Below are 111997 nucleotides of genomic sequence, written 5' to 3' on the forward strand. Positions count from 1 at the left end.
TGGAAGCACAGTAATGTGTTGTCGAGTTGACTGGTACTAATAGGCCGAGGACTTGCCCACAAAGATGTTACGCATCCACTCTACAGCTCTGAAACACCACACAACCCCCTCGTGTGAGGTTGTGGGGGAGTGTTTCACAGTGTTTCGGTGGTTATAGCGTCAGGGAAACGCCCGGTCCCATTCCGAACCCGGAAGCTAAGCCTGACAGCGCCGATGGTACTGCAACCGAAGGGTTGTGGGAGAGTAGGACACCGCCGGACTAACATTAGAAAAAGGAAAAGGGCCCAGGGCCTGGTCGAGAACCACGAGTTCTCCCAGACCTGGGCCCTTTTTCTCATGCCCGAAACCCCGTCACACCCGTGATCAGACACCGATCACCCGTGATCAGACGGACGACACGACCGAGACGCCGTGTCGTCCACCCGATCACGTGTGTCGTCCGTCTGATCACGCAAGATCCCTCCCCAAACACGCGAGATCCGCCTTCAATCACGCGAGTGACGGGACGGGGCACGTGAGGGTGGGGCGGGGGCCCCGCATTGAGAGGACTAAATGCGGGAGGGGGCGGGGCGGCGCAGGTGGTAGATGTCCATGATCCAGCCCTTGCGGGAGCGGGCGGAGGCGCGGACGGAGCGGATCTCCTCGGCGAGGGCCGCGGTCAACGGGCCGGAGAGCAGGAGCTCGTCGGGCGTCCCGAGGTACGCGCCCCAGTAGATCTCCAGGCCGGTATCGACGAACTGCGAGAACGTGCACCCCGCGTCCAGCATGACGAAGACGTCGTCCACGTTCTCGGGCCAGCCGGCCTCGAGGCGGCGGCCGGTGGTGACCAGGACCGGGCGGCCGATCTGGTTCATCGTGGTCCGGTGCCGTGACGTCAGCGCGGCCACGCTGCTCACCCCGGGGATGACGTCGTACTCGAACTCGACGTTCCCGCGGTCGAGCACCGCGTCCAGCAGGGTCAGGGTCGAGTCGTAGAGCGCCGGGTCGCCCCAGACGAGGAACGCGCCCCGCTCGTCGGGACCCAGGGAAGCGATCATGGTCTCGTAGACGTCGGTGCGGAGCCGGTGCCAGTCGGCGACGGCCTTCCGGTAGTCATCAGGAGTACGGTCACGTTCGGGGTCCGGTGCCCGAACGACGCGGTAGCCGGGCTGCTCGACGAAGCGGTCGAGGATCTCCTGGCGCAGAGCCACCAGGTCCTGCTTTTCCGAGCCCTTGTCGAGCACGAAGAACACATCGGTCTCGTTGAGCCGCCGGATGGCCTGGACGGTCAGGTGGTCCGGGTCGCCGGCGCCGATGCCGATGGCGGAGATCTTCCTCATTTCCGCAGTGTCCCCGCACCCTCTGTGCACACCACTACCCCCACGGGGTATAAAGGAAGTGATCGCTCCACCTGTCCTGTAGAGGAGTTCGCACCGATGGCCGAAACCACCTACATCGTCAAGGGCATGTCCTGCGGGCACTGCGCCGCCTCCGTCACCGAAGAGGTCAGCGAGATCGCGGGCGTCAGCGCCGTGAACGTGGACGTCGCCAGCGGCAAGGTCACAGTCACCAGCGACGCGCCGCTGGACGTCCAAGCCGTCGACGCGGCCGTCAGCGAGGCCGGTTACCAGCTCGTCTCGTGAGCACCGCCGTCAAGGTGTCGGCGTTCGCCGCGGCTCTGGTCGCGGTGTTCGCCGTCGCCTGGGCGATCGGCTCCGCCGTCGGGCCGCTGGACGAGGAGCCGCCGCCCCCGTCGGCACCGACCAGCGAGCACCATGGGCACCACCCGGGAGGCGCGCCGTGACATCCCAGCGGGTCGAACTGGCCATCGGCGGGATGACCTGCGCGTCCTGTGCCGCGCGGGTCGAACGCAAACTGAACAAGGTCGACGGCGTCTCCGCCACGGTCAATTACGCCACCGAAAAGGCGCAGGTCGACTTCCCCGCCGCGGTCTCGGTCGAAGACCTCGTCGGCGTCGTCGAGTCCGCCGGTTACACGGCCCAGTCACCCCGGCCCGACGAAGGCGAAGACGAGACCGGCTCCCTGCGAACCCGTCTCGTGGTCTCCGCCGTGCTCGCGGTGCCGGTGATCGTGCCGGCGATGGTCCCGGCCTGGCAGTTCCCCTGCTGGCAGTGGGTCTCGCTGGCCCTGGCCGCACCGGTCGTCACCTGGGGCGCGTGGCCGTTCCATCGCCCGGCCTGGACGAACCTCCGTCATGGCGCCGCCACCATGGACACCCTGATCTCACTGGGCGTCGTCGCCGCCACGCTCTGGTCGCTCTACGCGCTGCTGTTCGGCACCGCCGGGACACCCGGCATGCGACACGGTTTCGAGCTGACCATGGAGCGCGGGCACGGCGCGGGCAACGTCTACCTCGAGGTCGCCGCCGGGGTGACCACGTTCCTCCTCGCGGGCCGCTACTTCGAGGCCCGGTCCAAGCGCCGCTCCGGCGCCGCGCTGCGGGCACTGCTCGAACTCGGCGCGAAGGACGTCACGCTCCTGAAGGACGGCACCGAGAGCCGCGTCCCGATCGGCGAGCTGAAAACGGACGACGAGTTCGTCGTGCGGCCGGGGGAGAAGATCGCCACCGACGGGGTGGTGACCGACGGTGGATCGGCCGTCGACCTGAGCATGCTGACGGGTGAAGCCGTCCCGGTCGAGGTGGTGGCCGGGGACGCCGTCGTCGGCGGGACGGTCAACGCGAGCGGCAGGCTCGTCGTCCGCGCCACCCGGATCGGCGCCGACACGCAGCTCGCGCAGATGGCGCGGCTGGTCGAGGACGCGCAGAACGGCAAGGCGCGGGTCCAGCGCCTCGCCGACCGGGTGTCGGCGGTGTTCGTCCCGGTGGTGATCGCCCTCGCGGTCGGCACACTCGGCTTCTGGCTCGGCGCGGGTAGCGGAGCCGACGCCGCCTTCACCGCCGCCGTCGCGGTCCTGATCATCGCCTGCCCGTGCGCGCTCGGCCTGGCCACGCCGACGGCGCTGCTGGTCGGTACCGGCCGCGGCGCGCAGCTGGGCATCCTCATCAAGGGCCCGGAGGTGCTCGAGTCCACTCGCGCCGTCGACACCGTCGTGCTGGACAAGACCGGCACGGTGACCGCCGGGAAGATGAGCCTCACCGACCTGTTCGGCGACGACGAGACCGAGGTCCTGCGCCTGGCCGCGGCGGTCGAACACGGCTCCGAGCATCCGATCGCCCGCGCGATCGTCGCGGCCGCCGAGGAGCGGCTGGGTGAGCTGCCGCCGGTCGGCGGGTTCCGCAACGTCGAGGGTCTGGGTGTCGTCGGCGAGGTCGAGGGCAAGACCGTCCTGGCCGGGCGGTCCGCCCTCCTCGACCGGCACGGCATCGCCGTCGGCGACGAGTTCACCCAGGCCAAGAAGGTCGCCGAGGAACGCGGCGCGACCGCGGTCGTCGTCGCCTGGGACGGCGAGGCACGGGGTGTGGTCGTCGTCGCCGACACGGTCAAGCCGACTTCGGCCGAGGCCGTGGCCGGACTGAAGGCGCTCGGGCTCCGGCCGGTCCTGCTGACCGGGGACAACGCCGGTTCCGCGGAGGCCGTCGCCGCCGAAGTCGGGATCGACGAGGTCGTCGCGGAGGTGCTGCCCGCCGAGAAGGTCGACGTCGTCAAGCGCCTTCAAGCGCGAGGCAACGTGGTCGCCATGGTCGGCGACGGCGTCAACGACGCGGCCGCGCTCGCGCAGGCCGACCTCGGCCTCTCGATGGGGACCGGGACCGACGCCGCGATCGAAGCGGGCGACCTCACCCTGGTGCGCGGTGACCTGCGCGCGGCCGTGGACGCCATCCGGCTCGCGCGCCGCACGCTCGGCACGATCAAGGGCAACCTGTTCTGGGCGTTCGCCTACAACGTCGCCGCCCTGCCGCTGGCCGCGCTCGGCCTGCTCAACCCCATGATCGCCGGGGCCGCGATGGCGTTCTCCTCGGTTTTCGTCGTCACCAACAGCCTGCGGCTGCGACGCTTCAGGACCGGACCAGCCGGGCGATGGCGTCGGACGCCTCCCGCACCTTGAGGTCGGCCTCTTCCCCGCCCGCGGCGGCGGCGTGGACCACGCAGGTGGCGAGGTGCTCGTCCAGCAGTTCGAGGGAGAACGACTGCAGCGCCTTCGTGGCCGCGGACACCTGGGTCAGGATGTCGATGCAGTACTTGTCCTCTTCCACCATCCGCTGCAGACCGCGGATCTGCCCCTCGATCCGGCGCAGGCGCTTGAGATAGGCCTCCCGCTCGGTGCCGTAGCCCGTCATTCCCGCACCCGTTCTCTCGTCGTTCCCCGTCGTCGTCCCACTATACCCACCCCACGTATGCGGCCGGAGAGTGGAAAAAAGCGGGTGTCAGGATGTCGAGAACGATCCGGCCGCTCCGACTCCTGCGTGAGTGGCCGGGCACCGGCCGCACGACCAGGAGGAACACCGATGAAGTACATGATCATGATCACGATGAACCCCACCGCCTGGGACGCCCTCCCCGAAGAGGAGCGCAACGAGGTGGTCGCCCGCATCGACCCTTTCATGAAGAAGCTCACCGAGAGCGGCGAACTGCTCGGGACGCAGGCGCTGGCGGAGCCGAAGGACAGCACCGTGGTCCGGGTGCGTGACGGCGTCCCGGTGGTCACCGACGGCCCGTTCGCGGAGTCGAAGGAGTACCTGGCCGGCTTCTACCTGGTCGAATGCGACAGCAAGGAGCGGGCGATCGAGATCGCGGGCCAGATCCCGGACGTGCACATCAACGCGATGGAGATCCGGCCGGTGGTCTTTTCTTCGGGTGACCCCGCTTAGGTGGCGGCCGCTTCGGTGCCGGTGCGGGCTTCGGGCCTGCTCCGGCGCTGAACGGGCACTTCCGGTTTCGGTGAGTCCGGTACGGCCAGCACCAGGCCGGCTTCGGTGAGCAGTTCGCGGCAGCCGACCAGCTGTTTCAGCACGTCGTCGCGCAGGCGGAGGGCCACATCGGCCTTCTGCCGCGCCTCGGCGACCAGGCGCTCGCCCTTTTCGGCGGCGTCGTCGAGCAGTTTCCGCGCCTTCGCCTGGGCGGCTTCATCCCGTGCGGCGAGCGCGCGCATCGCCTCCGCGCGGCGCAGCGTCATGGCGCGCTCGAAGTCTTCGGCGATCCGCTTTCGTTCCGCCTCGGCCTTGGCGGCTTCTTCGGCGGCCCGCGCGGCGATGTCGTCGGCTTCCTCGCGGGTGAGTTCGAGCATCCGGCGCGAGCGTTCCTGCAACGCGTCCGGTGCGATCGGCACGCGGCTGATCCGGTCGACGCTGGCCTTCAGTTCGCGATTTTCCTCTTGTGTGGCGGCGAGCTCGCCGGCGAGAGCTTGCCCACGGCGGATCGCTTCGTCGCGTTCGGCTTCCACTCGTCGTAGTTCGGCTTCCACCTCGCGGACGAATTCCCGGACCTGGGCGCGATGGAAACCACGCCACGCCAGATCGAAGCCGGGCATCTCCATTGGTCACCTCCACAGTGGTCGATGTGTCACCGATGGGCGCTTTTCTTTGCCACACGGGGGCTTTCACCGACCAGTGTGCCTGAAGCCGCGGCGACACGCGCCACGGGTGGGTGGTCTTTGCGGTGAACGGTCCGCCGCAAGCGGGAAGAAGGGTGAAGTCTCCCGGCGGTGGGAGAATGGACGGCCATCGCATACCCCACGGGAGGTGTCCGCGTGACGAGCAGCCGAATTCGGGTCCCTGGCTGGAATACGGCGACAGCGGCCGAAGGATATCGGCAGGTCAGGGAGAACATCGCGATCTTGGTCACCGATCACGCGGGGGCGGGCGAGCGGGCCGTCCCGGCCTGTCCACAGTGGACCGTGCGGGATCTGATCGCGCATCTGACCGAGATCTGCGATCGGGTGATCACCCGGTTCGGTGGCGAGGCCTGCCCGATCCCGGAATCCGCGTCGGCCGTCGAATTGCTGAAACTCTGGCTCGAACGCGGACCCGAGGCCGACACCCTCCTCGCCGCCGACGGCGGCGGGAAGAGCCGCGGCGACATCATGGTGATGGACGCCTTCACCCACGAGCTCGACATCCGGTACGCGCTCGGCGCTCCGCCGCCTGAAGCGCACGCGGCCTGGCTGCGGGGATTCGAAGTGCTCGTCGGCGGGCTCGGCGCCTCGCTGAGCAGGCACGGTCTGCCGGGGATGCGGATCGAGACCGAGGGCGCGACCTGGATCGCTGGCACCGAACCGGTCGCCGCGGTGCTCTCGGGCGCGCCCGCCGACCTCTACCGGACGCTCGCCGGGCGCCGGAGCCCGGCCCAGATCGCCGCCATGGAGTGGCTTGGCGATCCCGAGCCGTGGCTCCGGGCCTTCACCTGGGGGCCGTTCACCCCGCCGGACGAGGAGATCGAGCGGTGATCACCCGGTCGGGGACATCGAGGACAACGCCGCCGCCAGCGCGAGCACCACGGCCACGATCAGCACCTCGACGCCGACGCTGACCCGCAGTTTCCGCAGGTCGGCGGTCACCACTCCGGTGCCGCCCCGGCCGGAGATCCCGCGGCGCACCGCGGTGCGGCTCAGATTCGCCACCAGCAGCAACGCGGCGAACCCGGTCAGCTTCAGCACGAAGACGATGCCGTAGGCCGACGTCCAGAGCGCCTCCACCGACGGGACGAGCCGGAAGCCCAGGTAGGCGCCGCTGACCACCATGATCACGATCGACCGGGTGGCGATCGGATGGAACCGCGCCAGCGCGGGCTCGGCCTCCGACGCCGAGTACCTGCCGCGCAGGAGCACGGCCAGCTGGATCAGCCCGCCCACCCAGACGGCCATCGCGCCGAAATGCGCCAGGTCGGCGCTGACCGAGAGGAACATGATCTTGTCGGCCACCGCGTGCCCGGTCGCGGAGAAGCTCAGCATCACGATGAACCCGGCCGCGATGCCGAGGTTCTCGTAGCGCGACCGCAGCCGGTCCGGCAGGTCGCCCGCCAGCAGCCGCCGCACGATGACGGCGAGCGCGACGATCGCGGCCAGGCGCAGCAGCAGGAGCTTCCCGTACGCCACCCGCAGGGTCGCCTCGATCAGCGCCCCGTCGAAGATCGCGCCGGCGCCGCGGCCCGCGACGTACGGGCCTTGCAGCAGGAACCCGGCCACGGCCGTGACACCCGAGAGCCACAGGCCCGCGGTGATCAGCTTCCGTGCCGCCGGGTCGGCCCGGCCGCCCGGACGGCAGACCAGCAGGAACACGAGCCCGCCGAGCAGCGCGACGCCGCCGAAGGATCCCCAGCGGAAAGTGGTGAACAGCGCGTCGGTCACCGGGTCGGTCCCCGTGGAGGCGGACACCGCGCCCGCCGACGTGATCAGGGGACCGGTGCCGATCACGAAGGCGATCGTGCCGCGCACCGGATGCGAGTCGGTCGAGACGAAGGCGTACTCGACGAGGTAGCTGCCGTCGGGAAGGTCGGGTTCGAGTGCGACGGCGACCTCTTCGGCGACTTCGCCGGGTTGGAACACCGGGCCGGACACCACGTCGGTGCCCTGTTGGTCGACGACCTTGATCGAGTTCGGCTGGATGCCGATGTTCTCCGACAGGGTGACCGAGACCCGCGCCGGCGCCGAGGTGAGCCGGGCGCCGTCGGCGGGGTTCGAGGAGAGGAGTTCGACGTGGGCCGAGGCCGGGGTCGCGGCGAGTACCGCGACCCCGAACCACGCCGCCACGAGGGCCAGGAGCGCGAAGAGTCTCCCGGTCACGATGCCGCGGTCGCCAGCTCACGCCGGCTGACGGGCGAGCACGTGCAGCCGGTCAGCTCCCGCTCGGCGGCGGGCGCCTTCCGGTGCACGAGCATCGCGATGATCATCGGGATGGTGACGACCGTGTTGTAGAACAGGTGCAGTTCCACGCGCGGGATGAACAGCTGGATGATGCTGCTCGGCGCGGTGCCGCCGCCGAGCCGCCAGCCGGTCTGCGCCTGGATCAGCAGGAGCAGATGCTCGATGTGGTGCCAGAACTGCAGGCCGAGCGCCAGGTTCCACCACTGCCGCGAGCGGCCGGCGAAACCCTTGCGCAGGGCGAACAGGAAGATCAGCATGACGATGGCGTAGCCGTAGTGCAGCCATTCGGAGCTGATCAGCTTGGGGAACGGGATCCCGAGCACGCCGCGGGCGTCCGGGGTCTTCCAGCCGAGCGCGTAGATCTGGAACGCCTGCACGAGGTGTTCCGCCCAGTGGGCCACGACGACCACCGCGAAGGTGAGGAGCGCCGCGCGGTGGTATTTCCCGTTGAGCGAGGCGAGCAGACCCGGGCGAGGCGAATCGAGTGCGGCCATGAAGGGGCTCCTTGTGGCGAAAGACCGACCGGTGACGGATGTCGACGATATCCCGCGTTTCGAGGATTTCGATTACTCCGGATTGCCTGATCCGACCTGCGGTATTACGCCGGATGGCTCAGCGGACGACGATTCCGTCGGGCATTTTCGGAGCGGCGGGAATGTGGAACAGGTCCGTGAACAGTTCCAGATATTCGAAGGCGCCCTCGATGCGGATCTTCCCGGTCCGCGTCGCGTCGGCGGCGGTGAGATCCCCGCTCAGCAGATCCTTGATGAACGGGCCCAGCGGTTCGATGACCGCGTCGGCGCCGGGGTGCGCGCCCTCCGCGACCTTGAGCGCGCCGTCCTCGACGATCGCGTGCACGACCATGTCGCCCGGGTACCGCAGCTCGTAGGTGACCTGGACGCCCTTGGCCCTTTCACTCCGGAAGGTCGTGTACAGCGACAGGATCGCCGAATCCAGGGTGAAGACGTCCTCGGCAGCCGGCCTGCCGAGCGAACGCGCGCCCCAAAGCCCGAGGTCCAGCACGATCTGGTCGAGTTCGCTGCCGTACTCGGTGAGCTCGTAGACCACCGCGGCGTCGAGCTGGGGGAGCAGACGGCGGCGGAGCACACCGGACTGCTCGAGTTCGTTGAGCCGCGCGGACAGCGTGCTCGCCGGGATCTTGGGCAGACCCGCCTGCAGTTCGGTGAACCGCTTCGGGCCGAGGACGAGGTCACGGACGATCAGCAGCGACCAGCGTTCGCCGATGATCTCCAGCGCGCGGGCCAGACCGCAGAACTGTCCATAGGTACGACTGCTCATCCGTCGATCCTCACTTTCGTTTCCGTGGCGGGAGCGGGGTTCACGCGGGTTCACCTTCGGAAAGCAGGCCGTGGTGCAGGACCTGCAGTTCGTCACAGGGTTCCACGCCCAGTTCGTGGTTGAGCCTCGCCCGCACCTGACGGTACGTGGCGAGCGCGTCGGAGCGCCGCCCGCTGCGGCCGAGCACGCGGATCAGCTGCCCGTGCAGCGCCTCGTCGAGCGGGTTCGCGGTGACCAGGGAACGCAGTTCGCCGATCAGCTCGTGCCGCATCCCGGCCGCGATGTCCGCCTCGATCCGCAGGTGCAGCGTGCTGCGCCGCTGCTCGACGAGGTCGATCGCGTACGCCGACAACACCGGTCCACAGTGGACGTTCGCGAGCGGCGGCCCGGACCACAGGTCGAGTGCCGACCGGAAGGCCTTCGCCGCTTCGGTGTGCTCACCGCGTAGATGCAGCTCGCGGCCCTTGTGCTGCAGCTCCTGGAACTCGAAGACGTCCACCTGCTGCGGCGCGATCCGGAACACGTACCCCGGCGGTTTCGTCGCCAGCATGGTCTCGCCGTACGGGGCCAGCTCGTTCTCGTCGATGCACTTGCGCAGCTGGTAGACGTAGGTGTGCATGGTGGTGCGGACGCTGCGCGGCGGGTCGTTGGCCCACAGCTCCTGCACGATCGTGTCGATGTGCACGATCTTCCCCGGGCTCATGACCAGCATGGCGAGCACCTGCAGCAGCTTCGGCGTCGTCGGCGCGTAGTCGATCCCGTCCCGCACGAGTTCGAGCGGGCCGAGCAGGCTGAAACGGACGGGGCTTGCGGGCGAGGCCGGAATCGGGTTGGGTGCCGAGCCGTGGTGCTTGTCCGCTACTCGTGATCCGGTGTACATCGCAAGCGCCCTCCAGCTCGATACGCGTCGTGCCTTCGACAGTGACAGAGCGGCCGGTCGCCGGGCCAGTGAGCCGTCCACCAGGGCCCGCATGCGTGTCTCCCGGAAGGACATGGGTTTTTCACGTCCGACGCATGAATCGCACACTGGCCGCTACCCGGCCCCGCGCAGCAAGATTCGAGAATCGAACCGACCTACTGGGGGTCATCATGCGCGAGGCATCGTCCACGCCCACCTCGTTCGGCGGACTGGGATTCAAACGGCATCTGCGTGCGGAGATCAGTGAGGGCAACGGTGCCTACCTGTTCTCCGAACAGGGGGTGATCGCGATCCGCGGCGCGCAGGTCGCGTCGGTGGCGGCCCTGCTCGACGGCACCCGTGACCTCGACGGGCTCCTGTCCGCCTGCCCGGAGGGGATGAACCCCGAACAGGTCACCGGTGTGGTGGCCCGGCTGGTCGAGGCCGGTCTGGTCACCGTCCACGTCCCGGACGAGGTCAGCGGGGACGAGCGCGCGCTCGCTTACTGGGACGCGTGCGGTCTCGACGCGTCCGCGGTGGCCTGCCGTCAGAAGCCTGCGACGGCGAGCCTGACCGCGATCGGCCGCGGCGTCGACACCTCGCAGGTGGCGAACGCGCTGGCCGCGAGCGGCATCGAAGTGGTCGAGACGGCTTCCGAGCTGGCCATCGTGCTGTGCGACGACTACCTCGACCCGAGGCTGGCCGAGATCGACGCCGAGCACCGGCGCACCGGACGGCCCTGGCTGCTGGCCCGGCCGTCGGGTTCGCAGGTGTGGATCGGCCCGGTCATGCAGCCCGGCCGGTCCGGTTGCTGGCACTGCCTGACGAACCGGTTGTGGGGGCACCGGCACGCCGAGGCCTGTGTGCAGGAGGTACTCGGGCACGACGGTCCCGCGTCGTTCCCGATGCCCGCCGTGCCGCCGCTGACCGCGGCCGCGTCGCAGCTGATCTCCCTCGAAGCGTCCAAATGGCTGGCGGGGCACCGCTATCCGGGGCAGCAGGCCGTGTGGATCCTCGACACCCTCGACCTGCAGGGGCGGCTGCACGAACTGCGGCGCCGCCCGCAATGCCCCGAATGCGGGGACGAAAGCATCGTCGCCACACGGACGGCCGAGCCGGTCGTGTTGCGGGAGGCCAAGAAGGCGACGTCGGGTGGTGGCGGGCACCGGACGCTCACCCCGGTCGAGGTGCTCGACCGATACGGCCACCTGGTCAGTCCGGTCACCGGCATCGTCAAGGAGATCGCCCGCGACCCGAGGGCGCCCGCGTTCGTGAACGCGTACCGTTCCGGGCTGAACGTCGCGCGCCGGGTGCGCGGTGAGGCGGGGCTGCAGGCCGGGTTGCGCGGGGACAACGGCGGCAAGGGCGCGAGCCCGATCGACGCCGAGGTCGGCGCGCTGTGCGAGGCGATCGAACGGTTCTCGGCGAACTACCAGGGCGACGAACTGCGGATCCACGACACCTTCCGCGCGCTCGGTGACGACGCCGTCCACCCGAACTCGTGCATGCTCTTCGACGAACGCCAGTACGAAACGCGCGTCGAGTGGAACGCCAGGCACGCGAACTTCCAGCACGTCCCCGACCGGTTCGACACCGAGGCGGTCGTCGACTGGACACCGCTGTGGTCGCTCTCGCAGCAGCGGCGGAAGCTGATGCCGACGGCGTACCTCTACTACGGGGTGCCGCCGGAGTGCGGTCTCACCGGGATGCGCGCGGACTCCAACGGCTGCGCGGCCGGAAGCAGCGTCGAGGACGCGATCCTGCAGGGCCTGCTCGAACTCGTCGAACGCGACGCCGTCGCGATGTGGTGGTACAACCGGCTTCCCGTGCCCGGTGTCGACATCGCGTCGTTCGACGACCCGTGGGCCGAGGAGATGGTCGGCCAGTACGCGCGGGCGGGCCGGGAGCTGTGGGTGCTCGACCTGACCGCGGACCTCGGTGTGCCGGTGATGGTCGCGCTGTCCAGGAGTATCGCCGGGCCGCGCGAGAACGTCATGATGGGCTTCGGCGCCCACCTGGATCCCCGGACGGCGTTGCGGCGGGCGGTCAGCGAGCTCAACCAGATGATCCCCGCGGTGCTCGCGAACGACGTCGAACTCGACGATCCCGACGCGTCGGCGTGGCTCAAGTACGCGACCGTCGGGAACCAGCCGTATCTGCTGCCGGCACCGGGGCGGTCGGCGAAACGCGCCGCGGACTTCAAGTTCGTCCGGCGGCCCGATGTCCGTGACGACGTGGAGTGCTTGGTACGGAAGCTTTCCGCGCTGGGAATGGAGACGCTCGTGCTCGACCAGACCAGACCCGACATCGACCTCCCGGTGGTCCGGGTGGTCGTTCCGGGGCTGCGCCCGTTCTGGAGCCGCTTCGCCCCCGGGCGGCTGTTCGACGTGCCGGTGCGGCTGGGCAGGCTCGCCGAGCCGACCCCTTACGACCGGCTGAACCCCTTCCCCATGTTCTTGTAGATCAAGCTGGAGCGACCGTTGACGACAGATCCCCCCGGCGGCATGGCCGAAACGATCCCCTTGTGGTCGCTCACCGACGACAGCCTCGTCGAGATCGGTGAGGACGGCTCGCTGGTGGTCGTCACCCGCTGGGGGGAGTACGAGTTCGTCAACGCGGAACCGCTGGTGCTGGAATCGTTGCGGCGGATGGCCTTGGGGCCGGTCTCGCTGGCGAACGTGACGTCTTCGTGGGAGCCCGTCGAGCGCGAGCCCGATCTCGAAGGCGAGCTGAGCTGGACGGCCGAAGGCGCCGACGCGCTGCGGCAGGCGCTCAAGGAACTCGGCGGTTCCGTGGTGCGCTCGCTGGGGCTCGCCGACGGCAGGGGACCGCTGCTGTCGGTGATCCCGGTCGTGCTCGCCCCGGTGTTCGCGCCGGTGGAGATCCCGCCCACGCGCCCGATCCGGTTGTCCCGCTTCAGTTCCCTGCGGTCCGACGCCGACGGGATGGGGCTGGAGTCGCCGTCCGCGCGCTATCGCGTCGTGCTGTCCCAGCCGTGGGCGGTGCATGTCGCGGCGACACTGGCGACGGCGAAATCGGTCGGGGACATCGTGTCCACCACCGGGATCGACGCCTCGGTGGTCGGCGCGATCGTGTCGTATCTGGTCGCCGCGGGTGTCGTGCAGGTGGCCGGGGAACACGGCCGGTTCGCCGAGGACGACGATCCCGAACTGGGTCTGTGGTCCCCGGACGAACTCTCGTTCCACACCACCAGCCGCACCTGGCGGCCCGGTGGCCCGGCGGACCTGCCCGGGCTCGGGAAACCGCCGGTGGTCAAGGCTTCCTCCGGCGACGGGCCGGTCCATGTGCTGTACCGGCCCGATCTGGCCGACCGCGCGGAGACCGATCCGACGCTGACGGCGTTGCTGGAGCACGATCACACCTGCCCCGAATTCACCGAGGGCGTGCTGACCGCCGAGCAGATCGGCGAATTCCTGTTCCGCGGCGCGAGGATCCGGTCGATCGGGCCCGCGCACCTGCCGAACGGGCCGGCCCACAGTGCTTCGCAGCGGCCGTATTTCAGCGTCGCCTGCCTGTACGAACTCGAGTTGTACGTCTCGGTCAACCGGTGCTCTGGGCTGGACCGCGGGATCTACCACTACGACCCGCTGGAGCATCGGCTCGGCCTCGTCAACGCCGACGAGGCCGACCTCGACGCGATGCTCGACATGGCGATGATCGGCGGCGGCAACCATCGGCGGCCGTCCGCGCTGATCACCGTGACCGCGCGGATGCCGCGGATGGCGTCCGTCCTCGGTGGCGGCGCGTACGCCACCACGCTGGCGCACGTCGGTGCGCTGCAACAGACGCTGTACCTCGTCGCCCGCGCCATGGGGCTGGCCGCACACGCCGTCCCGGTGGACGCCGGCGACCGCGTCGACCGCGCGCTCAAGCTCGACTGGCCCGCCGAGGTCAGTGTCGGCGAGTGCGTCCTCGACCTCCTCGTCTGAGTGGCTTGCGTCTCGATCGCTCATCGAGCACACCGAAATCGGCACCGCGTTTGCTGGCGTACAGAGGAAAAGCGACAGCGAATCCGAGGTTGGTCTGATGCAGCTACGAACAGTCGCCATGGCGGCGAACGAGAAAGGCGTCACCGAACCCGGTCGGCCCCCCGAGCCGGCGCCCCCCTTGCAACCTGCGGTGCTGCAGGCCATCTCATCGATGCACGCGAGGTACTTCGACCCGATCACCTTGGGCGACCTGGCATCGGAAGTCTTCGTCAGCCCGTTCCACTTCTCGCGGATCTTCACCAAGGCGACCGGGGTCACCCCCGGCCGGTACCTCACCGCGATCCGGCTCTTCGAAGCGAAACGACTGCTGCTGACGACATCGCTGACGGTGTCGGACATCGTGTGCAGCGTCGGCTACAGCAGTGTCGGCACGTTCACCAGCCGCTTCACCCGTGCGGTCGGGATGACCCCGACCCAGTACCGCGACCCCGAGGTCGGCGAACTGCTCGTCGCGCTGGCCCCGCATTTCCAGCGCCTCCCGACCCTGGAAGCGTTGCACAGCGCCGGAATGGGCAGCGCCACCATGCGCAGCGGCACCGGCACGCTCAGCGTGCGGGTCGAGACCCCGCGCGGGGCTGGCCCGGCGAGTGTCCTCATCGGACTGTTCGCCGAGTCGATCCCGCAGTGTGGTCCCGTGGCCTTCGGCGGCAGGGCGAACGTCCTGTCCGCGGACATCGAGATCCAGAACGTTCCTGAGGGGCGGTGGACCGTCATCGGGGTGGCCGAGCACGCCGCCGGGACCGCGGCCTCCACGTTCTCCATGGGCACGTTGCCGGGCCGCGTCGACATGACCCGGTACGGCAGGGTTCACCTGCGGATGCCCATGCGCGCCCCGCGCCCGACCGACGCGCCGATGGCGATCACCCTCGCCGGCGGTCCGAGCTCGGCCGGGAACCGGATGACCATGCCCGCTTCCGAGTACCTCCGCGCGGTGGCCTGAGGCGAGGTTATTCCCGCGGTCTCCCGATTTCGCAAACCGGGAGAACCGCGGGCGCAACCGTGGAGTGGTCGCGTCATCATCACGCATGTGAGCCTTGAGGAAATCCGGAATTCGAATCCACCCGTTAGGGGGAGAGTGCGTTGGGCAATGGTTGGCGCACGATCAGACGTCGCATGATCACGCCGGACGTCTCCGAGACGTCACTGGACAAGCGCGGTTTCCACAAGAAGAGCCCGGCCGCTCAGGAATTGCTGGAGACCGTCGGTGAGAAGTTCCTGCTCGGCTACGCGCACGCGGTCGAAGCACGGTCCGTTGATCAGGCGGAAGAATGGCTCGAACGCATTCCGGTGAAATACCGTGGCTTCGCCTACGAGGGCGCGGGAATGGGGTACGGAATGCTGGACGGGCTGCCGGGCGGCGGCCGCCGTCACATCGAGGAATTCCTCGACGGCCCCGGCGAGAAGCACGACTACATCATCTACGTCGGCGTCGGCTGGGCGATGGCGCGCCTGCCGCGCTTCCGCTGGCCGTCCGCCGAGGACTTCGACCCGTTGCTGCGCTGGCTGGTGCTCGACGGCTACGGCTTCCACCAGGCCTACTTCAAGACGGCGAAGTACGTCGACGGGCAGTTCCAGGACCCGGACTTCTCGTGGCCGCCCGGAAACGGCGGCTACGCGCTGCGGGCGATCGACCAGGGCATCGGGCGGGCGCTGTGGTTCATCTGCGGTACCGACGTCGATCTGGTCGCCGACACGGTCGCGCGATTCCCCGAGTATCGGCACGGAGACCTCTACGCCGGTATCGGGCTCGCCTCGACCTACGCGTGCGGTGTCACCGGTGACGAACTGCTGAAACTGGCCGAATTCGCCGGTGAGCACCGCGGGAATCTCGCCCAGGGCAGCGCTTTCGCCGCCGAAGCCCGCGTCCGCGCCGGGCTGCTGATCCCCGAGACCGAGGTCGCCACTCAGGCGATCTGCGGGCTGCCGGCCGAGCGGGCCGCGGCCATCACCCAGGAGGTGCGCCCGGCGACCGTGGTCGACGGCGAACTCCCGGCATTCGAAACCTGGCGACAGCGCATCGCCGCTGAGGTTCTCAACTCTGGAGGTGCAGGGAAATGACCGCGACCTTGGGCTGGCTCCGCAAGCAGCTTGCGGGCATCGTGGCGCTGGTGCTGATGGCGGGACTGTTCGTGGTGGCGCAGCTGCCCACCGTCTCGACCGCCGAGGCCGACACCATGGCTTCGAAGTACGCGTTCGAGCCGTTGACGATCGCCTTGCCGGAGGCGGCGAAGAGCCAGTCGATCCGGACGGTGAACAAGGAGTACGAGCACATCCGCGCCTGGATCTCCTCGGTCGGCGCGGCGATCGCGGTCAACGACCTCGACGGCGACAAGCTCGCGAACGACCTTTGCTTCGTGGACCCGCGCAGCGACCAGCTGGTGATCACCCCGACGCCGGGCAAGGGCGGGGACCGGTACGCGCCGTTCGCGCTCGACGCGGCGCCGCTGCCGATGGGCAAGTACATCGCGCCCATGGGCTGCGTTCCCGCGGACTACAACGAGGACGGCCGGGTCGACCTGCTGGCCTACTACTGGGGCCGCACGCCGATCCTGTTCCTCGCGAAGCCGGGTGCCACGAAGCTGGAGCCGAAGGCCTACGAGCCGGTGGAACTGGTGCCGGGCAACAACTCCAAGAACGGCGAGTACTCCGGTCCACTGTGGAACACGAACGCCGCTTCGGTCGGTGACTTCGACGGCGACGGCCACCAGGACATCTTCATCGGCAACTACTTCCCCGACAGCGCGGTGCTGGACGACCGCGTCTCCGGCGGGGTCGAGATGAACAAGTCGATGTCGCACGCCGACAACGCCGGCGGCAAGTACATCTTCCGGTTCACCGGCGCCACCCAGGGCGCCAAGCCGACGGCCACGTTCGTCTGCGACGACAAGGCGATCCCGGCCGACTCCCAGGGTGGCTGGTCGCTGGCGGCCAGCGCCACCGACGTCGACGGGGACAACCTGCCCGAGCTCTACATCGGCAACGACTTCGGCCACGACCGCCTGCTGTACAACAAGTCCCGCCCCGGTCACGTCGAATTCGCCGAGGTGAAGGGCATTCGCGGGCCCAACGAGCCGAAGTCCAAGGTGATCGGCAACGACTCCTTCAAGGGCATGGGCGTCGACTTCGCCGACCTCGACCATGACGGTCTCTACGACCTGTACGTCAGCAACATCACGACGTCCTGGGGTATCGAGGAAAGCCACTTCCAGTTCATGAACACCGCCAAGGACACCGCGGATCTGCGTGGCCGTCTGCAGGGCGGCGAGGCGCCGTGGGTGGACCGCAGCGCACAGGCGGGCACCGCCTGGTCCGGCTGGGGCTGGGACGTCAAGATCGCCGACTACAACAACAGCGGCGAATCGGTGATCACCCAGGCGACCGGCTTCGTCAAGGGCGACGTCAACCGCTGGCCGCAGCTGCAGGAGCTGGCGACGTCGAACGACGAACTGCTGAAGCACCCGTACTTCTGGCCGAACATGGTCGCCGGTGACGACGTCGGTGGCGATCACACCCTGCACTTCTGGGCCAAGAGCTCCGACGGCCGCTACACCGACCTGGCCCCGCGCCTCGGTCTCGCGGTCCCGGTGCCCACCCGCGGTATCGCCACCGGTGACGCCGACGGCGACGGCAAGCTCGACTTCGCCGTGGCCCGCCAGTGGGAGCAGCCGATCTTCTACCACAACGTCAGCCCCGAAACCGGGTCGTACCTGAACCTGAAGCTGGTGCACGACAAGGCTTCGGCGGACGGCCCGCTCAAGGCGGCGGGGACCGCGGCGATCGGCGCGCAGGTCACCGTCGTCACCCCCGACGGCAAGAAGTACATGGACCGCGTCGATGGCGGCAGCGGCCACTCCGGCAAGCGCAGCCACGAGATCCAGATCGGGCTGGGCAAGGTCACCGGGCCGGTGAAGGTCTGCCTGCAGTGGCGGGACCTGACCGGGCAGATCCGCACGCAGGAAGTCCAGCTGACCCCGGGCGACCACACGTTCCAGCTCGGCGCTCAGGCTAAGGAGAAATGACCGTCATGGCTGAGCAGACACTCACGGCACCGAAGAGCAACAAGACGATCACGGCCCTTCGCCGGTTCGCGATCTCGATCACCATCTTCAACATCATCGGCTACACCGTGCTCGGTTTCGAGCAGCCCTACACCTATCCGTTCATCGCGCTGGCCACGGCGTACACCACGGAAATCCTGCTGGAGATCATCGGGGCCCGCGTCCAGGGACGCGACGTCCGCTTCCGGGGCAACGGGTTCAAGGGACTGGTGGAATTCCTCTTCCCCGCGCATATCACCGGTCTCGCGCTGAACATGCTCACCTACGTCAACGACCAGGTGCTGGTCATGATGTTCGGCGTCGTGGTCGCCGTCGGCGCCAAGTGGGTCCTCCAGGCCCCGGTGCGGGGACGGCTCCGCCACTACATGAACCCGTCGAACTTCGGCATCACGATCATCCTGCTGGTGTTCCCGTGGGCGAGCATCGCGCCGCCGTATCACTTCACCGAGCAGGTCGACTCGTGGGTCGGCTGGCTGATCGTCGGCATCATCATGATCTCGGGCACCGTGCTCAACGCGATGCTGACCCAGCGCATGTGGCTCATCGGCGCCTGGCTGATCACCTTCGCGCTGCAGGCGATCATCCGTGGTCTGGTGTTCGACACCGCGATCCCCGGCGCGCTCGGGATGATGACCGGTGTGGCGTTCGTGCTCTACACGAACTACATGGTCACCGACCCGGGGACGACCCCGTCCAAGCCCGCGTCGCAGATCCTGTTCGGTTCGGGCGTGGCGCTGGCGTATGGGTTCTTCATGATCGTGCACGTGTCCTACGGCCTGTTCCTCGCCACCGCGCTGGTCTGCCTCATCCGCGGGGTGTTCCTGTGGGGCCTGCACTTCTCCAAGAAGGCAGGAGAGAAGTGGGAGGCCGAGCAGGCGAAGGCGGCGGAGGTCACGTCCCTGCCCAAGCCGGCCGAGAAGCCGGAGACGGAAACCGGGGCCGTGGCGGCATGACTCCCGGTGCGGAAAGCAGCCGGGCGGCGCGTCTCGTGCCGCCCGGCCCGCCGCGCCGAGCGACCTTCGGTCTGCTGAAGAAGCTCTTCACCGACCGGCTGGCGCTCATGTCGGACTCGGCGGAGGCACACGGGGACGTCGTCCGGATCGCGATCGGTCCCAAGACGATGTACCTGGTGAACCACCCCGACCTGGCGAAACACGTGCTCGCGGACAACGCGGCCAACTATCACAAGGGAATCGGCCTCCAGGAGGCGAGGCGGGCGCTCGGCGACGGGTTGCTCACCAGCGACGGCGACGTCTGGAAGAAGCAGCGCCGGACCATCCAGCCGGTGTTCCAGCCCAAGCGGATCGCGCGGCAGGCCTCTGTCGTCGCGAACGAGGTCGAAGGACTCGTGAAACGCTTGCGGGACACCGAAGGACCGGTGGAGATCCTGCACGAGATGACCGGGCTGACCCTCGGGGTGCTCGGCAAGACCTTGCTCGACGCGGATCTCGGCGGGTTCACGTCGCTGGGGCACTCGTTCGAGGCCGTGCAGGACCAGGCGATGTTCGAAGCGGTGACGCTGAGCATGGTCCCGCAATGGGCGCCGCTGAAGAAACAGCTGCGGTTCCGGGAATCGCGGGCCGACCTCCGCCGCATCGCCGAAGAACTCGTCGAGCAGCGGCTGGCCAACCCGGTCGAGAACGGCGAGGACGTGCTTTCACGCCTCATCGCCACCGACGGGACCCGCGAGCAGATGCGGGACGAGCTGATCACGCTGCTGCTGGCCGGGCACGAGACGACGGCGAGCACGCTGGGCTGGGCGTTCCATCTGCTCGACGAGCATCCGGAGATCGCGGCGAAACTGCGTGCCGAGGCCGACGCGGTGCTGGGCGACCAGTCGCCGACGCACGAGGATCTGCATCGGTTGCCGTACACGGCGAGGGTCGTCGAAGAGGTCATGCGCCTGTACCCGCCGGTGTGGCTGCTGCCGCGGGTGGCGCAGGACGACGACGAGATCGGCGGCTATCACATCCCTGCCGGATCCGACGTCGTCGTCGTGCCCTTCACCCTGCACCGGCATCCGGCGTACTGGCCGGAGCCGGAGAAGTTCGATCCGGACCGGTTCGATCCGGACCGGCCGAGCGGGCGGCCCCGCTACGCCTACATCCCGTTCGGCGCCGGGCCGCGGTTCTGCATCGGCAACAGCCTCGGCGTGATGGAGGCCGTTTTCGTGCTGACGATGGTCCTGCGCGACCTCGAACTCAGAAAGCTCCCGGGCTACGACGTGGTTCCCGAGGCGATGCTGTCGCTCCGGGTGCGCGGCGGGCTGCCGATGACCGTGCACACCAGGAACAGGAGGTAGGTTCCGTGGATTCGGACGAACAGGTCGAGGTGTCCACTTTGGAGGCCTACGCGGACACGATCGTGCCGGGGGAGAAGCGCTTCCCCGATGACCACGCCATCGCCGGCGCTTCGCCGGGACCGGGCGCGGTCGTGGCGGGCGCGCTCGAACTGCTGCACACCGAGGCGACCGGGGTGACCGTCGGGCTGCCGTATCTGGCGCAGTCCCTCAACGAGCACGCGAAGGTCTACGCCAAGGAGAACGAGGTCTCGCTGGACGAGTCGCTTCCGCCGTTCGTCGCACTGTCCTTCGCGGACAGGACGGCACTCGTGCGGTCGCTGACCGCGCCGGGGCATCCGGAGAAGGACGGCTGGGTCAGCCTCGCCTTGTTCTGCAACATGTCCTTCGACAGCGCGGCGCACAAGCACACCGCCGAAGCCATCGCCGAGGGCCACCCCGGTCTGCTGGCGATGGGGTACACCGCGCCGGACGAAGACGGTTTGTGGCGGTTCCCGAAGTTCTCCTACCGCCGCGAACTGGCCCGAGTCCACCCCGACACCACGCCTTCCGGGAGCCCCGCATGACCGCCTACGACAAGACCGACGTCGTCATCGTCGGCAGCGGGTTCGGTGGCTCCATCCCCGCCTACCACCTGGCCGCGGGCGGGGCGAAGGTCACCGTGCTGGAACGCGGGCCGTGGCTGGAGACTAAGGACTTCGAACACGACTATCTGCTCGGCTCGTCCTACACCCGGGCTTTCGACTTCGTCGTCGGCGACGGGATGAGCGTGCTCGGCGGGAACTGCGTCGGTGGCGGCAGCGTGGTGTACTTCGCCGCGATGCCCCGCGCGCCGAAGTTCGTGTTCGAGCGGCACGGCAGCATCGGCCGTCGCATGTGGCCGTCGGCGCTGACACGCGACACGCTGGAGCCTTGGTACGACCGGGTTTCGGAGTCGCTGCCGGTGTCCACACAGGACTGGAACGACGTCTCCTACGCGGGCGGGCTGTGGGCCGCCTTCTGCGACCACTCCGGCCGCACCGCCAACCCCGCGCCGGTCGCGGTGGACAACGACCGGTGCGTGAACTGCAACTTCATGATGGCGGGATGCCGGTTCGACGCGAAACGCTCGCTGCTGACCAACTACCTCCCCGCGGCGCTCGCCCACGGCGCGAAGATCCGGCCGCTGCACGAGGTGCAGCGGATCGAGCGGATCGACGACGGCGACTATCGCGTGCATTTCACCATCGTGGACGACGAGGACTACCGGCTCCAGTCCGGAAGCGGGACGATCGACGCGAAGGTCGTCATCATCGCAGCGGGCGCCGGCGCGACGCCGGTGATCCTGCAGCGTTCGGAGGCCGCGCTGGGCACCATGCCGCACGCCGTCGGCCGGTACTTCTCGGGTAACGGGGAGCGGCTCAACACCGCGATCATCAACGAGGAGCGCGTCCGCGAGGTGCTCGGACTGTCCCGTGAGGACGGGAAGGTCTACGAGGCCAACCACATCGGCAAGGGCCCGACCGTGGCGAACTGGGACAAGCTCGACGGTTCGCTGCCGGAGTACGAGCGGTATTCGCTGGAGCAGCTGTACTTCCCGCCCGGGCTCGGCACCATCCTCGCGCAGGTGCCGGACGGCGACGAACCGCGCTGGTTCGGGGTGCAGAAGAAGGAGATCCTCAAGAAGTGGGCCTCCTGGCTGACCATCTTCCTGATGACCGAGGACGACAACGAGGGCGTCTTCGGCGCGCCGCCGCCCACCGGCAACGCCTACCGCATCTCGCAGCAGATGCTCGGCCGCGGCCCGCTGAAGTACGACCCGACGCCGAACACCCGGCACGGCTGGGCGCTGGCCGACGCGGAGTGCAAGGAGATCCTCGAGAAGGACGGCCTGGCGAAGGTGGCGCCGTGGACCAACGACGTCGTCGGCGCGTACACCGTGCACCCGCTGGCTTCGTGCCGGATCGGTGACGACCCGGCGACCTCGGCGCTGCACCCGAACCACGAACTCCGCGACCACCCCGGGATCTTCGTGACCGACAGCGCTTCCGTGCCGGGCGCGCTGACGGTGAACCCGGCGATGACGATCGCGGCGCTGGCCGAGCGTTCGGTGCCGGGGATCGTGCGGGCGTTGCAGGCACGCGGTGTCGACGTCACCTATGGCGCCCCCGCTCCGGACGGCTCCATCACCGGGCGGCGCGCGGTCGGCAAGCTGTCGCTGGTGGCCGGGAGCTGAGCGTGGCACCCGTGCTGGTGAGGCTCGCGCTGCGGCGCGCGGTGCGTGAAGCCCGGTACGTCCGGCCGGTTCCCTTCGGCCGGGCGACCGGGCTCGTGCGTGACGTCTACGGTCGGCTGGAACGCGACTTCGGGATGCTGGCCCCGCCGGTCGCGGTGCATTCGCCGTCACCGGCGGTGCTCGCGGCGAGCTGGGTGATGCTGCGGGAATCGCTGGTGGCGGCGGGGGAGACGAGCCGGGCGGACCGGGAGATCGTCGCGACACTGGTGTCGCGAGGGAACTCGTGTCCGTACTGCGTCGAGGTCCACGGGATGGCGCTGGACTCGCTCGGGCGCTCCGCGGAGGCCGCGGCGATCGTCGAGGGCCGTCCCGTGGCGGATCCTCTCGCGCGGGCTCTTTCGGCCGGGGCCCGTGCGGAGCTGACCGCGGTCGCGTTCACGTTCCACTACCTGAACCGGGTGGTGAGCGTTTTCCTCGGCCCGTCACCGCTGCCGCCGACCGTGCCGGATTCGGCGCGCGCGAAGGCGAAGGCCGTCTTGGGGCGATTCCTTCGGCCGGTGACGGGGGCTTCGCCGGGAGACTCGTTGGAGCTCTTGCCGGTGGGCTCCCGGGATTTCGCGTGGGCCGCGGGCAATCCTGTGGTCGAGGACGCGTTCTCACGTGCTTCGTCGGCGTTCGCCGCGTTGCCGGTGCCTTCGTCCGTGCGGGATGTCATGGAACGGGAGCTGTCCACTTGGGACGGTGCGCCGCCCGGGTTGAGCCGGTCCTGGGTGGACGCCTTCGACGATCCCGCGGTGCGCTTGGCCTTGGTGGTCGCGAAGGCGCCTTATCAGGTGGACGACGCTTTGGTGGCGGCCGCGGGGCTGGGGGATCGGGAGCTGGTCGAGTTGGTGGGGTGGGCGAGTTTCACGGCCGCGGCCCGTGCCGTTTCGGTCGCCCCGCTTCGTGGCTAGTGCGGCGTACTGCCGGTCTTGTGACGCGAAAGCCACTTTCGCAACGTTCAACGTTGCGAAAGTGGCTTTCGCGTCGTCGTAGGTCCGGGTCAGTCGGCCAGATGACCGATTCCGTTCAACAACATGAGAGAAGACTCCGAGTCCGCCTCCGGTTCATGCTTGACCGGACTGCGCGAACGGACGGCGGCCGCGTATCTGGGGACAGAGCCGGCGCTGGGACCGGATTCCGTGAACTTGAGTGGTTGAGAGCTAGGGGAGTGCGGTGGCATGAGCGTTGAGCGGATTTCGATTGTCGGTATCGGTCTCCGATACCCGGACGCCGGTTCCCCGGAAGAGCTGTGGGAGAACGTCCTCGCCGGCCGCCGGGCGTTCCGGAGCCTGCCCGACGAGCGGATGAACCGCGAGGACTACTACTCGCCCGACCCGAAGGCGCCGGACCGTTTCTACGCCAACAAGGCCGCGGTCCTCCGCGACTACGAGTTCGACCGGATCAAGTACAAGGTCGCGGGCAGCACGTTCCGCTCGACCGACACCACGCATTGGCTGGCCCTCGACGTCGCCGCGCAGGCGCTGGCGGACGCGGGCTTCCCCGAGGGCGACGGGCTGCCGAGGCCCGCCACCGGCGTGGTCATCGGCAACAGCCTCACCGGCGAGTTCTCGCGCGCCAACATCATGCGGCTGCGCTGGCCGTACGTGCGCCGCACGGTCGCGGCGGCACTGGCCGAGCGCGGCTGGGCCGACGGCGACACCGCCGAGTTCCTCCACGATCTCGAGGCGCAGTACAAGGCCCCCTTCCCGGAGATCGACGAGGACACGCTCGCGGGCGGGCTGGCGAACACGATCGCCGGCCGGGTCTGCAACTTCTTCGACTTCGGCGGCGGCGGGTTCACTGTGGACGGTGCCTGTTCGTCGTCGCTGCTTTCCGTGGTCACGGCGGCGAACGCGCTTTCGGAAGGCGACCTCGACGTCGCCATCGCGGGCGGTGTCGACTTGTCGATCGACCCGTTCGAGGTGATCGGTTTCGCCAAGACCGGCGCGCTCGCCAAACGCGAGATGAAGGTCTACGACGCCGATTCCAACGGGTTCTGGCCCGGCGAGGGTTCCGGAATGCTCGTGCTGATGCGCGAGGAGGACGCGATCGCGCAGGGCAAACGGATCTACGCCAACATCGGCGGCTGGGGTGTCTCGTCCGACGGCAAGGGCGGAATCACCCGCCCCGAGGCCTCGGGTCATCGACTCGCGCTCAAGCGGGCGTACGACAAGGCTGGTTACGGCGTCGAGACCGTTTCCTACTTCGAGGGCCACGGCACCGGGACCGCACTGGGCGACGCCACCGAGATCGAGGCGCTCTCCACCGCCCGCCGCGACGCCGACCCGCTCGCCGAGCGGGCCGCGCTGAGCACGATCAAGGCCAACATCGGCCACACCAAGGCCGCGGCCGGGGTCGCCGGGCTGATCAAGGCGACCTTGGCGGTCTACCACCAGGTCATCCCGCCCGCGACCGGCCACTACGAACCGCACGAGTCGCTGGTCGGCGACTCCGCGCGGATGTACGTGCCCGCCGAGGCCGGGCTGTGGCCCTCGGACCAGCCGGTCCGCGCCGGTGTCTCCGCGATGGGGTTCGGCGGCATCAACTCGCACGTCACCGTCACCGAAGCGCCTGGCGCGGCCCGGCGCAAGGAACTCGACGAGCGGACCAGGTCGCTCGTCGCCGGACGGCAGGACAGCGAACTGCTGCTCCTCGACGCCGACGACGCCGCGTCGCTGCGCGGCCGGGTGACCGGTCTGCTGGAGATCGTGCCGAAGCTGTCGTTCGCCGAGCTCGCGGACCTCGCGGGCACGCTTTCGGCGGAACTGTCCGGGAAACCGGTCCGTGCGGCGATCGTCGCGGCCGGCCCGGACGACGCCGAGCGCAAACTGGCCAAACTCCTCGACCTCCTCGGTGAAGGGGAGCCGGAAGTCTTCTCCGCCAACGAAGGCATCTTCGCCGGCTCCCGTTCCCAGTCCCCGAAGATCGGTTTCCTGTTCCCTGGCCAGGGTTCCGGGCAGGGCAGGGTCGGCGCGGTGCGCAAACGCTTCGCGCACGTCGACGACATCTACCGCGCCGCGAAGCTGTCCACCGGCGCCGACCAGGTCGCCACCGACGTCGCGCAGCCGCGCATCGTCACCGGTTCGCTGGCCGGGCTGCGGGTGCTGAAGAGCCTCGGCATCGAGGCGGGCACGGTCGCGGGCCACAGCCTCGGCGAGCTCACCGCCCTGCACTGGGGTGGCGCGCTCACCGAACGCGAGGTGCTCAAGCTGGCCAAGATCCGCGGCAGGGTGATGGCGACCGCCAGCGACGGAGACGGTGCCATGGCGGCGATCGCGGACACGCCGAGCGTCGCCGAGAGGCTCGCCGAGGGCGAAGAGGTCGTCATCGCGGGCTACAACGCGCCCGAGCAGACCGTCCTTTCCGGACCTGCGGAGGCGATCGACCGCGTGGTCGCCCGTGCCCGTGCGGAAGGGGTCAACGCCGCCCGCATCAACGTCTCGCACGCCTTCCACTCGCCCGCGGTCGTCCCGGCCGCCGAGGCGATGACCGAGGAACTCGCCGCGTTCGACTTCGCCCGGCTCGACCGGCCGGTCGTCTCCACGGTGACCGGTGACGTCCTGCACGCCGCCGAAGACCTGCGCGATCTGCTGCGCGACCAGGTGGTCCTGCCGGTCCGCTTCCGTGAGGCGGCCGCGAAGGTCGCCGAGCGCAGCGACCTGGTGATCGAGGTCGGCCCCGGCCGGGTGCTCACCGGACTGCTGGACACGATCGCGCCCGGCACCCCGGCGCTTTCGATCGACACCGACAGCCTGACGCTCGCTCCGGTGCTGAAGGTCGCCGGTGCCGCGTTCGCGTTCGGCGCGCCGCTGGAGACGTCCGCGCTGTTCGACGGCCGCGTCGTGCGGGCCCTGCCCTCGGACGGCGAGTTCTCGTTCCTCGCCAGCCCGTGTGAGGCCGCGCCGTCGATCGGCGCCGTCCTGACCCGCGACCGGGTCGCCGAGGCGGGCGAGGCGGCCGCCGGAACGGCATCGGAAAGCAGCGGCAGCAGCACTCTCGATCTGCTGCGCAAGCTCGCATCCGAGCGGGTCGAGCTGCCGCTCGAAGCGGTCACCGCCGACACGCATCCCCTCGACGATCTGCACCTTTCCTCGATCACGGTCGGCCAGCTGGTCAACGACGTGACCAGGGCGCTCGGCCGTCCGGCGCTGGAGGGCATGCCGAACTTCGCGACCGTCTGCCTCGGCGAACTCGCCGAGATGATCGACGAACTCGCGCAGACCGCCAAACCCGCCGACAGCAACCAGGCCGAGGTCGCCGGCGTCGGACCGTGGGTCCGGCCGTTCGCGGTGGAGTACGTCGTCGCGCCGAAGCCGTCGCCCGATCTCGCGACGGGCATCTCCACCGCCGAATGGACGGCGTTCGCCCCGGCCGGTCATCCGCTGGCGGAGCCGCTGCGCGCGGCACTGGCCACGGCGGGCGTCGGCGACGGTGTCCTCCTCTGCCTGAACGCGGACAGTGGTTCCGGCGACGTCGGCCTGTTCCTGGACGCGGGCCGGGCGGTGCTGGCCGCGCCCAACGGCACGCGCTTCGTCGTGGTGCAGCACGGTCTCGGCGCCTCCGGGCTGGCGAAGACGCTCCGGCTGGAGGACCCCTCGGCCCGCACCACGATCGTCGACCTCGCCGATCTCGACCCCGTCGACCCCGAAGCCCTCCACGCCGCGGTGTCCACTGTGGTCACCGAGGTGGCGGCGACGACCGACTTCAGCGAAGTCCGCTACGACACCGCCGGAGTCCGCACGGCGCCGAAGCTCGCGGCGCTGACCCCGGCCGAGGCCGAAGGCACCCCGCTCGGCACCGGCGACGTCCTGCTCGTCACGGGCGGCGGTAAGGGCATCACCGCCGAGAGCGCGTTGGCGCTGGCCAAGGATTCCGGCGCGAAACTGGCGTTGCTCGGCCGGAGCGATCCGGCCGACGACGCCGAACTGTCGGAGAACCTCGGCCGCATGGCGGCGGCGGGTATCACCTACCGCTACGAGCGTGCCGACGTCACCGACGGAAGGCAGGTCGCCGACGCGATCGGCCGGGTGCAGGCCGAATTCGGCCCGGTCACCGCGGTGCTGCACGGCGCGGGCCGCAACGAGCCCGCCGCGCTGTTCTCCTTGACCGAGGAGAGCTTCCGCAAGACGCTGGCCCCGAAGATCGGCGGTCTCAACGCCGTCCTCGACGCCGTCGACCAGGACAAGATCAAGCTGCTGGTGACCTTCGGCAGCATCATCGGCAGGGCCGGTCTGCGCGGTGAGGCGCACTACGCCACGGCCAACGACTGGATGACCGAACTGACCGTGCGCTTCGGCCGGGAACACCCGCGGGCCAAGGCGATCGCGCTCGAATGGTCGGTCTGGTCCGGGACGGGGATGGGCGAAAAGCTCGGTGTGGTCAGCGCTTTGATGCGCGACGGCATCACCCCCATCCCGACCGAGGAGGGCATCGAGATCCTCCGCCAGGTCGTCGGCGACCCTGCCGCCCCGTCGGTGCTGGTCGTCTGCGGCCGGACCGCCGGGCTGGCGACCCTGCCGGTGGAGAAGCGCGAACTGCCGCTGACCCGCTTCGTCGACCGCGCCGTCGTGCACTACCCGGGGGTCGAGCTGATCACCGAGGCCGACCTGTCCGCGGGCAGCGACCCGTATCTGGCCGACCACCTGCTCGACGGTCAGCTGCTGTTCCCGGCGGTGATCGGCATGGAGGCGATGACCCAGGTCGCCAAGGCCGCGCTGGGCGCGGAAACCCTGCCGGCGCCGGTGTTCTCCGACGTCGAGTTCCTGCGCCCGATCATCGTCTCGCCGGGCGGGGCGACCACGATCCGGCTCGCCGCGCTGGCCAGGGACGCCGAAACGGTGGACGTGGTGCTGCGCAGCGGGGAGACCGGTTTCAGCGCCGACCATTTCCGGGCCCGGCTGAGCTTCTCCCGGCCGGATCCGCTCGGTGACACCGTCGCCCGCGACGTCGCGCTGCCGCCGGTCCCGGTCGATCCGACGACCGAGCTCTACGGCACGGTCCTGTTCCAGGGCAAGCGATTCCAGCGGGTCACCGGATACCGGCGGGCCAGCGCGCGGCACGCGGTCGCGGAGATCGCGACCGGCGCCGAGGTCGACTGGTTCGCACCGTTCCTCCCGCAGGAACAGCTCCTGGCCGACCCGGGCACCCGTGACGCGATGATGCACGCGATCCAGTGCTGTGTCCCGGACGCGACCCTGCTGCCGCAGGGGATCGAGCGGCTGTACCTCGCCGAACCCGGCGAGCAGCACCCGGAGTACGTGCTCCTCGACGCCCGCGAGCGTTCGCAGGACGGCGACAGCTACGTCTACGACCTCGACGTCCGCAACCCCGACGGGAAGCTGGTCGAGCGGTGGGAGGGGCTGAAGCTGCGCGCGGTGCGCAAACGCGATGGTGAAGGACCCTGGGTCCCGTCGATGCTCGGGTCCTATTTGGAACGTTCCGTCGAACGGCTGCTCGGCTCGTCCCGCGCGATCGTCGTCGAACCGGATCCGGTGGGTGTTCCGGTGGAGACCACGCCGGAGCGGCGGGCGCAGACGGCACTGGCCGCCGGCCGCGCCGTCGACGCGCCGCTCGAGATCCGCTACCGCCCGGACGGGAAACCGGAGGCCGACGGGGTCGAGGTGAGCGCGTCGCACAGCGCCGACCTCACCCTGGCGATCGCGGGCGGCGGCCGGATCGCGTGCGACGTCGAAACGGCGATCGAACGGACACCGGAGGACTGGGCAGGCCTGCTCGGCGAGGATCTGCTCGCGGTGGGCGAGCTGCTGGCCGCGGACGCCCGCGAGCCGCTTTCGGTGGCGCACACCAGGGTCTGGAGCGCGCTGGAATGCGTGCGCAAGACCGGCGACATGACACAGGCGCTCACCGTGCACCGGGTCGACCCGGACGGCTGGGCGGTGCTTTCCCACGGTGTCGCCCGCATCGCCACCTGGGTGACGACCGTCAACGACCGGACCGATCCCGTCGTCTTCGCGGTGCTCCAGGGAGAAGAGAGCTGACATGGCCGACTACTACGAGATCCTCCACACGGTCGGATTCGAAGAGACCAACCTGGTGGGCAACGTCTACTACGTGAACTACGTGCGCTGGCAGGGCCGGTGCCGCGAGATGTTCCTGAAGGAGAAGGCGCCCGCGGTGCTCGAAGAGGTCCGCCACGACCTCAAGCTGTTCACGCTCAAGGTGGACTGCGAGTTCTACGCGGAGATCACCGCGTTCGACGAGCTGTCCATCCGGCTGCGGCTGGAAGAGCTGACCCAGACCCAGATCCAGTTCACCTTCGACTACGTCCACCTCACCGGGGAAGGCGAGCGGCTGGTGGCCCGTGGACGGCAGCGGATCGCGTGCATGCGCGGCCCGAACACGGCCACGGTGCCCAGCCGGGTGCCCGAACAGCTGCGTGAGGCGCTGGCCCCGTACGCGGTCGACGGCAAGGGGGAATGACGTGGGCACGCTGGAGGAACCGTCGCGGCCGGTGCTGAAACGGCTGCCGACGCCCGTCGCCCGGCGCCGGTTGTCCGCGCAGGCGGGCCTGCGGGAGGTGATGGGCCAGTTCGCCACCGGCGTCACCGTGCTGACCGCGGGCGGCGAACGGGCACACGGGATGACGGCCAACGCCGTCACCTCTGTCTCGCTGGAGCCGCCGATGGTGCTGTGCTGCGTTTCCCGCGCGGCGCGGATGCACGAGGCGATCGTGACGGCGGGCTCGTACGCGGTCACGGTGCTGGCGTCGGACCAGAAGGAACTGGCGAAGTACTTCGCCGACTGGCGGCGCCCGGCCGGGCTCGCGCAGTTCGACACGGTGGACTGGACGGCAGGCCCGCAGACCGGCGCCCCGCTGCTCGACGGCGCGCTGGCGTGGCTGGAATGCGAGCTGGCGGAGGTCTACGAGGGCGGTGACCACTCGATCTTCCTCGGCAAGGTGGTCGCCTCCAGCCGCGGCACCGCGCAGGACTCGCTCGTCTTCTACAGCGGCGGCTACCACCAGGTCGACGGCCGGATACGGGCATCGGCCTGAGTGGTCACCAAGGGAGAGGAAATGTCATGACCGTCAACGAATCCACCACCCCCGCCCCGGCGCCCATCGCCGAACGGCCGCCCGTGGTGACCACGATGCCCCGGCTCGGGCGGGGGGTGTGCTGGCGCGACATCGTGCGCGAAATCGAACTCGACGAGCTCGACCGGGAGGCCCGCTTGAGGGAGGCGGCGTGACCCTGCAGGGCGATCCGGGCGCTCAGCGCGCGGAGGACTCCGAGGTGGTGCCGCTGCCGGAAGACCGGCTGCGGCGCCCTCGGGGCCCGGGTCCGACCGACGGGCAGGTGATCCCGCTCGCCCGCGGCGCCGAACCGGTGCACCCACCGGAACCGACGATGCCGTTGCTGCGCACCCAGCGCGACGAACTGCGCGAGCATATCGTCGACGGACGGCTCGACGGCGTCCGTCGGCAGCACTCGCTCGGCAAGCACACCGCGCGCGAACGCCTGGATCTGTTGCTGGACCCCGATTCCTTCACCGAGGTCGAGTTGTACCGGCGGCATCAGGCGAGCGGGCTCGGGCTGGCGGAGAACCGGCCGTACACCGACGGCGTCATCGCGGGCTCGGGCACCATCGACGGACGGCGCGTGTTCGTCTACGCCCAGGACTTCACCGTCTTCGGCGGTTCGCTCGGCGAGGCGCACGCGGCGAAGATCCAGAAGGTGATGGATCTGGCGATCGCCACCGGCTCGCCGCTGATCGGGCTCAACGACAGCGGGGGAGCGCGGATCCAGGAAGGCGTCATGGCGCTCAACGGCTACGGCGGCATCTTCCGCCGCCAGGTCGAGGCGTCCGGTGTCATTCCGCAGATCAGCGTGGTGCTGGGACCGTGCGCGGGCGGGGCGGCCTATTCGCCCGCGCTCGCGGATTTCGTCTTCATGGTGCGCGACACCGCCCGCATGTACCTGACCGGGCCGGACGTCGTCGAAACCGTGACCGGGGAGCGGGTCAGTCACGACGAACTGGGCGGCGCGGACGTGCACGGCGCGTCGTCCGGCGTGGCGACCGTGGTGCACGACGACGAGGAGAGCTGCCTCGCCGACGTCCGGTACCTGGTGTCGCTGCTGCCGTCGAACTACCTGGATCCCGCACCCCGCGAGCCGTCGCGGGACGCGGGCAAGGACCGGCGGCCGCGATTCGCCGAACTCGTCCCGGTGGAGCCGAACCGGCCCTACGACATGCGTGACGTGTTCTCGGAACTGGCCGACGACGGCGAGTTCTTCGAGCTGCACGAGTCGTGGGCGCGGAACGTGCTGTGCGCGCTCGCGCGGATAGACGGGCGCGTGGTCGGCCTGGTCGGCAACCAGCCGGTGGTGTTCGCCGGCGTGCTCGACGGGCCGGCATCGCAGAAGGCGGCGCGGTTCGTGCGGTTCTGCGACGCGTTCAGCATCCCGCTGGTGACGCTCGTGGACGTCCCCGGCTTCCTGCCGGGGGTCGAGCAGGAGCATTCCGGGATCATCCGGCACGGGGCGCAGCTGCTGCACGCCTACTGCGAGGCGACCGTGCCGCGTGTCCAGGTGATCCTGCGCAAGGCCTACGGCGGCGCGTACATCGTGATGGACTCGCGGTCCATCGGGACCGACCTCTCCCTGGCGTGGCCGACCAACCAGATCGCCGTGATGGGCGCCGAGGGCGCGGTGAACGTGTTGTTCCGCAAGGATCTCGCCGTCGCACCCGATCCGGACGCGTTGCGCGCCCGCCTGGTCGCCGAGTACACGGAGGAGTTCATGAACCCGCAGTACTCGGCCGAACGCGGCCTGGTCGACGACATCATCGACCCGGCGGACACCCGGTCCGCCATCGCCAGAGCGCTGGACATGCTGCAGGACAAGCGAAAGGCCGCGCCTCAGCGCAAGCACGGCAACCACCCCATCTGAACGGGGGAGCCCATGTCATCGTCCGGAATGGACAGTGCGCCCGTCTTCCGGATCCTGCGGGGGAACCCGGAGGACGCCGAACTGGCGGCGCTCGTCGCCGTCCTCACCGCCGCGGCTTCGGCCGCGCCCCCGGCCGTGACGCCTGCCCGGCCGGCCTGGTCGCCGCTTGCCGCGCCGACCTGGCGTACGTCGACGCTGCGCTGAGCGCGCGCGAAACGGTCGCGCTGCGCGTTCTGTGCTGGTCGTGAGAGGAGGTTTCGGTCTATTGAGGGGTAAGGCAAAGGTGGCGTGATCTTGCGGGCTTACTCGGCACAAAGTGTCCACAAGGGACAACGTGCGCCGATCACGCATCCGGTTGATGTCGTTATGTCCGGTTCTCGCGGAGGTCGTGAGTGGCAAAGAGGGTTAGAACGATCATTGCCACTCACGACCCCAGTGTAAAGCGCCCAAATCGGACCGAAATGGCGAGTTTGCATCCTTCGTGGACAGTTGCGAGGGGCATGCCACGTTTGCCTTACCCCTCGGTAGAACCCGAAACGCCACTCACGACCAGCTGTACCGAACGCCCACCTGCCGCCGCGTCGCCTGATGTCGCGAAAGCCGCTTTCGGGACATCGGACGTCCTGAAAGTGGCTTTCGCAACGTCTCCTTACGCGATCCGTCGCGCGGCCTCGATCTCCCGCCGAGGTGGATACGTGCTGTGGCCGATGTGCACGGCGACGTAGAGGATCCCTCCGTCGATCACCGTTTCCAGTCCCGTTCGCTCCCCAGGTGCGAACGGGCCGCCACAGGCCGCGCAGGTCCGCTGCCGCTCCGCCGCGCTCATTGCCGGTCCCGTTGTTCGGGGACCGCGGGGTCGGGCCACGACAGGCCCAGCAAATCGACGTCGAGCTCGTCTTCGGCGTAGAGCTCATACGGGTCGAGACGTTCGGTCATGGCGCGCTCCTTGGGTTTCGGGGTACCACAAGGGCACTACCGGCACCCCGTCACCGGCGACTTTTCCTTTGCTCATCGCGCGCGACGGCGTCCTCGATCGCGTCACGACCGGCCCCCGATCGGATGGGTCCATCCTTGTTGTCAAGTGAGTCGTTCATCGAAGGTCAGGAGAACCCCATGGCGGCGCAGGTGCGAATTTGGGTCGTGACCGATGATCTCGACCCGCGCGGGGCCGTCGAGGCCGGCACGACGGTGTTCGTCCCGGAGCCGAGGAAGGCCGCCGAAAACGATTTCCCGGCCGAGCACATCGTCCTCGGTTACAACTAGCTCACCCCCGTACGACAGCACGGACAAAGAAGACCACCCGGTATCGCGCGCGCGAGAATGGTGAAGATCGCCCGCGAACCCGGCCAGACCACGAGGAGGCCTCCGGATGGCTATGCGCCTCCAGCTCACGTCCGGTTTGCAGGTGTTGGAAGAATGGGCGATCAATGCTCCGCAGGCCGATCGCAATGTTATCTACGAAGCGCTCTTCGCGGTAGCCGACGGATCCGCCTTTCTCATCTACGACATTTTCGGAGATCGTCGTGACCCGCAGCAGTTCATCATTCTGGTGAAACACGATCTCGTCATTCGGATCGGGCTCAAGCGAACCGATTCCTCGTTCGAGATCGTCTACATCGGCGCGCTGGAGCACGGGACGCCCGCCGCGGCATGGGCCGAAGACCTCGACGGCTCTTGATCCGGTACCGCTGAACGGCCCAGTCCGCGCATCGGTACCGGCGGCCTTTCGTACCAGTGGATCATGCGTTCCTCATCTTGACATCGTCCAGTTCGGCGTGAAATTCTGCGAGTGTTTGCGGATGGGGAAATCTGCCGGTCTGGAATTGTGCTCGTCGAGATCTGGAGGCGTGAAAGATGTCATCTCCTGAATTCCCGGGATTGGATGTTTCCACACGGGTGCGCGCACGTGACATCCAGATGGCCGGGGTCGCCGACGTCCGCCGGAGGGTGCTGATGATCTCCGGGGCGATCGACACCACCGAGCACGACATCTCGGTCAGCGTCAACCTCCCCGAACCCGGCCGCTGGCAGGTGATCAAGTCCGAGACCAACCTGACCGACAAGACCTGGGTCGCGATGCAGGTCGTCACCGACGAGGACTCGACCTTCGTCAACGACGCCGACACCCTCGTGCTTTCCCGCCAGTTCTCGAAATCCTTCATGACGCCGGATCAGCGCCGTCTCACCTTCTACGACGGCGAGGTCCGGCCCGGCGAGGCCGTGCTGAAGGTGTACTCGCTGGACGCCGGCGGGCGGAAGCCGACCTATTCCTACTCCCGCTACAGCCCGATCGCCACCGACACCGCCGAGCAGTCACAGCAGACTCTGGACGACCTGATCGGCAACGGGATGAAGCAGCGCCCCGTGATCGAGCTGATCGTCCCGGTGACCGTGATCGGCTGAGCACACCGGTGATCACCTTCGTCCCCGGACCTCATCTGCTCGCATCGCCGCGCGGGCGGGAGTGGCCGGCCGTCCCCGGCCTCCGCGCGGCGGTCACCCCCGAACCGCCGTCCTCCGCCGACGTCGTCATCGTCGGGGCGGGTCCGGCCGGGCTCGCCGTCGCTTCTGCCCTGTGGCACCACGGCGTCCGCGACCTCGTCGTCGTCGACCGCGACGGCCGTCCCTGCGGCCGGTTCTTCGACCGCGTCGACCTGCTCGGCCAGCGCGTGCTGCGGTCGCCGTACGAACACCACCCCGGCGTCGAGGGCTACCGCGACTGCGAACTGCTGGACTTCGCGCGGCTGCACTGGTCGGTGCTGACCCCGGTGGAGCGCCGGGAGATCCGCATGGCGCAGGCCGGACATCGCTCGGTCGTCCCGGTCGACGTCTTCGAGGCCTATTGCCGTCATCTGGCCGCGAGCCACCACGTCACCGAACGGACCTGGCGCGGCTCGGTCCGCGAGGTGCTGCCGACCTCGGACGCGGTCACCGTGCGCGCCGACCGGTTCTCCGTCACGGCGCGCCACGTCGTGCTCTGCCTCGGCGAGGAGCGCCGGTCCGCCCCGGACACCTGGTGGGGTGGCGGCCATCCACCGCGCGGCGTGACCTATTGGGACGAACCCGTTCCCGGCGCGGGGAAACGCCTCGCCGTCGTCGGCGCCGGCCTCACCGCCGCGCACCTGATCTCCAACGGGCTCGCCCAAGGGCGCGAGGTGCACTGGGTGGTCCGCGAAGCGGGCGAACGCTATCAGTGCGCCGACGTCAACTCGTCGTTCTTCCGTCCCGAAGGCCGTGCCCGCTTCGACGGGGTGAGCTGGTCCGAGCGGCTCGAACTGATGGGCCGGTTCCGGCGCGCGTCGATCATGTTCGAGTTCCGGCCGACGCTCGAGGCGGCCGAAGCCGAAGGGCGGCTGATCGTGCATCGCGGCAAGGCGATCACGAGGGTGACGCCGGGCGTCGGGCTCCACTTCGAAGACGGTTCGCGGATCGCCGTGGACCACGCCGTACTGGCACTCGGCACCACGCCGTCGATCGGTGACGGCCTGATGCCCGACGACGCCGTTCTCGACCGCGGCGGCTGGCCGCGGCTGGACGAACGCACTTTCGCCTACGCCGGCGCGCCGCGTGTCTTCGCGGTCGGCGCGGCCGCGGGGATGGCACTGGGCCCGGCCGCCCGCAACATCGACGGCCACCGGGTCGCCACCGCCCGGGTCGCGGCGGCCGTCGCCGGTAACCTGCGCCGGGACACCCCGCTGCGGACGGCCACGAAGGACGTCGCCCGTGTCTGAACCCTACGACTCCCGTTTCACCCTGCCGTCGATCGACGACGCGCCCTCGACCGAGTCGGGGGTGATCCTGCTGGGCCTGGACGCCGAACGCCTGCTCGCCGGGGTCGGGCTGGCCCGGCTCGCCGACGAACCCGCGCTGGTCGCGCTCGCCGTCGATCAGGCCCGGCACGAGGCGCTCGACCTCGGCCTCGACGCACTCGTCGAGGCCGGGATCGTTCGCTGGCGCGCGGTCCGGCCGGTGATCGAAGCAGGTCCGGAGATGACGGCGGCGGGCTCCCTGCGCCGAGAATGGGAACACGCCACCGCGCGGGTCACCGCCACGGTGACCGGGCTGGGACCGGCATCGGTGGCGTGCCTCGCGGCCTGCTGGCTGCGTCGCGACGACGTCGAGGAGTTCGCCGCACGCCGGCGGGCGCCGGAAAACGGGAGCGATACACAGGATGTCCTATCTCGGGTCTTTGCCGACTGACGCCACACTGCTGCAGGTCTTCCGGAAGTTCCCCGCGCCCGCGGCGAAACTGCTGGACCTCCACGAACTTCTCATGCGGGCGCCGTCGGCGTTCGGCGCCGGGGAGCGGGAGCTGATCGCGGCCTACGTCTCCGGTGTCAACGATTGCGGGTACTGCCACGGGGTCCACACCGTCACCGCGGAGGCTTTCGGTGTGCCGGAAGGACTTCTGACGGCCGCACTGGCCGATCTCGACTCCTCGCCCGTGGACGACCGGATGAAGCCCGTGCTGGCCTACGTGGGCAAGCTGACGCGCACTCCCGCCCGGATGACCGACGCGGACGCCGAAGCGGTGTACGCGGCTGGCTGGGACGAGGCCGCGCTGCACGACGCCGTCCTCGTCTGCGCCCTGTTCAACTTCATGAACCGGATGGTGGAAGGGCTCGGGATCCGCGCCGACGCCGCCTACGCGAAGGTCTCGGGTGTGCGGCTGAAGGAAGGCGGCTACGCCGGCCTCGCGACGCTGCTCGAAGAGGATTCCCCCTGACTGGTCCATCCGGGTGAGAGGTGACCACGAGCGGTCACCGTCTCGCGCTGCGTTCGGCCTGCCACTTTCCGTCGTCGAAACCGGTGCCCATTGCTCCGTCCGGTGCCCATGATCGCGGAAACGGAGCAGCCGGAGGGAACCTTCCGGCATAGGCGAAAAGCACATCCCCGCGATGATGCATGGCACTGGCCGCGTACCCGCCCTGAGCTGCACGATTTCCTCATCGAAGGAACACCACCGACCAGCCTGGGAGCCATCGATGAGGAACACGGCCACCGACAACGTCCGCTCGCTCTTCGCCGTCCGGGGGATCGACACCGGGTCCGCCGGGAACCAGGTCGAGCTCGTGATCGACCGGTTCGACCATTGGACCAATCAGCACCGCGGCGAGGCGTTCAACTGTTTCACCGGCGCCTGCTGCACCGCCCCGCCGCTGGCCGAAGCGAGCTGAGTGGCCTTCTCCGGCCGTCACTCGTACCCCGAAGACGAGTGGCGGCCGGTTCGTGTGCGGAGGACGCCTCCGCCACGTCGACGGAAAGTAGCCGACCGGCAGCGGAATCCGTCACCAGGCGACCCCTTTCGCCAGGGTGCCCGCGCCGACTCACCACCCGAACGGTGGAACGCGTTCCGTGCGGGCGTGTTTATGTTGGGGCCATGGGGGTGTGCGTGAGGGGGCAGCGCCATGGTGATCAGAGTTCTCGTGGCCGAAGACATGCACATCGTCAGAGGGGCGCTCGTGGCGCTGCTGCGGCTGGAACCGGATATCGAAGTGGTGTCCGAAGTCGCGTCGGGTGACGAGATCCTCCCCGCCGCGCGGATCTCCCGCACCCAGGTCGCGATCATCGACATCGACCTCCCCGGCAAGGACGGGCTCACCGCGGCCACCGAACTCCACGAGCAGCTCCCGGAGGTCAGGACCCTGATCCTGACCAGCCTCGGCAGACCCGGCACGCTCCGCCGGGCCTTGGCGGCCAAAGTGAACGGCTTCCTGCTGAAGGACGCTCCCGCGGAGAAACTCGCCAACGCCGTGCGCGGGGTGGCGGCCGGACGGCGGATGGTCGACGGCGACCTCGCCCTCGCCGCCTGGGACACCGTGGAATGCCCGCTGACGCCGCGGGAGATCGACGTCCTGCGGCTGACCGCCGAAGGCCGCGACACCCTGGAGGTCGCGGCGAAGGCCTTCCTCTCCACCGGAACCGTGCGCAACTACCTGACCACGATCGTGTCGAAGCTCAACGCGCGCAACCGGGTCGACGCGATCCGCATCGCCAAAGAGTCCGGCTGGATCTAAACGGGCACCACGGCACGCAACCGGAACCGCCCATCGGCCTCGACCCCGGCGGTCAGCTCCCCGCCCAGCCCAGCGACGCGATCGGACATGTTCGTGATGCCGCTGCCGGGGGCCTCCACCCGCACCGGCTGCTCCGGCTTCGGCGGCCGTCCGTTCACCACACCGTCGTTGACGATGTCGAGCGCGACGCCGTCGCCGATCCGCCGCACGGCGATCTCGCAGCGTTCGACCTTGCTGTGCCGCAACACGTTCGTCACGCCCTCGCGCAGCACCACGGCCAGTACGGTCCGCACCGTCGTCGGCAGGTCCTCGTGCTCGATCTCCAGCCGCACCTGGACGTCGGCGGCCACCAGAACCGCCTGCGCCGACCGCGACTCCTGATCCAGCGACAGTTCGCGGTAACCGCTCGCCACCGACCGGACGTCGCTCAGCGCCTGCCGTGTCAGCCCGAGGATCTCCAGCAGTTCGTCGGAGGCGCGATCGGTGTCGATGTCCATGATCCGGCTGGTCAGTTCGCTCTTCAGCGCGATCGCCGACAGGCTCATCCCCAGCAGGTCGTGCAGATCGCGGGCGAACCGCAGCCGCTCCTCCGCGACCGCGACCTCGGCGAGGCGTTTCCTGGTCTCGCCCAGTTCGGTCACCAGCCGGATCAGCCAGATGAGACCGAACACCATCAGCCCGGTGTTCAGGATGGACGCGAAGGTGTAGAAGCCGCCGAGGAAGTCGGTGCCGTAGCTGATCCGGATCATCAGCACACCGGCGGCGGTCACCGCGAACGCCGTCCATCCGGCCAGCGGCGGCAGCACCAGCAGCGCGGTGCCGGCGAACAGGCTCGGCAGGCTCACCCACGCGCTCCCGAGCGGGATCAACGGCAGGAAGATCAGGCAGGCCTGGACGAACAGCAGCGCGTAGCTCTGCCGCGAGCGCAGCCGGACGTTCGGGCGGGCGAAATAGGACAGCTGCAGCGTGGTCAGCGCGGTGAGGTAGCCGGCGATGAGCGCGAGCGACCAGCCGTCGTCGGTCAGCATGACCGCACGGGCCATCGCGGAGAGGCTGAAGACGATGAAGACCACCGTCATCGTCCACTGGACGTTCCTGGCGTCGATCCGGGACCAGCGCCCGGACCCCTCGGCCAGCGCCGTCTCGGTGGGCTCGGCCTGTTCGGGCACCGGGAGTTCGGCGTGCAGCCGCCACCGGCCCGCGGCGTCGGGGCCCGCGCTCAGCTTCCCGCCGTGCCCGGCGACCTCCGCGGTCACCTCGCGCAGGCTCTCGGCCGTCTCCTCGGGGACGTCCTCGTGCGCCGTCCCGTCGTGGACGATCTCCAGCGCGACCCGGCCGCCGTTCTCGCGTACGGTGATCTCGCAGTGCTCGACGCCGGTGTAGCGGAGCACGTTCGTGACGCCTTCGCGGAGCACCTTCGCCAGCAGGGTGCGCAGCTTGACCGGGAGGTCGACCTGCTGGAGGTCGACCCGCACCGCGACGTTCGACGCCGAGAGCAGCGACACCGCGGTCCGCGATTCCTTGTCGAGCGACAGCTCCCGGTAACCCCTGGCCACCGACCGCACGTCCGACAGCGTCCGCTGGGCGATCCCGGTGATCTCGGCGAGCTCCTCACGGGCCCGGTCCAGTGACTTCCGCAGCAGGCGGTGCACCAGTTCGCCCTTGAGCGCGATCGCGGACAGGCTGAGGCCGAGCAGGTCGTGCAGGTCCCTCGCGAAGGCCAGCCGCTGTTCGGCCACGGCGCGTCTCGCCAGCTCGGTCCTGGCCTGGTGCAGTTCGGTCACCAGCCGCGCGAGCCAGGTCAGCAGGTACACGACCAGGGCGTAGAAGACCGCGGTGACGCTGTCGAACACCGCGCCGAGCCAGCTTTCGTCGTTGGCCCACAGGATCCAGATCGTGCCGGCCAGGAACGCGATGCACACCGTCCAGCCCGTCCGCGGCCGGAACAGCAGCGGCGCGCTACCCGCCGCGAGGGTGATCAGTGAGCTCAGCGCCGCATCGAAGTGCAGGGTCGACAGGAACGCCAGGCACGCCTGCACCGCCAGCATGGCCTTCGCGAGCCTGGTGTCGAGCCGGACCGCCGGACGGCTGAAGAAGAAGAGCTGGATCGCCAGCACGGGCCCGACGTACAGCACGGCCAGCAGTCCCTGCCAGAAGTCCACCCCCGGCTGGAGCAGGACGCCGAGGAGACCGAACAGGCAGGAGTTGACGAAGACGACGGTGATGATCAGCCCGGCGAGGAACAGCGCCCGCCGCGGGCGCCGGTCCACCCCGGCGGTACCCAGAGGTTCGGCGGTCACCGCGAGCTGTTCCGGCACAGGCACCCCAGTGGTAACAGAAGAAGTCTTGATCCTTGGTCGTGCAGCCCCCTTGCGACGGCCGAGGCCGTCGCACGACCCCCGTCGCGGTGTGATTCGGATCCTAACCCATCTTCGTTACCCCGGTTCCCGTTTCCGACGACGGGAGAAGGATGATCAAGGAGTCGTTTTCCCGGCCCGGTACTGGGAAAATCCCCGCGGTCACCCGCGCGGGTGTGGGACGTTCGGACCACGCCGCCGATCGCGGAACACGCCACTATGGAAGACGTGGGTTCCATTTTGTACGCCGCCCGGGGTGCGCCACGCGGGACGGGCGCTCTCGGCGGCGGGGCGCCCGTGGCCCTAAGCTCTGCGCATGGCCAGGTATTTCGACGTACATCCGGAGAATCCGCAACGACGCGCGATCGGACAGGTCGTCGACATCCTGCGCGAGGACGGGCTCATCGCGTACCCGACGGACTCCTGTTTCGCCCTCGGCTGCCAGCTCGGGAACAAACAGGGCATCGACCGCATCCGGAGCATCCGCAAGCTCGACGACCGCCACCACTTCACCCTGGTGTGCCAGGACTTCGCCCAGCTGGGCCAGTTCGTGCACGTGGACAACGCGGTCTTCCGCGCGGTCAAGGCGTCCACCCCGGGCAGTTACACGTTCATCCTCCCGGCCACCAAGGAGGTTCCGCGCCGTCTGCTGCACGCCAAGAAGAAGACGGTCGGCGTGCGCATCCCGGACCACGTGGTCACCCAGGCCCTGCTCGGCGAACTCGGCGAGCCGCTCCTGTCGAGCACGCTGCTGCTGCCCGACCAGGAGGAGCCGATGACCCAGGGCTGGGACATCAAGGAACATCTGGAGCACGTGGTGGACGCGGTGATCGACTCCGGCGACTGCGGGGTCGAGCCCACCACGGTCATCGACTTCTCGTCGGGCGAGCCGGAGATCGTGCGCCGGGGCGCCGGCGACACCTCGCGCTTCGAGTGACGGCGGCGGGGACCGGCGTCCGGTCCCCGCCACCGGACCTTCTTCAGTGGGTGACGAGCCCGTCGGCCTTCGACGGGGCCGACGGGATGTGGAAGAGCCTGGTGAACAGCTCCAGCATCGCCGGTTCGCCCTTGATGGCCACCGCGCCGCAGGTGAGCGCGCTGGCGGCGTCCATCTCGCCGTTCAGCAGCTTCAGCACGACCGGGCCGCGCGGCTCGATGATGACGTCGGGGTTCGGGTGCGGGCCCTCCCCGGCCGTGATGGCACCGTCCTCGATGACCGCGTGCACGATGATCTGATCGCCGTAGTGCAGCTCGAACGCGCATTCGATGCCGCGGGCCGCGTCGGGCTGGAACGTCGTGTACAGCGACAGGATGGCCGCGTCGAGGGTGAACAGGTCGTCGGCGGCCGGGTCGGTGAGCGAACGGGCGCCCCACAGGCCCAGCTGCAGCAGGATCTGGTCGAGGTCGTTGCCGTAGTCGGTCAGCTCGTAGACCACCCCGGCGTCGAGCTGCGAGAGCACCCGGCGCTGGACGACCCCGTGCCGTTCGAGTTCGTTGAGCCGGGTCGACAGGATGCTCGTCGGGATCTTCGGCAGGCCGTGCTGCAGTTCGTCGAAACGCTTCGGCCCGAGCACGAGATCGCGGATCACGAGCAGGGACCAGCGTTCCCCGATGATCTCGAGCGCGCGGGCGAGGCCGCAGAACTGGCCGTAGGTGCGAGCGGTCATGCTTGACTCCTCAGTTTTCTTGATCTGGTGGCGGGCGGTGCGAGTTCAGCGGATCGGATGTCCCTCGGAGAGCAGTTCGCGGTGCAGCTCTCGCAGTTCGGCGCAGGGTGTCACCCCCAGTTCGTCCTCGAGCCTGGTGCGCAGCCACTCGTAGGACGCCAGCGCGTCGCTGCGCCGTCCGCTGAGCCCCAGCGCGCGGATCAGCTGGGCGTGCAGCGTCTCGTCGAACGGGTCGGCGGTGGTCAGCGACCGCAGCACGCCGAGCATCTCCCGGTGCCTGCCCGCGCGGATCTCGGCCTCGATCCACAGGTCGCGGGCGTTGCGCCGGTGCTCCAGCAGATAAACGGTGTAGGCGGCCAAGGTCGGTCCACAGTGGATGTTCGCCAGCGGGGGACCGGACCACAGGTCCAGTGCGGTACGGAACGCGTGTGCGGCCGCCGCGTTGTCGCCTTCGTCCAGCAGGTCGCGGCCGAGGCGGTGGAGCCGGTGGAACTCCGACACGTCGACCACGCCGGCGTCGATCTCGAGCCGGTAGCCGGGCGGACTGGTGACCAGCACGCCGCCGTTGCCTTCGGGGTCGAGATGACGGCGGAGATGGTGGACGTAGGTGTGCAGGGTCCGGCGGGCACTGCGCGGGGGCGCGTCGTTCCACAGCTCGTGGACGAGGGAGTCGACGTGGACCGTCTTGCCGGGACGGATGAGCAGCATCGCCAGCAGTTGCAGGAGTTTCGGCGTGCTCGGCGCGCGATCGACTCCGCCGATGTGCAGCTCGAGTGGCCCCAGCACGCTGGCCGTGTCACCCGGTTCGATGGTCATCGCGTGCATCCCCTGCCCCTCCGGCGGATTCCCCCTCGATGACGGTGACAGAGGCGGAACCTTCGGAACAGTGCCGGAAACACCCGGTGGACCATGATTTTTTCGTTGCGCCGTATGCGATCGTCACGACTTGGAGCGATGAACCGGTTGTGGCAAAAGAGAAGACGCGGAAAGCGTCAGAGCCAGTCCGACTCGGTGGCGATGCGAATGGCGTCCACCCTGTTGCGGGCGTTGAGTTTCGTGACCACGGTGGCGAGATAGTTCCGCACGGTCCCCGGCGACAGGAACAGCTCCGCCGCGATGTCGGCGACCGTGCGCCCGTTCGCGGCGAGGCGGAGGATCTCCGCTTCCCGCGGGGTCAGTGGGCTGTCTTCCGTTTCCCAGGCGGACAACGCGAGTTCGCTGTCGATGACCCGGCGGCCGATCGCGACCGAGCGGACGGCGTTGGCGAGTTTGTCGGCGGGCGCGTCCTTGAGCAGGAAGCCGTTGACCTTCGCGTCGAGCGCGCGGCGCACGGTGCCCGGGCGGCCGAGCGAGGTGAGGATCAGCGTGCGGACGCTCGGAAGTTGCTGGCAGAGCTCGGAAGCGGCCGCGAGCCCGTCCTTGGCAGGCAGATCGATGTCGATGATCGCGACGTCCGGGAGATACTCCGCGGCCATCGGGAGGATCTTGTCGCCCGAACAGACCTCGGCGACGACCTCGATGTCCTGTTCGAGGTTCAGCAGGGCGACCAACGCGCCACGGACCATGTGCATATCCTCGGCCAATAGGACTCGGATCACTCCGACCTCCTCTTCCCCAGAAACGCGCTAACTCTCAGTGTACATAGCGAACCCGGAAGAGTGAATCGAAATCGCACGATCCAAGGTTGCGCCTTTCCTTGTGGCCTGCCTTTGCTGATCAATGTGGCGGTGAGCTGCGACGATGGCGCGGCTTCGAGGGTACTGAAACTGCGAGCGATCGATTACTCGCTGTCAGGAAAGAAGAAGGTAAAATTGCTACCTCGAGTGGTTTTCATTCCCGGTCGAGTACGTTCCATTCCGGTGAATCAGTCCGGCGAACGGGTGAATTCCCTCCTTTCGAAGGCGGCGATGGACTGTTCGGCGGTACCGGCGCCGGACTCGATCGGACGTCGATCGCGGCATGGTCTCCTCGGCATGAGCCGGTTCGCGCGAAGCCGCCACTATCCACAAAGGACGTAAGATGAGCTCATTGCTGGGTGCCCTGCGCAAGGTCATGTTCGCGCCTTCGCTGGCTTCGGTCGGCTTCGAGGGGCGCGGTTTCGGAGTGCCGAGGACGCCGTCGACCGCGCGGCTGGAGTCGATCCCGCAGGCGGTCGTGTGCGGTTTCGAGTGGGGGATCGACGCGCCGGAGCTGTGGGAGGCCGAACGGCGGCTGGACATGGTCGAACCGGAGATGCGCGGGTTCGCCTACGAGGGTGCGGCGATGGCGTTCACCATCCTCGACGTCATGCCCGGCGGCCGGAAGGACCGCACGGCCGAACTGATGAGCGGGCCAGGGCTCCCGCACGTGTTCCTGACCTACATCGGCATCGGGTTCGCGATGGCCCGGCTGCCCCGGCCGCTGTGGAAGAAGGTGCTGCCGGATCTGGACGGCGTGCCGTTCCATCCGACGATGAGCTGGCTGGCCGTCGACGGGTACGCCTTCGACCGCGCCTACTTCGACACCCGCCAGTGGGTCGACGAGCAGTTCGTCCCCAAGCCGTACCCGTGGGCGGGCGCCCCCGCGTACTTCCCGCGCGCCTGCGATCAGGGCATCGGGCGGGCACTGTGGTTCATCAACGGCGGCGACCCGGTGAAGGTCGCCGAGGCGGTGAACCGCTTCCCGGCCGGGCGCCGTCCGGACCTGTGGAGCGGGGTCGGGCTGGCCGCGACCTTCGCGGGCGGCTGCGACCGGCCAGGGCTGGTGAGGCTCCGCGAGGCGGCGGGGGAGCACCAGGACCACCTCGGGCTCGGCGTCGTGTTCGCGGTGAAGGCGAGGACGTTCTCGTCGTTCGTCCCGCCGCACACCCGCCGCGCCGCCCGCGCGCTGGCCGGGCTGAGCATCGAGGAGGCCGTCGAGCTGGCCGACTCGACCGAGGTCACCGAGGACGCCGCGGACGGGACGCCCGCCTACGAGCTGTGGCGGCGGAACATCCGGGACGGTCTGGCCCCTTCGGTGGGCAGGCTGTCCGCCTGAGGTCCCGTGGACGTCAGGAAAGGGTCGTTCAGGACGTTTTCCGTCTTGAACGACCCTTTCCTGACATCCGGGCGAAGCTCAGGCCGCGCGCTTGAACGGCTCCGGCCGGTGCCGCAGGTCGGGCAGCGCCAGCAGGACCGGCGGGTCGAACAGGCGCTTGGGGCGCACCCGCAGGTCCGCGAGCCGCGCGGTGACCCCCGGCTCGACGGTGATCGGGCCGTGGTGCCCGGTGTACCCGGTGCCGCGGCGTGTGAGCGGGCCGGTCACGCAGTGCGCGACGAGGTGCCACTCGCCCTCCGGGACCTCGGTCAGCTGATAGGCGCCGGGGGCGTCGATGACCGTGTACCGCACGGGCGCGCCCTCGGGGATCCGCGTCGGGAAGAGACCGACGAAGACGAGGCCGGGCGAGATCTCCGGCGGCGCCGACACGAAACCGCGGACGATCGCCCGCTTCGGGCCGGGACGGGGCTCGCCGGCCAGGCCGCGCTGGAAGCCGCCTTGCCGCCGGTACGCGGACGGGGACAGGCCGACGCGGCTGCTGAACCGCGTGCTGAAGGTGCCGACGCTGTTGTAGCCCACGCGGTGACTGATGTCGGCGACCGTGATCGAAGTGGTCAGCAGCAGGCGCTTGGCCTCGTCGAGCCGCAGCGCGGACAGGAACCGGCCGGGCGAGACCCCGGTGGCCTGCTGGAACACCCTGGTGAAATGGAATTTGCTGAAGGTCGCGGCGCGGGCGATGTCGTCGATAGTGAGCTCTTCGCCCAGTTTCTCGTTCATGGCCCCAATGGCTCGCTCCACGGCTCGCCGGACAGTCTCATCCATTGTGCCGTCCTTTCGCTCGAGGAATTCTGGCGTGCTTTGTGGTTTCCGACAGTAGTGTTCGTCACGGCTTCTCCTGAAGTGCTTGATTCATCGCCGGATATGGATTCATGTGTGCGCCGACGTGAAAATTTCACGCGGCGAGGAGCATGCGAAAACCATGGCGCGCCGGTGGTGCGCGCACTGGATCCCGGTGGCCGGTGGCCGGATAATTCCTGGTAGCGCATTCACGCCGGAACCTCCCCGGCCGTGTTGGCGCGGTCCGAAGAACGTATTCCCGCGGCAACACAGAACCGGCCCTTGACCGCGTCCCCCCACGGCGGTCAAGGGCCGGTTTCCATTTCGCGGAACGAGTGTGTGAGGATAGTATCGTCGGCTCGTGGGGCGAGACGCAGGCGAAAGGCAGATGGGGTCGATGATCAAGGTCCTGGTGGCCGAGGACATGCACATTGTCCGGGGGGCCCTGGTCGCGCTGCTCGGTTTGGAACCCGACATCGAAGTCGTCGCCGAATGCGCCAGTGGCGACGAGATCCTGCCGCTCGCCCAGTCCGCGCGCCCCGACATCGCGCTGATCGACATCGACCTGCCGGGCAAGGACGGGCTCACCGCCGCCGCCGAACTGCACGAGCAGCTGCCCGGCGTCCGCACGCTGATCCTCACCTCGCTCGGCAGCCCAGGCACCCTGCGGCGGGCGCTGGCCGCGAAGGTCAACGGTTTCCTGCGCAAGGACGCGCCCGCCGACCGGCTCGCCAACGCGGTCCGCGGGGTCGCCGCCGGACGGCGCGTCGTCGACGGCGACCTGGCACTCGCCGCCTGGGACAGCGAGGACTGCCCGCTCACCGCCCGCGAGATCGAGGTGCTCCGGCTGGCGTCGGTCGGCTCCGACCCGACCGAGATCGCCGCCGAACTGTTCCTGTCCGCCGGCACCGTGCGGAACTACCTGACGACGATCGTTTCGAAGCTCAGTGCCCGCAACCGGGTCGACGCCGTGCGGATCGCGCGCGAGTCCGGCTGGCTGTGACGCCGGCTCGCCTACCGGGCCGGGACGTTCATCGTCGCGTGGGCGAGATCCGCGGCGAACTCGCCGGGAGAAGCCGCCTCCGCGAGCAACCGGCGTTGCCGGGTCGCGCCGGTCCCGTGTTCGAACAGTGAGTCCAACCCCCGGTCGACGTCGTCGGCGTCGCCCGCGGCCGTGAGCGCCGGCCGGATGAAGTCGACGAGTTCGCCGAGCAGTTCGCGCTGATCGGTCTCCCGGCCGGTGAAGACGTCGATACCCGGCCCGTCGAGACCGCGGCGCGCGGCGGCCGTCAAGGCGGCGTCGATCCGGGCACCGCGGACTCGCGGCGCTCTCGCCGCCCCGGCGCAGGTCGCGACCAGCCCGCGCACCAGAGCCGCGAGGAGCACCGCGTCGTCGACGGCCAGGCAGACGTCGGCGATCCGCACCTCGACCGTGGGATGCCGTGGGGAAAGCCGCGCGTAGAAGTACACGCCCGCCGCGTCGAGGGCGGCGCCGCGGCGCAAGGCCTCCCCGATGCTCCGGTCGTACGCGGCCGCGCCGGACCATTCGTCGGGCGGTTTCGCCGTCGGCCAGCGGTCCCAGATCGGGAAGCGCCTGCTCGACCAGCCGGAATCGGCGCCGTTCTGCACTGGGGAGTTGGCGCTGAGGGCGAGTAAAGGGGCGAGCCACGGCCGCAGCCCGGCGAGGACGCGGGCGCCGAGATCCCGTGACGGCATGCCGACGTGCACATGACAGGCGCACGTCCCCGCCTCGCCGATCAGCTCCGGGAACGCCTGCGCCATCCGCCGGTACCGCGGCTCGGGCGTGAGCGTGTCTCCCCGCAGGCCGCCGGGCGGGATCCCCGCCGCCACCAGCAGGCAGCCGTCGGCTTCCGCCGCCGTCGCGACGAGGTGCCGCAGCCGGGTCAGCTCCGAGCGCACCTCGTCCAGGCCGCGGCAGACCCCGGTCGCGGTCTCGATCTGGAACCGCATCAGCTCACCGGTGACGTCCGGTCCGGAGGCGAGGCTTTCGAGAAGCTCGGGCGCGCGCAACGCGACCGAGCCGTCCATCGGGTCGAGCAGGACGAACTCCTCTTCCACCCCGAGGGTGTAGTTCATGCCGTCGACGGCCATGGTTCCCCGTTCGTGGGTTTTCGCCGGTGAATCTCTGAATCTGCCCCTTTCCGCGCGGTGAGGAAAGGGCCGGTGTGCTGAACTTCGTTGCGGCGAAAGTGTTTTGTGGCCTCACTGACGGTCTAGTCTCGGTTCATGATCGATCTGTACCCGCCCGCCGAGCCGTACGACAAGGGACTGCTCGATGTAGGTGACGGCAACGTCCTCTATTGGGAGACCTGCGGGAATCCGGCAGGGAAGCCCGCGGTCATGCTGCACGGCGGCCCCGGGCAGGGCTGTACGCCGGGGATGCGGCGGATGTTCGACCCCGCCCGCTATCGCGCGGTGCTGTTCGATCAGCGCGGCTGCGGCCGCAGCACCCCGCACGCGAGCGATCCGGCGACCGACATGCGGTACAACACGACGGACCATCTCGTCGCCGACATGGAACGCCTGCGGGAACACCTGGGGATCGAACGCTGGCTCGTCACCGGAGGTTCATGGGGCACGACACTCGCGCTCGCCTACGCCGAACGATTCCCGGACCGGGTCACCGAGATCGTCGTCAGCTCCATCAGCACGACACGGCCGTCCGAGATCGACTGGCTGTATCACGGCGCGGGCAGGTTCTTTCCCGAGGAATGGGCCCGTTTCCGCGGTGATATCCCGGGCGACCTGGTCGCCGCCTACGCACGGCTCATGGAGGATCCCGACCCGCGGGTCCGAATCGAGGCCGCCCGTTCCTGGTGCCGCTGGGAGGACACCGTGCTGTCACTGGAACCCGGCGCTTCTGTCCACAATGGTCCGATCGGTGAATGGGAACTCGCGTTCGCGCGCATCGTCACGCACTACTACTCCCGCGCCGCCTGGCTGGAACCCGGCGCGCTCATCCGCGACGCCGGCCTGTTGCGGGACATCCCCGGAGTGCTGATCCACGGACGCCGGGACCTGAGCTGCCCGGTGGACACGGCCTGGGAACTCGCCCGCGCCTGGCCCGGCGCGGAGTTGCTGATCGACGACGATTCGGGACACCATTCGAGTGACGTGAAGCGGGCCTGGAAACTCGCGGCGCTGGACCGGTTCGCTGGGTCTTAGGAGAGCAGGCGATCCCTTACCTGGTTTAGCTCTCGGCGATCACCGACGCTGGCACACCCGCGACACTCAGCGCGAGTGCTCCCTGCGCATCGCGAGCGGCCCGGGTGGGCGTCACTCAGCTGAACGAAGACGCCGGTGATCTGACGTCGATTGTCGTCGAGCATCGTGCGGTACGCGTCCGGCATGGTGGTGCCCTGCTCGGCCAACTCGGCGATCAAGGGCGCGTTGCGGTACACGGGATCGTCCGCGAACGGGCTGGGCTCCCGCGCGGTTTCCCGCGCCCACCGGAGGTAGAGTATCCGCCCGATCCCCGCCTCGCGAACCGCGGCTATTCCCTCGGCGGTCAGCCGATTGTGGCTGTCGGACCGGAGAAGCGCGCCGAACCGGATCCGCCGTCCATCGGCCAAGTCTTGTCAGTGGGCTGAAGGGGGCTTTCGCTGCGTCTGATGCGGCGATAGGCCCCTTCGCGCCTTGCTGGTTGCGGCCGGGTTCGCTTTACGCCCCCAGGCCGGCGAGTTGAGTGCGCCCAATGTGGCATGGGAGGCGGTGAGTGTCCCCAATGCCACATTGGGCGCATCGGGGCTTGACACAAGATCAACGCTACGCCGGTAATACGGAGGGCGAGGGTGGCCGCATTTAGTCGACTAACTGCGGCCACCCACCCCACCCCGCCCGCCGGAATCACGCGGCACGGTGAATGACGATGTCGTCCAGTCGCGTGCGGGCGTAGACCTTGACCCCGGCCTCGCTGTCGGTCGCGACGGAGTTGCGCACGGATCCCTTGGTGCTCTTGGCATCCACCGACGCGGTGTCCCCGTCGACGCCGACCTCGATACCGCCGGACGCGTTCACCAGTTCGGCCTCGCCGCGCGACAGCCGTCCGATGCGGATCGGGCAGTTGGCCGCCTTCGCGACGATGTCGCCGTCGGCGCGGTCGATGTCGAAACTTCCACTGGCACCGGAAAGCTCGACGTCGGACCGGGCGTGCCCGATCCAGACCTTCCCAGTCGCGCCCGAGTACTTGACGGTTCCTTCGACCTCTCCGATCCGGATGCCGGCCGAGCCGCCGTCGAGTTCCACGGTCCCGGAGATGTGCCCGATCGCGATGTCGCCGGCCGCGAGGTTGCCCCGCACCGCCGCGACGCGCTCGATCCGGGCCTGTCCCGACGACATCTCCAGCACACAATCGCCGAACCGGCCGTCGGCCTCGACGTCCGACCAGGCCGTGTTCAGGACCAGCTCGGAACCGGTGGGCACCTCGATCGTGATGGCGACCGAGCCGTTCTTGCCGCCGGCCTTCTTCGTCTCGATCGACAGCTTTCCGCCGTCGAAGCCGACCTTGGTGTTCTCGGCGACCTTCACGTCCGACTTGCTCGTGGCGTCGATCGGCTCGACCAGCACCACCGTGTCGGTGCGGTCGCTCGCGGTGAGGCGAACCCGGGCGCCGGCGACGGTCAGCGTGGCGGCGATCGGCTGCGGGGTGGGGAAGACAGACATCTCGAACTCCTTGGTGGTGGTGATCTCTCGTTGTTGAGGCAACGATCGCCGACCCGCCTGACACCGGACCGCCACGGCGCTGACATGCCGAAGACACCGGGCCCCTCGCGAGAACACGAGGGGCCCAGGGCCCACCGGAAGATCACTCCGCGTACGGCTGATCAGTGCCCTTCGCGCTGTAGCCGATGCTCCAGATGTAGCCGTCCAGGTCCGCGAAGGTGCCGCCGTACCCGCCCCACGGCAGAGCACCCGCGGGCTTCAGGATCGTGGCGCCCGCCTTCTCGGCCTCCGCGACGACCTCGTCGACGCGTGCCTCGCTGCGGACGACGTAGGTGAGGACCAGCCCGCTGAAGCCACTGCCTTCCGGGCTCGTGCCCACCTGGCCCGCGAGGCCTTCGCGGCCGTAGAAGCCGACCCGCGAGCCGCCGTCCGGTTCGGAGAACACCGAGACGCCGTAGTCGTCCTTGATCTTCCAGCCGAGCCCTTCGGTGTAGAACGCCTTGGACGTGGCCAGGTCCTTGACGCCGAGAAGGATCGAGCTGACGTGCGCTTTCATGATGGTCTCCTGGGGATTCGAAACGGGTGGTCGGACCGGCGATGTCACATCGGGACGGGTTCGCCGGTCATTCGATGTGACAGACCCGGACGGAGGAATGTGACAGATGGCCGAGCAGGATTGGGTGAGCGAGCGGTTCGCCGAGCATCAAGGTCGCTTGCGGGCGGTGGCCTACCGGATACTCGGCTCGCCCGGGGAGGCCGAGGACGCGGTGCAGGAGGCGTGGCTGCGGGTCAGCCGCGCGGACACCGACGACATCGAGAATCCGGCGGGCTGGCTGACCACGGTCGTCGCCAGGGTCTGTCTGAACATGCTGGAATCCCGCCGCGCCAGACGGGAGGAGTCCGCGGGGGCGATGCCGCCCGAGCCCGGCGTGCCGGATGTCGCCAAGGAAGGCCCTGAGGACGAGGCGCTGCTGGCCGATTCGGTCGGTGTCGCGCTGATGGTGGTCCTGGACAAGCTGAACCCCGCCGAGCGGCTCGCGTTCGTCCTGCATGACGTGTTCGCCGTGTCGTTCGGCGAGATCGGCACCGTCCTCGGCCGTTCACCGGCGGCCGCACGGCAGCTCGCGAGCCGGGCCCGGCGCCGGGTGCAGACCGCTTCCGACGAGACCGACGCCGCGCGATCCCCGAAGCGGGAGGTCATCGCCGCCTTCCTGGCCGCAGCCCGGAACGGTGATTTCGAAGCCCTGCTCGAAGTGCTCGACCCGGACGCCGTGGTCGGCGAGGTCCGCGGCGGCCACGCGGTCGCGGCCTTCTTCTCCGGACGCGCGGAGGCGGCCCGGCTGGCCCTGGTCGGCGGGGATCCATCGGCCGTCTGGTCGCATCGCGGCGAGGCGAAGGCCGTCTTCACGTTCAGCGTTCACGACGGGAAGATCACCAGGATCGACATCGACACCGACCCGGAACGCCTCCGCGGTCTCGAAATCGCCTTCCTCAGCGCCAAATGATCCGGTTCTTCTCGTGCACGCTCGCCGTCCACGATCTCGGCGGCGCGCTCGGCTTCTATCGTGACGTGCTCGGTTTCACCGTGTGGAGTGACGGACCGGTGAGCGTCGGACCGCCTTCGCAGCCGGACGTGCGGATCGTCCTCGAACCACCCGGCGCGGACCGCGGTGCCTCACCGGCCGACCGGTCCGCGATCGAGGACCTGATGTCCAAAGCCTTGCTGAACCGGCTCGTCTTCGCGACCGACGACTGCGACGGCACCTTCGAGCGCATCGAAGCCGCGGGCGCCGAAGTGATGCAGGAACCGATCGACCGGCCAGGAGGAGTACGCGATTGCGCCTTCCTCGACCCCTCCGGCAATCTGCTGCGCTTCATCCAGAGGGCGGAAGCTTGACGTCCTCAGGCGTCTTGTCCGCCCGCAAACCACGCCACGTCGTATGCCGCAGGCGGCCGTCCGGTGTCCAGTTCCGGTGCACGACCTCGCCGACGAGTTCCGGCTCCACCCAGTGCACGCGCCGCGCCCGATCGCGCGGGACCTCCGAGGCGAAGGGCGGCTTCTTCCGCTCCAGCGGGGTGAGCCGGGCATGCAGGTCTTCGAGGACCTTGTCGCTGAACCCGGTCCCGACGTCGCCGATGTACCGCAGGTCGCCGGCGTCGTCATGGGCGCCGAGCAGCAGCGCGCCGAGCGTTCCCGAGCGCCGTCCGTCGCCGGGACGCCAGCCGCCGATCACGACCTCTTGGGTGTGCCACAGCGCCCGTTTGATCCACTGCCGTGTCCGCTTGCCGGGGTAGTAGCGGCTGTCGAGCTTCTTCGCGATCAAGCCTTCGAGCCCGTGCTGCCGGACGACGTCGAGCAGCTGATCGGGTGAGATGTCCTCGTCGGTGTACCCCGGTGGGATGGCGATGCGGCCGCCGGCGCCCAAGGACGTCAGCACCTCGCGCCGGGCCTCGTACGGCTCGTCGAGCAGGACGTCGCCGTCGAGAAGCAGCACGTCGAAGGCGAAGAAGTGCACCGGGCTGCGTTCCAGCAGCGACGCGTCCGGCGTGCGCAGATGCCGGGTCTGCAGCAGCGGGAAGCTGGGCCTGCCCTGCTCGTCGAGCACGACGATCTCGCCGTCGAGGACGGCTTCGCGACCATCGAGCGCTTCGCCGGTGACGTCCGGGTACGTCGCCGTGATGTCGAGCCCGCGGCGGCTGGTCAGACGCGTCTCGCCGTCGCGCGCGACACGCAGGCAGCAGCGGTAGCCGTCCCATTTGTATTCGTATCCCCACCCGCCGGTGGGCAGGTCGCCGTCGGTCGCCAGCATCGGGGCGATCGCGTCCGGCACGGTGCTCATGCCTCACGGTACCCCGGAAACCCCGCCGGTGATCTATCGTCGAAGGGTGCCTGAGGAGCGGATAACGGTCGAGGTCGAGGGTCGGCGGCTGGGGCTGTCCAATCTGGACAAGGTGCTCTATCCCGCGCACGGTTTCACCAAACGCGAGGTCCTCGACTACTACCGCCGGATAGCCCCGGTGATGCTCCCGCATCTGCGCGACCGCGCCGCCACCTTCCGCCGGTTCCCCGACGGTGTCGACGGCGAACCGTTCTACGAGAAGAACGTTTCCCGTCACGCGCCCGACTGGGTGCGCACCGCGCGGCTCACCAACCGCGGCCGCCGGGGCGGGGAGGAGACGCTCGACTACCCGGTGGTCGGCGATCTCCCGACGCTGATGTGGGCGGCCAATCTCGCCGCGCTGGAACTGCACATTCCACAGTGGACCGTCGGCCCGCGCGGTGCTCGGAAATCACCCGATCTGCTGGTGTTCGACCTCGATCCCGGGCCGCCCGCGGACGTCGTCGACTGCTGCCGGGTGGCCGAGACGCTCAGCGACCTGCTCATCGGAGACGGGCTAACGGTGTACGCGAAGACCAGCGGCAACAAGGGAATGCAGTTGTACTGCCCGGTGCGCACGCGCTCCGGCGAACGCACCTCCGAGTACGCCAAGGCCGTCGCGGAGGAGCTCGCGCGCCGGTCACCGGAGACCATCGTCGCCAAGATGACGAAGGCCATCCGCCCCGGCCGCGTGTTCATCGACTGGAGCCAGAACAACACCGCCAAGACCACCATCGCGCCGTACTCACTGCGCGGCCGTGCCGTCCCGACCGTCTCCACGCCGGTGACCTGGGAGGAGGTCGAAGCCTGCCGCAAGGCCGCCGACCTGCTGTTCACCGCCGAGCAGGTGCTCGAACGCGTCGAGGAGATGGGCGACCTGTTCGGCGACATCGCCGAGCATCGCGCGGCCGTGCCCCAACGGTGACCGAAGCCATGTTTGAACCCTGGCCGTCGGGAAAACCTCAGGCCAGAGGAGTGACCCCGAATGACCGAAAACACCCAAGACCCCGAAGGCTGGTCAGCGCGAGCCCTGGCCATGCTGCGAGCCGTGGCACAGGGCAGGGCCGAGATCACCGTCAGCCTGGAGCCCGATCTCTACGTCGACGGCCTGCCGTGCAGTGACCAGAGCACGGCCCACCGGCTGGCCCACGCCGGCCTGATCCGGATGCCGGACGGTGGCGTTCCCGGCAGCCGGGTACCCGCGGAATTGTCCGAAACAGGACAGGTTCTGCTGGAGCCCTTGGCGTCCGCCGCTTAGCGAAGAGCAACCCGGAAAGACCACTGTGGACTCCCGCCCGTTCCGCATACGATCTGCGGAGCGGGTGCGCGGGGGTGCGTGCCCACCGGGCTGGTGCCTCCGGGGCCGGTGAGGATGTGGCTGTTGACCGGGTATCACACGCTGGCCGAGACCGAGAACGCCGTCCGGGCCAAACTGGGCGGTATCCCGCTGCTGTGGGAGCGGATGGAGGCGGTGGCCAACCTCCACCGCGCCGCGACCGCGGTCCGGCTGCATTTCGAGAACTCGGTACTGCGCACCGCGGGCCTCACCTGGACCGCGTTCGTGGTGCTCTGGGTGGTGTGGATCTTCGGCGAGAAGGAGACCAGGCACGTCGCCGCGGAGTCCGGGATCACCAAGGGGACGCTGACCGGGGTCATGAAGACCCTGGAGGCGCACGGCCTCGTCACCCGGCGCAAACACCCCGTCGACGGGCGGCTGGTGCTGCTCGCGCTGACGCCGGAAGGGGAGCGGCTGATGCGGGAGCTCTTCCCGGAGTTCAACCAGGAGGAAGCGTTCGTCACCGAACGGCTCAGCTCCGAGAAGTGCACCGAGCTGGCCGCTTCGCTGCGGGAGATCGTCCGGCAACTGGAGGAGAAGGGCGAAGAGCGGCGGGCCCGGTAGGACCCGGCCCCTACCGAAGACGGTTGCGCGGGACCTCCGGCGACTCCTACGTTTTTTGGAGCCGAACGAAGCGAAGGGCGCCCTTGATGGACTTCCGGTACTGGCTCGGTCAGGCGTTGACGTCGAACGAGGCGTGGGCGGAGACGTTCGCCCCCGTCCGGCCGCATCCGTCGCTGGAGATCTCCGACGGGCGGTTCGAGACCGCGTTCGAGGAGCTCACCGAGCGCCTGAAGGACAACTACCCGTTCTTCCACCCGTCCTACGCCGGCCAGATGCTCAAACCGCCGCATCCGGCCGCCGTGGTCGGCTACCTGACCGCGATGCTGGTCAACCCCAACAACCACGCGCTCGACGGCGGTCCCGCGACGGCCGAGATGGAACGTGAGGTCGTCCAGGCACTGGCCACGATGTTCGGCTACCCGGAACATCTGGGGCATCTGACCACCAGCGGCACGATCGCGAACCTCGAGGCGCTGTTCGTCGCTCGGGAAACGCATCCGGGCAAGGGGATCGCGTACAGCGCCGAGGCGCACTACACGCACGGACGGATGTGCGGCGTCCTCGGTGTCGAGGGGCATACGGTTCCCGTCGACGCGCGCGGCGCGATGGACCTCGACGCGCTCGGAGATCTGCTGCGCACCGGGAAGATCGGCACCGTCGTCCTCACCGCCGGGACGACCGCGCTGGGCACGGTGGAGCCGATCCACGAAGCGCTGGCGCTGCGCGAACGGTACGGCGTCCGGGTGCACGTCGACGCCGCCTACGGGGGATTCTTCCGGCTTCTGTCCGGTTTGGACGGTCCCGAGGGGCTGCCCGAAGCCCCGTGGCTGGCCATCGCCGAGGCCGACTCGATCGTCATCGATCCGCACAAGCACGGCCTCCAGCCCTACGGTTGCGGCGCGGTGCTGTTCAAGGATCCCGGGGTGGGCCGGTTCTTCCTGCACGATTCGCCGTACACCTACTTCACGTCGGAAGACCTGCATCTCGGCGAGATCAGCCTCGAATGCTCGCGGGCGGGCGCGGCCGCCGCCGCGTTGTGGCTCACCTTCCGCGTCCTGCCGCCCACCCCCGACGGGCTGGGCCGGGTGCTCGCGGCCGGGCGCCGCGCGGCGTTGCGGTGGGCGAAGCTGCTGGAGGACTCCGAGCGGTTCGACCTGTACCAGCCACCGGAACTCGACATCGTCACCTACTTCCCCCGGACGGAGCCGCGTTCGCTGTCGAGGATCGACGAGGAGAGCGCGCGGATCCTGCGCACCGGCATGGCCGCGGCGAGGGAGCCGGTGTTCCTCAGCACGCTGCGGATCGGCGAGGCGCAGTTCGGTCTGCGTCACACCGGCGTCGACGCGGATGCGGACGGCGCGAGGATCCTGCGTAGCGTGCTGATGAAGCCCGAAAGCGAGGACCACGTCGACCGGCTGCACGAACGGCTGGAAGAGTTGTCCCGCGGGTGAGCTCGCCAGTACCGCAGACGAATGGATCCGCCATGCCCGCACCAGGTCCCGCCGAACCCGTGACCGCGATCGAGACGAAATCGCTCGGCACCGGGTTCCGGCGGCGGCACGTCACCATGCTGGCCATCAGCGGGGCGATCGGCGCCGGGCTGTTCGTCGGCACCGGAGCGGGGATCAAGACCGCGGGCCCCGGCATCCTGCTGTCCTATGTGGTCGCGGGCCTGCTCATGGTGCTCGTGATGCGCATGCTGGGCGAGATGGCGGCCGCGGAGCCGAGCAGCGGTTCGTTCTCGGTGTACGCGGAGAAGGCGCTCGGCCGGTGGGCCGGGTTCACCGTCGGCTGGCTGTACTGGTCGCTGCTGGTGGTCGTGGTCGCCGCCGAGGCGACCGCGGCCGCGGGGATCGCGAACGGGCTGCTGCCCCAGGTGCCCCAGTGGACCTGGGTGCTGCTGTTCATGGCGGTGCTGACCGTGGTGAACCTGTTCGCCGTGCGCTCGTTCGGGGAATTCGAGTTCTGGTTCGGCGCGATCAAGGTGACCGCCGTGGTCGCCTTCCTCGTGCTCGGCACGCTGGCGGTGTTCGGCATCCTGCCGGGGACGACGCCGGTCGGCCTGAGCAATCTCACCGGGCACGGCGGGTTCCTGCCCAACGGCCTCCAAGGGGTGCTGACCGGTCTGCTCGCGGTCGCGTTCTCCTTCGGTGGCATGGAGTTGGTGACCATCGCGGCCGCGGAGTCCGACGACCCGGCTGGTTCGATCCGCCGCACCACGCGCACGGTCATCGTGCGGCTGCTGCTGTTCTACATCGGTTCCGTGGCGCTGATGGTGCTGTTGCTGCCGTGGGAATCCGCTTCGTCCAACACCAGCCCCTTCGTCACCATTCTGGAGAAGATCGGGGTGCCGTCGGCGGCGCTGCTGATGAGCTTCGTCGTGCTGACCTCGCTGCTCTCGGCGCTCAACGCGAACCTGTACGGCGCCTCGCGGATGGTGTTCTCCTTGGCTGGACGCGGCGAAGCGCCGCGCGCGATGCTGAAACTGTCCGGCACGGGCGTCCCGCGGACGGCGGTGCTCGCGTCGGTGGCCTTCGGTTTCGTGGCCGTACTGCTGAACTTCCTCGCCCCCGAACACGTGCTTCCGTTCCTGCTCAACGCCATCGGGGCGAACATCCTGCTGGTCTGGATCTTCGTCGCCATCTCCCAGTTGCGCTTGCGGAAGGCGGCGGAACGCGACGGCACGGCCGCCGACCTGCCGGTGCGGATGTGGGGTTTCCCGTGGCTCAGCTGGGTCGCGCTGCTCGCCATGGCGGGCGTCCTCGTTCTCATGTGGACGGACGCCGACGCGCGGACGCAGCTGTTCACCAGTGGCGCGGTGGCCGTGCTGATCGTGGCGATCAGCCTGCTCAGGCGACGTCCACGACGCTGAACAGTTCGCGCTCCACCCGGCTCAGCGCCAGCCGGACCGCGCCGAGCGCGACCGCGTCTTCGCCGAGCGCCGACGTCTCGACGCGCACCGGGAACAGCGCCAGGCGGGCCAGTTCGGCGCGCAGCCTCGCCGTCAACAGGTCGTCCGAGCCGCCGATCACCACCAGCTCGGGGTCGACGGCGAGGACCGTGGCGGCGACGAGCTCGACGAACCCGTCCGCCTGCCGCAGGGCGCCGATCTCGCCCGCCGCGCCGTGGTGGCCCGCGTGCGGTTTCCCGCCGAGCAGCAGGCCCAGCGAGACGGCGGCCCCGGCCCGCACGTAGACGACGTCGTCGAGGCCGTGCGCGGCGCCGCGCCAGTGCTCGGCCAAGGTCGCGAGGTCGGTGTCGTTCCCGGCCAGTACCGGGCAGCCGCCGCCGAACTCCGCGGGCAGGTCGACGCCGGTCCAGCCGGGAAGCCGGTAGTTGTGGACGACCTTGCCGCCGGACACCACACCGGTGGTGCCGATGCCGAGCATCCGTACGTTGGTGTGGCCTTCGACGGCCGTGCCGAGCACCCGGTGCGCGGCGCCGAGCCGGTCCGCGGCGGCCGTTTCCGGGGTGAGCCCGGCGCTCGCCCGTCCGACGACGTCGCCCCGCAGGTCGGCGACCAGGCACAACGCCTGATGCGGGCCGATCTCGAGGCCGGCGACGTGCCCGGATTCCTGGCGGAACCGGTACCGCTTGGCGGGTCTGCCCCGTGGCCGTGGCGCGCCGGGGGAGAGCGGGACCTCCTCGACCAGGCCCTGTTCGCCGAGGTCCGCGGCGATCTCCTCGACGGTCGGCCGGGAGACCTCGCTCGCCTTGACCAGTTCCGCGAGGGTGAGCTCCTCGGCCGCGTACAGCGCGCGCAGGACGGCGATGGCGTTGAGCCGCCGCAGCAGTGATGGATCCCCTCCGGACAGCCTGGCCATGCGACTCCCTAGGCGGTGACGCGTTTGTCGTACTGGGCGCGCGCGAGGGCGATTTCGCTCTGGTGGTCCTCGGTCCAGGTGACCAGCGACTGGATGGTCTGGTGCAGCGTCATGCCCAGCGGTGTCAGCGCGTACTCGACCCGGGGCGGCACCACCGGATAGACGGTCCGGTTCACGAGCCCGTCGCGTTCCAGGTGGCGCAGCGTGGTGGTGAGCATGCGCTGGCTGATGCCGTCGATCTTGTACTTGAGCTCGGTGAACCGCAGGGTGTTGCGGTCCAGCAGCGCGATCACCAGTAGCGACCACTTGTCCGCCACCCGGTCCAGGATCTGGCGGACCTCGCAGTCCTCGCGCGTGTCCCACTGGAAGGCCTCGTAGTCCTCCTCGGTGAGTTCACAACGACTAGGTGAGTTCAAAGTGCCTTCTTCCATGGTCATCGATGGTGACGGAAGATCCCCTTGGTTACAAGAGGGAACCGACCGGCCGATGAGTAACCGTCGGTTCCCGTTCACTGAGGGAGATCCGATCTTGAGCAACTCGCAAACGCTTCCGCGCGCCGACCGGATGGGCGGGCGGGCCTGGGGCGTGCTCCTGGTGCTGTGCGGCGCCATCTTCCTGGAGGGCATCGACGTCGCGATGCTGAACGTGGCGCTGCCGTCCATCCGGGCCGAACTCGGCCTGTCGACCGCGACGCTGAGCGGCGTGGTGAGCGCCTACGTGCTCGGCTACGGCGGATTCATGCTGCTGGGCGGGCGCGCCGCCGACCTGTACGGCCGTCGCCGCATGTTCGTCGGCTGGCTGGTGGTGTTCCTCGTCTTCTCCGGGCTGGGCGGTTTCGCCACCGAAGGCTGGATGCTGCTGCTCGCCCGGTTCGTCACCGGCGTCGCGGCGGCCTTCATGACCCCGGCTGGCCTGTCCATCATCACCACGAGCTTCGAAGAGGGTCCGAAGCGCAACAAGGCCCTGTTGTTCTACGCCGGCACGGGGGCGGGCGGCTTCTCGCTCGGCCTCGTCATCGGCGGCCTGCTGGCCAGGATCGACTGGCGCTGGGTGTTCTTCACGCCGGTGATCCTGTCCGCGATCATCCTGCTCGCCGCGCTCTGGCTGATCAAGGAACCCGCTCACGACGAACGCGGCCCGCGTCGCCTGGACTTCGCCGGAGCGGTCACCGTCACGATGGCGATGCTGCTGATCGCCTACGCCGTGGTCCGGTTGGAACACCCCGGGCAGGGCTGGGGCTGGACCGTGGCCTCGTTCGCCGGGGGAGTGGCCGCGCTGATGGCCTTCGTGTCCGTCGAACGCCGCTCGCCCGCGCCGCTGGTGCGTCTGGGCATCCTGAAGTCGGGGCCCCTGGTGCGGGCGAACGTCAGCGCCCTGCTGTTCGCGGGTTCGTTCTTCGGGTTCCAGTTCCTGGTCACGCTGTACCTGCAGGAACTCCGGGGCTGGTCGACGCTGGAGACGAGCCTGGCGCTGCTGGCGGTCGGGATCGACGCGATCCTCGCGCCGACGCTCACCCCGAGGCTGGTGGCGAGGTTCGGCAACACGCGGCTGATCTTCGGCGGGTTCGTGCTCGCGGCCGTGTCCTACGCGCTTTTCCTGCCGCTGGGCATGGACTGGACGTACGCGGCGATGTTCCCGTCGATGATCATCCTGGGTCTGGGCTTCGCGCTCGCCTACGGTCCGCTGACGATCGTCGCCACCGACGGGATCGCCGAGGACGAACAGGGACTCGCGGGCGGTCTGCTGTACACGGCGTTCCAGTTCGGCGCGGCGCTCGGGCTGTCCGCGGTGACCGCCGTCAACGTCGCCGCCCTCGGCGCCGGTGGTTCGCCCGAGGTGGCGCTCGGCGGATACCGGGCGGCGCTGGTCGTGCCGCTGGTGATGGCCGTGCTCGCCGCGATCATCATCGCGTCCGGTCGTCAGCGCGTCTCGGCGAAGGAAGCCAGGTTGGCCAGCGAGGAGGCGATCCCGGCCTCGTGATCGGCCTGGCCGATGCCGGACGGCACGTCCGTCGCGGTGACGGTCACCTCGGTGCCGTCACCCGCGGCGGCCAGCTCCCAGGTCATCGTCATGGTGCCCGCGAACGCCGGGTCTTCGGACTCGAAGACGGCCTTCTGCACCACGCGTTCCGCGGGCACCAGGTCGGCGAACCCGACCTCGACGACGTCCGTCGCGTCCGACGACTTGCCGGGCGCGGCGGACGCGTCGAGGTAGGTGAGGGTCATCCGGAAACCGCCGCCGGGCCGCGGATCCCAGTGTTCGATCCGGCCGCGCATACCTTCGGGAGGCAGCCAGGCTTCGAGGGACTCCCGGTCGAGGAGTGCCTGGTAGACGGTCTCGGGCGGGGCGGCGATCGTCCGGCTGCCGCTGTCGATCCTGTCCATGGGCCGAGTCTAGGGCCCATCACGCCTCGTCAGGGATGCCGAGGAGTGATGGTGTCGCGGGTGATCGACTCCACCTTCTCCTGGGCCTTCTTGGCGTCGGCGACCCAGAGCTTGTAGAAATCGAACGGGCAGTCCGCCACCCCCTTGTCGCCTTCGTCCGCGTCCTGCACGCCGGTGTAACCGCGGTGCAGCAGCTTGAAGATGTGGTTCTGCGACTGGTCGTAGGTCCGCGCGTCACGGATCGCCGAAACCGAAAGCTGCGCGTACTGGATCCCGTATTCCTCCTCGCCGGTCTCGCCGAGCGTGCGCCCGTCGAAGCCGATGATCGCGGAATGGCCGAAGTACGAGTACACGCCGTCGAAACCGGCGGCGTTCGCCACGGCCACGTAACAGTTGTTGGCCCACGCCATCGCCTTGGCGATCAGGATCTGCTGCTCCTTGGCCGGGTACATGTAGCCCTGGCAGCGCACGATCAGTTCGGCGCCCTTCATCGCGCAGTCGCGCCAGATCTCCGGGTAGTTCCCGTCGTCGCAGATGATCAGCGAGATCTTCATGCCCTTGGGGCCGTCGCTGACGTAGGTGTCCTCGCCGGGGTACCAGCCTTCGATCGGGCACCAGGGCAGGATCTTGCGGTATTTCTGGACGATCTCGCCGCGGTCGTTGATGAGCACGAGCGTGTTGTACGGCGGTTTGTTCGGGTTGTCCTCGTGCCGCTCACCGGTGATGGAGAAGACGCCCCACGTCTGGGCCTCACGGCACGCGGCGGCGAAGATCTCGGTCTCCTCGCCGGGAATCGTCGCGGCGGTCTCGTACATTTCCTTGGGGGCGTACATGATGCCCTGCGTCGAGTACTCGGGGAACACCACGAGGTCCATGCCGGGAAGGCCGGATTTCATGCCCACCACCATTTCGGCGATCTTGCGGGCGTTGGCGAGGACTTCGGCCTTGGTGTGCAGCCGCGGCATCTTGTAGTTGACCACCGCGACGCCGACCGTGTCCGGGCTGGCGGAAATGTCACCGTGTCGCATGAAGACTCCTTTTCTCCGAACGGTTTTCAGGACGGGTAAACGCCGGTGAGGCCGAGGAAGGCGGGCACCGTGCACGTCGGCTGGCTGAGCAGCAGGGCGGTCCAGCCGGTGAACCGCGTCAGCTGCTTCTTTCCGAGACCGAGAACCAGGAAGAACAAGGTCCACAACAGCGCCCAGGACAGCCAGATGACACCGAACACGGGATCGCCGTCGTGCCAGAAGGCGATGCCCGCGTACACCACGGCCGCACCCGCCACGAAGAGCGAGAACCAGCCGATGCCTTCGGGTGCCAGGTCCGCGAGGTTCGCGATGCCGACGTACAGATAGGTGAAACCGAACAGGTACAGGCCGGACGCGGCCAGGATCGCGTCCTGGTCGCCGCCCGCCTGCACGATCAGCACGGTCGGGGTGACGCATTGGAGGGCGCCGACGAACAGGTTCAGCACCGCCGCCGACCGCGGCGGTATCCGGCCGAGCAGCATCAGGCCGTTGATCATCAGAGCGGCGCCGACGTAGAGCAGGCCCACGTCGCCCATGCTCACCTCCGCGTAATCGACGTCACATGGAATAATTTCAAATGAAAGTATGTGGTGTGCCGGGGCGAGTCAAGGGGGTGGATTTCAGAGCCTGGTGAGGACTTCGAAGTCGTACCCGTCGGCGACCGCGAGATGGACGTGCTGATCGGCCTGCTGCCCGCGGAATTCGATCGTGCCGCGAGGGCCGTGATAGGCGACGCCGTCGATCGCCGCGTTGAGCGCGGGAAGCTCCGACGTCCCCGCCCGGCGGACGAGTTCCGCGAGCGTGTGCAGCCCCTCGTAACAGGATTCGGCGGCGTTGTTCAATGCCGGGGCGCCGGGGCCATTGCGGTCGACGTAGCGGCCGAGCAGGTCCATCGCGTCGGCGGTGACCATGGACCGGAAGTAGGCGGCGGAGACGTAGAGGTTGCCGGTGGCGTTCGCGCCGCTCGCCAGGAGCATGTTCTCCTCCATGAGCGGGCTGAACCGGACCAGCCGGTCGCTGAGCCCGTGCGCGGCGAAGGCGCGGTTGAAGCGCACCGCGTCCTGTCCGACCAGCAACATGAGCACACCGTCGCTTGTGGACTGTTCGATCTTGCGGACCACTGTGGACATATCGCCCGCTCCGAGCCCGACGAACGCCTCGCCGGTGATGCGCAGATCGAGATCCTTGGCGTACTGCCGGATCGCGCGGGTCGACCTGTGCGGCCAGACGTAGTCGTCGCCGACGACGAACCAGCGCCGGGCGCCGAGATGATCGCGCAGCCAGCGCAACGCCGGCTCGATCTGGCAGCGCGGTGTCTCGCCCGTGCAGAAGATGCCCGAGCGGCGTTCGCCGCCTTCGTAGAGCGACGTGTACACGTACGGGATCCTGTCGGCCACGACAGGCGCGAGCGCGTGCCGGATCGACGAGATGTGCCAGCCGCTCACCGCGTCGACCCGCCCTGTGTCGACCAGCCGCCGCAAGTCGCCGGCTACTTCGGCAGGGGTGCCACCGCCGTCGACCACCTCGGCCTCGACCTGCCTGCCGAGGATGCCGCCGGATTCGTTGAGCTCGTGGACGGCCAGGTCCGTGATCGTCTCGCACGACGGGCCGAACAGCCCGGCGGGCCCCTGCAACGGGACCACCATGGCCACACGCCAGGTGTCGTCGCGGGGCCGGGTGGCGAGGCGTAGGGGCATGGCGCTCCGTGCGGTGGCCCGGTAAGGTCAAAGTGCTTTCACCTGGAAGTATTGCGAGGGTGTCCGGTTTTGGCAAGGGGACGGGATATGGGGACACGCGGCGTCACGACCGCCGGAACGTCGCTCACCGGCTCGCTCACCCGCGCCGCCCGGGCCGTCGCCGCCCGGGTCGAGCAGGTGCTCGCCAAGGAAGGTCTCACCCTGGACCAGTGGCTGGTGCTGGACGCGCTGAGCGGTAAGGGCGGCCTCGCCATGGCCGACCTCGCCGACCGGACGCTCGCCACCGCCCCGACGCTGACCAGGGTGGTCGACAAGCTGGTCACCACCGCGCAGGCCTATCGCGAGGTCGACGCCGCCGACAGACGTCGCGTGCTCGTCCACCTCAGCGCGCGTGGCCGCGCGACATACCGCCGCGTGGCCGCCAAGGTGTCGGAAGTGGAAGCAGGCCTCGCTGTGCCGGACGACGTGCTAGTGGCGTTGCGGGGTCTCGGAGACTGAAGGTCCGGCGTACGGCAGCGGTTTCGGCTTGGCCAGCGCGACGATGCCGAGGATCCCGGCGACCACGAGCGCGACGAACACGAACAGCGCGGCCACGATGAAGACCACCCGGAAGCCGGTGGCGTCCGACAGCAGACCACCGAGGACCGGCGCGATCACCAAGGCGAGCACCCCGAGCCCGGCCGTCACCCCGGCCGCGACGCCGCGACCGGCCTGAAGCCGGCGGATCAGCGCGACCGTCACGCCGAGGACGGCGCCCGCGCCGAGCCCGTTCAGCACCCGGCCGACCAGGAGCAGGCCGCTGCTGGGCATGAAGGCGACCAGCACCACGCCCAGCAGCATGAAGACGAGCGCGGGCACGGTCACCGACGTCGGGAAGCGCCCGCCGAGCAGCAGACCGGCCGGGAAGGCGAGCGCGGCCGCGACGACGTACGCGACGACACCGTTCAGCAGCAGGGACTGGCCGGATATGCCCAGGTCGATCTGCAGCGGCGACTCGCCGTCGAAGCGGTAGATCACGGTGAGCAGGAACAAACCGATGAGCGCGGCGAACCCTGGGCCGATGAGCAGCCACCAGGGCCCTGTGGTCGGCTGAGAGGCGCGCTGCGTCGGCGTCGGCACGTACATGCGCACAACCTATAGCGCCCGGCGCCGGGGTCGGGTGACTTCACCGGAACCCGCGTTCCGACCGGACCCCTTTGCTGGATGCGAATCCATCTCTTGAGGACAAGGTGCCCGGGCCCGCGATTGCGTAGTGCTACTTACCTGGCCTTGGGTAGATCCGCTCGAAGCACTGTTTTCGCTGTTCACAGGTGGTCCGATGGGTTGAGTGAATACGCTTTGCTGCCGTAGGGTGACAAGTGGTTACCAACGGCGGGGAGGCGTTTGTGACGGGTTATCAGGTGGTGGTCGACAGGATTCGCGGTACCGGTCAGGCCGCCGGAAGGGTTGTCGAGGGCTTACGCGGAGCTGGATGTCCGGCCGCGGTGCCGACCGGTGATCTCGGCATGCCAGGGTCGCGGGCGGCGCTGGCGATGGCTCGGGTCAAGCATGTGCTGGTGTCTCGGCAGGCGCGCTTCGAAGCCCGGCTCGATACCCACGCCGGGAATATGGCGAAGGCCGCCGATCACTATGCGGCTCGTGAAGATGCCGCGGTGGCGGATTTGAGCGTGCGGCCATCGGGCCCGGTGAGGCCGAGCTGATGGTCACATGGGATGAGGCGAAGCGCTGGAATCCGGCGGTGCTGCAGGAAGCCGTCGGAGCGATCAATGCCGCCTACAACAAGCTGGTGGCGTGTTCGGACGATCTGCGCGACATCAACAGCCCTGAGGGCTGGCATGGTGACGCGGCCGGCGCGGCGGCGGCCGAAGTGAACGAGATCATCGATGGTCTCGAGGAGTACGCCGCCGACATCGCGGCGCTGCGTCGAGCGGCCGGGGATACGGGGGACGCGATCACCGGTGTGCGGAACGGTGTGCGGGAGGCCGAAGCGATCGCCTCGGGCAATCACTTCACGATCGCCGTCGATGGCGGGATCGTCGACAAGGGTGTTCCGGATGTGCCGCCGGAGCAGGCGCGGTTGGTCGCTGAGGAACGTGCTCGGCTCGCGGAGGAACTGAAAGACCGGGTCGAGCAGGTCTTGCGGCAAGCCACTGACATCGACGACGACATGTGTGCGGTGCTCGGGCGGATCGAGGCTGGGAACGTCATCGACGCCACGGGAAACGACAACACCAGCCTGGCCGCTGCAGGCAACTCCGGGGCCGTGAACGGTGCCTTGTCGGTTTTGGCGCCTCCTCCGGTCGGAGCGGATCCGTCGACGAACGCGGCCTGGTGGGCTGCCCTGTCCGAGACCCAGCGCAAGCAGTTGATCGCCCAGCACCCCGATTGGGTGGGCAACCGCGACGGTGTGAAGGCCGCTGACCGCAGCACCGCGAACCTGAACCTGCTCGAGCAGCGGAAACGTGGATTCGCCACGGAGCTGGAGCGGCTTCGCCGGGAGGACGGCGACTCTGACGAGATCGCGCGCCTGGAGCAGCGTGTGAAGGCGATCGATTCGATCACCGGGATGATGCACAACCCAGACGGGACCCTGAACCCGAACCGGCAACTGATGTCGCTGGACCTGACCGGTGACCACCCGAAGGCCGCGATCGCCAACGGTGATGTCGACACCGCCGAGCATGTCGCGGTGTTCACCCCGGGTATGAACTCCACGGTGGACGGGAACATGCCGGGCTATGTCAACGACATGCAAGGTATCCGGCACAGCGCGGAGGACATGCTTCGCCGTGGCGGTGACATGGCGAACGTCGCCACGGTGACTTGGATCGGCTACGAGCCGAGCACCGGCGACGACCCCAGCTCCCTTTTGGGGTTGGCCACCGGCGAGAACGCCGCTTTCGGCGGGGACAAACTCGCGAAGTTCGACCAGGGCATCAACGCTTCGCGCCTGACAGACCCGCATTTGACCGCGTTGGGGCATTCGCAAGGTTCGATCGTGACGGGAATCAGTCTCACGCACGGCGGTACCGGGGTCGATGACGCGGTGGTGTTCGGCTCGCCTGGTGTGGCGGACCATTTCGGCGCGGACAACACCGCACGTGATCTGAAGGTCCCCGATGGGCATGCGTACAACATCAAGGCCGACGGGGACGATGTCGCGCAGTACGCTCCGGAGATCTGGCGGTATGGGCGTGCCCCGTACGCGATGGAGGGCATGAACCAGCTCTCGGCGGACGCGGCCACCGGACCGGACGGCAGCCCGCTCGCCGCATCGCACGGGCACAGCGAATACACCCGGACCACTCCGGAGGGTGTCGATAGCACCAGCAAGCACAATATCGCCGCGATCGTGGCCGGCAGGCCGCTGCTGGCGGTCCACGCCCACTAGGAAGTTGATCACGTGTCGTCACGAGTAGGGCCGATCATGTCCGTGCTGACCGCTGCCGTGCTGCTGGCCGGGTGCGGCGACGGTCATGAGTATCTCGACCCACAACCCACGGGACCCTCCATGTCGAAACAACAGCAGCACGCGCAATTGGCGACTCGGTCGACGTTGGACGAGGCCGTCGTTGGTTACGAGAAGCTTCGCACTGCGATCCGGGAGCGGCTCACCACCGACTTCGGTGTCACGCAGTGGACTGAGGAAGCCGGTTCGACCGAGTTCAGTGGATGCGCACCGCAGTTCCCTGCGTTGACCGAGCAGGAAGCGGCCAAGAAGTTCCTGACACGTTGGTACGCGCCGACCTCGTTGCTCGAACGGTGGGATCAGGTGAAACAGGTGGTGCGCGAGGTCGCGGCCGGATCCGGGTTCACCACCGTGACACTCGACGTGAATCAGGCCGGAGACGCGCTGCTCACCCTGACCGACGAGTTGGGCGCGCAGCTGTCGGTCGGGTCGGGCAAGAACACGGTCATGTCCTTGACCACGGGATGCCATCTGATCAGGAAGTAGCGCCACACTCCGACGATGTCGTCGTCGACTGGCTGAGCGTGGTCGACTGAACGGAATTCGCGTGGTACTCGGTGGAATCGCCGAGCAAGGACGCGCCTCGGAACACGCGCACGGTATCGGGTGAATTACTGGCAATGGACTGGGAAATCTCGGCGGGCTTTGACCGAGGAGTCGGCGGGTTCCGTGGTGCAGTGATCCGGGTCACGAGGTGGGCTTACGAGAGCGTGCTCAGAGGTCCGGACATCAACCAGGGCGCCGCGGCTCTGGTGGCCAGGGAAGAGAAGCACCTGGCCACTTGTGTGACCAGGGCTTCCCTGTCTGCGACGTGCCCCCGGCAGGACTTGAACCTGCGACCTAGAGATTAGAAGGCTCTTGCTCTATCCAGCTGAGCTACGAGGGCCGACGTCGGCGACGTTGGGTGTCGCCCAGCATCGGCAGCTTAGCCGTCGCCAACCTGTCGATCGTTCGACACCGCCAGATCGTTTCAGGTCGAGCCCACCGTTTTTTGGAACACCCGTGAGCGCGTCACGACGCGGGGTGACGCGCTCACGGGCCGGGGCCGCTTCGGGGGAGCGGCCCCTGGGTTCGTGCAGGTCGCGAGTCGACTCTCCCGCGAGCGACCGGCACGAACCGCCGGGGTGGTCAGTCCCAGATCTTGAGGGCGCGGATCACGAACGGTCCCTGGGGTACGTAGGTGCCGCCACCCGGATAGGTGATGAAATCTCCCTCCGTCGTGCATTCCTCGCTCTGGTAAATCGTCACGTCACGGCTCAGCCGGTTGACGAACGAATGCCCGTCGAAGCCTTCGGGCAGGGGAATGCATTCCTCGGGATTGGAGGTGCGCAGGTCGAATTTGTGCACCGCGCCGCCGTACGATTCCGCGCCCCATACGCAGAACTCGCCCTTCTGGCAGTCGGGCTGGGGCGGCGCGGTGGCGGCACCGGCGACTCCGGCGCTGGTCAGCAAGCCCGCCAGGGCGAGCAGGAGCACGTGCGGGAGGCGGGCGCGCAGGTTCGTCAAACGTCGTTGCATGGCTGGGTTCTCCCCCGTGAATCGGCGGCTGGATCGCCGTCGGTGAATGTGTGATTCCACGATGGCGCGCGGGGAAGGCTTTGTCTGCCCGCATTTCTACTTCTGTGGATAAGTAGTTGTGCGCCGCTCGATCGGGGCGAGTTGTCCACATATCGCCGGAAGCGCCTTGTGTTCTCCGAAATCGGCTGCTACGCGGGCGCGGTGGAGTCCCTGACGACCAGTTCGGCGGGTATCTCGGCGGGGGCGGGGGCCTTCTCCCCGCGCAGCAGGCCCAGCACCAGTTCACCGGCCGCCCGGCCCTTGACGGCGAGATCCTGCCGGATGGTCGTCAGCGGTGGTTCGGACCACCGGGCGGGCGGGACGTCGTCGAAGCCCACGACCGAAAGATCACCCGGCACCGACAGGCCGAGATGCCTGGCCGCCGAGATCGCCGCCAGCGCCAGCAGATCCGACATGCACAGCAGCGCCGTCGGCCGCGGGTGCCGGTCGAGCAGGCCGAACGCACTCGGCAGCGCGCCCTCGACCGAGAGCCCGGACGCCTCCCAGATCGGCACGTCCGCCGCCGGGATTCCAGCCTCGGCCAGCGTCTCCAGGTAGCCGGCCATCCGCTCGCGGTTGTCGTGGAACCGGCTGTTCCCTGCCTCGGCCACGCTCAATTCCCCGCCACGGGGCGCCGAGAGGCACTGCGCCGAGAAGATCCCGATCCGCCGGTGCCCGAGTTCCACCAGATGCCGGGCCGCGGCGGCCGCGCCCGCCCGGTCCGCGACGCCGATCCTGGCCGAACCGCGGATATGCGGCTGGTCGATCACCACCAGCGGCATCCCGCGGTCGCGGACCGCGTTCAGCGCAGGCGCGCCGTCGGCCAGCGAATACGCCACCGCGATGTCGGCCTGCGCGGTCAGGATCCGCTCCGCACGCGGGCCGCCGCTCTCGCCGTCGCCGGGGAGCAGCAGGAGGGCGTGGCCCTCGGGGTCGACGACGGTCGAGAGCGCGTCGAGGGTGAGCGACAACGCGGGATCCGAGAACGCCGTCGAAAGGTTCGTGTCGAGCAGGACGGCGATCGCGCCGGTGCGGCTGGTGGCGAGACTGCGCGCGGTCGGGTTCGGCCCCGCGTACCCGATCTTCTTGGCCGCGCGAAGCACCTCTTCGCGCAGCTGGGCGGACAGCTGATCGGGCCGGTTGTAGGCGTTGGACACGGTCGCCCGCGACACCCCGACGGCGTCGGCGACATCGTCCAACGTCGGCCTTCGCCGTCGCGTGCTGGTCACCGGCGCAGTGTAGTCCCGGCCTGCGCCGGTGGACTTTCTGAAGCGCTTAAGTCATTCTGGGGGAAGAAGAATCGGAAGGAGACTGGGGTCTATGCGTGACCGTACGGCCGTTTTCGTCGTGTTCGCGCTCAACGGGGCCGCGCTCGGCTCCTGGGCGCCGCGGACTCCGGCGTTGTCGGAAAGGGTGAGCGCCTCACCGGGCGTTTTCGGGCTGGCCCTGCTGGGCGCCAGCGTCGGCATGCTGATCGCGGCGTCGGTTTCGGGGCGGCTGATCGAACGCCACGGTGCCCGCGCGGTGGTCGCGGGCAGCACGGTCATCGCCTGCGCCGCGTTGCCGATGATCGGCTTCTCGACGTCGGTCGCCCTGCTCGCCGGGGCGTTGTTCGTCCTCGGCGCGAGCGTCGGCGCGCTGGACGTGGCGATGAACGTCGCGGGAGTCGAGGTGGAACGCCGATCCGGGCGGGCCATCATGCCGATCCTGCACGCCGGATTCAGCTTCGGCGCGCTGGCGGGATCCGTCGCCGCCGGATTCGCCGCGTCGCATCAATGGTCGCCGGGACGGCATCTCACGGTCGCCGCGCTGTCCGCGCTGGTCGTGCTGGCCTTCGTCATCACGGCCGTGCCCGGCGCGCGGCCCGTGCACACCGAGCCCGTCGAGAAACCGCGTGTGCCGCCGATCAAACGTCCCGTCCTCTGGCTGCTCGCCGCCATCGCGTTGTTCTCGGCGATCGCGGAGGGCGCGAGTTCGGACTGGTCCGCCCTGCTGATGACGTCCGTGCACGGGGTCGGCGACGGCGCCGCGGCCTTCGCCTACTCCGGGTTCGCCCTGGCCATGGCGCTCGCCCGGCTCGCGGGTGCCTGGTTGCAGAACCGTTTCGGCGCGACGCGTGCGCTGGCGGTCGGCGCCGGGATCGCCGCGGCGGGCCTGGTGCTCGCCGCGGTGGCGAGCCTGCCGGTGTTCGGGTTCATCGGCTTCGCTCTGGCGGGTGCCGGGCTGGCCGCCGCCTTCCCGATCGCCTTGAGCCTCGCGGGAGCATCCGGGAAACGCGCCGACGGCACCGGAGGCGAGCGGGAACTGGCGTTCGTCACGGCGATCGCCTACACCGGCTTCCTCGCCGGCCCGCCGCTGATCGGCGGGATCGCGCAGGTGACGTCGCTTTCGGTGTCGTTCCTGTTCGTCGGCTTGACCGCCGCGCTGATCGTGCCGTCCGCGGTGGCCGCGGCGCGGGCGCGGAAACGGGAGGAGGTCGCCGAACCCGTCGCCCGTTGACATCCTCGCCAGGGCCCGGGCAAGCTGATTGCTCGGTAAACTGAAATGAATGCGACTTTGTCGTCATTTCAGGAAGGCTGATCCGGGGAGGGGCAGCGTGAGAGTGCTGATGCTCGGAGGGGGCGCCGGGATTCCGGCGCGGCTGGTGCAGACCACGTTGCCCTGGCTCATCCTGGTCCCGGTGGCGTTCAGGCTGGTGATGCTGGCGCAGGCGCTGTGGACGGCGGGCACCGGCGGTTCGGTGCTGTGGATGTTCGTGCTGCTGCACCTGGTGCCGAACGTCGCCGAAGCCGTCTGGATCTTCCGCCGTCCTCCGGCCGGGACGCGGCTGGTTCCCGTGGTGGATGCCGGGTTCGCCGCGCTGTTCGTCCTGACAGCCGCGCCGTTCACGCAGGACGGCGCGATCATGTCGATCACCTGGACCCATCTGATGGGCACGGTGATGATCTGCGCCCTGCTGCGTGGCGCGCTCGCGGGGGCGTTGGCCATCGGGGGAGCGGTGCTGCTGAACGTCGTGTTGCACCTCGGCTCGCCGCTCGGTCTCCTGCTCACCCTCGCGACCGCGCTGGCGGCGTCGCTCGCGATCGTCGGCGTGGTCGGCGCTTCGATGCGGTTCGCGCTCGGCTTCGGGGAGCAGCAGGGCCGGGCGGCGGAACGCGAACGGCATCGCCGCGACGTCCACGACACCGTCCTGCAGGTGATGGAGTCGTTCGCGATCCCCGCGCCCGCCGACGAACTCGACCCGGCGGCCAGCCTCGACCGCGTCCGCCGGACCGCTCGCGCCCAGGCGATGCGCATCCGGATCAGCCTCGAACACGAACCCGCCGAAGGGATCGGACTGCACCAGCGGCTGCGGCTGCTCGCCGCCGAAATGGCCGCGGAGGGGCTGCGCGCCGAGGTCGTCATCCAGGACGACTGCGCTCCGGAACTCGCGGAGGAAGCGGCCGTGGCACTGCACGATTCGGTCAGGGAGGCCTTGCGGAACACGTTGAAGCACTCCGGGACCCGGCGGGCCGTGGTCAGCGTCGAGGAGATCGGCGGCGGGGTTTCCCTGACCGTGCGCGATCACGGCGCCGGATTCGACGTCGGCGACCGGCGGCGTGGCTTCGGCCTCGAGAACTCGATCATCGCGCGGATGGCGGAGATCGGCGGTTTCGCGCGGATCGAATCCAGCCCGGGACTGGGAACGAGAGTGGTGCTCCTCGCTCCGTCAGTCCTGCGTCTCCCCGTCGGGTGAGTCCCGCCACTGACGGAACGGGCGGTCCAGCGTCCATTTGTCGCCCACCCGCTCGGCGACCCGGTACTCGCAGGTCGTCGGGTTGGACAGGGACTCGAACAGCTCGATGCTCCAGCCGAACAAACGGCGGCACAGCAGCCGGATGGTCAGCCCGTGTGAGACGACCAGCACGGTTTCGGGGTGATCTTCGCCGCAGGCCGCCAGTTCGCTGAGGAACGCGGCGACCCGGTCGTCCACGTCCGCGCCGGACTCGCCGAACGGCAGCCGGTAGAAGAAGTGCCCGAACTCGTGGCGCCGTTGTTTCTGGACCTCCTGCTCCCGCGGATCCTGGAGGTTGCCCCAGTCCTGTTCCCGCAGTCTCGGCTCCGGCACGATCCGCTCGCAGGAGTCACGGATGTCCATCAGCCGCAACGTTTCCCGCGTCCGCAGGTACGGGCTGACATAGACCGCCGGGCGCTGCCCTTCGAGGAGATCCTCGATCTCCGGGCCCGCCAGCCTGGCCTGCTCGCGGCCGGCTTCGGTGAGCGGCAGGGCGTGGTCGGGGATCCGGGTGTAGGCGAGCTCATCGACGTTGCCGAGCGACTCGGCGTGCCTCAGCAGGATGATCCGCACGCCGCCATCTTGCCGGTTGCGCGTCCGGCATACCCTCGTGACGTGCCTTCAGACCCCGAGACGAAACCGGCCCCATCCGCGCGGAAGGCCGGTGTCCTGCCGCTGGTGTCGATCGGGGCGCTCCTGGCCGCGGTGGTGGCCGTCGGCCTGGTCGCGCTGACCGGTGGCGCCGGTTACGTCATCGCCGGACTCCCGGACCCGGGCCTGGTGACGCGCTACGGCATCACCGTCGTGCGCGTGCTGGCCGAGGCGGCTTCGGTGCTGTGCGTGGGTTCGCTGCTGCTCGCCGCGTTCCTCGTCCCGCCGCAGAAATCCGGCACGCTCGCGGCCGACGGTTACGCGGCCATCCGCGTCGCGGGTGCAGCCGCGTGGGTCTGGTTCTTCGCGGCCGCCGCGTCGATCTTCTTCTCGGCGGCGGACGGCGCGGGGCGTCCCTTCACCGAGGTACTGTCGCCGCAGGTACTGATCGACCTCGTGGACGCCATCGAGCAGCCCAAGGCCTGGCTGTTCACCGCGTTGATCGCGCTGCTGGTCGCGCTCGGCTGCCGTCTCGCGCTCACCTGGGGCTGGACGACGGTCGTGTTCTTCCTGTCCGTCGGCGGTCTCGTCCCGGTCGCGGTCACGGGGCATTCCGCGAGCGGCGGCTCGCACGACATGGCGACCAACAGCCTGCTGTACCACCTGGTCGCCGCCGCGTTGTGGGTCGGCGGGCTCGTGGCGCTGCTCGCGCTCGGCTGGCGGCGCGGCGAGAACCTCAAGCTCGCCGCGACCCGGTTCTCCAAGCTGGCACTGGTCTGCTGGATCGTGATGGCGGTCTCCGGCATCGTCAACGCGCTGGTGCGGATCAGGATCGCCGACCTGTTCACCACGGACTACGGCCTGCTGGTGGTCGCGAAGATCGTCGCGTTGCTGCTGCTCGGTGTCTTCGGGCATCAGCAGCGGCAGAAGGGCGTCGCCGGGCTGGTGAACGGCGCCGGCGGCGGTCAGCTGCTGCGGCTCGCCGCGGTCGAGGTGCTGATCATGTTCATCACGATCGGCATCGCCACCGGGCTCGCGAAGACCCCTCCGCCGCAGGAATCGCTCACCCAGCCGTCGACCACGGAACTGCTGATCGGCTACGACCTCTACGGCCCGCCGACCGTGTTCCGGCTGCTCACGGATTGGCGCTTCGACCTCGTCTACGGCACCCTCGCGATCGTTCTCGCCGGGCTGTACCTCGCCGGGGTCCGGCGGCTGCGTCGGCGCGGTGACACCTGGGCCACCGGCCGGATCGTCGCGTGGCTCGCGGGCTGTTTCGTGCTGCTGATCGCGACATCGTCCGGCATCGGGCGGTACGCGCCCGCGATGTTCAGCGTGCACATGGGCAACCACATGTTGCTGTCCATGGTGGCGCCGGTGCTGTTCGTGCTCGGCGGACCCGTGACGCTCGCCCTGCGCGCGTTGCCCACGGCGGGCAAGGACGCCCCGCCCGGCCCGCGTGAATGGCTGCTCGCGTTCGTGCACTCGCCGCTTTCACGGTTCCTGACGCATCCGATCGTCGCGCTGCTGCTGTTCGTCGGTTCCTTCTACGGTCTGTACTTCTCGGGCCTGTTCGACGCCGCGCTGAACTACCACTGGGCGCATCTGGCGATGAACGCGCACTTCCTGCTCGCCGGTTACGTCTTCTACTGGCCGGTGATCGGGGTCGACCCGGCACCGCGCCGGCTCCCGCATTTGGGGCGGCTGGGGATGATGTTCGCCGCGATGCCGTTCCACGCGTTCTTCGGGATCGCGCTGATGAGCATGCAGACCGTGCTCGGGCAGGACTTCTACCGCGGGCTGAAACTGCCGTGGGTCACCGACCTGCTGACCGACCAGCGGCTCGGCGGCGGGATCGCGTGGGCGTCCGGTGAGTTGCCGGTGCTGCTGGTGCTCGTCGCGCTGCTGGTGCAGTGGGCGCGTCAGGACGAGCGGGAGGCGCGGCGCCGGGATCGCCGCGAGGAGGCCTCGGGCGACGCGGATCTGAACGCCTACAACGCGATGCTGAAGAAACTCGCCGATCAGGGGCGGGGGCCGGGGTCCGGCTCCTAGCACACCCCGCCCACAAAGCTCGGCACTCCGCCTCGAGTTGTCCACAACGCCCGGAGTTGTCCACAGATCCGGTTCGCGTCCCTTTCCCACCCTTGATCCGCGGCAATCTGTGCTCAAGGGAAACACCGGGAAGGTCCCGGGCCGAGGAGAAGGGCGAGTGTGATGGCGATGGGCGAAACGTGGGTGACCATGATCGGCAACCTGACCAGCGAACCGGTCCACCATCCGGAGCGGGTGCACGGGCACGACGTCGTGTCGTTCGGCCTGCGAAGTGTCGAACGCCGGTACGACAAGGAAAGAGGCGAGTGGGGCGAGGGGCGGCAACTCGCGGTCAAGGTCACCTGCTGGCGCAAGCTGGCGATGGCGGCGTTCTCCTGCCTGAGCAAAGGCGACCCGGTGATCGTGGCGGGGCGGCTGCGCGGCGCCGAGACGGCGGAGGAGATCCCGGCACCTCTGGGTCTACCTGAGCTTGAGGCCTTCTCCATCGGCCCCAACCTCGCACGGTGTTCGGCCGAGATCCACCGGCTGGGACGGGATCGGCCCAGGGCGATCCCGTCGGCCCCGCCGCCCGCGGGGAATCCCATGGTCATCGCGCTGGAGGACGCACCCGTGGCGTGAGGTGCCGGTGCTCACTCAGTGATATCGGGCTGACTGTCGGTAGCTCGGTGGTGACCGCCGTCAAGGCCGCGATCGGCTCGCTCTACGATCGCTTGTATGGCCGAGTTCATCTACACCATGAAGAAGGTGCGCAAGACCGTCGGGGACAAGGTCATCCTCGACGACGTCAGCACCGCGTTCTACCCCGGCGCCAAGATCGGCGTGGTGGGGCCGAACGGCGCGGGTAAGTCCACCGTTCTGAAGATCATGGCGGGGATCGAGCAGGCCAGTAACGGCGAAGCCTTCCTTCAGCCTGGCGCCAGCGTCGGCATCCTCATGCAGGAGCCGGAGCTCAACGAGGAAAAGACCGTCCGCGAGAACGTCGAAGAGGGCCTTGGCGACATCAAGGTCAAGCTCAACCGCTTCAACGAGGTCGCCGAGCTCATGGCGACCGACTACAGCGACGAGCTGATGGAGGAGATGGGCAAGCTCCAGGAGGAGCTCGACCACGCCGACGCGTGGGAGATCGACTCCACGGTCGAGCAGGCGATGGACGCCCTGCGCTGCCCGCCGCCGGACGAGCCGGTCACCCACCTCTCCGGTGGTGAGCGCCGCCGGGTCGCGCTGTGCAAGCTGCTCCTGTCCGCGCCCGACCTGCTGCTCCTCGACGAGCCCACCAACCATCTGGACGCCGAAAGCGTGCTGTGGCTGGAACAGTTCCTGGCGAACTACGCCGGCGCCGTCCTCGCCGTCACGCACGACCGGTACTTCCTGGACAACGTCGCGCAGTGGATCATGGAGCTCGACCGCGGCCGCGTCGTCGGCTACGAGGGCAACTACTCGACGTACCTGGAGAAGAAGCGCGAGCGCCTCGAGGTCCAGGGCAAGAAGGACGCCAAGCTCGCGAAGCGCCTGAAGTCCGAGCTCGAATGGGTCCGGTCCAACGCCAAGGCGCGTCAGACCAAGTCGCGGTCCCGGCTCGACCGCTACGAGGAGATGGCCGCGGAGGCGGACAAGCACCGCAAGCTCGACTTCGAAGAGATCCAGATCCCGCCGGGGCCCCGGCTGGGCAGCGTGGTCGTCGAGGTCGAGAAGCTGCGCAAGGGTTTCGACGACCGCGTGCTCATCGACGGGCTGTCGTTCGACCTGCCGCGCAACGGCATCGTCGGCGTGATCGGGCCGAACGGTGTCGGCAAGACGACCCTGTTCAAGACGATCGTCGGGCTCGAGGAGCCGGACGACGGCCGGGTCAAGATCGGCGAGACGGTCAAACTGTCCTATGTGGACCAGAACCGCGGCGGGATCGACCCGAAGAAGACGGTATGGGAGGTGGTTTCGGACAAGCTGGACTACATCCACGTCGGGCAGACCGAAATGCCCTCGCGTGCCTACGTCAGCGCGTTCGGTTTCAAGGGCCCGGACCAGCAGAAGCCGGCGGGTGTGCTCTCCGGTGGTGAGCGCAACCGGCTGAACCTGGCGCTGACCCTCAAGCAGGGCGGGAACCTGATCCTGCTCGACGAGCCGACGAACGACCTGGACGTCGAGACCCTGGGCTCGCTGGAGAACGCTCTCGAGCAGTTCCCCGGCTGCGCCGTGGTCATCTCGCACGACCGGTGGTTCCTCGACCGGGTCGCGACGCACATCCTCGCCTGGGAAGGCACGGACGAGAACCCCTCGCAATGGTTCTGGTTCGAAGGTAACTTCGAGGGCTACGAGAAGAACAAGGTCGAGCGTCTCGGTGCCGAGGCGGCTCGTCCGCACCGCGTCACCCATCGCAAGCTGACCCGCGACTGAGGGCCGGGGGTTCCCCGTGGAAGCCAGCAAGCGCCAACGGCCGGGCTCGCCCACCACCATGGTGGGTGGGCGGACGGCTGCCACCGGGGGAACCCTGTCCGCTGTCGGCAGGTTGATCGAACGCGCGGACGCCCTGCACCTGAGGGCGCCCGAGCTCGCCCTGGTCCTCGGGGAGCGCGCGGCAGCGCTCGCCGAGGCCGCCGGAGCCGACGAACAGTGGATCCGCGCGGAGAGCCTCGTGGTGAGCGCCCGGGTGCGGCTCGGTGGCCGTCCCCGGACGGTCGGCCGGGCCGTGGCCGCCCTGCGCGCCGCGGAACACGCGGGCTACGGCGACATCGCCGCCCGGCTGAGGATCGACTTGGCGGTCTGCGCGCGCAGTGTCGGCATCCCGTTGACGGGGCTGGCCGCGTTGCGTCCGTTGCTGGCGGATCCGGCGGTTTCGCCGTCGCACCGGGCCGAGGCGTTGTGCCACCTCGTCGGCTGCCTGGCGCAGTTCGGCCGGAAGGCGGAACTGGACCGGGTGCTCGCCGAGGCGGACAAGCTCGTGCTCGGCGACGGCTCGATGACGGCGGACTCGCAGTTGCTGATCCGCGCGATGTTGCGGGTCGGGGTGTCGGCGCACCGCCGTCGGCACGGAGACCTGACGGCGGCCGCCGATGCCGCGCGGACCGGGCTGGGCATGCTCGAAAAGCTCGGAAACCCGGACGACGACGGCGGTCTCGTCCGGATCAGGCTGATCCTGCAACTCGTCTGCACGTTGCTGGACCGGGGCGACACGGAGATGGCGCTGGAGGTCGCGCAGCCGATCCTCGACGCCCCCGTCCGGGCCGCGGGGATCGCGCCGGCCGCCTGGCTGCGGCTGGCGGTGGCAACCCGAGTCCTGCTGCCGGCGGGATCCGGCGAGGCCGCCGGAATGCTCGTCCGTGAGGCGGTCGCCGGGACCGGTGACCACAACCTGCACGCCGTCACGGCGCGGCTGTGGCTGGAGCTCGCGCAGATCGAGGAACGGCTGGGCCGCGCCGAAGAGGCCATCGGCTGCCTGCACCGTTCGCGGGCCGCCGAGCATCTGCACGCCCGCGCGCGCAGGCAGGCGTGCAACGTCCTGGTCGGCGAGTTCGGCTCGGCCGAGAACGCCGCTGTCGACCTCGACGACGTCTTGCGGGCCGTCGCCGCGCGGTCGGCCGCGGCGGCGTCCACGCCGGCGGCCGTTCCGGCGCCGGAACCGGCCGAGGTGACCGCGGTGATCCCGCCGATCGACGTGGCACCGCCGAAACGGGCCGCGGCCGAGCCGCCGGTTCGTCGTGAGCCGCAGCCCGTGCGGCAGAGCAGGCAGCCGGAGCCCGCGCCGGTGCGGCAAACGCCGGCCGAGCCTGCGCGCGCGGCCGTGTCTTCGCGTCCCGCGGAGCCTGTGCGTCCCGCCGCGCCTGCGCCTCCTGTCGAGCCGCCGCGTCCGGTGGAGCGGCCCGCGGCGCCGGTCGCCGAAAAGAGCGAAGCACCGGTGTTGAAGCCGCCGTCCCGTCCGGAGCCCGCCCGGGAAGTGGCGGAGTCCGACAGCGACTGGCGTCGTCGGGTGCCGACGAAGGCCAAACCGTCGATCAGGTTCGAGCCCAAGGCCGAACCCGCCGCGCCGAAACTGATGCCGCCGCCGCCGAAACCGGAACCCGCGCCGGTGTCGCGTCCCGAGCCGGAGCCTGGGCGTCGCCGTCGTCCGGAAACGCCCGCGGCACGTGAGACCGTTGCCGAACCCGTGGTCGCTCGACCCGAAACCCCGGCTCCGGCCGCACGGCGGCGGGCCGACGCCGAGGCGCCCGCCCGGACCGAGGAGCCGGTGCCCGTGGCGGCCTCGGAACCCGTCGTCCCGGAACTGCTTCTCGCTCCCGAGCCCGCCGCCGAGCCCCGGCCGCGGATGACGGCGGAGCCCGCGCCGCCGCGTCCGCCCGGCACCGCCGCCCCGTTGTGGGAGAGCGACGAATGGGCGGCCGAAGAGCGGGCCCGCCGGTCGTCGGCACCTGTCTCGCGCAAGACCCGGCACGACGCCGAACACGGTTCCGTGGCGGCGAAATCGGTGCTGGACCGGCTCGGGATCTCGAGCGCCGGTGGACATGGCGGCGGCCGTCGTCGTGCGGACGGCGCCGCGGATCCCGTGCACCCCGAACCCGTCGCCGAAGAACGCGCCGAGACCCGCCGGGAACAGCCTCCGGTCGAGTACCGCGAGCCTGCCGTCCCGCTCGCCCCGCCACCGCGGGAAGATCCCGCGCCTTCGCAGACTCAGGAAAGCGCTCGTCCGGCCGCCAAGGAAGAGGTCGCGGATCCGTGGCTGCCGCGGTTGCGGATGCCGCCCGCGTTGGACCCGCTGACCGACACCGGTTCCTGGCGGCCGATCACGCCGTTCCCGGAGAGCTACGCCCGCGCGATCGCGGAGGAGGAACCGCCGCCGGACGCCGGTCTCGCCGATCTGCTCGCCCGCGCGCTCGCCGAGCATCAGGCGGGTACCGCCAGCGCGGCCGCGCTCGTGAAGCAGCTCGGTTCCCAGGACTCGGGAAAGCGTCCGGTCAACGGTCACGACCGGCACCGCGCCAACGGGAGCGACTGACCCGCGGTAGCAAAGGTCCCTTGCTCCCTCGCTGGGAGCCGCGCTCGGCTTGAACGATTCAGCCGACCCGCTCAGGTCGCCTGTCGGGGCATCGTGCGGCAATGGGTGCTGGTCACCCCGGTGCGGCGGGGAGCGGGAGGGTCCGGACAGACCGCCGATGTGACCGGCGAGTAGCTGAACCGATCACGGCGATTCCGGTATCTGAGCAGGGAAATCTTCGACGGGTGGGAATGACCCGGCCTTGTGGAGCCGACTGTCCGGAGCTGTAGGTTGGGTCTGGGCCGGTACAAGGTGGTGCCGGTCGCGGTGTCAATCTCGCTACAGTGGAGAGTTGCCTCAAATGAGCTCGACGGGAGTCTCGTCCCTGCCCGGAAAAGATGTCGGCACCGAGGATGGCGCCCGGCGCCGGTCGGCGAACCCGGAGCAGATCCGGGACGACCTGATCGACGCCGCCGCGGCGTACGCCCCGGAGATCGGCGACCTGATCCGCCTGTACTACCGGCACATCCCGGCCGAAGAGATTCTCGGTGACGACCCGGTCGACCTCGTCGGCGCCGTCCGCTCGCACCTGCAGCTCGCGAAGGACCGGATGCCCGGCCGTCCCGCGGTGCGGTTGCTGAACCCGACGGGCCCCGAAGACGGCTGGACGCGTGAGGCCACCGTCGTGCAGGTCGTCACGGACGACATGCCGTACCTGGTGGATTCGGTCGCGGCCGAGTTCGCGCGGGACGGGGTGCAGGTGCAGCGCATCGTGCACCCGATCGTCGTGGTGAGCCGGGATCTGACCGGTGAGCTGCTGGAGGTCCACCCGGACGCCGACCCGGCGGAGCCGCCGGCGAACTCGGCGGCCGAGTCGTGGATGTACATCGAGATCGACCTGGTCACGGACCCGAACCGCGCCCGCGAGCTGGACAACCGGCTGTCTTCGGTGCTGGGTGACGTCCGCGAGGTCGTCGAGGACACCGACAAGATGACGGAGACGGCGCGCCGTCTCGCGGACGAGCTGGACGGGAACCCGCCGCGGCTGCCCGGGCACGAGGTCGCGGAAGGCGCCCGGCTGCTGCGCTGGCTGGCCGAGGGCCACTTCACCTTCCTGGGCTACCGCCGTTACGAGCTGATCGACAACCCGCACCCCGACAGCGACGAGCCCGCCCTTCGCGCGGTCCTCGCCACCGGGCTGGGCGTGCTGCGCCAGGACAGCCTGGCCGCGCGCAGCCTCACCGCCGGCCCGGACACCGCGGCCTCCGCGCTCGCGCCGACGCTGCTGGTGCTGACCCAGGCGAGCGCGCCGTCCACCGTGCACCGCCCGGTGTATCCGTACTACGTCGGCGTGAAAACGTTCGACGACAACGGGAACGTCACCGGCGAGCACCGGTTCCTCGGCATGTTCACCACCACCGCGCTGCACGAGAACGTGCTCGACATCCCGGTGGTCTGCAACCGTGTCCGCGAGGTCATCCACCGCGCGGGCTTCCCGATGGAGTCCTTCTCCGGTCAGCGGATGCTCGAAGTCCTGCAGAACTGGCCGCGCGCGGACCTGTTCTCGGCCGACACCGACTCGCTGTACTCGACGACGACCGGCGCGATCACGCTTTCGGATCGCCGACGGCTGCGCCTGTTCCTGCGCCGCGACCCGTACGGCCGTTTCTACTCGTGCCTCGTGTACCTCCCGCGTGACCGCTACACGACCCGTTCGCGGCTCGCGATGCAGGAGGTCCTGCTCGAAGAACTCGAAGGCACGCAACTGGAATACAGCGCGCGCATCGGCGAGACCGTGCTCGCGCAGGTGCACTTCATCGTGCACACCGATCCGTCGCAGCGGTCCGAACCGGACACCCTGCGCATCCAGGAACGGCTCAACGAAGCCGTTCGCAGCTGGGACGACCGGATGGTCGAGGCGATCCTCGCCGAGCGCCGCGAGCGCGCCGGGGACAGCGGCGTCGCGATCGGCCTGCTGGTCGAGGAGTCCGCGGGCGAACAGGGGCAGCGGTTCGCCGCGGTGTTCCCCGAGGGCTACAAGGAGGACTTCACCGCGCTCGAAGCGCTGGCGGACCTCCGCGCCCTGGAGTCGCTGACCGACGAGGGCGACCTGTCGATGTCGTTCTACCTGCCGGCCGACGCCGAGGCGGGGGAGCGGCGCTTCAAGCTGTACCTGCGCGGTGAGGGCGTCACCCTCTCCCAGGTGCTCCCGGTCCTGCAGCGGATGGGTGTCGAGGTCGTCGACGAGCGGCCGTACGAACTGCGCCGCGAGGACGGCGGCCGGTCCTGGATCTACGACTTCGGCCTGCGGATCGACCCGCAGGTCCTCGACCACGCGGACAGCGACCTGCGCACCCGCTTCCAGGACGCCTTCCACGCCGCCTGGCGCGGCGACTGCGAGGTCGACGGCTTCAACGGTCTCGTCCTGCGCGCCGGGCTCACCTGGCGCCAGGCGGCCATCCTGCGGGCCTATTCGCGGTACCTGCGCCAGACGAAGATCCCGTTCTCGCAGGAGTACATCGAGAACACCGTCCTCGCGCACACCGACATCGCGACCGCGCTGGTGCGGCTGTTCGAGGCGCGGTTCGATCTCGCGCTCGGCGACGAGGCGCGCGCGTCGCAGGCCGATCAGCTCACCACCGAGATCGGCAAGCTGGTCGACGAGGTGACGAGCCTCGACGAGGACCGGATCCTGCGACGGCTGATGTCGGTCATCCTCGCCACGCTGCGGACGAACTACCACGTCACCGACGGGGACGGGAACTCCCGCCAGTACCTGGCGCTCAAGCTCGACCCGAGCGCGGTGCCCGAGCTGCCCGAGCCGCGGCCGAAGTACGAGATCTTCGTGTACTCGCCCCGGATCGAGGGTGTGCACTTGCGCTTCGGCGACGTCGCGCGCGGTGGCCTGCGGTGGTCCGACCGCCGAGAGGACTTCCGCACGGAGATCCTCGGCCTGGTCAAGGCGCAGGCTGTCAAGAACGCGGTCATCGTGCCTGTCGGCGCGAAGGGCGGCTTCGTCGTGAAGCGTCCGCCGACGGCCACGGGCGACCCCGGCCTGGACCGCGACGCCCAGCTGAACGAGGGCATCGCCTGCTACCGGATGTTCATCTCCGGCCTGCTCGACGTGACCGACAACCGCGTCGAGGGCAAGACCGTCCCGGCGCCGCGCGTGGTCCGCCACGACGGCGACGACAGCTACCTCGTGGTCGCCGCGGACAAGGGCACCGCGAAGTTCTCCGACATCGCGAACGAGGTCTCGGCGAACTACGGTTTCTGGCTCGGCGACGCCTTCGCGTCCGGTGGCTCGGTCGGCTACGACCACAAGGCCATGGGCATCACCGCGAAGGGCGCTTGGGAGAGCGTCAAACGCAACTTCCGCGAGCTGGGCAAGGACACCCAGACCGAGGACTTCACCGTCGTCGGCATCGGCGACATGATGGGTGACGTCTTCGGCAACGGGATGCTGCTCTCGAAGCACATCCGCCTCGTGGCCGCCTTCAACCACATGCACATCTTCCTCGACCCGAACCCGGATTCGGCGACGTCGTTCGCCGAGCGGCGCAGGCTGTTCGATCTGCCGCGTTCGTCGTGGGAGGACTACGACCGCTCGCTGATCAGCGAGGGCGGCGGGATCTACTCGCGGTCGGCGAAGACGATCCCGGTCAGCCCGCAGGTCCGCGAGGCGCTCGGCCTCGGCGAGGACGTCACGAAGCTGGCGCCCAACGACCTGATGCAGGCGATCCTGCTGGCGCCGGTCGAGCTGCTGTGGAACGGCGGCATCGGCACCTACGTCAAGGCCGAGAACGAGACCCACGCGGACGCGGGCGACAAGGCCAACGACGCCCTGCGCGTCAACGGCAACCAGCTTCGCGTCAAGGTCGTCGGCGAGGGCGGGAACCTGGGCCTGACCCAGCTCGGCCGGATCGAGTTCGCCCGCGCGGGCGGCAAGATCAACACCGACGCGCTCGACAACTCGGCCGGTGTGGACTGCTCCGACCACGAGGTCAACATCAAGATCCTGCTGGACCACCTGGTCTCGACCGGATCGCTGGACGCCGAGCAGCGCAACGAACTGCTGGAGCAGATGACCGACGAGGTCGGCGAGCTGGTGCTGGCCGACAACTACCGGCAGAACGCGGTGCTCGGGGTCAGCCGGGCACACGCCGGCCCGATGGTCTCGGTGCACCAGCGGCTCGTCGCGGCGCTGGTCGCGAAGGGCGCCTTCGACCGCAAGCTCGAAGCGCTGCCGAGTTCGGCGGAGTTCCGCGCGCTGGAGAAGGCGGGCGAGGGCCTCACCTCGCCGGAGCTGGCGACGCTGCTCGCGCACGTCAAGCTCGACCTCAAGGACGAGCTGCTCGCCAGCGAACTGCCGGACTCCGAGGTGTTCTCGCGCCGCCTGCCCGAGTATTTCCCGAAGCCGCTTCGGGAGCGCTTCGGCGACGCGATCTTCCAGCACCCGCTGAAGCGCGAGATCATCACGACGATGGTGGCCAACGAGGTCGTCGACGGCGCCGGGATCTCGTACGTCTTCCGCCTGATGGAGGAGATGAACGCGACCGCGACCGACGCCGTCCGCGCGTACGCCGTGGTCACCCACGTGTACGACCTGCCCTCGCTGTGGGCGCAGATCGACGCGCTGGACAACGTCGTGCCGACCGAGGTCGCCGACGAGATGATGCTGGAGACCCGCAGGCTGCTCGACCGGGCCGCCCGCTGGTTCCTCACCAACCGGCCGCAGCCGCTGGCCCCGCTCGCCGAGATCAACCGGTTCGGCCGGGTCGTCGGCGAGCTGGCCCCGAGGGCGCACGAGCTGCTTCGCGGTGTCGAGTGCGCTTCGGTGGACGCGAACACCGAGCGGCTGATCGAGAAGGGCGTCCCGGCGGAACTCGCCGGACGGGTGGCGCTGCTGCTGCACACCTACGGCCTGCTCGACGTCACCGACGTCGCGGAGCTGGCCGAGCAGCAGGTGGGGATCGACGCGGTGCACACCCCGGCGGAGACCGCGGGCCTGTACTACGCGCTTTCCGACCACCTCGGCATCGACAAGATGCTGACGTCGATCAGCGGCCTCGAACGCGGCAACCGCTGGCACGCGCTGGCGCGGCTGGCGCTGCGGGACGACGTCTACGGCTCCTTGCGGACGATCACGCTGGACGCGTTGCGGCACAGCGATTCGGGCACCGACCCGGACGAGAAGATCGCCCACTGGGAGAAGACGAACGCTTCGAGGTTGCAGCGGGCCCGCGTCGCGCTGGACGAGATCAGCCAGTCCGGCAAGCTCGACCTGGCGACGCTGTCGGTGGCGGCGAGGCAGATCCGGAGCACGGTGAGGTAGTGAGCTACATTTCCCTGATCCGGCCGCGCTGGTCGGATATGGACGTCTACGGGCACGTCAACCACGCGAACATGGTGACCCTGCTCGAAGAGGCGCGGATCCCGCTGTTGTTCTCCGACGCCGTCCGAGCCGGGCTCACCGAACTGCCCAAGGGCATCGTGGTGGTGAAGCTGGCCGTCCATTACCGTTCGCCGATCGTGGTGTCCGATCAGGACATCCGGGTGGAGATCTCGTTGAAGGACTTGAAGCACGCCAGCTTCACCCTCGGCTACCGGGTGCATTCCGGGCCCGCCGAGGCCGACAAGGTCGCGGTCACCGCCGAGACGGTGCTCGCGCCGTTCGACACCGCGTCCGAGCGGCCCCGCCGGCTGACCGAGGACGAACGTGCCTTCCTGGAGAAGGGGTTCGCGGATGCCTGAGCTCGTCATCCCGGACGCGGGCGACCGCGAAACGCTCGGCGCGTTCGTGGCCAGGGCGGTCCGGCTCGACCAGAACACGCTGGTGCGGTTGCGGCAGCGGGGTGACGGTGTCGTCGAGGCGTGGTGCGCGACGCCGTTCGAGGTCCTGGCCACCAGGGCCGTCGCCGGTGACATCACGCCGTCGGACATCACCGTGTCCGGGAACGAACTGCTCGCCGCGCTGACCGTCGCCGGTGGCGAGCGGATGGATCCGGGTCCCGCCCGCGATCTGATGTGGCATTCCGAGCTGCCCGCGCCGGGCCGCTGGCAGCTGGTGGACGAACTGCCGGCGACGGTGATCTCGGAGCTGGCGGATCGCGGGGTCACCCTCGCGCGCGACAACGTGGGCCCGCACGGCACGCCGCCGGCGTCGCTGATGGACCAGGCGGTGCTCACCGTTTCGGGCAACGAGCTGGAGATCAAGGTCCAGATGCGGTGCCTGTTCGCGTTGTCGGGGATGGGTTTCGTGGACTCGTCGATCGACGGTGACGTCGTCCGGGTGACCGCCACGGATTCGTGGATGCGCATCGACGCGCGGTACGGCGCCGTCCTCAAGCGCCGCCACGCGCTCTTGCCGCTGCTGTTCTGACGGGTTTCTTACCGCTCGACGCCGCGGGTGGCTTCCGGCCGCCCGCGGCGTCATGCTGTCTCCATGAACGACAAGGACGGGGACGACCCCACCGCGGACTTCCTCGCCGAGGTCAGGCCGGAGGAGACGCCGTGGCGGACCGAGCGCCCGCCGGGTGAGGAGGCGCCCGAACGCGCCGAACGCCCGGAGAAGTGGGGCCGCGCCAAGAGCGCCGGACGGGCCGCGGCGAAGGCGGCGCCCTACGTCCAGGCCGCCGCGCTGGCGACCTGGATCGTCTCGGGCACCCTCGACGACGACTCCGGCGACTCCGGTTTCGGCGACATGGGCTCGGGCGACGCCTGACTCCCGAACTTCGTCCTCTGAATGCGGTAGTTGGCGTTACGAACTACCGCATTCAGAGGACGAAACGCGAGGGATCAAAGCTTTCCGCGCATCGCTTTCATGCGCTCGATCTCGGCGGTCTGTCCGGTGATGACCTCCTGCGCCATCTCCTGCGCCTTGATCTCCACGCCCTTGCCGAGCTGGGCTTCGGCCATGGTCAGCGCGCCCTGGTGGTGCGCGATCATCAGGTCGAGGAACAGCTTTTCGAACGCCGCCCCGTTCGCCGCGCGCAGATCCGCCAGCTGAGCCTCGGTCGCCATGCCCGGCATGAGCGCGTGATCGTGCCCGCCCCCGTGGCCCGCGTGCCCTTCGCCCGGCACCGGCTTGCCACGATCGGTCAGCCAGGTCTTCATCATCGTGATCTCGCCGTCCTGCGCGACCGAGATCCGCCCGGCGATCGCCCGGATCTGCTCGTTGGCCGTCTTGCCCGGCACCAGGTCGGTCATCACCTTCGCCTGCTGGTGGTGGGGGATCATCATCGTCATGTACTCGATGTCGGCCTCGTTGGGCTGATCGCGGTTGACCGGACCGCGGGAGCCGGTGCTCGCCTGTTCGCCGGGTTTGCCGGGGGCGATCACCGGCGCGCTCTGGGCCGGTGCGGCCTGCTCCGCGTCACCGGTGCAGCCCGAGACGAGGAAAGCGGCGGCGACCAGCGCCGATGTCAAACTTTTTCGCATCCCGGGAGTTCCTCCGTTGGTCGGTATCTGCTGAGCCTAAATAAGGAATAAGGTGCGCGTAAAGCTGGGTGGAAGGAGAGCCATATCGTGCTGCAGCCTGGGCTGAAACGTCGCTTGACCAGGGTCTTCGTATCGGCGGCCGCGGTCGCCGCCCTCGGGGCCTCCAGCGCGCTCGCCGCGCCGGCCGTCGTCGCCGAACCGTCGGCGACCGCGATCCCGGGTGTGGACGAGATCGTCCACAGCCCGAATCTCCGGTCGATCGCGAACGTCCCGCAGCAGGGACCGTTCACCAAGGACTCGACCGGCACCGACATCGCGTTCACCAAGGGCCACGCGATCATCGGTACCTACGACGGGTTCAACGTCTTCGACGTCCGCAACCCGTACCGCCCCAAGATCGTCAGCCAGGTCCTGTGCCCCGGCGGGCAGAACGACGTGTCGATCTCCGGGGACCTGCTCTTCCTGTCGACCGACTCGTCGCGCAGCGACAACTCGTGCAACAGCGTCTCGAAGCCCGCGTCGGACAAGTCGGCGTGGGAGGGCATCAAGATCTTCGACATCTCGAACCTCGCGGCGCCGAAGTACGTCGCGGCGATCGAGACCGACTGCGGTTCGCACACCAACACCCTGGTGCCGGACAAGCGCGGCAAGGACGTCTACATCTACGTCTCGTCGTACGCGCCGGCGGCGAATCTGCCCGACTGCCAGCCGCCGCACGACAAGCTGTCCATCATCAAGGTCCCGGTGAAGGACCCGGCGAAGGCCTCGCTGGTCGCGACGCCGGTGCTGTTCCCGGACGGCGGCAACGAAGGCGGCGCCAACCCCGACGGCACCCGCCGTTCGGCGACCACCGGTTGCCACGACCTCACGGCGCTGCCGGAGAAGGACCTGATGGCCGGCGCCTGCATGGGTGACGGCGTCCTGCTCGACATCTCCGACCGGCTCAAGCCGCGGGTCATCAACCGGGTCCAGGACAACGTGAACTTCGCGTTCTGGCACAGCGCCACCTTCAACAACGACGCCACCAAGATCGTCTTCACCGACGAACTCGGCGGCGGCGGGATGGCGACCTGCCTGGAGAAGTTCGGCTCCACCCGCGGTGCCAACGGCATCTACCAGATCACCGGTCGCGGCGACGACCGCAAGCTGGAGTTCGTCAGCTACTACAAGATCCCGCGTCTCCAGTCCGAGACCGAGAACTGCGTGGCGCACAACGGTTCGCTGATCCCAGTGCCGGGCAAGGACATCATGGTCCAGTCCTGGTACCAGGGCGGCGTCTCGGTGTGGGACTTCACCGACGCGAAGAACCCGAAGGAGATCGCGTTCTGGGAGCGGGGCCCGCTCTCGAACGAGAAGCTCGTCGGCGGTGGGACGTGGTCGACGTACTGGTACAACGGCTACATCTTCTCGTCCGACATCGTGAAGGGCCTGGACGTCCTGGACCTCAACGACTGGCGGACCTTCCCGGCGAAGCTCGTCCGGCAGAACCAGTTCAACGCCCAGACGCAGTACAAGCTGCACCCGGGCTTCAACAACAACTGACCCGGTAACGCGCCATGAAAGGTCCTTTCCTTGCAAATTTTGCAAGGAAAGGACCTTTCATGGCGCGCGGGGAGGGGCTCAGACGAGCCAGGCGGCCGCGTCCGGCGGCAGTTTCCCGTTCACCAACGGCACGCTCGACAGCAGCACCTCGCCCGGCGGCAACGCGATCGGGCTCGCCGACGTGTTCAGCGCGCAGACCAGCCCGCCACCGCGCCGCCGGAACGCGAAACAGCCGGCCGGGGCGCCGTACCACTCCAGCTCGTCCCCGCGGAAAGCCTGGTGCGACTTGCGGATCTCGATCGCCCGCCGGTACAGCGAGAGCGTCGATGCCGGATCCTCCAGTTGCGCTTCGACGGTCACCGACGCCCACGAAGCAGGCATCGGCAGCCACGTCCTCGGGTTGCGCGAGAAACCGAACGGCGGCAGGTCGCCTTCCCACGGCAGCGGCACGCGTGACGCGTCCCGGCCGAACTCGGCACCGGAGATCTTGGCGCGCGGGTCCGCGACCGCGTCGGGCGGGATGTCGACGTTGCCGAGCCCCAGTTCCTCGCCGTTGTACAGATAGACCGCTCCGGGCAGCGCCAGTTCGACGAGCGCCATCGCCCTGGCGCGCCGGACGCCGCGTTCGCCGCCGCCGTACCGGCTGACCTGCCGCCAGACGTCGTGGTTGCTCAACGTCCAGGTGGCGGGAGCCCCGGCGGCCTTCGGCACGGCCAGGGACCGCTCGATGGCCGTCCGCAGCGCGTCCGCGTCGAAATGCGTGAGCACGAGCCGGAAGTTGAACGCCAGGTGCAGCTCGTCCGGCCGCAGATAGCGGGCGAGGCGTTCCTCGTCGGTCACCCAGATCTCGCCGACGGCCATGGTGCCCGGGTATTCGTCGAGCACCTTGCGGATCATCTGGTGGATCTCGTGGACGCGGTCGTTGTCGAACCGCGGATCGTAGAAGTCGCTCGGCCCGAGCGGGTTGACCCGCGGGTCCATGTCCGGCAGGCCCGGCGGTTTCGCCATCCCGTGCGCGACGTCGACGCGGAAGCCGTCCACGCCGTGGTCCAGCCAGAACCGCAGGGTCCGCTCCAGATCGGCGGCGACCTCGTGGTTGGCCCAGTTCAGATCCGGCTGCTGCGGCGAGAACAAGTGCAGGTACCACTGGCCGTCCGGTACCCGCGTCCACGCCGGGCCGCCGAACGAGCTGACCCAGTTGTTCGGCGGCTGGTCGCCGCGCGGGCCGAGCCCGTCACGGAAGATGTAGCGATCCCGCTCCGGGCTGCCCGGCGGCGCCGCCATCGCCGATTTGAACCAGGCGTGGGTGTTGCTGGTGTGGTTGGGGACGACGTCGACGGTGACCTTGATGCCGCGTTTGTGCGCCTCGGTCAGGAGCACGTCGAAGTCGCCGAGGGTGCCGAACATCGGGTCGACGTCGCGCGGGTCGGCGATGTCGTAGCCGTGGTCGGCCATGGGGGAGCGGTAGAACGGCGTCAGCCACAGCGCGTCGACCCCGAGCAGCTCCAGGTACCCGAGCTTGCCGCGGATGCCTTCGAGGTCGCCGACGCCGTCCCCGTCCGAATCGGCGAACGAGCGCACGTAGACCTGGTAGAAGACCGCCTGGTCCCACCAAGCCACGTCGCGTTCCATCACACGAAACTGTTCATCATGCTGTTGGCGGCCATCTCCAGGTACGCCCACAGCTGCCCGCGGTAGGGCTCCTCGATGTTCTCCTCGTCGACCGCGATCTTGATGCAGCGCAACCAGGCGTCGCGTTCGATCGGGCCGATCTTGAACGGGGCGTGCCGCATCCGCAGCCGCGGGTGTCCGCGCTGGTCGGAGTAGGTGTGCGGGCCGCCCCAGTACTGCATGAGGAACAGCCGGAAACGCTCCTCGGCCGGGCCGAGGTCCTCCTCCGGGTACAGCGGGCGAAGCACCTCGTCGACCGCCACTTCGGCGTAGAACCGCGCGACGATCCGGGTGAACACCGGTTCACCGCCGATGGCCTCGTACAAGGTGGTGGGATCAGGTTCGGTCACGGACACAGCTCCATTCTGCCCTTGTCCTACTGCGAGGCAGGGCCGGACGACATAAAGCGCCCCAGCGGCGGCTCGAAGCCGGCTTCGTCGAGCGCGGCGAGCAGGTGTGCCCGCAGCGCGCGCTGCACCGCCCACTGCTTGCCCGGCCGGGTCTTCACCGTCAGCCGGAGCTTGATGCCCTCGGGGGTGACGGTCTCCACGCCGAGCATCTCCGGCGGCTCCAGCACGTTGGGAGCCAGCCCTTCGCTCTCCAAGAGCGTCTTCGCCTTGTCGGCCATCAGCTCGGTGGCCTTCTCGACGTCGGCGGAGTAGCTGAGCGGGACGTCGACGACGGCGACCGCGAAGCCCTGGCTCGAGTTGCCGACCCGCAGCACCTCGCCGTTGCGGACGTACCAGACGGTGCCGTTGATGTCACGCAGGGTGGTGATCCGGAGGCCGACGGCCTCGACGGTGCCGGACGCCTCGCCGACGTCGACGACGTCACCGACGCCGTATTGGTCCTCGATCATCATGAAGATGCCGGACAGGAAGTCCTTGACGAGGTTCTGCGCGCCGAAACCGAGTGCGACACCGACGATGCCGGCGGAGGCGATGATCGGCGCCAGGTTGATGCCCAGTTCGCCCAGTACGAGGATGAACGCGAGGCCGTAGATCAGGAACGTCGCCATCGACTTGAGCACCGAGCCGATCGTGGCGGCGCGCTGGCGGCGCCGTTCCATCACCGCCGACCCGAGCACTTCGGGAGCCTTCTCCCGCAGCGGTCTCAACAGGGCGGGCAGTTTCGACGAACCGCTCGGCATCCGCGTCACGCGGTTGATCAGGCGCCGCACCAGATACCGCAGCAGGAACGCCACGGCGACGATCATCAGGATCCTGATCGGCTTCGTCAGCAGCCAGCCCGCCGACGCGGAGAGCCATTCGTTCTTTGTGACCTGGAACACCTGGTAGCACAGGCTGCCGGCCTCGCGCGTGCAGGCCGGGGGTTCGGTGGGCAGCAGGTTCACGGAGAGGAAATGTCCTTTCGTACTCGACGGGGATCGGTCACGCCGCACGCCCCGGCGGATGCGAAACACCCAACTTCATGTGGCCGCCGGGTCGCGCGCATGTGACACGTCCAGTAACACACGTGCACTTTGGGGCTGATCTGTGGTCGACTATGCCTGCACCGGTGGAGGTGGTCGAGTGCCAGACCGACAACCCATCCCCCTCGGCGTCCCGAGCCAAGCCGTGGCCGGACAGGCGCCGGAGGTCGTGTTGCGCGCCCATCCGGGAGGTGCCCCCTCGCACGGGGCTCCACCGGGCGGGCCGGGAACGCGGCCAGGGGGTGTTGCCCGCCCGCCCGGACAGCGTAGAGGGCGGGATCCGTCGACTACGGCGGCACCCACTACGACGTCGTGGGGCCGCAGACGGGTATTGCTGTTGAACGCCACGTTCGAACCGCTCACGGCGCTGCCGTTGCGGCGCGCGGTGGTCCTCGTGATGTGCGGCAAGGCCGAGGTGGTGCACGGAGACCCGGCGGGGCTCGAACTGCACGCCGCCACGGTCTCGCTGCCCGTGCCTTCGGTGATCCGGCTGAGCACCTACGTGCGCGTGCCCTACCGCGCGCAGGTGCCGCTGACCCGGGCCGGGCTGATGCACCGCGACCGGTACCGCTGCGCCTACTGCGGAGGGCGGGCCGAGACCATCGACCATGTCGTCCCGCGCAGTCGCGGAGGTCCCCACAGCTGGACGAACTGCGTGGCGTGCTGCGCCAAGTGCAACCACCGGAAGGCGGACAAGCTGCTTTCCGAGATCGGCTGGCGCCTGCGCGTCGTGCCGAGGGCCCCGCACGGGCCGCACTGGCGGCTGCTCGCGCATTCGAAGGAGGCCGACCCGTTGTGGCGGCCGTACCTGGGAACCGCGGCCTGATCCGACCATGAACACGTCGGCGCCCCGGCTGCCTTTCGGCGGCCGGGGCGGGCCGATGACGCCGTGGTGAAGCTCGCTACGAGTACGCCGTCCCCTACGAACCGGTCGTGCTCGGACTCAGGCGGCGAGGGAGAAGTCGCTCTGGCAGGTGACGCGGGTGCCACGGGTGACCCGGGTGCCGCGAGTGACACGCGTGCCGCAGGTGACGCGGGTGCCGGCTGTCACGCGAGTGCCACGGGTGACGCGGGTCCCGGCGGTGACGCGGGTGCCACGCGTGACGCGGGTTCCGCGGGTGACCCGGGTGCCGGCGGTGACCCGCGTACCGCGAGTGACACGAGTACCGCGCGTAACCCGTGTGCCCGCCGTCACACGCGTACCGGGGACGAATCCAATTTCGAAGAGTGACGAAATGTCGTCGATGATCGCCTGGCCGGGTGTCTGGGTGCTCTGCATGACATATCCTCCTGCGACCGGTGCGTTACCTGCTGGGGTGGGGGAGCTGGGCGCAAGGCCCGTACAGGTGAAAAAGCTACGAGGATTTCAAGGCTGCGACAAGACGACAGCGCCGGGTGCGGCCGCCCGTACGTTGAGTTGCAACCTTTCGGCCTTGAGGGCTTCGCCCCAACGTGGGAGCGCTTTCGCGGCAAGCGGCGGACGGCCCCCTCCGGACGACGAGCGGTAGGTGCCGAGGCGCAAGGCCGTGCGAGCGGGTGCGGCCACACGCCATCGGATACGCTCACGCGCGTGAACCTTGTCGAGACGATCCTGGTCTTCGCGGTGATCCCCTTGGCCATCTACGCGCTGTGCGGGGTGGCCACGCTGCGGTCGAAGGGCGCGGGCGTCGCCCGGTACCGGCCGGGGCAGCCGTGGGAGTACCCGGCCATGTGGTGGAGCGCCAACCCCGACGGTGTCGGCGCGAGGCATTCGCACGCGAACGAGGGCGGCGCGACAGCCGTCGTCGCCGCGGACGGAGCGACGGTGACGGGAGGCGCTCGTGGCAACTGGTGAACTGACCCATTCGTCCACCGCTGTTGACGAAGAGCCCGGTTACGGCGCCGCCGTTACCTCGAGCGGCCGGATTTCCGCCGCCAAGATGTACGAACCGGCTGGTCCGATCAGCCCATTCACGACCCAGCAGCTCGCCCGGCTGGACGAGGCGCTGACGCTCGCCAGCCGCGAGACCGGCCTGGACTTCAGTGTGTACCTGGGTGACCTCGGCGAGGACACCCGCGCCACCGCCGAAGGACTGCTGGCCTCGACGGACAACGCGGCCGACGGTGTCGTCATCGCCGTGTCGCCCGGCCAGCGGGCGATCGAGGTCGTGACGGGCTCGCAGGCCCGGCACCGTCTGCCCGACCGCGGCGCGAAGCTCGCCGTGGCCAGCATGGTGGCCTCGTTCAAGGAAGGCGACCTCGTCGGTGGCCTCGTGAACGCCCTCCGCATGCTGAGCGACCAGGCGGGCGCTCCGCAGCACTGACGCTCTTCAACCCGCTTCAAGCGCAATGAAAGGTCCTTTCCTCGCAAAATTTGCGAGGAAAGGACCTTTCATTGCGTTACGGGACTAGTCGCCGGCCTGCGAGTCGAACTCACGGGCGGCCAGCGCCCGCACGATCCCGGCCCGGCCTTCCGACACGAGACGGCGCAGCGCCGCCGGGTGCTCCCCGGCCAGCCACTCGTCCGACGCCGTGACGGTCGCCGGCTCGACGGCCCACGACGGGTACAGCCCGACCACGGTCGGCTGCGCCCGCTCGCTGGAGCGCCGCTGCCACACCTCGTCGATGACCTCGAAGTAGCGCGTCACGTAGTCGCCCAGCAGGTGCTTCTGGCCTGGGTGGGAGAAGCCGGTGATGAGCGAGTCGCTGACCGCGTTGGGCAGCTCGTCGTCGTACACCGCCCGCCGCCACGCGTCGGCCTTCGCCTCGGCGGTCGGCCGCAGCGCCCGTGAGCGCTCCGCCTGGCGCCGTCCGGCGGCGGTGTCGTCCTTGCCGAGTTCCGCGTCGATCTCGGGGTTCTCCGCCTTGCCGTGCGCGACCAGCGCGTGCAGCAGCCGCCAGCGCAGGTCGGTGTCGACGGTCAGACCCTCCAGCGGCGCCGTGCCGTCGAGCCAGCCCGCGATGATCGCCAGCGTCTTGTCGTCGAGCACGCAACCGGCGAGCGAGTTCACGAACGCGAGCTGGTGGTCCGAACCGGCCTCGGCGCCCTGCGCCAGCTCCAGCAGCCGCGCGGAGAACTCCGGCCAGCCCTTGTCCGCCGCCCACTCCGGCTTCGCGTACGAGTTCAGCGCCGTCTGCGCCTGCAGCAGCAGCCGCTGCACCACGCCGACCTCGGTCTCGGTGTGCACGCCGCGCTGCACCAGCGTGACGAAGTCGCGGGCCTTGAGCTCGGCCTCGCGCGTCATCTCCCACGCCGCAGACCAGCACAGCGTGCGGGGCAGCGGTTCGGTGATGTCGGCGATGCGGTCGATCAGCGTGGTGAGCGACGCCGGGTCGAGCCGCATCGTGCAGTAGGTCAGGTCGTCGTCGTTGACCAGCACGAGCTTGCCGGCAGGGAGGCCGACCAGCCCCGGCACCTCGGTGCGCTCGCCGTCCACGTCGAGCTCGACGCGGTGCTTGCGGACGATCTTGCCGTTCTCGTCCTCGTCGTAGACGCCCACCGCGACGCGGTGTGTGCGCAGCTCACCGGCACCCGGCTTGGCACCGGTCTGGGTGACGGCGAACGCGGAGTACGTGCCGTCGGGGCCGATCTCGTAGCGCGGGCTCAGCGAGTTGAGGCCGGTGGTCTCCAGCCACTGCGCGCTCCACCACGACAGGTCGCGGCCCGAGGCCTCTTCCAGCGCGCCCAGCAGGTCCGCCAGGGTCGCGTTGCCCCAGGCGTGCTTGCCGAAGTAGACCTTGAGGCCTTCGAGGAAGTGCTCCAGCCCGACGTAGGCGACGAGCTGCTTGAGCACGCTCGCGCCCTTGGCGTAGGTGATGCCGTCGAAGTTCACCTCGACCGCGTGCAGGTCGACGATGTCCGCGGCGATCGGGTGCGTCGAGGGCAGCTGGTCCTGCCGGTACGCCCACGACTTCTCGATGTTCGCGAAGCTGGTCCACGCGTTCTTGTACTCGGTCGCCTCGGCCTGGGCCAGCACGCTCGCGAAGGTCGCGAACGACTCGTTCAGCCACAGGTCGTCCCACCAGCGCATGGTGACCAGGTCGCCGAACCACATGTGCGCCATCTCGTGCAGCAGCGTCTCGGCGCGGCGCTCGTAGGCGTAGCGGGTGACGCGGCTGCGGAAGACGTAGTCCTCCAGGAAGGTGACCGCGCCGGCGTTCTCCATCGCGCCCGCGTTAAACTCCGGCACGAACAGCTGGTCGTACTTGGAGAACGGGTACGGGGTCGCGAACTTCTCGTGGTAGAAGGCGAAACCCTGCTTGGTCTCGGTGAACAGCTTGTCCGCGTCCATGTGCTCGGCGAGCGAGGCGCGGCAGTAGATGCCCAGCGGGATCGTGCGGTGCTCGTCGGAGAATTCGTCGCGCCACTCGCTGTACGGGCCCGCGATCAGCGCGACCAGGTAGGTCGAGATCCGCTCGGACACCTTGAACACGGTGCGGACGGCCCCTTCCGGGGTCTCCTCCGTGGATTCGATCAGCGCGTTCGAGATGACCTTCCAGTCCTTCGGCGCGATCACGGTGAGCCGGTAGACCGACTTGAGGTCGGGCTGGTCGAAGCAGGCGAACATGCGCTTCGCGTCCGCGGTCTCGAACTGCGTGTAGAGGTAGACGCCGTCGTCGACCGGGTCGACGAACCGGTGCAGGCCCTCGCCGGTGTTCATGTACCGGCAGACCGCGTCCACGACGAGCTCGTTCGACTCGGCGAGCCCGGGCAGCTCGACGCCCTTGTCCTCGACGTACCCGCTGACGTCGAGTTCCGTCCCGTTGAGGACGGCCGACTCGATCCCCTCGGCGACGATGTCGACCCACGACGCTTCGCCGCTTCTGGCGCTCGCGAACTTGATCGTCGTCTTCGACGTGAAGGTCTTCTCACCGGGACCGCCACGGCCGTCGGTCAGATCCAGCTCGATGTCGTAGGACTCGACGTCGAGCAGTTCCGCGCGCAGCTTGGCTTGGTCTCGGGTCAGGTTGGGGGCGGGCACTGGCACCTCTGGTCATCGGTATCGGTTTTGGTTTCCAACTACAGGCATCCAATCATGTCGGAGCCCGTGCTGACGACGGGAACAACGCCGACGGCGGCGATGTTGGCCGCTGTGTAGCACTGTGTGTGTACCGGACCACCCCAAGACGATGGCACTGGGAGAACCTGATGACCGCCCCGTCCGAGAAGACCAAGGTCGACTTCTACTTCGACCCGATCTGCCCCTTCGCCTGGATCAGCTCGCGTTGGATCCTCGAAGTGGAGAAGCACCGCGACCTCGACCTGAGGTTCCGGATCATGAGCCTGTCCGAGCTCAACAGCGGCCGTGAGGACCTGCCTGAGCAGTACAAGGAGCTGCTGGAGCGTGGTTGGGGCCCCGTCCGCGTCGCCACCGCGCTGGCGCAGAAGAACGGCGAAGAGGCCCTGCGCGACTTCTACACGGAGTTCGGCACGCGCCACCACAACCAGGGCGACAAGGACATCCCGAAGGTCATCAAGGAGACCCTCGAGGCCATCGGAGCCCCGGCCGAGCTGGCCGAGGCCGCCGAGTCGGCCGAGTACGACGAAGCGCTCAAAAAGAGTCACTACGAAGGTATGAATCCGGTCGGAATGGACGTCGGCACCCCGACCATCCACATCGACGGCGTCGCCTTCTTCGGCCCGGTGCTCAGCTCGATCCCGCGTGGCGAGGACGCCGTCAAGGTGTTCGACGGTGCCCGCGCGCTGGCGAGCTACCCGGACTTCTTCGAGCTGAAGCGCACCCGGTCCGGTGAACTGAACTTCGATTAAGGGGTTTCCAGGGCGCCCCTGGTGACATCTTCGGGGTAGGAAGACCTCACGACGGCTTCGTCCGTCGTGAGGTCTCCCGCCGCGATCCCGTTCTTGAGCGCGACGAGTTCGCGCAGTCCGTCGCGGTGCTTCTCGATGAAGGCGGTGTCGACGGGGTCTCCGTGCCCGGCGACGATGATCTTCGGCTCCAGCGCGAGGATCGCGTCCATCACGTCCGGCCATTCGGCCAGGAAGCTGCCGTCGTTGAAGGAGAACGCGCTGAAGCCGGCTTCGGCGTTCTCGACGGCGTCGCCCGCGTAGATCACGCCTGCGTCGGGCACGTGCACGAACAGGTCGTGATCCGTGTGGGCCCGGCCGAGGAAGCGCAGCACGACAGTACGGCCACCGAGGTCGATCTCGGCGGTGTCGGCGACGGGTTTGTCCGGCAGGGTGATTTCGGTGCGCTCCAGCGCCTCCGCCATCTCCGGGCGCTTCTCGCCGAGGTAGTGCTGAATCCACTTGAGCCGTGCGCCGTCGCCGTAGGTGGTCAGCTCGGTCAGGCACCCTTCGTGCGCCCAGACGTCGCACGGCAGGAACGCCGTCGTGCCGAAGGCGTGATCGAAATGCGCGTGGGTGTAGACGACCGACCACGGCAGCGGCGTGATCTCCCGCACCGCCGCGGCCAGTTCGGCACCCTGGTCGACGTCACCGCGCACGTCGACGACCAGGCAGCGTTCATCGCCCACGACGAGGCCGACGGTCAGGTCCAGCTCCTCGTAACGGCGGGCGTACACGCCGTCCGCGAGTTCGAGCCAAGTCACGAATCCTCCAGAATTCCGTTGCGCAGCACGGGAACCGTGCCGCTCGTGTCGAGCTCGGCGGCGAGGGCCACGTCGTTCGCGTGCCCGGCCGCGGCGAGCTCGCGCCCTGAAGAACACTCTGTCAGTGCTTCGGCGATGTCGATCGCTTTTGCCGCGATGGCCGCGAGACGGGCTTCGGGGGACAGGCGGCCGTAGCCGTCCAGCGCCGCGACGATCGCCCCCGCGCCGAGCTGGTCCTCGACGCACGGCCTGAGCGGTCCGAACGTCTTGGCTTCGGTGCGCATGTCGATGCCCCAGCGTTCTCCCGCCGGGATGACGCCGATCGGGCGTCCGTCGGCGAGTTCCGCCGCGCGAGTGGCGACGGCGGACGCGTTGCGCAGACAACTCGCCAGGACATCGGCACCGGTCGTGGCGGCGGCGTCGCAGAGCGTGGCGCCGTTGGGAGACGGCAGTGCCAGGAGTGTTCCGGAAGGGATTTCCGTCACAGACGAAGGTCGCAATGTCCATTCGCTTTCACCCGCGAGGATGGCTCCCCGCGCTTTCGCGGCCTCCTCGCCGCGGTGGTCGCGCCAGCGGACGGGCAGCACCCGGCCGCCGTTGCCCAGCACGAGATCCGTTGTGGTGCAGAAGGAAAGCACGTCGACGACGACGAGCACGGCGCAATCCGCGCCCAGGGCGGCGACACCCTCGGGTCCCCATTCGAGCCTGATGTCCACCCCCACAGCATGCCCGCGCCGGAACGTGATGGCAGACTCCGCGCTGTGCGTGTTTACCTTGGCTCCGACCATGCCGGTTTCGAACTGAAGAACCACCTCGTGGCCCACCTCAAGGAGCAGGGCCACGACGTCGAGGACGTCGGCCCCTTCGTCTACGACGCGGCCGACGACTACCCGGCGTTCTGCATCGAGGCGGCCCGCCGCGTCGTCGCGGACGAGGGCAGCCTCGGCATCGTCGTCGGCGGCTCCGGCAACGGCGAGCAGATCGCGGCCAACAAGGTGAAGGGCGCTCGCGCCGGCCTCGCGTGGAGCGTCGAGACCGCGAAGCTCACCCGCGAGCACAACCACGCCCAGCTGATCGGCGTCGGCGCGCGGATGCACACCACCGAAGAGGCCACGGAGATCGTCGAGGCGTTCCTCGCGACCCCGCCGAGCCCGGACGAGCGCCACGGCCGCCGCGTCCAGCAGATCCTGGACTACGAGAACACCGGCTGGCCGCCGCCGCTTCCCGAGCACTGACATGCCCGAGGGGCATACGCTCCATCGCTTGGCACGTCTGCACAAACGCCGCTTCGCCGGTCACCCGGTCGAGGTGTCCAGCCCGCAGGGACGGTTCGCCGCCGAAGCGTCCCGTTTGGACGGCCGGGTGCTGGTGAAGGCCGAGGCGTACGGGAAACACCTGTTCCACGACTACGGTCCACACGGGACGGTGCACGTCCATCTCGGCCTTTACGGCATGTTCTCCGACGACCCGTTGCCGGTTACGGAGCCGGTCGGGCAGGTCCGGATGCGGCTGGTCGGCCCGACGCATTTCGCCGACCTGCGCGGCCCGACCCGGTGCGAACTCCTCGACGCGCCCCAGGTCGACGCGATCAAGACCCGTCTGGGCCCGGATCCGCTGCGCCGTGACGCGAAGCCGGACAAGGCGTGGGACCGGATCTCGCGGTCGAAGACGTCGATCGCGGCACTGCTGATGGACCAGTCGGTGCTGGCGGGCGTCGGCAACGTGTATCGCGCCGAGGTGCTGTTCCGGCACGGTGTCGCCCCGCTCGTCCCGGGCCGCGCGCTCGATCGCGGGCTGTGGGACGACATGTGGGCGGATCTCGTGACGCTCATGCGGCACGGTGTCCGGGTGGGACGGATCGACACGGTCGCGCCGGAGCACCTGCCCGAGGTCACCGGCCGCGCGCCGCGGCAGGACCGGCACGGGGGCGAGGTCTACGTCTACCGCCGTGAGGGGATGCCGTGTCTCGTGTGCGGGACGGCGGTGCTGCGGAGCGATCTGGCGGCGCGGAACCTCTTCTGGTGCCCGACCTGCCAGGGCTGAAGGGACTCTCCTCGCATCTGACGCAGCGAAAGGGCCCTTCACCGCATCGCATGCGGTGAAGGGCCCTTTCAGCCCTCTTGAAGACCGGCGCTAGAAGTCGAAACCGCCGCCGTCGAAGCCGCCGCCATCGAAGCCGCCGCCGTCGAACCCACCGGCGTCCCCGCCCATGTCGCCTCCGGCGTCGCCCGCGTCACCGCCGGCACCTGCGTCCTCCTGGCCCGCGTCGTAACCCGACTCCCAGGCCGACGCGCTCGCGATCCCCGCCATCCCGGAGAACATCGCGCTGAACAGCAGCATCGAGCCGAGACCCCAGGCACCGGCGACGAGTGCGGGCTTCCACCACGGCTCGCTGTACCAGCCCTGCGGCACCGGACGGCCCGCGACGCGGCCACCGGGGTAGTAGTGCGGCGTGCGCCGGCTCGGATCCGGCGAGGCCTCGTAGTGCTCGCCCTCGACGTCGACCGAGCGGTACTCGGTGACCTTGCCCGCCCGATCGCGCTCTTCGCTGCCGGGCAGTTCCGGACCGGGGTCCATGCCCATCGCGAGCCGCGCCGCGCGGACGTAATAGAGCCCTTCGATGGCGGTCTCGCGCACCAGCCGGGCCTGCTCGACGGTCTGCGCCTGCTCCATCTGGGAGCCCGCGGCGGTGAAGCGTTCGGACGCGTCCGCCATCGCCTGCTGGGAGGCGGTGTCCGTGCCGGTGAGGTTCATGACCTGACCGCCCAGTCGTTCGACGAGGCGCCGTGCGTCCGCCTTCGCGTCGTCCAGCTGGCGCTTCTTGGCCGCCGCCTGGGATTTCGCGAAGTAGATGCCGCCGCCGACCACGACGACGAGGAGCACGATCAGGAAGATCGCGGTGCCCATGGGTTCAACTCCAGGAATCGTTCGGCCTTTGATCGGATCAACGCGGAGGGTCCGCCGGGGGTTCCCGTGCGCACTGGCGGGCGAAACTAGAACACGTTATAGTTCGGCTCCATGAAGTTCACCCTGTCGATCGCGATGAATCCGCTCGATCAGCTGGGCGAGCTCGCCCGGGCCGCCGAAGAGGCGGGTTTCTCCTCGATCGCGCTCCCGGATTCCCTGTTCTATTCCGAAACGGTCTCGGCCGACTATCCGTACACGCCCGACGGCAGCCGCTTCTGGACCGAGGAGACGCCCTGGGCCGATCCGCTGGTCGCGGCCGCCTCGATGGGCGCGGTCACCGAACGGCTCACCTTCTACACCTCCGTGCTCAAACTCGGCTCTCGCAACCCGGTCCTGCTCGCCCGCCAGGTCAACTCGGTCGCGGCGCTGACCGGCGGCCGCTTCGGGCTCGGGCTCGGCGTCGGCTGGTCGCCGGAGGAGTTCCGCTGGTGCGGCGCGCCGTACGAGAAGCGTGGCAAACGCGTCGACGAGGCCATCGAGGTGCTGCGCCTGATCCTCGACGGCGGGATGGTCGAGTTCCACGGCGAGTTCTTCGACTTCGACAAGCTCCGCATGAGCCCGACACCGCCGTCGCGGGTGCCGTTCTACATCGGCGGCCACACCGACGTCGCGCTGCGCCGGGCCGCCCGCGTCGCCGACGGCTGGTCTTCGGCGATGATGAAGTTCGACGACCTCCGCGACACGATCGCCAAGCTGCGCGGGCTGCTGGCCGACCAGGGCCGCGCCGAAGATCCCTTCGAGTACCAGGCCGTCTGCATCGACAAGTTCGGTCTCGACGGCTATCGCGAGCAGGGCGACATCGGCGTCACCGACATCATCACCATGCCGTGGGTGTTCGACGGCCTCGGTTTCGACGCCGAGGTCGGCCCGAAGCTCGATTCCATCAAGAAGTTCGGCGACGAGATCATCGCGAAGATCGGAGACTGAACCATGGGTGTCGACGTCTGCTGGGATCCGGCCACCGAGCAGCCGCCCGCGCGGCGGGCCGCGTTCCGGTCGATGACCGCGGTCACCGCGGGGGACAAGGCCGCCTGGCTCGAACTCTTCGCCGGGGACGCCGTCGTCGAGGATCCGATCGGCCGGTCGATGTTCGACGAAGAAGGCAAGGGACACCACGGGCACGACGGGATCAGTGCCTTCTGGGACAAGACGATCGCGAACGTCGAGCGCTTCCAGTTCACCATCCGCGATTCCCACGCGGCAGGGGACGAGGTCGCGAACGTCGGCACGATCACGACGTACCTGCCCGGCGGCTACCGCGTCGACACCGACGGCGTGTTCGTCTACCGGGTGCGCGAGGACGGGCTGATCGTGTCGATGCGCGCGTTCTGGGAGACCGAGCGCGCCATGGCCACGGCCCGCCAAGAGGGCTGAGCGTGCGACGACGGCTCGTGCTCACGCTCCTGGCCGTCGTGGCCGCGGGCGTGGTCGCCGCCGTCGTGGTGACGTCCAGGGAGGAGCCGTCCCCCGTGGCCGAGTCCACGGCTCCGCCTCCGCCTCCGCCTTCGCCTCCGGCACCGGAACCACCCGTCGCCTTCTGCCCGGAGAGCGCGGGCTCGGATCGCGTGCGTTCCCCGTCCGGCCTCGACGGGAAGACGGAGCCGCGCACGCCGTCCGGCCCGCATCGGCTGGCCTACTTCGTGGTCGACGACAAGGGCATGAGCGACTTCACCGCCACCGCCGGTCAGCATCTGCCGATGGGCACGTCCCAGGAGGGAGCCGTGCAGGTGGTGGTGTGCGAGTACCCGAAGCCGACCAACGAGCGCGTCGGCACCTGTGACGGATACGAGCGGCAGGGCAAGCCGCCGCTGTCCGTCGCGGTCACCGGCGTCCAGTACACCTACAAGGCTTACGACGCCGACAGCAAACGCCTGCTCGACACCTTCGTCCTGCCCGGCACCCGGGTGTGCCCGGGCTCGGTGACGACGTTCGACGACGTGCCCCGCGCCATCGAAGCCCGATCCGACTACGCCGCGGTGATCGATCGCCTGCTGCCGCATCTGCGCATGTGAGGCTCAGCCGAGCCGCTCCGCGCGCCGGGCCAGGTACCGCTGCTCCGGTTCGCTCGCGGTCTTCCCGGCGGCACGGAGGTAGGCCTCGCGCGCGGCGCCGGTGTCCCCGGCCAGTTCCAGCAGGTGCCCGCGTACCGAATCGAGCCGGTGCGTCTGGCTCATCCGGCTGTCGTCGTCGAGCGTGGCCAGCAGTTCCAGGCCCGCTTCCGGACCGTTGACCTCGGCGACCGCGACGGCGCGGTTGAGCGTGACGACGGGCCCGGGCGAGACCTTTTCGAGGACGTCGTAGAGCGCCAGGATCTGGGGCCAGTCCGTGTCGGCCGTCGTGGCCGCCTCGGAGTGGACGGCGGCGATCGCGGCCTGCACCTGGTACGGCCCGACCGGGCCCGACTCCAGAGCCTCGCTCACCAGCGAAACCCCTTCGGTGATCATTTCCGCGTTCCAGCGCGTGCGGTCCTGCTCGGCGAGCGGGACCAGCGAGCCGTCGTCGCCGGCACGGGCGGCCCGGCGGGCGTCGGTCAGCAGCATGAGCGCGAGCAGCCCGGTGACCTCGTCCTCGTCGGGCATGAGCCGCCGGAGGAGCCGGGTCAGCCGGATCGCCTCCGCGGTCAGGTCGGCGCGGTGCAGGTCGGGGCCGCCGCTGGTCGTGTAGCCCTCGTTGAAGATCAGGTACAGCACCTGGAGGACGACGCGGAGCCGTTCGCCGAGTTCCGCGGACGGCGGCAGGACGAACTCGGCGCCAGCCTTCTTGATGGTCTGTTTCGCGCGGCTGATCCGCTGGGCGAGGGTCGATTCCGGGACCAGGAACGCGTTCGCGATCTCGCCCGTGGTCAGCCCGCCGACGGCGCGCAGCGTGAGCGCGAGTTGCGACGGCGCGGACAAAGACGGGTGGCAGCACAGGAAAAGAACGGTGAGGGTGTCGTCCGAATCGGACACAGTGGCCGGGGCGGGATCCATCAGCGCGTCGTTCTCTTCGCGCCGCCGTCGTGCGCTTTCGCTGCGCCACTCGTCGACCAGCCGCCGTGACGCGACCGTCGCGAGCCAGGACTTCGGGCTGTCCGGGACGCCCTGCTCCGGCCATTGCTGCGCGGCCGAGAGCAGGGCTTCCTGGACGGCGTCCTCACAGGCGTCGAACTGCCCGTGCTTGCGCACCAGCAGCCCGATGACCTGCGGGGCCAGCTCCCTCAGGAGCGCTTCCACCTGACGATCGGTCTTCACGACGCCAGTCTTACCCCATTCGCGACGTCAGGCGACGGGGGAGTAGTGCGAAGCGTCGCCTTCGAGGGATTCGCTCGGCACCCCGTCGATGCCCACCGGGACGTCGCCGGCCACGGTGACGCGGTTCAGGCGGCGGGGCAGGTCGTCGTAGTTGTCGACGGCGTAGTGCTGGGTGATGCGGTTGTCGAACAGCACCAGCTGGTTCGGCTCCCAGCTCACCCGGACGACGTTCTCCGGCCGGGTCACGTAGGACTGCAGCAGTCGCAGGATGTCCCGCGACTCGCCCTTGGACAGCCCGATGATCCGCTGCGCGAACCCGCCGATGTACAGCCCGCGTTCCCCGGTCACCGGATGCACCCGCACCACCGGGTGGACCGTGCGGAACTTCTGCGAGACGAACACCTCGCGGCGTTCCCGCTCCGCGTCGTCGAGGGTCTCGGGCGCCTTCGCGTAGTCGTAGTCGTTGGTGTGCTCGGCACGCAGCGTGTCGGCGAACGCCCGGAGCGGCTCCGGCAGATCCCGGTACGCGGCGGCCGAGTTCGCGATCAGCGTCTCACCGCCATACGGAGGGACGACCAGGCTGCGCAGCGTGCTGGCCTTCGGCGGGTTGTGCACGAAGGTGACGTCGGTGTGCCACTGGTTCGCGCGGCCCTGTTCGCTGTCGACCGGCAGGATCGCGGGCTCGCCGTCCACCGACGGGACGGTCGGGTGCGCCTTGGTCAGTTCGCCGAAGTGCTCGGCGAACCGCTGCTGGCCCGCGTCGTCGAGGTCGACATCGCGGAAGACGAGCGCCTTGTGCTCGTGCAGGGCGTCGGTCACGAACGCGACGGTCGCGGCGTCGAGTTCCTTGGCCGGGTCGACGCCGAGGACCTGCGCGCCGATCCTGCCGGTGATCTTGCGGACCTCGACCTGGGTGTTGAGGGCGGTCATGCGGCGTGCTCCTTCACTGGTGTGCGGTGGGCTGGGCGGGCGAGGCCGTAGTGGCCGCGCAAGGTCGTGGCGGTGTACTCGGTGCGGAACAGGCCGCGTCTCCGCAGTTCGGGCACCACGAGGTCGACGAAGTCCTCGAGACCTCCCGGCAGCGTGGGCGGCATGACGTTGAAGCCGTCCGCGGCGCCTTCGGTGAACCAGTGCTCCAGTTGGTCGGCTACTTGCGTGGCGGTTCCGGCGAAGACGCGGTGTCCCCGGCCGCCCGCCAGTCGCTCGATCAGCTGACGGATGGTGAGGTTCTCGCGTCGCGCCAGGCCCGTGACCAGCTCGAACCGGCTCTGGGCGCCCTCGGTGAACGTGCCGACGTCGGGCAGCGGACCGTCGAGCGGGTACGGCGTCAGGTCGTGGTCGAGCAGGTTCGACAGCTGCCGCACGCCATACGCGGGCGTGATGAGGGCGTTGAGTTCGGCCTCGCGTTCCTTCGCTTCGGCCTCGGTGCGCCCCAGGATCGGGCTGATCCCCGGCAGGATCTTGATCTCCTCCGGCGAGCGGCCGTACTTCGCGAGCCTTCCCTTGACGTCGTCGTAGAAAGCCTTGCCCTCGGCGAAGGTCTGCTGCGCGGTGAACACCGCCTCGGCGAACCGGGCCGCGTACTCCTTGCCCGTCTCCGACGAACCGGCCTGGACGAGCAACGGATGTCCCTGCACCGGACGCGGGATGTTGAGCGGGCCGCGGACCTGGAAATGCGGGCCGTTGTGGTCGATCGGGTGGATGCGGTCGGTGTCGGCGTAGACACCGCTCGCCTTGTCGATCACCGCCGCGTCGTCGTCCCAGCTGTCCCAGAGTTTCCTGGCCACTTCGACGAATTCGGCGGCGCGCTCGTACCGCAACGCGTGCGCCGGCCGGGCGTCGCGATTGAAGTTGCGCGCCTCGTCCTCGCCCGCCGACGTCACGATGTTCCAGCCCGCGCGCCCACCGCTGAGATGGTCGAGCGACGCGAACTTCCGCGCCAGGTGGTACGGCTCGTTGTAGGTCGTCGACGCGGTGGCGATCAGCCCGATGTGCTCGGTCGCCCCGGCCAGCGCGGAAAGCAACGTCAACGGCTCGAACAGGGTGTGGGAGTTGTAGCGGACGTTGCCCCACAAGGCGACACCGTCGGCGAGGAACAGCGAATCCAGCTTGCCGCGCTCCGCCGTGCGGGCGATGTCGACATAGTGCTTCAGCGTCGCGGCGCGGTGCGGATCAGTGCTCGGATGCCGCCACGCCGCCTCGTGATGGCCGTTCGGCATCACGAACGCGTTGAGGTGTAAGTGCTTCACGCCTTCTCCTTGACACGCCAGGTGGAGAACCGCCGCTCCAGTGCGACGAAGCCCGCGTTGATGGCCAGGCCCAGCACCGAAACCGTGATGATCGCGGCGTACATCTGCTGGATCTGGAAGTTGACCTGCGAGTTGTTGATCAGATAGCCGAGCCCGGCTTTGGCGCCGACCATTTCGGCGGCGATGAGGATGAGGATCGAGTACGCCGCCGCCATCCGGATGCCGGTGAAGATGGTCGGCACCGCCGACGGCAGGATCACCTTCCGGAACAGGCTCGGGCTCGACAGACCGAGCGAGCGCGCGGCCTTGACCAGCAACGGATCCACGGTGTTCACCCCGGCGATCGTGTTGAGCAGTACCGGCCAGACGCAGGCGTAGACGATCAGCGCGATCTTGGACACCTCGCCGATGCCGAGCAGGAGCGTGAACACCGGCAGCAGGGCCAGCGCGGCGGTGTTGCGGGCCAGTTCCAGCAACGGGTTCAGGAACTCGGCGAGCGGCCGGTACCAGGCGATCAGCAGGCCGAGCGGGACCGAGACGCCCACCGCGATGACGAATCCGGCGGCGGACCGGCCGAGGCTCGCCAGCAGATGGTCCGCCAGCTGCCCGTTGAGGATCAGCTCCCAGAGCGCGACGAGGTCTTCCGACAGCGGCGGGAGGAAGGTCCTCGTGCCTTCGTCGAGCAGGTACTGGGGAGCGAGTTCCCAGAGGGCGAGGAAGAGCAGGATCGCCGCCGAGCTACGAAAAGCCTTGCGTAACGGATTCTTCTTCTTGCGGGGTTTCTCGGCGGCCTTCAGTCCAGTGTGGACTTTCGGCGCTTCGAGGGTGGCGGTCATCAGGCGGCCCTCCGGATCTCGTCGTGCAGCAGTTCCCACAGCCGATGGCGATGGGCCACGAAGGCGGGCGCCGAGCGCAGGTCGTCGTTCGAGCGGTCGCCGAGGTCGATGTCGACGACGTCCTTGAGCCTGCCCGGCCGGGACGTGAGCACCGCGACCTGCTGTCCTAAATAGACGGCTTCTTCGATGCTGTGGGTGATGAAGACGATGGTCTTGCCGGTGCGCTTCCAGATCCGGCGCAGTTCCTCTTGCAGGAGTTCGCGGGTCTGGGAGTCCAGCGCGGCGTACGGCTCGTCCATCAGCAGCACGTCCGGGTCGTACGCGAGGCTTCTCGCGATCGCGACACGTTGTTTCATGCCACCGGAGAGCTGATGGGGGAGATGGTCTTCGAAGCCGGAAAGCCCGACCAGGTCGAGGAATTCCCGCGCTCGCTCGGCACGCTCCCGTTTGGTCAGGGTGCCGCCTTCGAGGCCGAACTCGACGTTGGCCCGCGCGGTGCGCCACGGGAACAGCGCGTACTGCTGGAACACGACCCCGCGATCCAACCCCGGCCCGGTGACGGGTTTCCCGTCGATCAAGACCTCGCCGGAGGTGGGTTTCGCGAGCCCGCCGAGCAGATCGAGCAGCGTGGACTTGCCGGAACCGCTCGGCCCGACGAGGGAGAGGAACGTGCCGTCCTCGATGTCGAGGGAGATGTCGTCGAGTGCGGTCAGCGTGCCGAAGGTCTTGGTGACCGAGCGCAGGCTGATCTTGGCGGTCATGCGCCACCGCCTTCGCGGTACGGGTTGAACTCGTTGGTGTAGATCTTCTTCAGGTCGACCTGGTCGTTCTTGATGAACCCGGACTGCTTGAGCCAGTCCGTCCAGAGCGTGTAGTCGTTGTCGGAGATCAGCCCGCCCTTGGTGACACCGGTGCTCTTCCAGTACTTGAGCGTTTCGGTGTTCTCGTTGCGGCCGCGGTTCTGGATGATCTTGGTGAACCGGGCGATCACCTCCTCGCGCGGAGTGGTACGCGCCCACTCGATCGCCTTGGCCACGCCGGTGACGAAGGTTTTCGTGGTCTCCGGGTACTTCTTGATGAAGTCGGTCCGCAGCACGTACGGCCCGCCGTTATAAGGTCCGAACGCCTCGACGTCCTTCACGATCGGCCGCACGCCGCCTCCCGCGAGAGCACGGTCCTGCAGGACGCCGTTGAGCGCGGCGACGTCGATCTGACCGTTGCGTAGGGCCTGTTCGGTGTTGATCGGGGGAAGGACGACGAGCTGTACCTGGTCGATCTCGGCGTCGGTGAGGCCGTTGCGCTTGAGCCAGGTGTCGAGGGCGGCCTCCAGGTTCGCGCCGACGGTGTTGACGCCGACCTTCTTGCCGATGAGGTCACGTGCGGTGCGGATCGGGCTGTCCTCCTTGACGTAGAAACCCAAGAAGGTCTTGTCGTCGGAGCCGTAGTAGTTGACGACGGCCTTGATCGGAGCGCCGGCGTCGACGAGTTTGGCGACCGCGCCGGTGAAGGCACCGCCGAAGTCGGTCTGGTCGGTCGCGGCGGACTGGATGTCCTGCGGTCCGCTGATCGTGTTGCCGACCCATTTGAGTTTGACCGGGCCGAAGTAGCCGAGGTCTTCGGCGAGTTCGGGGAAGGTGACGTTGTTCGCCGACCCCTGGTAGCGGAGTTCGAGTTTCTCCGGCTGCCCGGCCACGCCCGCCGGGGTCGCGGAGGCGCCGCAGCCCGACAGCGCCAATCCGGCGAGGAGCGCGGCGATCAAGGGCACTGGTTTCTTCACGGTGGGCTCTTTCGTTCGGGTTCGCGTCGTTGAAGAAGATTCTTCGCAGGCCCGGCGCAGAGCGTCAATTTTGCGATTTAGTGAAGTAACTCAGGATGCGTTGGCGAGGTTCGTGAAAAGCGGATCCTCGTAGAGGGCGTTCAGCATGACCGCCGCGCCGGCCGTTGCCAGCTCTGTACCCGGAAAGCTCGACGCCACAACGTTTTTCTCCGCGTCCTGGCAGATCCACGAGCGCTGGGCGACCTCGTCCCGGATCGTGGAAAGGCATCCGTCGACGTCGCGTACACTCTGGTCGAGCACGATGAGGATTTCCGGATTGAGGACGTCGAAGAGCAAGGCGGCGGCCTGTCCGATGATTCTCGCGCGTTCCCGGAAAAGGGCGATGGCGCTTTTGTTCCCCGATGCCGCCAAATGGAGCACATCGGTGAAATCCGGTTCTTCGATGATGTGCGCTTCGGCGGCCTTACGGGCGATCGTGCGCTCGGACACCGTCGCTTCGAGACAGCCGGATCGCCCGCAACGGCAAGGTTCCTCGCTGTCGTCGACCCGCAAATGCGCGACGGCGCCCGCCGCCGATCTCGGTCCATGATGGACGGTGTCCCCGGTCGCGAAGGCGGCGTCGACCACGTTGCCGGTGAACAACTGCACGACACTGCTCCGCGCTCGCGGTTGCCCCAGCAGGCGTTCGGCATGGATGAGCGCCCGCGAATGCCCGTCGACGCGGACGTCGAGACCGGTGACCTCCGTGAGCAGTTCGCGCAACGGAACCCCGCGCCAGCCGAGCAACCCGTGCTCCACCACCGTTCCCGAGGCCTCGTCGACCCATCCGCCGGTCGCCACCCCCAGCCCGAGCGGCGTCCGCTCCGGCGCGTGTCCGACGAGGAGGTCGTCGAGCAGTTCCGCGATCTGCGCGGCCTGCACCGCGGGCTCGGCGCCGTGATGTGGGGATTCCAGCTGTGCCAACACTTTCCCGCGCAGATCGAGCAGCCCGACGGTGAGATGGTCGACCGCGACATGCGCTCCGCACACCACGAACCGCTCCGTGTCGAGCTCCAGCGGCACATACGGCCTGCCGACCGCGCCCGCGACCTCGGGCAGCTCGATGAGGAACCCGCGGCG

At 69.0% G+C, this 111997-nt stretch carries 108 protein-coding genes, 1 tRNA gene and 1 rRNA gene (1 of these 110 cut by a window edge); 66 read left to right on the forward strand and 44 right to left on the reverse strand.

What is annotated here, in order from left to right; translation table 11 throughout:
* Nucleotides 1-143: 143 nt before the first annotated feature.
* Nucleotides 144-260: ribosomal RNA gene (gene rrf, locus ACSMFO_RS10680) — 5S ribosomal RNA — on the forward strand.
* 288 nt (nt 261-548) lie between these two features.
* On the opposite strand, the gene cobF is transcribed toward rrf, so the two are convergent.
* Entirely contained in the window at nt 549-1319 is a 771-nt protein-coding gene (gene cobF / locus ACSMFO_RS10685; protein ID WP_436458359.1) for a precorrin-6A synthase (deacetylating), read from the reverse strand.
* 96 nt (nt 1320-1415) lie between these two features.
* Here cobF and ACSMFO_RS10690 point away from each other — a divergent pair, with 96 nt between their 5' ends.
* From ACSMFO_RS10690 to ACSMFO_RS10700, 3 genes are read left to right on the forward strand one after another with little or no spacing between them, the layout of a single operon-like run.
* Nucleotides 1416-1622: a heavy-metal-associated domain-containing protein gene (locus ACSMFO_RS10690; protein ID WP_038517508.1), complete on the forward strand. Its 207-nt coding sequence runs from the start codon at nt 1416-1418 to the stop codon at nt 1620-1622.
* Nucleotides 1619-1783, forward strand: coding sequence for a hypothetical protein (locus tag ACSMFO_RS10695; protein ID WP_436458360.1), 165 nt, complete (start codon nt 1619-1621; stop codon nt 1781-1783). The genes ACSMFO_RS10690 and ACSMFO_RS10695 overlap by 4 nt, the downstream gene beginning before the upstream one ends.
* Before the next feature lie 32 nt (nt 1784-1815).
* A complete protein-coding gene (locus tag ACSMFO_RS10700) occupies nt 1816-4008 on the forward strand; it encodes a heavy metal translocating P-type ATPase (RefSeq protein ID WP_436458774.1) in 2193 nt (730 codons plus the stop codon).
* Here ACSMFO_RS10700 and ACSMFO_RS10705 read toward each other — a convergent pair.
* A complete protein-coding gene (locus ACSMFO_RS10705; RefSeq protein WP_007034631.1) occupies nt 3959-4240 on the reverse strand; it encodes a metal-sensitive transcriptional regulator in 282 nt (93 codons plus the stop codon). The two genes, ACSMFO_RS10700 and ACSMFO_RS10705, sit on opposite strands and share 50 nt — an antisense overlap.
* A gap of 168 nt (nt 4241-4408) precedes the next feature.
* Between ACSMFO_RS10705 and ACSMFO_RS10710 the strand changes: the two genes are divergently transcribed.
* On the forward strand, nt 4409-4771 hold the full coding sequence (locus ACSMFO_RS10710; protein ID WP_436458363.1) for a YciI family protein: 363 nt from the start codon (nt 4409-4411) through the stop codon (nt 4769-4771).
* Here ACSMFO_RS10710 and ACSMFO_RS10715 read toward each other — a convergent pair.
* Nucleotides 4768-5436 carry a M protein gene (locus tag ACSMFO_RS10715; protein ID WP_436458364.1) on the reverse strand — a complete coding sequence of 223 codons (669 nt, stop codon included), beginning with the start codon at nt 5434-5436 and terminating at the stop codon, nt 4768-4770. The two genes, ACSMFO_RS10710 and ACSMFO_RS10715, sit on opposite strands and share 4 nt — an antisense overlap.
* A gap of 291 nt (nt 5437-5727) precedes the next feature.
* Here ACSMFO_RS10715 and ACSMFO_RS10720 point away from each other — a divergent pair, with 291 nt between their 5' ends.
* On the forward strand, nt 5728-6345 hold the full coding sequence (locus tag ACSMFO_RS10720; RefSeq protein WP_436458775.1) for a maleylpyruvate isomerase family mycothiol-dependent enzyme: 618 nt from the start codon (nt 5728-5730) through the stop codon (nt 6343-6345).
* On the opposite strand, the gene ACSMFO_RS10725 is transcribed toward ACSMFO_RS10720, so the two are convergent.
* From ACSMFO_RS10725 to ACSMFO_RS10740, 4 genes are all read right to left on the reverse strand, one after another.
* Nucleotides 6346-7680, reverse strand: coding sequence for a copper resistance CopC/CopD family protein (locus ACSMFO_RS10725; RefSeq protein WP_436458366.1), 1335 nt, complete (start codon nt 7678-7680; stop codon nt 6346-6348).
* Nucleotides 7677-8255 (reverse strand): hypothetical protein, encoded by a 579-nt coding sequence (locus ACSMFO_RS10730; RefSeq protein ID WP_038517494.1) that lies wholly within the window; start codon nt 8253-8255, stop codon nt 7677-7679. Before ACSMFO_RS10730 ends, ACSMFO_RS10725 begins: the two co-directional genes overlap by 4 nt.
* A gap of 118 nt (nt 8256-8373) precedes the next feature.
* Nucleotides 8374-9060 (reverse strand): winged helix-turn-helix transcriptional regulator, encoded by a 687-nt coding sequence (locus ACSMFO_RS10735; RefSeq protein ID WP_436458367.1) that lies wholly within the window; start codon nt 9058-9060, stop codon nt 8374-8376.
* Nucleotides 9061-9100: 40 nt separating this feature from the next.
* Complete coding sequence (locus ACSMFO_RS10740) at nt 9101-9940, reverse strand: AfsR/SARP family transcriptional regulator (protein ID WP_436458369.1); 840 nt, start codon at nt 9938-9940, stop codon at nt 9101-9103.
* A 209-nt stretch (nt 9941-10149) separates the two neighbouring features.
* Between ACSMFO_RS10740 and ACSMFO_RS10745 the strand changes: the two genes are divergently transcribed.
* The 16 genes from ACSMFO_RS10745 (at nt 10150) to ACSMFO_RS10820 (ending at nt 32694) form a co-directional block, all read left to right on the forward strand.
* Entirely contained in the window at nt 10150-12420 is a 2271-nt protein-coding gene (locus tag ACSMFO_RS10745; RefSeq protein WP_436458370.1) for a TOMM precursor leader peptide-binding protein, read from the forward strand.
* Between the two features lie 42 nt (nt 12421-12462).
* Nucleotides 12463-13908 (forward strand): SagB family peptide dehydrogenase, encoded by a 1446-nt coding sequence (locus ACSMFO_RS10750; protein WP_436458776.1) that lies wholly within the window; start codon nt 12463-12465, stop codon nt 13906-13908.
* Nucleotides 13909-14026: 118 nt separating this feature from the next.
* Nucleotides 14027-14908 carry a helix-turn-helix transcriptional regulator gene (locus ACSMFO_RS10755; protein WP_038517485.1) on the forward strand — a complete coding sequence of 294 codons (882 nt, stop codon included), beginning with the start codon at nt 14027-14029 and terminating at the stop codon, nt 14906-14908.
* Between the two features lie 161 nt (nt 14909-15069).
* Nucleotides 15070-16026 (forward strand): DUF1702 family protein, encoded by a 957-nt coding sequence (locus ACSMFO_RS10760; protein ID WP_436458777.1) that lies wholly within the window; start codon nt 15070-15072, stop codon nt 16024-16026.
* Nucleotides 16023-17987 (forward strand): CRTAC1 family protein, encoded by a 1965-nt coding sequence (locus ACSMFO_RS10765; protein WP_436458371.1) that lies wholly within the window; start codon nt 16023-16025, stop codon nt 17985-17987. The genes ACSMFO_RS10760 and ACSMFO_RS10765 overlap by 4 nt, the downstream gene beginning before the upstream one ends.
* A complete protein-coding gene (locus ACSMFO_RS10770) occupies nt 17984-18979 on the forward strand; it encodes an enediyne biosynthesis protein (RefSeq protein WP_436458373.1) in 996 nt (331 codons plus the stop codon). The genes ACSMFO_RS10765 and ACSMFO_RS10770 overlap by 4 nt, the downstream gene beginning before the upstream one ends.
* The gene (locus ACSMFO_RS10775; RefSeq protein WP_436458375.1) at nt 18976-20328 is read left to right on the forward strand and encodes a cytochrome P450; all 1353 of its coding nucleotides are present in this window, start codon (nt 18976-18978) and stop codon (nt 20326-20328) included. Before ACSMFO_RS10770 ends, ACSMFO_RS10775 begins: the two co-directional genes overlap by 4 nt.
* 5 nt (nt 20329-20333) lie before the next feature.
* A complete protein-coding gene (locus ACSMFO_RS10780; RefSeq protein ID WP_436458376.1) occupies nt 20334-20891 on the forward strand; it encodes a DUF5987 family protein in 558 nt (185 codons plus the stop codon).
* On the forward strand, nt 20888-22540 hold the full coding sequence (locus ACSMFO_RS10785; protein WP_395871995.1) for a GMC family oxidoreductase N-terminal domain-containing protein: 1653 nt from the start codon (nt 20888-20890) through the stop codon (nt 22538-22540). Before ACSMFO_RS10780 ends, ACSMFO_RS10785 begins: the two co-directional genes overlap by 4 nt.
* Before the next feature lie 2 nt (nt 22541-22542).
* On the forward strand, nt 22543-23493 hold the full coding sequence (locus ACSMFO_RS10790; protein WP_436458378.1) for a carboxymuconolactone decarboxylase family protein: 951 nt from the start codon (nt 22543-22545) through the stop codon (nt 23491-23493).
* 267 nt (nt 23494-23760) lie between these two features.
* Nucleotides 23761-29580, forward strand: coding sequence for a type I polyketide synthase (locus ACSMFO_RS10795; RefSeq protein ID WP_436458380.1), 5820 nt, complete (start codon nt 23761-23763; stop codon nt 29578-29580).
* A gap of 1 nt (nt 29581) precedes the next feature.
* Entirely contained in the window at nt 29582-30022 is a 441-nt protein-coding gene (locus ACSMFO_RS10800) for an acyl-CoA thioesterase (RefSeq protein WP_038517464.1), read from the forward strand.
* Between the two features lies 1 nt (nt 30023).
* A complete protein-coding gene (locus ACSMFO_RS10805) occupies nt 30024-30596 on the forward strand; it encodes a flavin reductase family protein (RefSeq protein ID WP_073846383.1) in 573 nt (190 codons plus the stop codon).
* Between the two features lie 26 nt (nt 30597-30622).
* Nucleotides 30623-30790: a DUF6222 family protein gene (locus ACSMFO_RS10810; RefSeq protein WP_167551722.1), complete on the forward strand. Its 168-nt coding sequence runs from the start codon at nt 30623-30625 to the stop codon at nt 30788-30790.
* 158 nt (nt 30791-30948) lie between these two features.
* On the forward strand, nt 30949-32490 hold the full coding sequence (locus tag ACSMFO_RS10815) for an acyl-CoA carboxylase subunit beta (protein ID WP_436458778.1): 1542 nt from the start codon (nt 30949-30951) through the stop codon (nt 32488-32490).
* 27 nt (nt 32491-32517) lie between these two features.
* Entirely contained in the window at nt 32518-32694 is a 177-nt protein-coding gene (locus ACSMFO_RS10820; RefSeq protein ID WP_360087342.1) for an acyl-CoA carboxylase epsilon subunit, read from the forward strand.
* Nucleotides 32695-33139: 445 nt separating this feature from the next.
* Here ACSMFO_RS10820 and ACSMFO_RS10825 read toward each other — a convergent pair whose 3' ends face one another.
* Complete coding sequence (locus tag ACSMFO_RS10825) at nt 33140-33316, reverse strand: hypothetical protein (RefSeq protein ID WP_436458383.1); 177 nt, start codon at nt 33314-33316, stop codon at nt 33140-33142.
* 287 nt (nt 33317-33603) lie between these two features.
* On the opposite strand from ACSMFO_RS10825, the gene ACSMFO_RS10830 reads away from it, so the two are divergent.
* The 8 genes from ACSMFO_RS10830 to ACSMFO_RS10865 all read left to right on the forward strand — a co-directional run bounded on the left by ACSMFO_RS10830 (nt 33604) and on the right by ACSMFO_RS10865 (nt 38507).
* Entirely contained in the window at nt 33604-33753 is a 150-nt protein-coding gene (locus tag ACSMFO_RS10830) for a hypothetical protein (protein ID WP_436458384.1), read from the forward strand.
* A 106-nt stretch (nt 33754-33859) separates the two neighbouring features.
* Nucleotides 33860-34168, forward strand: coding sequence for a DUF6235 family protein (locus ACSMFO_RS10835; RefSeq protein ID WP_038517455.1), 309 nt, complete (start codon nt 33860-33862; stop codon nt 34166-34168).
* A 239-nt stretch (nt 34169-34407) separates the two neighbouring features.
* Entirely contained in the window at nt 34408-34893 is a 486-nt protein-coding gene (locus ACSMFO_RS10840; protein WP_038524120.1) for a DUF6423 family protein, read from the forward strand.
* Nucleotides 34894-34901: 8 nt separating this feature from the next.
* Nucleotides 34902-36221: an FAD-dependent oxidoreductase gene (locus tag ACSMFO_RS10845; RefSeq protein WP_436458386.1), complete on the forward strand. Its 1320-nt coding sequence runs from the start codon at nt 34902-34904 to the stop codon at nt 36219-36221.
* Entirely contained in the window at nt 36214-36690 is a 477-nt protein-coding gene (locus ACSMFO_RS10850; protein WP_436458388.1) for a DUF6187 family protein, read from the forward strand. Before ACSMFO_RS10845 ends, ACSMFO_RS10850 begins: the two co-directional genes overlap by 8 nt.
* A complete protein-coding gene (locus tag ACSMFO_RS10855) occupies nt 36662-37216 on the forward strand; it encodes a carboxymuconolactone decarboxylase family protein (RefSeq protein ID WP_038517447.1) in 555 nt (184 codons plus the stop codon). Before ACSMFO_RS10850 ends, ACSMFO_RS10855 begins: the two co-directional genes overlap by 29 nt.
* Nucleotides 37217-37475: 259 nt before the next feature.
* Nucleotides 37476-37667: a hypothetical protein gene (locus ACSMFO_RS10860; RefSeq protein ID WP_038517444.1), complete on the forward strand. Its 192-nt coding sequence runs from the start codon at nt 37476-37478 to the stop codon at nt 37665-37667.
* A 231-nt stretch (nt 37668-37898) separates the two neighbouring features.
* The gene (locus ACSMFO_RS10865; protein WP_360087357.1) at nt 37899-38507 is read left to right on the forward strand and encodes a response regulator transcription factor; all 609 of its coding nucleotides are present in this window, start codon (nt 37899-37901) and stop codon (nt 38505-38507) included.
* Here the strand turns inward: ACSMFO_RS10865 and ACSMFO_RS10870 are convergent.
* A complete protein-coding gene (locus tag ACSMFO_RS10870; protein ID WP_083649926.1) occupies nt 38504-40825 on the reverse strand; it encodes a sensor histidine kinase in 2322 nt (773 codons plus the stop codon). The genes ACSMFO_RS10865 and ACSMFO_RS10870 overlap by 4 nt on opposite strands.
* 355 nt (nt 40826-41180) lie before the next feature.
* Between ACSMFO_RS10870 and ACSMFO_RS10875 the strand changes: the two genes are divergently transcribed.
* The gene (locus ACSMFO_RS10875) at nt 41181-41801 is read left to right on the forward strand and encodes an L-threonylcarbamoyladenylate synthase (RefSeq protein WP_005154159.1); all 621 of its coding nucleotides are present in this window, start codon (nt 41181-41183) and stop codon (nt 41799-41801) included.
* A gap of 43 nt (nt 41802-41844) precedes the next feature.
* Here ACSMFO_RS10875 and ACSMFO_RS10880 read toward each other — a convergent pair whose 3' ends face one another.
* The 3 genes from ACSMFO_RS10880 to ACSMFO_RS10890 all read right to left on the reverse strand — a co-directional run bounded on the left by ACSMFO_RS10880 (nt 41845) and on the right by ACSMFO_RS10890 (nt 44129).
* Nucleotides 41845-42531, reverse strand: coding sequence for a winged helix-turn-helix transcriptional regulator (locus tag ACSMFO_RS10880; RefSeq protein WP_038517440.1), 687 nt, complete (start codon nt 42529-42531; stop codon nt 41845-41847).
* Nucleotides 42532-42576: 45 nt separating this feature from the next.
* The gene (locus ACSMFO_RS10885; RefSeq protein WP_436458392.1) at nt 42577-43356 is read right to left on the reverse strand and encodes an AfsR/SARP family transcriptional regulator; all 780 of its coding nucleotides are present in this window, start codon (nt 43354-43356) and stop codon (nt 42577-42579) included.
* A gap of 167 nt (nt 43357-43523) precedes the next feature.
* Nucleotides 43524-44129 carry a response regulator transcription factor gene (locus tag ACSMFO_RS10890; protein WP_038517437.1) on the reverse strand — a complete coding sequence of 202 codons (606 nt, stop codon included), beginning with the start codon at nt 44127-44129 and terminating at the stop codon, nt 43524-43526.
* Nucleotides 44130-44550: 421 nt separating this feature from the next.
* On the opposite strand from ACSMFO_RS10890, the gene ACSMFO_RS10895 reads away from it, so the two are divergent.
* A complete protein-coding gene (locus ACSMFO_RS10895) occupies nt 44551-45546 on the forward strand; it encodes a DUF1702 family protein (RefSeq protein WP_436458394.1) in 996 nt (331 codons plus the stop codon).
* A gap of 78 nt (nt 45547-45624) precedes the next feature.
* Here ACSMFO_RS10895 and ACSMFO_RS10900 read toward each other — a convergent pair whose 3' ends face one another.
* A complete protein-coding gene (locus tag ACSMFO_RS10900; RefSeq protein ID WP_360087369.1) occupies nt 45625-46323 on the reverse strand; it encodes a helix-turn-helix transcriptional regulator in 699 nt (232 codons plus the stop codon).
* A gap of 457 nt (nt 46324-46780) precedes the next feature.
* Between ACSMFO_RS10900 and ACSMFO_RS10905 the strand changes: the two genes are divergently transcribed.
* Nucleotides 46781-47386 carry a response regulator transcription factor gene (locus ACSMFO_RS10905; protein WP_038524115.1) on the forward strand — a complete coding sequence of 202 codons (606 nt, stop codon included), beginning with the start codon at nt 46781-46783 and terminating at the stop codon, nt 47384-47386.
* Nucleotides 47387-47397: 11 nt separating this feature from the next.
* Here the strand turns inward: ACSMFO_RS10905 and ACSMFO_RS10910 are convergent, their stop codons facing one another.
* Nucleotides 47398-48495 carry a carboxylate-amine ligase gene (locus ACSMFO_RS10910; RefSeq protein WP_436458396.1) on the reverse strand — a complete coding sequence of 366 codons (1098 nt, stop codon included), beginning with the start codon at nt 48493-48495 and terminating at the stop codon, nt 47398-47400.
* A gap of 135 nt (nt 48496-48630) precedes the next feature.
* Here ACSMFO_RS10910 and pip point away from each other — a divergent pair, with 135 nt between their 5' ends.
* On the forward strand, nt 48631-49569 hold the full coding sequence (pip, locus tag ACSMFO_RS10915) for a prolyl aminopeptidase (RefSeq protein WP_436458397.1): 939 nt from the start codon (nt 48631-48633) through the stop codon (nt 49567-49569).
* Here pip and ACSMFO_RS10920 read toward each other — a convergent pair.
* From ACSMFO_RS10920 to ACSMFO_RS10930, 3 genes are all read right to left on the reverse strand, one after another.
* The gene (locus ACSMFO_RS10920; protein ID WP_436458399.1) at nt 49566-49976 is read right to left on the reverse strand and encodes a tyrosine-protein phosphatase; all 411 of its coding nucleotides are present in this window, start codon (nt 49974-49976) and stop codon (nt 49566-49568) included. The two genes, pip and ACSMFO_RS10920, sit on opposite strands and share 4 nt — an antisense overlap.
* A 274-nt stretch (nt 49977-50250) precedes the next feature.
* Nucleotides 50251-51066: a DUF4097 family beta strand repeat-containing protein gene (locus tag ACSMFO_RS10925; protein ID WP_436458400.1), complete on the reverse strand. Its 816-nt coding sequence runs from the start codon at nt 51064-51066 to the stop codon at nt 50251-50253.
* Between the two features lie 142 nt (nt 51067-51208).
* Nucleotides 51209-51622: a VOC family protein gene (locus ACSMFO_RS10930; protein WP_436458401.1), complete on the reverse strand. Its 414-nt coding sequence runs from the start codon at nt 51620-51622 to the stop codon at nt 51209-51211.
* 106 nt (nt 51623-51728) lie between these two features.
* On the opposite strand from ACSMFO_RS10930, the gene ACSMFO_RS10935 reads away from it, so the two are divergent.
* Nucleotides 51729-52571 carry a sigma-70 family RNA polymerase sigma factor gene (locus ACSMFO_RS10935; RefSeq protein ID WP_436458403.1) on the forward strand — a complete coding sequence of 281 codons (843 nt, stop codon included), beginning with the start codon at nt 51729-51731 and terminating at the stop codon, nt 52569-52571.
* Nucleotides 52568-52963, forward strand: coding sequence for a VOC family protein (locus ACSMFO_RS10940; RefSeq protein ID WP_436458405.1), 396 nt, complete (start codon nt 52568-52570; stop codon nt 52961-52963). Before ACSMFO_RS10935 ends, ACSMFO_RS10940 begins: the two co-directional genes overlap by 4 nt.
* Here ACSMFO_RS10940 and ligD (ACSMFO_RS10945) read toward each other — a convergent pair.
* Nucleotides 52941-53906 (reverse strand): non-homologous end-joining DNA ligase, encoded by a 966-nt coding sequence (ligD, locus tag ACSMFO_RS10945; protein WP_436458406.1) that lies wholly within the window; start codon nt 53904-53906, stop codon nt 52941-52943. The two genes, ACSMFO_RS10940 and ligD (ACSMFO_RS10945), sit on opposite strands and share 23 nt — an antisense overlap.
* Nucleotides 53907-53952: 46 nt before the next feature.
* On the opposite strand from ligD (ACSMFO_RS10945), the gene ligD (ACSMFO_RS10950) reads away from it, so the two are divergent.
* The 5 genes from ligD (ACSMFO_RS10950) (at nt 53953) to ACSMFO_RS10970 (ending at nt 58717) form a co-directional block, all read left to right on the forward strand.
* A complete protein-coding gene (gene ligD / locus ACSMFO_RS10950) occupies nt 53953-54870 on the forward strand; it encodes a non-homologous end-joining DNA ligase (protein ID WP_038517417.1) in 918 nt (305 codons plus the stop codon).
* Nucleotides 54871-54930: 60 nt separating this feature from the next.
* Nucleotides 54931-55203, forward strand: coding sequence for a hypothetical protein (locus ACSMFO_RS10955; protein ID WP_436458408.1), 273 nt, complete (start codon nt 54931-54933; stop codon nt 55201-55203).
* 114 nt (nt 55204-55317) lie between these two features.
* Nucleotides 55318-55845 carry a MarR family winged helix-turn-helix transcriptional regulator gene (locus ACSMFO_RS10960; protein WP_152611166.1) on the forward strand — a complete coding sequence of 176 codons (528 nt, stop codon included), beginning with the start codon at nt 55318-55320 and terminating at the stop codon, nt 55843-55845.
* 86 nt (nt 55846-55931) lie between these two features.
* Entirely contained in the window at nt 55932-57296 is a 1365-nt protein-coding gene (locus ACSMFO_RS10965) for a pyridoxal phosphate-dependent decarboxylase family protein (protein WP_436458409.1), read from the forward strand.
* A gap of 32 nt (nt 57297-57328) precedes the next feature.
* On the forward strand, nt 57329-58717 hold the full coding sequence (locus ACSMFO_RS10970; protein WP_436458411.1) for an amino acid permease: 1389 nt from the start codon (nt 57329-57331) through the stop codon (nt 58715-58717).
* Here ACSMFO_RS10970 and ACSMFO_RS10975 read toward each other — a convergent pair.
* Both ACSMFO_RS10975 and ACSMFO_RS10980 read right to left on the reverse strand, forming a co-directional pair.
* The gene (locus ACSMFO_RS10975) at nt 58695-59669 is read right to left on the reverse strand and encodes an ROK family transcriptional regulator (RefSeq protein ID WP_436458413.1); all 975 of its coding nucleotides are present in this window, start codon (nt 59667-59669) and stop codon (nt 58695-58697) included. The two genes, ACSMFO_RS10970 and ACSMFO_RS10975, sit on opposite strands and share 23 nt — an antisense overlap.
* Nucleotides 59670-59677: 8 nt before the next feature.
* Nucleotides 59678-60106 carry a winged helix-turn-helix transcriptional regulator gene (locus ACSMFO_RS10980; protein WP_083649928.1) on the reverse strand — a complete coding sequence of 143 codons (429 nt, stop codon included), beginning with the start codon at nt 60104-60106 and terminating at the stop codon, nt 59678-59680.
* Between the two features lie 127 nt (nt 60107-60233).
* On the opposite strand from ACSMFO_RS10980, the gene ACSMFO_RS10985 reads away from it, so the two are divergent.
* Nucleotides 60234-61649: an MFS transporter gene (locus tag ACSMFO_RS10985; protein ID WP_436458779.1), complete on the forward strand. Its 1416-nt coding sequence runs from the start codon at nt 60234-60236 to the stop codon at nt 61647-61649.
* Here the strand turns inward: ACSMFO_RS10985 and ACSMFO_RS10990 are convergent.
* The 4 genes from ACSMFO_RS10990 to ACSMFO_RS11005 all read right to left on the reverse strand — a co-directional run bounded on the left by ACSMFO_RS10990 (nt 61589) and on the right by ACSMFO_RS11005 (nt 64778).
* Nucleotides 61589-62053: an SRPBCC family protein gene (locus ACSMFO_RS10990; RefSeq protein ID WP_378415135.1), complete on the reverse strand. Its 465-nt coding sequence runs from the start codon at nt 62051-62053 to the stop codon at nt 61589-61591. The genes ACSMFO_RS10985 and ACSMFO_RS10990 overlap by 61 nt on opposite strands.
* A 29-nt stretch (nt 62054-62082) precedes the next feature.
* Nucleotides 62083-63081 (reverse strand): aliphatic amidase, encoded by a 999-nt coding sequence (locus ACSMFO_RS10995; RefSeq protein WP_436458415.1) that lies wholly within the window; start codon nt 63079-63081, stop codon nt 62083-62085.
* A 26-nt stretch (nt 63082-63107) separates the two neighbouring features.
* Nucleotides 63108-63617, reverse strand: coding sequence for an AmiS/UreI family transporter (locus ACSMFO_RS11000; protein WP_436458417.1), 510 nt, complete (start codon nt 63615-63617; stop codon nt 63108-63110).
* A gap of 84 nt (nt 63618-63701) precedes the next feature.
* Nucleotides 63702-64778, reverse strand: coding sequence for a substrate-binding domain-containing protein (locus tag ACSMFO_RS11005; protein ID WP_436458419.1), 1077 nt, complete (start codon nt 64776-64778; stop codon nt 63702-63704).
* An 87-nt stretch (nt 64779-64865) separates the two neighbouring features.
* Between ACSMFO_RS11005 and ACSMFO_RS11010 the strand changes: the two genes are divergently transcribed.
* Nucleotides 64866-65276: a MarR family transcriptional regulator gene (locus ACSMFO_RS11010; protein WP_360087423.1), complete on the forward strand. Its 411-nt coding sequence runs from the start codon at nt 64866-64868 to the stop codon at nt 65274-65276.
* Here ACSMFO_RS11010 and ACSMFO_RS11015 read toward each other — a convergent pair.
* Entirely contained in the window at nt 65247-65903 is a 657-nt protein-coding gene (locus ACSMFO_RS11015) for an MFS transporter (protein WP_436458420.1), read from the reverse strand. The genes ACSMFO_RS11010 and ACSMFO_RS11015 overlap by 30 nt on opposite strands.
* A gap of 233 nt (nt 65904-66136) precedes the next feature.
* On the opposite strand from ACSMFO_RS11015, the gene ACSMFO_RS11020 reads away from it, so the two are divergent.
* From ACSMFO_RS11020 to ACSMFO_RS11030, 3 genes are read left to right on the forward strand one after another with little or no spacing between them, the layout of a single operon-like run.
* On the forward strand, nt 66137-66478 hold the full coding sequence (locus ACSMFO_RS11020) for a hypothetical protein (protein WP_436458422.1): 342 nt from the start codon (nt 66137-66139) through the stop codon (nt 66476-66478).
* A complete protein-coding gene (locus ACSMFO_RS11025; RefSeq protein ID WP_436458423.1) occupies nt 66478-68169 on the forward strand; it encodes an alpha/beta hydrolase in 1692 nt (563 codons plus the stop codon). The genes ACSMFO_RS11020 and ACSMFO_RS11025 overlap by 1 nt, the downstream gene beginning before the upstream one ends.
* A gap of 36 nt (nt 68170-68205) precedes the next feature.
* On the forward strand, nt 68206-68733 hold the full coding sequence (locus ACSMFO_RS11030) for an LppA family lipoprotein (RefSeq protein WP_436458424.1): 528 nt from the start codon (nt 68206-68208) through the stop codon (nt 68731-68733).
* A gap of 326 nt (nt 68734-69059) precedes the next feature.
* Here the strand turns inward: ACSMFO_RS11030 and ACSMFO_RS11035 are convergent.
* From ACSMFO_RS11035 to ACSMFO_RS11045, 3 genes are all read right to left on the reverse strand, one after another.
* Nucleotides 69060-69133, reverse strand: a tRNA-Arg gene (locus tag ACSMFO_RS11035).
* A 242-nt stretch (nt 69134-69375) separates the two neighbouring features.
* Nucleotides 69376-69765, reverse strand: coding sequence for a peptidase inhibitor family I36 protein (locus tag ACSMFO_RS11040; RefSeq protein WP_360087435.1), 390 nt, complete (start codon nt 69763-69765; stop codon nt 69376-69378).
* Nucleotides 69766-69953: 188 nt separating this feature from the next.
* Nucleotides 69954-71003 (reverse strand): LacI family DNA-binding transcriptional regulator, encoded by a 1050-nt coding sequence (locus ACSMFO_RS11045; protein ID WP_436458780.1) that lies wholly within the window; start codon nt 71001-71003, stop codon nt 69954-69956.
* Between the two features lie 121 nt (nt 71004-71124).
* Here ACSMFO_RS11045 and ACSMFO_RS11050 point away from each other — a divergent pair, with 121 nt between their 5' ends.
* Nucleotides 71125-72303: an MFS transporter gene (locus ACSMFO_RS11050; RefSeq protein ID WP_436458426.1), complete on the forward strand. Its 1179-nt coding sequence runs from the start codon at nt 71125-71127 to the stop codon at nt 72301-72303.
* Between the two features lie 103 nt (nt 72304-72406).
* Complete coding sequence (locus ACSMFO_RS11055) at nt 72407-73540, forward strand: sensor histidine kinase (RefSeq protein ID WP_436458781.1); 1134 nt, start codon at nt 72407-72409, stop codon at nt 73538-73540.
* Here the strand turns inward: ACSMFO_RS11055 and ACSMFO_RS11060 are convergent.
* Entirely contained in the window at nt 73514-74152 is a 639-nt protein-coding gene (locus ACSMFO_RS11060; protein ID WP_038517386.1) for a histidine phosphatase family protein, read from the reverse strand. The two genes, ACSMFO_RS11055 and ACSMFO_RS11060, sit on opposite strands and share 27 nt — an antisense overlap.
* A gap of 42 nt (nt 74153-74194) precedes the next feature.
* Here ACSMFO_RS11060 and ACSMFO_RS11065 point away from each other — a divergent pair, with 42 nt between their 5' ends.
* From ACSMFO_RS11065 to ACSMFO_RS11100, 8 genes are all read left to right on the forward strand, one after another.
* On the forward strand, nt 74195-76222 hold the full coding sequence (locus tag ACSMFO_RS11065) for a cytochrome c oxidase assembly protein (RefSeq protein WP_038517383.1): 2028 nt from the start codon (nt 74195-74197) through the stop codon (nt 76220-76222).
* 168 nt (nt 76223-76390) lie between these two features.
* The gene (locus ACSMFO_RS11070; RefSeq protein ID WP_228694624.1) at nt 76391-76840 is read left to right on the forward strand and encodes a single-stranded DNA-binding protein; all 450 of its coding nucleotides are present in this window, start codon (nt 76391-76393) and stop codon (nt 76838-76840) included.
* A 96-nt stretch (nt 76841-76936) separates the two neighbouring features.
* The gene (gene ettA, locus ACSMFO_RS11075; protein WP_007034699.1) at nt 76937-78613 is read left to right on the forward strand and encodes an energy-dependent translational throttle protein EttA; all 1677 of its coding nucleotides are present in this window, start codon (nt 76937-76939) and stop codon (nt 78611-78613) included.
* Nucleotides 78614-78629: 16 nt separating this feature from the next.
* A complete protein-coding gene (locus tag ACSMFO_RS11080; protein ID WP_436458429.1) occupies nt 78630-81206 on the forward strand; it encodes a hypothetical protein in 2577 nt (858 codons plus the stop codon).
* A gap of 340 nt (nt 81207-81546) precedes the next feature.
* A complete protein-coding gene (locus ACSMFO_RS11085; protein ID WP_436458431.1) occupies nt 81547-86520 on the forward strand; it encodes an NAD-glutamate dehydrogenase in 4974 nt (1657 codons plus the stop codon).
* A complete protein-coding gene (locus ACSMFO_RS11090; protein WP_436458433.1) occupies nt 86520-86939 on the forward strand; it encodes an acyl-CoA thioesterase in 420 nt (139 codons plus the stop codon). Before ACSMFO_RS11085 ends, ACSMFO_RS11090 begins: the two co-directional genes overlap by 1 nt.
* A complete protein-coding gene (locus ACSMFO_RS11095) occupies nt 86932-87567 on the forward strand; it encodes a hypothetical protein (protein WP_037347649.1) in 636 nt (211 codons plus the stop codon). The genes ACSMFO_RS11090 and ACSMFO_RS11095 overlap by 8 nt, the downstream gene beginning before the upstream one ends.
* Before the next feature lie 63 nt (nt 87568-87630).
* On the forward strand, nt 87631-87909 hold the full coding sequence (locus tag ACSMFO_RS11100) for a hypothetical protein (RefSeq protein ID WP_037347647.1): 279 nt from the start codon (nt 87631-87633) through the stop codon (nt 87907-87909).
* A gap of 74 nt (nt 87910-87983) precedes the next feature.
* Here the strand turns inward: ACSMFO_RS11100 and ACSMFO_RS11105 are convergent, their stop codons facing one another.
* A complete protein-coding gene (locus ACSMFO_RS11105) occupies nt 87984-88625 on the reverse strand; it encodes a DUF305 domain-containing protein (RefSeq protein ID WP_436458434.1) in 642 nt (213 codons plus the stop codon).
* An 87-nt stretch (nt 88626-88712) separates the two neighbouring features.
* Here ACSMFO_RS11105 and ACSMFO_RS11110 point away from each other — a divergent pair, with 87 nt between their 5' ends.
* Nucleotides 88713-90167, forward strand: coding sequence for an LVIVD repeat-containing protein (locus ACSMFO_RS11110; RefSeq protein WP_038517371.1), 1455 nt, complete (start codon nt 88713-88715; stop codon nt 90165-90167).
* Between the two features lie 78 nt (nt 90168-90245).
* On the opposite strand, the gene ACSMFO_RS11115 is transcribed toward ACSMFO_RS11110, so the two are convergent.
* Genes ACSMFO_RS11115 through ACSMFO_RS11125 form a run of 3 tightly spaced genes read right to left on the reverse strand, consistent with a single transcriptional unit; the run spans nt 90246 to nt 93192 of the window.
* Complete coding sequence (locus tag ACSMFO_RS11115; RefSeq protein ID WP_436458436.1) at nt 90246-91799, reverse strand: glycoside hydrolase family 13 protein; 1554 nt, start codon at nt 91797-91799, stop codon at nt 90246-90248.
* Nucleotides 91799-92194, reverse strand: coding sequence for a globin (locus tag ACSMFO_RS11120; protein ID WP_038517366.1), 396 nt, complete (start codon nt 92192-92194; stop codon nt 91799-91801). The genes ACSMFO_RS11115 and ACSMFO_RS11120 overlap by 1 nt, the downstream gene beginning before the upstream one ends.
* A gap of 20 nt (nt 92195-92214) precedes the next feature.
* The gene (locus ACSMFO_RS11125) at nt 92215-93192 is read right to left on the reverse strand and encodes a mechanosensitive ion channel family protein (RefSeq protein ID WP_436458439.1); all 978 of its coding nucleotides are present in this window, start codon (nt 93190-93192) and stop codon (nt 92215-92217) included.
* 409 nt (nt 93193-93601) lie between these two features.
* Between ACSMFO_RS11125 and ACSMFO_RS11130 the strand changes: the two genes are divergently transcribed.
* From ACSMFO_RS11130 to ACSMFO_RS11140, 3 genes are all read left to right on the forward strand, one after another.
* Nucleotides 93602-94096, forward strand: coding sequence for an HNH endonuclease (locus ACSMFO_RS11130; RefSeq protein ID WP_007034711.1), 495 nt, complete (start codon nt 93602-93604; stop codon nt 94094-94096).
* A gap of 744 nt (nt 94097-94840) precedes the next feature.
* A complete protein-coding gene (ctaJ, locus tag ACSMFO_RS11135; RefSeq protein ID WP_037347636.1) occupies nt 94841-95104 on the forward strand; it encodes an aa3-type cytochrome oxidase subunit CtaJ in 264 nt (87 codons plus the stop codon).
* Nucleotides 95091-95573 (forward strand): DUF5130 family protein, encoded by a 483-nt coding sequence (locus ACSMFO_RS11140; protein WP_038517360.1) that lies wholly within the window; start codon nt 95091-95093, stop codon nt 95571-95573. Before ctaJ ends, ACSMFO_RS11140 begins: the two co-directional genes overlap by 14 nt.
* An 84-nt stretch (nt 95574-95657) precedes the next feature.
* On the opposite strand, the gene pepN is transcribed toward ACSMFO_RS11140, so the two are convergent.
* The gene (pepN, locus tag ACSMFO_RS11145; RefSeq protein WP_436458442.1) at nt 95658-98231 is read right to left on the reverse strand and encodes an aminopeptidase N; all 2574 of its coding nucleotides are present in this window, start codon (nt 98229-98231) and stop codon (nt 95658-95660) included.
* 167 nt (nt 98232-98398) lie between these two features.
* On the opposite strand from pepN, the gene ACSMFO_RS11150 reads away from it, so the two are divergent.
* Entirely contained in the window at nt 98399-99019 is a 621-nt protein-coding gene (locus ACSMFO_RS11150) for a mycothiol-dependent nitroreductase Rv2466c family protein (RefSeq protein WP_125676379.1), read from the forward strand.
* Here ACSMFO_RS11150 and ACSMFO_RS11155 read toward each other — a convergent pair.
* Both ACSMFO_RS11155 and ACSMFO_RS11160 read right to left on the reverse strand, forming a co-directional pair.
* The gene (locus ACSMFO_RS11155; RefSeq protein WP_436458444.1) at nt 99016-99819 is read right to left on the reverse strand and encodes an MBL fold metallo-hydrolase; all 804 of its coding nucleotides are present in this window, start codon (nt 99817-99819) and stop codon (nt 99016-99018) included. The two genes, ACSMFO_RS11150 and ACSMFO_RS11155, sit on opposite strands and share 4 nt — an antisense overlap.
* The gene (locus tag ACSMFO_RS11160) at nt 99816-100535 is read right to left on the reverse strand and encodes a 2-phosphosulfolactate phosphatase (RefSeq protein WP_436458446.1); all 720 of its coding nucleotides are present in this window, start codon (nt 100533-100535) and stop codon (nt 99816-99818) included. The genes ACSMFO_RS11155 and ACSMFO_RS11160 overlap by 4 nt, the downstream gene beginning before the upstream one ends.
* A gap of 45 nt (nt 100536-100580) precedes the next feature.
* Between ACSMFO_RS11160 and ACSMFO_RS11165 the strand changes: the two genes are divergently transcribed.
* The gene (locus tag ACSMFO_RS11165; protein ID WP_007034718.1) at nt 100581-101054 is read left to right on the forward strand and encodes a ribose-5-phosphate isomerase; all 474 of its coding nucleotides are present in this window, start codon (nt 100581-100583) and stop codon (nt 101052-101054) included.
* A 1-nt stretch (nt 101055) separates the two neighbouring features.
* Nucleotides 101056-101862 (forward strand): Fpg/Nei family DNA glycosylase, encoded by an 807-nt coding sequence (locus ACSMFO_RS11170; protein ID WP_436458448.1) that lies wholly within the window; start codon nt 101056-101058, stop codon nt 101860-101862.
* A 90-nt stretch (nt 101863-101952) separates the two neighbouring features.
* Here the strand turns inward: ACSMFO_RS11170 and ACSMFO_RS11175 are convergent, their stop codons facing one another.
* On the reverse strand, nt 101953-102726 hold the full coding sequence (locus ACSMFO_RS11175; RefSeq protein ID WP_436458450.1) for a hypothetical protein: 774 nt from the start codon (nt 102724-102726) through the stop codon (nt 101953-101955).
* Nucleotides 102727-102837: 111 nt separating this feature from the next.
* On the opposite strand from ACSMFO_RS11175, the gene ACSMFO_RS11180 reads away from it, so the two are divergent.
* From ACSMFO_RS11180 to ACSMFO_RS11190, 3 genes are read left to right on the forward strand one after another with little or no spacing between them, the layout of a single operon-like run.
* Entirely contained in the window at nt 102838-103713 is an 876-nt protein-coding gene (locus ACSMFO_RS11180; protein WP_073846419.1) for a TIGR03619 family F420-dependent LLM class oxidoreductase, read from the forward strand.
* Nucleotides 103714-103716: 3 nt separating this feature from the next.
* A complete protein-coding gene (locus tag ACSMFO_RS11185; protein ID WP_436458452.1) occupies nt 103717-104160 on the forward strand; it encodes a nuclear transport factor 2 family protein in 444 nt (147 codons plus the stop codon).
* A gap of 2 nt (nt 104161-104162) precedes the next feature.
* Nucleotides 104163-104798 (forward strand): hypothetical protein, encoded by a 636-nt coding sequence (locus ACSMFO_RS11190; protein ID WP_436458454.1) that lies wholly within the window; start codon nt 104163-104165, stop codon nt 104796-104798.
* A gap of 3 nt (nt 104799-104801) precedes the next feature.
* Here ACSMFO_RS11190 and ACSMFO_RS11195 read toward each other — a convergent pair whose 3' ends face one another.
* The 7 genes from ACSMFO_RS11195 to ACSMFO_RS11225 all read right to left on the reverse strand — a co-directional run.
* Nucleotides 104802-106016, reverse strand: coding sequence for an RNA polymerase sigma factor (locus ACSMFO_RS11195; RefSeq protein WP_436458455.1), 1215 nt, complete (start codon nt 106014-106016; stop codon nt 104802-104804).
* Between the two features lie 27 nt (nt 106017-106043).
* Nucleotides 106044-106946 carry a TauD/TfdA dioxygenase family protein gene (locus ACSMFO_RS11200; RefSeq protein ID WP_073846421.1) on the reverse strand — a complete coding sequence of 301 codons (903 nt, stop codon included), beginning with the start codon at nt 106944-106946 and terminating at the stop codon, nt 106044-106046.
* A complete protein-coding gene (locus ACSMFO_RS11205; protein WP_436458457.1) occupies nt 106943-108265 on the reverse strand; it encodes an LLM class flavin-dependent oxidoreductase in 1323 nt (440 codons plus the stop codon). Before ACSMFO_RS11205 ends, ACSMFO_RS11200 begins: the two co-directional genes overlap by 4 nt.
* Nucleotides 108262-109101: an ABC transporter permease gene (locus tag ACSMFO_RS11210; protein WP_073846422.1), complete on the reverse strand. Its 840-nt coding sequence runs from the start codon at nt 109099-109101 to the stop codon at nt 108262-108264. Before ACSMFO_RS11210 ends, ACSMFO_RS11205 begins: the two co-directional genes overlap by 4 nt.
* Complete coding sequence (locus ACSMFO_RS11215) at nt 109101-109862, reverse strand: ABC transporter ATP-binding protein (protein WP_436458460.1); 762 nt, start codon at nt 109860-109862, stop codon at nt 109101-109103. The genes ACSMFO_RS11210 and ACSMFO_RS11215 overlap by 1 nt, the downstream gene beginning before the upstream one ends.
* The gene (locus tag ACSMFO_RS11220; RefSeq protein ID WP_436458461.1) at nt 109859-110878 is read right to left on the reverse strand and encodes an ABC transporter substrate-binding protein; all 1020 of its coding nucleotides are present in this window, start codon (nt 110876-110878) and stop codon (nt 109859-109861) included. Before ACSMFO_RS11220 ends, ACSMFO_RS11215 begins: the two co-directional genes overlap by 4 nt.
* 90 nt (nt 110879-110968) lie before the next feature.
* Nucleotides 110969-111997, reverse strand: the 3' portion of a protein-coding gene (locus ACSMFO_RS11225) for an ROK family protein (RefSeq protein ID WP_436458463.1). Its footprint extends 138 nt past the window's final position; 1029 of the gene's 1167 nt are visible here — the last part of the coding sequence; its start codon lies beyond the right edge, outside the window; its stop codon occupies nt 110969-110971.

This window comes from Amycolatopsis sp. w19, from assembly GCF_051373225.1.
GTDB classification, from domain to species: Bacteria; Actinomycetota; Actinomycetes; order Mycobacteriales; family Pseudonocardiaceae; genus Amycolatopsis; species Amycolatopsis japonica.

Coding starts and splice junctions, on each gene's coding strand:
- cobF (WP_436458359.1), bottom strand. CDS start 1,319: ATGAGGAAGATCTCCGCCATCGGCATCGGCGCCGGCGACCCGGACCAC.
- ACSMFO_RS10690 (WP_038517508.1), top strand. CDS start 1,416: ATGGCCGAAACCACCTACATCGTCAAGGGCATGTCCTGCGGGCACTGC.
- ACSMFO_RS10700 (WP_436458774.1), top strand. CDS start 1,816: ATGACCTGCGCGTCCTGTGCCGCGCGGGTCGAACGCAAACTGAACAAG.
- ACSMFO_RS10705 (WP_007034631.1), bottom strand. CDS start 4,240: ATGACGGGCTACGGCACCGAGCGGGAGGCCTATCTCAAGCGCCTGCGC.
- ACSMFO_RS10710 (WP_436458363.1), top strand. CDS start 4,409: ATGAAGTACATGATCATGATCACGATGAACCCCACCGCCTGGGACGCC.
- ACSMFO_RS10715 (WP_436458364.1), bottom strand. CDS start 5,436: ATGGAGATGCCCGGCTTCGATCTGGCGTGGCGTGGTTTCCATCGCGCC.
- ACSMFO_RS10730 (WP_038517494.1), bottom strand. CDS start 8,255: ATGGCCGCACTCGATTCGCCTCGCCCGGGTCTGCTCGCCTCGCTCAAC.
- ACSMFO_RS10735 (WP_436458367.1), bottom strand. CDS start 9,060: ATGAGCAGTCGTACCTATGGACAGTTCTGCGGTCTGGCCCGCGCGCTG.
- ACSMFO_RS10740 (WP_436458369.1), bottom strand. CDS start 9,940: ATGTACACCGGATCACGAGTAGCGGACAAGCACCACGGCTCGGCACCC.
- ACSMFO_RS10745 (WP_436458370.1), top strand. CDS start 10,150: ATGCGCGAGGCATCGTCCACGCCCACCTCGTTCGGCGGACTGGGATTC.
- ACSMFO_RS10750 (WP_436458776.1), top strand. CDS start 12,463: ATGGCCGAAACGATCCCCTTGTGGTCGCTCACCGACGACAGCCTCGTC.
- ACSMFO_RS10755 (WP_038517485.1), top strand. CDS start 14,027: ATGGCGGCGAACGAGAAAGGCGTCACCGAACCCGGTCGGCCCCCCGAG.
- ACSMFO_RS10765 (WP_436458371.1), top strand. CDS start 16,023: ATGACCGCGACCTTGGGCTGGCTCCGCAAGCAGCTTGCGGGCATCGTG.
- ACSMFO_RS10770 (WP_436458373.1), top strand. CDS start 17,984: ATGACCGTCATGGCTGAGCAGACACTCACGGCACCGAAGAGCAACAAG.
- ACSMFO_RS10775 (WP_436458375.1), top strand. CDS start 18,976: ATGACTCCCGGTGCGGAAAGCAGCCGGGCGGCGCGTCTCGTGCCGCCC.
- ACSMFO_RS10785 (WP_395871995.1), top strand. CDS start 20,888: ATGACCGCCTACGACAAGACCGACGTCGTCATCGTCGGCAGCGGGTTC.
- ACSMFO_RS10795 (WP_436458380.1), top strand. CDS start 23,761: ATGAGCGTTGAGCGGATTTCGATTGTCGGTATCGGTCTCCGATACCCG.
- ACSMFO_RS10800 (WP_038517464.1), top strand. CDS start 29,582: ATGGCCGACTACTACGAGATCCTCCACACGGTCGGATTCGAAGAGACC.
- ACSMFO_RS10810 (WP_167551722.1), top strand. CDS start 30,623: ATGACCGTCAACGAATCCACCACCCCCGCCCCGGCGCCCATCGCCGAA.
- ACSMFO_RS10815 (WP_436458778.1), top strand. CDS start 30,949: ATGCCGTTGCTGCGCACCCAGCGCGACGAACTGCGCGAGCATATCGTC.
- ACSMFO_RS10820 (WP_360087342.1), top strand. CDS start 32,518: ATGGACAGTGCGCCCGTCTTCCGGATCCTGCGGGGGAACCCGGAGGAC.
- ACSMFO_RS10825 (WP_436458383.1), bottom strand. CDS start 33,316: ATGAGCGCGGCGGAGCGGCAGCGGACCTGCGCGGCCTGTGGCGGCCCG.
- ACSMFO_RS10830 (WP_436458384.1), top strand. CDS start 33,604: ATGGCGGCGCAGGTGCGAATTTGGGTCGTGACCGATGATCTCGACCCG.
- ACSMFO_RS10835 (WP_038517455.1), top strand. CDS start 33,860: ATGGCTATGCGCCTCCAGCTCACGTCCGGTTTGCAGGTGTTGGAAGAA.
- ACSMFO_RS10840 (WP_038524120.1), top strand. CDS start 34,408: ATGGCCGGGGTCGCCGACGTCCGCCGGAGGGTGCTGATGATCTCCGGG.
- ACSMFO_RS10855 (WP_038517447.1), top strand. CDS start 36,662: ATGTCCTATCTCGGGTCTTTGCCGACTGACGCCACACTGCTGCAGGTC.
- ACSMFO_RS10860 (WP_038517444.1), top strand. CDS start 37,476: ATGAGGAACACGGCCACCGACAACGTCCGCTCGCTCTTCGCCGTCCGG.
- ACSMFO_RS10865 (WP_360087357.1), top strand. CDS start 37,899: ATGGTGATCAGAGTTCTCGTGGCCGAAGACATGCACATCGTCAGAGGG.
- ACSMFO_RS10875 (WP_005154159.1), top strand. CDS start 41,181: ATGGCCAGGTATTTCGACGTACATCCGGAGAATCCGCAACGACGCGCG.
- ACSMFO_RS10880 (WP_038517440.1), bottom strand. CDS start 42,531: ATGACCGCTCGCACCTACGGCCAGTTCTGCGGCCTCGCCCGCGCGCTC.
- ACSMFO_RS10885 (WP_436458392.1), bottom strand. CDS start 43,356: ATGCACGCGATGACCATCGAACCGGGTGACACGGCCAGCGTGCTGGGG.
- ACSMFO_RS10895 (WP_436458394.1), top strand. CDS start 44,551: ATGAGCTCATTGCTGGGTGCCCTGCGCAAGGTCATGTTCGCGCCTTCG.
- ACSMFO_RS10900 (WP_360087369.1), bottom strand. CDS start 46,323: ATGAACGAGAAACTGGGCGAAGAGCTCACTATCGACGACATCGCCCGC.
- ACSMFO_RS10905 (WP_038524115.1), top strand. CDS start 46,781: ATGATCAAGGTCCTGGTGGCCGAGGACATGCACATTGTCCGGGGGGCC.
- ACSMFO_RS10910 (WP_436458396.1), bottom strand. CDS start 48,495: ATGGCCGTCGACGGCATGAACTACACCCTCGGGGTGGAAGAGGAGTTC.
- pip (WP_436458397.1), top strand. CDS start 48,631: ATGATCGATCTGTACCCGCCCGCCGAGCCGTACGACAAGGGACTGCTC.
- ACSMFO_RS10925 (WP_436458400.1), bottom strand. CDS start 51,066: ATGTCTGTCTTCCCCACCCCGCAGCCGATCGCCGCCACGCTGACCGTC.
- ACSMFO_RS10930 (WP_436458401.1), bottom strand. CDS start 51,622: ATGAAAGCGCACGTCAGCTCGATCCTTCTCGGCGTCAAGGACCTGGCC.
- ACSMFO_RS10935 (WP_436458403.1), top strand. CDS start 51,729: ATGGCCGAGCAGGATTGGGTGAGCGAGCGGTTCGCCGAGCATCAAGGT.
- ACSMFO_RS10940 (WP_436458405.1), top strand. CDS start 52,568: ATGATCCGGTTCTTCTCGTGCACGCTCGCCGTCCACGATCTCGGCGGC.
- ligD (WP_436458406.1), bottom strand. CDS start 53,906: ATGAGCACCGTGCCGGACGCGATCGCCCCGATGCTGGCGACCGACGGC.
- ACSMFO_RS10955 (WP_436458408.1), top strand. CDS start 54,931: ATGACCGAAAACACCCAAGACCCCGAAGGCTGGTCAGCGCGAGCCCTG.
- ACSMFO_RS10960 (WP_152611166.1), top strand. CDS start 55,318: ATGTGGCTGTTGACCGGGTATCACACGCTGGCCGAGACCGAGAACGCC.
- ACSMFO_RS10965 (WP_436458409.1), top strand. CDS start 55,932: ATGGACTTCCGGTACTGGCTCGGTCAGGCGTTGACGTCGAACGAGGCG.
- ACSMFO_RS10970 (WP_436458411.1), top strand. CDS start 57,329: ATGCCCGCACCAGGTCCCGCCGAACCCGTGACCGCGATCGAGACGAAA.
- ACSMFO_RS10975 (WP_436458413.1), bottom strand. CDS start 59,669: ATGGCCAGGCTGTCCGGAGGGGATCCATCACTGCTGCGGCGGCTCAAC.
- ACSMFO_RS10980 (WP_083649928.1), bottom strand. CDS start 60,106: ATGACCATGGAAGAAGGCACTTTGAACTCACCTAGTCGTTGTGAACTC.
- ACSMFO_RS10985 (WP_436458779.1), top strand. CDS start 60,234: ATGGGCGGGCGGGCCTGGGGCGTGCTCCTGGTGCTGTGCGGCGCCATC.
- ACSMFO_RS10990 (WP_378415135.1), bottom strand. CDS start 62,053: ATGGACAGGATCGACAGCGGCAGCCGGACGATCGCCGCCCCGCCCGAG.
- ACSMFO_RS10995 (WP_436458415.1), bottom strand. CDS start 63,081: ATGCGACACGGTGACATTTCCGCCAGCCCGGACACGGTCGGCGTCGCG.
- ACSMFO_RS11000 (WP_436458417.1), bottom strand. CDS start 63,617: ATGGGCGACGTGGGCCTGCTCTACGTCGGCGCCGCTCTGATGATCAAC.
- ACSMFO_RS11005 (WP_436458419.1), bottom strand. CDS start 64,778: ATGCCCCTACGCCTCGCCACCCGGCCCCGCGACGACACCTGGCGTGTG.
- ACSMFO_RS11010 (WP_360087423.1), top strand. CDS start 64,866: ATGGGGACACGCGGCGTCACGACCGCCGGAACGTCGCTCACCGGCTCG.
- ACSMFO_RS11015 (WP_436458420.1), bottom strand. CDS start 65,903: ATGTACGTGCCGACGCCGACGCAGCGCGCCTCTCAGCCGACCACAGGG.
- ACSMFO_RS11025 (WP_436458423.1), top strand. CDS start 66,478: ATGGTCACATGGGATGAGGCGAAGCGCTGGAATCCGGCGGTGCTGCAG.
- ACSMFO_RS11030 (WP_436458424.1), top strand. CDS start 68,206: ATGTCCGTGCTGACCGCTGCCGTGCTGCTGGCCGGGTGCGGCGACGGT.
- ACSMFO_RS11040 (WP_360087435.1), bottom strand. CDS start 69,765: ATGCAACGACGTTTGACGAACCTGCGCGCCCGCCTCCCGCACGTGCTC.
- ACSMFO_RS11050 (WP_436458426.1), top strand. CDS start 71,125: ATGCGTGACCGTACGGCCGTTTTCGTCGTGTTCGCGCTCAACGGGGCC.
- ACSMFO_RS11070 (WP_228694624.1), top strand. CDS start 76,391: ATGGGCGAAACGTGGGTGACCATGATCGGCAACCTGACCAGCGAACCG.
- ettA (WP_007034699.1), top strand. CDS start 76,937: ATGGCCGAGTTCATCTACACCATGAAGAAGGTGCGCAAGACCGTCGGG.
- ACSMFO_RS11085 (WP_436458431.1), top strand. CDS start 81,547: ATGAGCTCGACGGGAGTCTCGTCCCTGCCCGGAAAAGATGTCGGCACC.
- ACSMFO_RS11095 (WP_037347649.1), top strand. CDS start 86,932: ATGCCTGAGCTCGTCATCCCGGACGCGGGCGACCGCGAAACGCTCGGC.
- ACSMFO_RS11100 (WP_037347647.1), top strand. CDS start 87,631: ATGAACGACAAGGACGGGGACGACCCCACCGCGGACTTCCTCGCCGAG.
- ACSMFO_RS11105 (WP_436458434.1), bottom strand. CDS start 88,625: ATGCGAAAAAGTTTGACATCGGCGCTGGTCGCCGCCGCTTTCCTCGTC.
- ACSMFO_RS11115 (WP_436458436.1), bottom strand. CDS start 91,799: ATGGAACGCGACGTGGCTTGGTGGGACCAGGCGGTCTTCTACCAGGTC.
- ACSMFO_RS11150 (WP_125676379.1), top strand. CDS start 98,399: ATGACCGCCCCGTCCGAGAAGACCAAGGTCGACTTCTACTTCGACCCG.
- ACSMFO_RS11170 (WP_436458448.1), top strand. CDS start 101,056: ATGCCCGAGGGGCATACGCTCCATCGCTTGGCACGTCTGCACAAACGC.
- ACSMFO_RS11175 (WP_436458450.1), bottom strand. CDS start 102,726: ATGGGCACCGCGATCTTCCTGATCGTGCTCCTCGTCGTCGTGGTCGGC.
- ACSMFO_RS11180 (WP_073846419.1), top strand. CDS start 102,838: ATGAAGTTCACCCTGTCGATCGCGATGAATCCGCTCGATCAGCTGGGC.
- ACSMFO_RS11185 (WP_436458452.1), top strand. CDS start 103,717: ATGGGTGTCGACGTCTGCTGGGATCCGGCCACCGAGCAGCCGCCCGCG.
- ACSMFO_RS11200 (WP_073846421.1), bottom strand. CDS start 106,946: ATGACCGCCCTCAACACCCAGGTCGAGGTCCGCAAGATCACCGGCAGG.
- ACSMFO_RS11210 (WP_073846422.1), bottom strand. CDS start 109,101: ATGACCGCCACCCTCGAAGCGCCGAAAGTCCACACTGGACTGAAGGCC.
- ACSMFO_RS11215 (WP_436458460.1), bottom strand. CDS start 109,862: ATGACCGCCAAGATCAGCCTGCGCTCGGTCACCAAGACCTTCGGCACG.